The organism is Quyinboa ferrireducens (assembly GCF_042436675.1).
GTDB lineage: Bacteria > Bacteroidota > Bacteroidia > Bacteroidales > UBA5342 > JBHJHP01.
This window is the reverse complement of record NZ_JBHMVA010000010.1, coordinates 1-115,343: the sequence shown is the minus strand read 5'-3', so window position 1 is coordinate 115,343 and position 115,343 is coordinate 1. Positions and strand designations below refer to the sequence as shown.

General features: G+C 38.6%; 85 protein-coding genes, 5 tRNA genes and 1 rRNA gene (1 of these 91 running past the window's edge). 22 read left to right on the top strand and 69 right to left on the bottom strand.

Annotated features, from left to right (window positions below):
* The 10 genes from ACE01N_RS14145 to ACE01N_RS14100 form a co-directional block, all read right to left on the bottom strand.
* Positions 1 to 4,397: the 5' portion of a rhamnogalacturonan lyase family protein gene (locus tag ACE01N_RS14145; protein WP_380590198.1), read on the bottom strand. Its footprint begins 220 nt before the window's first position; the window shows 4,397 of its 4,617 coding nt (coding positions 1–4,397); the start codon lies at positions 4,395 to 4,397; the stop codon falls past the left edge of the window.
* Between the two features lie 44 nt (positions 4,398 to 4,441).
* Positions 4,442 to 9,058, bottom strand: coding sequence for a rhamnogalacturonan lyase family protein (locus ACE01N_RS14140; RefSeq protein ID WP_380590196.1), 4,617 nt, complete (start codon positions 9,056 to 9,058; stop codon positions 4,442 to 4,444).
* A gap of 155 nt (positions 9,059 to 9,213) precedes the next feature.
* Positions 9,214 to 12,126 carry a T9SS type A sorting domain-containing protein gene (locus ACE01N_RS14135; protein WP_380590193.1) on the bottom strand — a complete coding sequence of 971 codons (2,913 nt, stop codon included), beginning with the start codon at positions 12,124 to 12,126 and terminating at the stop codon, positions 9,214 to 9,216.
* 81 nt (positions 12,127 to 12,207) lie between these two features.
* Positions 12,208 to 14,127: a RagB/SusD family nutrient uptake outer membrane protein gene (locus tag ACE01N_RS14130; protein ID WP_380590190.1), complete on the bottom strand. Its 1,920-nt coding sequence runs from the start codon at positions 14,125 to 14,127 to the stop codon at positions 12,208 to 12,210.
* 23 nt (positions 14,128 to 14,150) lie between these two features.
* Positions 14,151 to 17,303 carry a SusC/RagA family TonB-linked outer membrane protein gene (locus tag ACE01N_RS14125; protein WP_380590187.1) on the bottom strand — a complete coding sequence of 1,051 codons (3,153 nt, stop codon included), beginning with the start codon at positions 17,301 to 17,303 and terminating at the stop codon, positions 14,151 to 14,153.
* Positions 17,304 to 17,319: 16 nt separating this feature from the next.
* Positions 17,320 to 18,834, bottom strand: coding sequence for a fasciclin domain-containing protein (locus ACE01N_RS14120; RefSeq protein ID WP_380590184.1), 1,515 nt, complete (start codon positions 18,832 to 18,834; stop codon positions 17,320 to 17,322).
* A 40-nt stretch (positions 18,835 to 18,874) separates the two neighbouring features.
* Positions 18,875 to 20,665: a fasciclin domain-containing protein gene (locus ACE01N_RS14115; RefSeq protein WP_380590181.1), complete on the bottom strand. Its 1,791-nt coding sequence runs from the start codon at positions 20,663 to 20,665 to the stop codon at positions 18,875 to 18,877.
* A 25-nt stretch (positions 20,666 to 20,690) separates the two neighbouring features.
* The gene (locus tag ACE01N_RS14110) at positions 20,691 to 22,193 is read right to left on the bottom strand and encodes a RagB/SusD family nutrient uptake outer membrane protein (protein ID WP_380590178.1); all 1,503 of its coding nucleotides are present in this window, start codon (positions 22,191 to 22,193) and stop codon (positions 20,691 to 20,693) included.
* Between the two features lie 30 nt (positions 22,194 to 22,223).
* Complete coding sequence (locus tag ACE01N_RS14105) at positions 22,224 to 25,469, bottom strand: SusC/RagA family TonB-linked outer membrane protein (protein WP_380590175.1); 3,246 nt, start codon at positions 25,467 to 25,469, stop codon at positions 22,224 to 22,226.
* Positions 25,470 to 25,476: 7 nt separating this feature from the next.
* Positions 25,477 to 27,732, bottom strand: coding sequence for a fasciclin domain-containing protein (locus ACE01N_RS14100; RefSeq protein WP_380590172.1), 2,256 nt, complete (start codon positions 27,730 to 27,732; stop codon positions 25,477 to 25,479).
* 771 nt (positions 27,733 to 28,503) lie between these two features.
* On the opposite strand from ACE01N_RS14100, the gene ffh reads away from it, so the two are divergent.
* Both ffh and ACE01N_RS14090 read left to right on the top strand, forming a co-directional pair.
* Complete coding sequence (ffh, locus tag ACE01N_RS14095; protein WP_380590169.1) at positions 28,504 to 29,832, top strand: signal recognition particle protein; 1,329 nt, start codon at positions 28,504 to 28,506, stop codon at positions 29,830 to 29,832.
* Between the two features lie 7 nt (positions 29,833 to 29,839).
* The gene (locus ACE01N_RS14090) at positions 29,840 to 30,706 is read left to right on the top strand and encodes a bifunctional 5,10-methylenetetrahydrofolate dehydrogenase/5,10-methenyltetrahydrofolate cyclohydrolase (protein WP_380590166.1); all 867 of its coding nucleotides are present in this window, start codon (positions 29,840 to 29,842) and stop codon (positions 30,704 to 30,706) included.
* Between the two features lie 78 nt (positions 30,707 to 30,784).
* Here ACE01N_RS14090 and ACE01N_RS14085 read toward each other — a convergent pair whose 3' ends face one another.
* Complete coding sequence (locus ACE01N_RS14085; protein ID WP_380590163.1) at positions 30,785 to 32,224, bottom strand: trypsin-like peptidase domain-containing protein; 1,440 nt, start codon at positions 32,222 to 32,224, stop codon at positions 30,785 to 30,787.
* Between the two features lie 242 nt (positions 32,225 to 32,466).
* Between ACE01N_RS14085 and ACE01N_RS14080 the strand changes: the two genes are divergently transcribed.
* Positions 32,467 to 34,344: a sensor histidine kinase gene (locus tag ACE01N_RS14080; protein WP_380590160.1), complete on the top strand. Its 1,878-nt coding sequence runs from the start codon at positions 32,467 to 32,469 to the stop codon at positions 34,342 to 34,344.
* A gap of 2 nt (positions 34,345 to 34,346) precedes the next feature.
* The gene (locus ACE01N_RS14075; protein ID WP_380590157.1) at positions 34,347 to 34,991 is read left to right on the top strand and encodes a response regulator; all 645 of its coding nucleotides are present in this window, start codon (positions 34,347 to 34,349) and stop codon (positions 34,989 to 34,991) included.
* Between the two features lie 29 nt (positions 34,992 to 35,020).
* Here the strand turns inward: ACE01N_RS14075 and ACE01N_RS14070 are convergent, their stop codons facing one another.
* Together ACE01N_RS14070 and ACE01N_RS14065 are read right to left on the bottom strand one after the other, a co-directional pair.
* Positions 35,021 to 36,205 (bottom strand): C1 family peptidase, encoded by a 1,185-nt coding sequence (locus ACE01N_RS14070; RefSeq protein ID WP_380590154.1) that lies wholly within the window; start codon positions 36,203 to 36,205, stop codon positions 35,021 to 35,023.
* A gap of 87 nt (positions 36,206 to 36,292) precedes the next feature.
* On the bottom strand, positions 36,293 to 38,158 hold the full coding sequence (locus tag ACE01N_RS14065; RefSeq protein WP_380590151.1) for a vWA domain-containing protein: 1,866 nt from the start codon (positions 38,156 to 38,158) through the stop codon (positions 36,293 to 36,295).
* Positions 38,159 to 38,263: 105 nt separating this feature from the next.
* On the opposite strand from ACE01N_RS14065, the gene ACE01N_RS14060 reads away from it, so the two are divergent.
* The 3 genes from ACE01N_RS14060 to ACE01N_RS14050 are packed head-to-tail and all read left to right on the top strand — an operon-like array spanning position 38,264 to position 40,224.
* Entirely contained in the window at positions 38,264 to 38,854 is a 591-nt protein-coding gene (locus ACE01N_RS14060; protein WP_380590148.1) for an RNA polymerase sigma factor, read from the top strand.
* Positions 38,838 to 39,938, top strand: a complete 1,101-nt coding sequence (locus ACE01N_RS14055; RefSeq protein ID WP_380590145.1) for a hypothetical protein — start codon at positions 38,838 to 38,840, stop codon at positions 39,936 to 39,938. Before ACE01N_RS14060 ends, ACE01N_RS14055 begins: the two co-directional genes overlap by 17 nt.
* 10 nt (positions 39,939 to 39,948) lie before the next feature.
* Complete coding sequence (locus ACE01N_RS14050) at positions 39,949 to 40,224, top strand: hypothetical protein (protein WP_380590142.1); 276 nt, start codon at positions 39,949 to 39,951, stop codon at positions 40,222 to 40,224.
* Positions 40,225 to 40,240: 16 nt separating this feature from the next.
* Here the strand turns inward: ACE01N_RS14050 and ACE01N_RS14045 are convergent, their stop codons facing one another.
* Positions 40,241 to 41,836 carry a LamG-like jellyroll fold domain-containing protein gene (locus ACE01N_RS14045; protein WP_380590139.1) on the bottom strand — a complete coding sequence of 532 codons (1,596 nt, stop codon included), beginning with the start codon at positions 41,834 to 41,836 and terminating at the stop codon, positions 40,241 to 40,243.
* Positions 41,837 to 42,016: 180 nt separating this feature from the next.
* On the opposite strand from ACE01N_RS14045, the gene ACE01N_RS14040 reads away from it, so the two are divergent.
* The 3 genes from ACE01N_RS14040 to ACE01N_RS14030 are packed head-to-tail and all read left to right on the top strand — an operon-like array spanning position 42,017 to position 45,873.
* Positions 42,017 to 43,840: a hypothetical protein gene (locus ACE01N_RS14040; RefSeq protein WP_380590136.1), complete on the top strand. Its 1,824-nt coding sequence runs from the start codon at positions 42,017 to 42,019 to the stop codon at positions 43,838 to 43,840.
* Positions 43,841 to 43,853: 13 nt separating this feature from the next.
* Positions 43,854 to 44,561, top strand: a complete 708-nt coding sequence (locus ACE01N_RS14035) for a hypothetical protein (protein ID WP_380590133.1) — start codon at positions 43,854 to 43,856, stop codon at positions 44,559 to 44,561.
* A 10-nt stretch (positions 44,562 to 44,571) separates the two neighbouring features.
* Positions 44,572 to 45,873, top strand: coding sequence for an acetylxylan esterase (locus ACE01N_RS14030; RefSeq protein WP_380590130.1), 1,302 nt, complete (start codon positions 44,572 to 44,574; stop codon positions 45,871 to 45,873).
* A gap of 2 nt (positions 45,874 to 45,875) precedes the next feature.
* On the opposite strand, the gene ACE01N_RS14025 is transcribed toward ACE01N_RS14030, so the two are convergent.
* Complete coding sequence (locus ACE01N_RS14025) at positions 45,876 to 46,493, bottom strand: hypothetical protein (RefSeq protein WP_380590127.1); 618 nt, start codon at positions 46,491 to 46,493, stop codon at positions 45,876 to 45,878.
* 16 nt (positions 46,494 to 46,509) lie between these two features.
* A complete protein-coding gene (locus ACE01N_RS14020) occupies positions 46,510 to 47,619 on the bottom strand; it encodes a DNA polymerase III subunit gamma/tau (RefSeq protein WP_380590124.1) in 1,110 nt (369 codons plus the stop codon).
* Positions 47,620 to 47,747: 128 nt separating this feature from the next.
* Here ACE01N_RS14020 and ACE01N_RS14015 point away from each other — a divergent pair, with 128 nt between their 5' ends.
* Positions 47,748 to 48,413, top strand: a complete 666-nt coding sequence (locus ACE01N_RS14015) for an energy transducer TonB (RefSeq protein WP_380590122.1) — start codon at positions 47,748 to 47,750, stop codon at positions 48,411 to 48,413.
* Positions 48,414 to 48,467: 54 nt separating this feature from the next.
* Here ACE01N_RS14015 and ACE01N_RS14010 read toward each other — a convergent pair whose 3' ends face one another.
* Positions 48,468 to 50,510, bottom strand: a complete 2,043-nt coding sequence (locus ACE01N_RS14010; RefSeq protein WP_380590119.1) for a DUF349 domain-containing protein — start codon at positions 50,508 to 50,510, stop codon at positions 48,468 to 48,470.
* A 168-nt stretch (positions 50,511 to 50,678) separates the two neighbouring features.
* Here ACE01N_RS14010 and ACE01N_RS14005 point away from each other — a divergent pair, with 168 nt between their 5' ends.
* Positions 50,679 to 53,657 (top strand): PEP/pyruvate-binding domain-containing protein, encoded by a 2,979-nt coding sequence (locus ACE01N_RS14005; RefSeq protein WP_380590116.1) that lies wholly within the window; start codon positions 50,679 to 50,681, stop codon positions 53,655 to 53,657.
* Positions 53,658 to 53,676: 19 nt separating this feature from the next.
* Here ACE01N_RS14005 and ACE01N_RS14000 read toward each other — a convergent pair whose 3' ends face one another.
* From ACE01N_RS14000 to mraZ, 43 genes are all read right to left on the bottom strand, one after another.
* The gene (locus ACE01N_RS14000; RefSeq protein WP_380590113.1) at positions 53,677 to 54,033 is read right to left on the bottom strand and encodes an SPOR domain-containing protein; all 357 of its coding nucleotides are present in this window, start codon (positions 54,031 to 54,033) and stop codon (positions 53,677 to 53,679) included.
* A 105-nt stretch (positions 54,034 to 54,138) separates the two neighbouring features.
* Positions 54,139 to 57,042, bottom strand: coding sequence for a translation initiation factor IF-2 (infB, locus tag ACE01N_RS13995; protein WP_380590110.1), 2,904 nt, complete (start codon positions 57,040 to 57,042; stop codon positions 54,139 to 54,141).
* 42 nt (positions 57,043 to 57,084) lie between these two features.
* Positions 57,085 to 58,323, bottom strand: a complete 1,239-nt coding sequence (gene nusA / locus ACE01N_RS13990) for a transcription termination factor NusA (protein WP_375727006.1) — start codon at positions 58,321 to 58,323, stop codon at positions 57,085 to 57,087.
* An 8-nt stretch (positions 58,324 to 58,331) separates the two neighbouring features.
* On the bottom strand, positions 58,332 to 58,799 hold the full coding sequence (gene rimP / locus ACE01N_RS13985) for a ribosome assembly cofactor RimP (protein ID WP_380590106.1): 468 nt from the start codon (positions 58,797 to 58,799) through the stop codon (positions 58,332 to 58,334).
* A 397-nt stretch (positions 58,800 to 59,196) separates the two neighbouring features.
* Positions 59,197 to 60,534: a citrate synthase gene (locus ACE01N_RS13980; RefSeq protein ID WP_380590103.1), complete on the bottom strand. Its 1,338-nt coding sequence runs from the start codon at positions 60,532 to 60,534 to the stop codon at positions 59,197 to 59,199.
* Between the two features lie 19 nt (positions 60,535 to 60,553).
* Positions 60,554 to 61,888, bottom strand: coding sequence for an argininosuccinate lyase (argH, locus tag ACE01N_RS13975; protein ID WP_380590100.1), 1,335 nt, complete (start codon positions 61,886 to 61,888; stop codon positions 60,554 to 60,556).
* A gap of 135 nt (positions 61,889 to 62,023) precedes the next feature.
* On the bottom strand, positions 62,024 to 62,344 hold the full coding sequence (locus tag ACE01N_RS13970; RefSeq protein WP_375727002.1) for a DUF3467 domain-containing protein: 321 nt from the start codon (positions 62,342 to 62,344) through the stop codon (positions 62,024 to 62,026).
* Positions 62,345 to 62,419: 75 nt separating this feature from the next.
* The gene (gene rpoC, locus ACE01N_RS13965; protein WP_380590096.1) at positions 62,420 to 66,709 is read right to left on the bottom strand and encodes a DNA-directed RNA polymerase subunit beta'; all 4,290 of its coding nucleotides are present in this window, start codon (positions 66,707 to 66,709) and stop codon (positions 62,420 to 62,422) included.
* Between the two features lie 47 nt (positions 66,710 to 66,756).
* On the bottom strand, positions 66,757 to 70,569 hold the full coding sequence (rpoB, locus tag ACE01N_RS13960; RefSeq protein ID WP_375727000.1) for a DNA-directed RNA polymerase subunit beta: 3,813 nt from the start codon (positions 70,567 to 70,569) through the stop codon (positions 66,757 to 66,759).
* Between the two features lie 172 nt (positions 70,570 to 70,741).
* A complete protein-coding gene (gene rplL, locus ACE01N_RS13955; protein ID WP_375726999.1) occupies positions 70,742 to 71,122 on the bottom strand; it encodes a 50S ribosomal protein L7/L12 in 381 nt (126 codons plus the stop codon).
* Between the two features lie 44 nt (positions 71,123 to 71,166).
* The gene (rplJ, locus tag ACE01N_RS13950) at positions 71,167 to 71,688 is read right to left on the bottom strand and encodes a 50S ribosomal protein L10 (protein WP_375726998.1); all 522 of its coding nucleotides are present in this window, start codon (positions 71,686 to 71,688) and stop codon (positions 71,167 to 71,169) included.
* Positions 71,689 to 71,707: 19 nt separating this feature from the next.
* Positions 71,708 to 72,397, bottom strand: coding sequence for a 50S ribosomal protein L1 (gene rplA / locus ACE01N_RS13945; protein WP_375726997.1), 690 nt, complete (start codon positions 72,395 to 72,397; stop codon positions 71,708 to 71,710).
* Between the two features lie 15 nt (positions 72,398 to 72,412).
* A complete protein-coding gene (rplK, locus tag ACE01N_RS13940) occupies positions 72,413 to 72,856 on the bottom strand; it encodes a 50S ribosomal protein L11 (RefSeq protein WP_375726996.1) in 444 nt (147 codons plus the stop codon).
* Positions 72,857 to 72,921: 65 nt separating this feature from the next.
* Positions 72,922 to 73,470, bottom strand: a complete 549-nt coding sequence (gene nusG, locus ACE01N_RS13935) for a transcription termination/antitermination protein NusG (protein ID WP_375726995.1) — start codon at positions 73,468 to 73,470, stop codon at positions 72,922 to 72,924.
* A gap of 10 nt (positions 73,471 to 73,480) precedes the next feature.
* Positions 73,481 to 73,672: a preprotein translocase subunit SecE gene (gene secE / locus ACE01N_RS13930; protein WP_375726994.1), complete on the bottom strand. Its 192-nt coding sequence runs from the start codon at positions 73,670 to 73,672 to the stop codon at positions 73,481 to 73,483.
* Positions 73,673 to 73,687: 15 nt separating this feature from the next.
* Positions 73,688 to 73,760 (bottom strand) — tRNA-Trp (locus ACE01N_RS13925).
* A gap of 58 nt (positions 73,761 to 73,818) precedes the next feature.
* Positions 73,819 to 75,006, bottom strand: a complete 1,188-nt coding sequence (gene tuf, locus ACE01N_RS13920; protein WP_375726993.1) for an elongation factor Tu — start codon at positions 75,004 to 75,006, stop codon at positions 73,819 to 73,821.
* 55 nt (positions 75,007 to 75,061) lie between these two features.
* Positions 75,062 to 75,133: transfer RNA gene (locus ACE01N_RS13915), tRNA-Thr, on the bottom strand.
* An 82-nt stretch (positions 75,134 to 75,215) separates the two neighbouring features.
* Positions 75,216 to 75,289 (bottom strand) — tRNA-Thr (locus ACE01N_RS13910).
* A 9-nt stretch (positions 75,290 to 75,298) separates the two neighbouring features.
* Positions 75,299 to 75,371 (bottom strand) — tRNA-Gly (locus tag ACE01N_RS13905).
* A 154-nt stretch (positions 75,372 to 75,525) separates the two neighbouring features.
* Positions 75,526 to 75,607, bottom strand: a tRNA-Tyr gene (locus ACE01N_RS13900).
* A 223-nt stretch (positions 75,608 to 75,830) separates the two neighbouring features.
* Entirely contained in the window at positions 75,831 to 76,127 is a 297-nt protein-coding gene (gene hpf, locus ACE01N_RS13895; RefSeq protein WP_375726992.1) for a ribosome hibernation-promoting factor, HPF/YfiA family, read from the bottom strand.
* A 17-nt stretch (positions 76,128 to 76,144) separates the two neighbouring features.
* Positions 76,145 to 77,020, bottom strand: a complete 876-nt coding sequence (locus tag ACE01N_RS13890; protein ID WP_380590087.1) for a tyrosine-type recombinase/integrase — start codon at positions 77,018 to 77,020, stop codon at positions 76,145 to 76,147.
* Positions 77,021 to 77,077: 57 nt separating this feature from the next.
* Positions 77,078 to 77,269, bottom strand: coding sequence for a 30S ribosomal protein S21 (gene rpsU / locus ACE01N_RS13885; RefSeq protein WP_375726990.1), 192 nt, complete (start codon positions 77,267 to 77,269; stop codon positions 77,078 to 77,080).
* 97 nt (positions 77,270 to 77,366) lie between these two features.
* Positions 77,367 to 78,752: a phosphoglucosamine mutase gene (gene glmM / locus ACE01N_RS13880; protein ID WP_380590083.1), complete on the bottom strand. Its 1,386-nt coding sequence runs from the start codon at positions 78,750 to 78,752 to the stop codon at positions 77,367 to 77,369.
* Between the two features lie 60 nt (positions 78,753 to 78,812).
* On the bottom strand, positions 78,813 to 79,604 hold the full coding sequence (locus ACE01N_RS13875) for a DUF2797 domain-containing protein (RefSeq protein ID WP_380590080.1): 792 nt from the start codon (positions 79,602 to 79,604) through the stop codon (positions 78,813 to 78,815).
* A gap of 65 nt (positions 79,605 to 79,669) precedes the next feature.
* Positions 79,670 to 80,113: an IS200/IS605 family transposase gene (tnpA, locus tag ACE01N_RS13870; protein ID WP_380590077.1), complete on the bottom strand. Its 444-nt coding sequence runs from the start codon at positions 80,111 to 80,113 to the stop codon at positions 79,670 to 79,672.
* 121 nt (positions 80,114 to 80,234) lie between these two features.
* Positions 80,235 to 80,585, bottom strand: a complete 351-nt coding sequence (rplS, locus tag ACE01N_RS13865; protein ID WP_375726987.1) for a 50S ribosomal protein L19 — start codon at positions 80,583 to 80,585, stop codon at positions 80,235 to 80,237.
* A gap of 127 nt (positions 80,586 to 80,712) precedes the next feature.
* A complete protein-coding gene (locus ACE01N_RS13860; protein ID WP_380590074.1) occupies positions 80,713 to 81,612 on the bottom strand; it encodes a hypothetical protein in 900 nt (299 codons plus the stop codon).
* A gap of 398 nt (positions 81,613 to 82,010) precedes the next feature.
* Positions 82,011 to 82,463, bottom strand: coding sequence for a GatB/YqeY domain-containing protein (locus ACE01N_RS13855; RefSeq protein WP_380590071.1), 453 nt, complete (start codon positions 82,461 to 82,463; stop codon positions 82,011 to 82,013).
* Between the two features lie 10 nt (positions 82,464 to 82,473).
* On the bottom strand, positions 82,474 to 83,910 hold the full coding sequence (gene ftsZ, locus ACE01N_RS13850) for a cell division protein FtsZ (protein ID WP_380590068.1): 1,437 nt from the start codon (positions 83,908 to 83,910) through the stop codon (positions 82,474 to 82,476).
* Between the two features lie 20 nt (positions 83,911 to 83,930).
* Positions 83,931 to 85,199, bottom strand: a complete 1,269-nt coding sequence (gene ftsA, locus ACE01N_RS13845; RefSeq protein ID WP_380590065.1) for a cell division protein FtsA — start codon at positions 85,197 to 85,199, stop codon at positions 83,931 to 83,933.
* Positions 85,200 to 85,204: 5 nt separating this feature from the next.
* Positions 85,205 to 85,933 (bottom strand): cell division protein FtsQ/DivIB, encoded by a 729-nt coding sequence (locus ACE01N_RS13840; RefSeq protein ID WP_380590062.1) that lies wholly within the window; start codon positions 85,931 to 85,933, stop codon positions 85,205 to 85,207.
* Positions 85,926 to 87,308, bottom strand: coding sequence for a UDP-N-acetylmuramate--L-alanine ligase (murC, locus tag ACE01N_RS13835; RefSeq protein WP_380590060.1), 1,383 nt, complete (start codon positions 87,306 to 87,308; stop codon positions 85,926 to 85,928). Before murC ends, ACE01N_RS13840 begins: the two co-directional genes overlap by 8 nt.
* Complete coding sequence (gene murG, locus ACE01N_RS13830; RefSeq protein ID WP_380590058.1) at positions 87,308 to 88,399, bottom strand: undecaprenyldiphospho-muramoylpentapeptide beta-N-acetylglucosaminyltransferase; 1,092 nt, start codon at positions 88,397 to 88,399, stop codon at positions 87,308 to 87,310. The genes murC and murG overlap by 1 nt, the downstream gene beginning before the upstream one ends.
* Positions 88,392 to 89,594, bottom strand: coding sequence for an FtsW/RodA/SpoVE family cell cycle protein (locus ACE01N_RS13825; protein ID WP_375726979.1), 1,203 nt, complete (start codon positions 89,592 to 89,594; stop codon positions 88,392 to 88,394). The genes murG and ACE01N_RS13825 overlap by 8 nt, the downstream gene beginning before the upstream one ends.
* 1 nt (position 89,595) lies before the next feature.
* Entirely contained in the window at positions 89,596 to 90,939 is a 1,344-nt protein-coding gene (gene murD, locus ACE01N_RS13820; protein WP_380590055.1) for a UDP-N-acetylmuramoyl-L-alanine--D-glutamate ligase, read from the bottom strand.
* Positions 90,939 to 92,153, bottom strand: a complete 1,215-nt coding sequence (gene mraY, locus ACE01N_RS13815) for a phospho-N-acetylmuramoyl-pentapeptide-transferase (protein ID WP_380590052.1) — start codon at positions 92,151 to 92,153, stop codon at positions 90,939 to 90,941. Before mraY ends, murD begins: the two co-directional genes overlap by 1 nt.
* Positions 92,153 to 93,613 carry a UDP-N-acetylmuramoyl-L-alanyl-D-glutamate--2,6-diaminopimelate ligase gene (locus tag ACE01N_RS13810; protein ID WP_380590049.1) on the bottom strand — a complete coding sequence of 487 codons (1,461 nt, stop codon included), beginning with the start codon at positions 93,611 to 93,613 and terminating at the stop codon, positions 92,153 to 92,155. Before ACE01N_RS13810 ends, mraY begins: the two co-directional genes overlap by 1 nt.
* Positions 93,613 to 95,721, bottom strand: a complete 2,109-nt coding sequence (locus ACE01N_RS13805) for a penicillin-binding protein (RefSeq protein WP_380590046.1) — start codon at positions 95,719 to 95,721, stop codon at positions 93,613 to 93,615. The genes ACE01N_RS13810 and ACE01N_RS13805 overlap by 1 nt, the downstream gene beginning before the upstream one ends.
* 13 nt (positions 95,722 to 95,734) lie before the next feature.
* Positions 95,735 to 96,106 carry an FtsL-like putative cell division protein gene (locus ACE01N_RS13800; protein WP_375726974.1) on the bottom strand — a complete coding sequence of 124 codons (372 nt, stop codon included), beginning with the start codon at positions 96,104 to 96,106 and terminating at the stop codon, positions 95,735 to 95,737.
* A 13-nt stretch (positions 96,107 to 96,119) separates the two neighbouring features.
* Positions 96,120 to 97,019 (bottom strand): 16S rRNA (cytosine(1402)-N(4))-methyltransferase RsmH, encoded by a 900-nt coding sequence (rsmH, locus tag ACE01N_RS13795; RefSeq protein ID WP_375726973.1) that lies wholly within the window; start codon positions 97,017 to 97,019, stop codon positions 96,120 to 96,122.
* A 13-nt stretch (positions 97,020 to 97,032) separates the two neighbouring features.
* Positions 97,033 to 97,500: a division/cell wall cluster transcriptional repressor MraZ gene (mraZ, locus tag ACE01N_RS13790; protein ID WP_380590041.1), complete on the bottom strand. Its 468-nt coding sequence runs from the start codon at positions 97,498 to 97,500 to the stop codon at positions 97,033 to 97,035.
* A 248-nt stretch (positions 97,501 to 97,748) separates the two neighbouring features.
* On the opposite strand from mraZ, the gene ACE01N_RS13785 reads away from it, so the two are divergent.
* Positions 97,749 to 98,573: a lyso-glycine lipid O-acyltransferase GlsA gene (locus ACE01N_RS13785; RefSeq protein WP_380590038.1), complete on the top strand. Its 825-nt coding sequence runs from the start codon at positions 97,749 to 97,751 to the stop codon at positions 98,571 to 98,573.
* Positions 98,573 to 99,532 carry a glycine N(alpha)-acyltransferase GlsB gene (locus ACE01N_RS13780; protein WP_380590035.1) on the top strand — a complete coding sequence of 320 codons (960 nt, stop codon included), beginning with the start codon at positions 98,573 to 98,575 and terminating at the stop codon, positions 99,530 to 99,532. The genes ACE01N_RS13785 and ACE01N_RS13780 overlap by 1 nt, the downstream gene beginning before the upstream one ends.
* A 32-nt stretch (positions 99,533 to 99,564) precedes the next feature.
* On the opposite strand, the gene queG is transcribed toward ACE01N_RS13780, so the two are convergent.
* Positions 99,565 to 100,500, bottom strand: coding sequence for a tRNA epoxyqueuosine(34) reductase QueG (gene queG, locus ACE01N_RS13775; protein WP_380590032.1), 936 nt, complete (start codon positions 100,498 to 100,500; stop codon positions 99,565 to 99,567).
* A complete protein-coding gene (locus ACE01N_RS13770) occupies positions 100,497 to 101,654 on the bottom strand; it encodes a redoxin domain-containing protein (RefSeq protein ID WP_380590029.1) in 1,158 nt (385 codons plus the stop codon). The genes queG and ACE01N_RS13770 overlap by 4 nt, the downstream gene beginning before the upstream one ends.
* Positions 101,655 to 101,855: 201 nt before the next feature.
* Here ACE01N_RS13770 and ACE01N_RS13765 point away from each other — a divergent pair, with 201 nt between their 5' ends.
* The 6 genes from ACE01N_RS13765 to tsf all read left to right on the top strand — a co-directional run bounded on the left by ACE01N_RS13765 (position 101,856) and on the right by tsf (position 108,070).
* The gene (locus ACE01N_RS13765) at positions 101,856 to 104,150 is read left to right on the top strand and encodes a sodium-translocating pyrophosphatase (protein WP_380590026.1); all 2,295 of its coding nucleotides are present in this window, start codon (positions 101,856 to 101,858) and stop codon (positions 104,148 to 104,150) included.
* A 211-nt stretch (positions 104,151 to 104,361) separates the two neighbouring features.
* The gene (locus tag ACE01N_RS13760) at positions 104,362 to 105,249 is read left to right on the top strand and encodes a hypothetical protein (protein ID WP_380590023.1); all 888 of its coding nucleotides are present in this window, start codon (positions 104,362 to 104,364) and stop codon (positions 105,247 to 105,249) included.
* A gap of 182 nt (positions 105,250 to 105,431) precedes the next feature.
* Positions 105,432 to 105,887 (top strand): 50S ribosomal protein L13, encoded by a 456-nt coding sequence (rplM, locus tag ACE01N_RS13755; RefSeq protein WP_375727498.1) that lies wholly within the window; start codon positions 105,432 to 105,434, stop codon positions 105,885 to 105,887.
* A 5-nt stretch (positions 105,888 to 105,892) separates the two neighbouring features.
* Positions 105,893 to 106,279, top strand: coding sequence for a 30S ribosomal protein S9 (rpsI, locus tag ACE01N_RS13750; RefSeq protein ID WP_375726965.1), 387 nt, complete (start codon positions 105,893 to 105,895; stop codon positions 106,277 to 106,279).
* Between the two features lie 110 nt (positions 106,280 to 106,389).
* A complete protein-coding gene (gene rpsB, locus ACE01N_RS13745; protein ID WP_375726964.1) occupies positions 106,390 to 107,232 on the top strand; it encodes a 30S ribosomal protein S2 in 843 nt (280 codons plus the stop codon).
* Positions 107,233 to 107,248: 16 nt separating this feature from the next.
* Entirely contained in the window at positions 107,249 to 108,070 is an 822-nt protein-coding gene (tsf, locus tag ACE01N_RS13740; protein WP_380590018.1) for a translation elongation factor Ts, read from the top strand.
* A 59-nt stretch (positions 108,071 to 108,129) separates the two neighbouring features.
* On the opposite strand, the gene ACE01N_RS13735 is transcribed toward tsf, so the two are convergent.
* The 3 genes from ACE01N_RS13735 to ACE01N_RS13725 form a co-directional block, all read right to left on the bottom strand.
* Positions 108,130 to 108,420, bottom strand: coding sequence for a DciA family protein (locus tag ACE01N_RS13735; protein ID WP_375726962.1), 291 nt, complete (start codon positions 108,418 to 108,420; stop codon positions 108,130 to 108,132).
* Positions 108,417 to 109,532, bottom strand: coding sequence for a DNA replication/repair protein RecF (recF, locus tag ACE01N_RS13730; protein ID WP_380590015.1), 1,116 nt, complete (start codon positions 109,530 to 109,532; stop codon positions 108,417 to 108,419). The genes ACE01N_RS13735 and recF overlap by 4 nt, the downstream gene beginning before the upstream one ends.
* Positions 109,533 to 109,598: 66 nt before the next feature.
* On the bottom strand, positions 109,599 to 110,249 hold the full coding sequence (locus ACE01N_RS13725) for a hypothetical protein (protein ID WP_380590012.1): 651 nt from the start codon (positions 110,247 to 110,249) through the stop codon (positions 109,599 to 109,601).
* Positions 110,250 to 110,356: 107 nt separating this feature from the next.
* Between ACE01N_RS13725 and ACE01N_RS13720 the strand changes: the two genes are divergently transcribed.
* Both ACE01N_RS13720 and ribH read left to right on the top strand, forming a co-directional pair.
* Positions 110,357 to 111,037 carry a tetratricopeptide repeat protein gene (locus tag ACE01N_RS13720; protein ID WP_375726959.1) on the top strand — a complete coding sequence of 227 codons (681 nt, stop codon included), beginning with the start codon at positions 110,357 to 110,359 and terminating at the stop codon, positions 111,035 to 111,037.
* Between the two features lie 72 nt (positions 111,038 to 111,109).
* Positions 111,110 to 111,607, top strand: a complete 498-nt coding sequence (gene ribH, locus ACE01N_RS13715) for a 6,7-dimethyl-8-ribityllumazine synthase (RefSeq protein WP_380590008.1) — start codon at positions 111,110 to 111,112, stop codon at positions 111,605 to 111,607.
* Here ribH and ACE01N_RS13710 read toward each other — a convergent pair whose 3' ends face one another.
* The 4 genes from ACE01N_RS13710 to rrf form a co-directional block, all read right to left on the bottom strand.
* Entirely contained in the window at positions 111,608 to 112,234 is a 627-nt protein-coding gene (locus tag ACE01N_RS13710; RefSeq protein WP_380590005.1) for a WbqC family protein, read from the bottom strand.
* A 21-nt stretch (positions 112,235 to 112,255) separates the two neighbouring features.
* A complete protein-coding gene (locus ACE01N_RS13705; RefSeq protein ID WP_380590002.1) occupies positions 112,256 to 113,515 on the bottom strand; it encodes a hypothetical protein in 1,260 nt (419 codons plus the stop codon).
* Between the two features lie 130 nt (positions 113,516 to 113,645).
* Positions 113,646 to 114,929: a S28 family serine protease gene (locus ACE01N_RS13700; protein WP_380590000.1), complete on the bottom strand. Its 1,284-nt coding sequence runs from the start codon at positions 114,927 to 114,929 to the stop codon at positions 113,646 to 113,648.
* Positions 114,930 to 115,268: 339 nt separating this feature from the next.
* A 5S ribosomal RNA gene (rrf, locus tag ACE01N_RS20700) occupies positions 115,269 to 115,343 on the bottom strand; the annotation flags it as partial.

The following is a 115,343-nucleotide window of genomic DNA, read 5'->3' as shown; positions in this document are numbered from 1 at the left end:
TAAACCCTGATCAAAGCCGGGTCAGAAATATTATTGATTGAAGTTGGTATGTCTGTGACACGCAAAATTCCGCCATTTTTCATTCCGCTTAAGTCCCAGTATAATCCTTCTCCCGGAGAAGCAGGATAAACACCTGTAAACTCCCCAATTTTTGATGTTGATTGAATAACAATGAAACTGTCACCTTTTTTGAATGCAGAACCAAGGTTATTGACATAAAGTGTACCATTAAGGTTAACAGTACCTGTAGTCTTTAGCTTGTCAGAAGTTCCATTATCACTATTGACCGTAGCCAGAAAATATGATCCAGGAGAGAAAGTTACATCACTATTTATCTGTGTACCAGCCCCTGTTGTTGCAATTCCTGCCATCAGGTAACCACCTGCTTTTACAGCAACATTGCCACTTATAATTCCTGTTCCACTAAGAACAGCACCTCCGTTAACTGTGATATCCCCGGTCCCGGTTCCACTACCACTGGTATTATTTACTATCAGAGCTCCTTTTTCAACTACAGTACCTCCGGAGTAAGTATTGCTATTTGTAATTGTCATTCTTCCTGAACCTGCTTTGATCAAAGCAGCTTTTGCACCACTGTTTTTATACTGATCATTACAAATTACACCATCAAAAGTAAAATTAGTATTATTCGTACCAATTCGCCATGTTATGGTATTGGCTCCTTCTCCTCCGGCTCCAAGCCTGGAAGTTGATGTACCAGTCAGCTCACCAATGTCAAGTGTTATATCCTCAGAATTAGCCCGTATCACAGAAACTTTATCTCCAAGATCAATAGTCGCTTTTCCATACCCGTTACCATTATTCAGAATTAACATTCCACCATCATTGTCTGACGTTACATTTATCTTACCTTCGAATCCGGACCAGTCTCCGTCAATTTGAGATCTTAAATAAGGAACATATAAATTAAGCGTTCCTAACCCCGTAAGTTTGCTGTAAATATTACAGCGACCATCCAGCATCCAGGTGGCATTAAATGTTGAAGGAACTTCAATATCGTTAGTAAAATCAGTGTATGAACCATTATTATCATACATGCTTAACGTTGCAGATTTCAATGTAATTTTACCACTACCCAATCCGCTTACGTTTGCATTATCTGTTATAAGGCTTAAGGTACCTCCTTCAATGATAGTACCACCCTGGTATGAATTAGCCCCAGATATTTTTAATGTCGCACTCCCTCTTTTAGTAAGAGAGCCTAACCCTGTCACCGTCCCATCTAAAGTTAGTGATAAAGCAGATGTTTCTATTATGGCTCCGTTTGATCCTAAGGTAAGTCCACGATTTGTTGATGCATCCGCACCTGAATATCTTAATATTCCACCATCAATAATCCAGTTTGCCGGATCAGATGATGCTGCCCCCAAACCTCCGGGATCACCGGCATTGGATACAGATGTTACATCCAAATAACCGGAATTAATTACAAGCGGACCTGTAAATGTATTTTTAGTCGCAATTTTCAAATAACCACTGCCATTTTTAGTAATTCCACCTGGCCCACTGATTGTTCCACCACCGGAAAAAACATAGGTTTGCGATGCATTAACTTCCATGTTTCCAATCGGCACATCATCCGAAACATTCACGTTTGCATTTCCAGAATCATCAAATAACACGTCATCATTTACTACAAAAATATCACTGGTGCCTGCATTCAGCCAGTTTGATGTCTTCAGTAAATCCCATGCATTGCTGCTTTCTCCATCCCAAACAAGGGATGCCGGATCTCTTGGTTTTGTTATTACCAGAACCAGATTATTGTTATCAATCTGAAGTTCATATAGTAACTCGCGAATGCCTGTTACCTCTACATTATTTAAATCGCCTGCAAAACTGCCTGTATACGAAATCAAAAAATATGTTCCTTCCGATAATTCACCATCCGTTTTATTTATAGCAACCGTAGCCTTTCCCTGCAATACAAAATCTCCATCTACTTTCAATGAGTCATTGCTTCCGGCTACACCGTCTGGATCATTGGACAAATCAAAATTTAAGGTCACACCATCTGACACCTGCATCCCCCCTTTTACTGAAGTTGTTCCTGCTTCACCTTTATGCCCGGCATAAAACAGAGCCCCCTCAGATAACTCAAGACCATTTCCAAATGTTCCGGTTCCACTAATTACACCATTACCCTCTGCAATAACTTTACTTGCAGAAAGTTCTCCATCCAGCTGAAATTCTCCCTGTGAAATCTCAGTTTTGCCGGTGTAAGCATTACTGTTTGCTACAATAAGAGTTCCTGTACCGCTTTTAATTAATTCCATCGCGCCAGATAAATCACCTGCTCCAGAGAAGGTATAATCACCAGGGCTTACAACAGAAACCTTGCCGGGAGTAACTGTTCCTGCAATATTTACAGCGTTGCCATTATTGCCGGTTAATGAAAAAAGCACTTCATCTCCATTATGAAAAACAGAAACATCGCCATTTTTATTCTGCCAGTTTGCTGAAGAGGCTATGTTCCAGTCAAAACCATCCGTTCCGTCCCAGACCAGATCAGCCTGCACAATTGGCGCCAAAGGCGGTGTTTTCATCCCTGTACCCAGATAAAAGCCCGGATGAGGTGGCTGATTATATCCCACATTCTGCCATGCAATAGCCAAACGGTACTGCGGATCGTGCATCAGAGTTCTTATTTTAACATCTGTGGGATAAGGCGTTGTATAAATCCTTAATTTCTTATTGTCGGTTGTTCTCCAGATCACCTCTTCCCGCCAGTCACCAAAAAGATCTGCCTGTAAGCAGGGCGTCCCTTTAGTATAGTTATTAGAATAGGTTCCATTAGCTGTCAATAGCCTGGTATCGGAGGAATGTTCATTATATTTAGTAATATTTCCAATTCCCAACCCCTGATTTGAATTCCAGTCTTTATCCAGTAATTCACGGGATAAATCGCCATCCCACCAAATGAGGAAATTCATGGATGGTTTATCACCAACCATCTTCTTATTGACATTATATGTTCCTGATCCGGCACCACTCCACATTTCTGCACCATAATAGTTAGGATCAATATCACCAGCCACACCCCGGCCATTATCAAAACCTGCTTTAATCTGAAATAAAATCCGGCCATTTTCAGCCGCACGAAATGTCATTCCATCAACTGAGTTTTCATGTACGGCAAAAACTTCCAGGCCTGGTCTTTCAGGATCAAAATCAGACACATGTAATGCATCACCATGGCCGAGGTTTGTATTATAAAGCCCGGTGCCATCGTCATCAATAGTTGCTGAACCGTAAATAATTTCATCTTTTCCGTCAAAGTCAACATCGGCCACACTTACCTGATGGTTCCCCTGATGCTGCCATGATGAATAACCACTGTTATTGGTATCAAAGACCCAACGCTGTTTCAGGTTGGTTCCATCCCAATCCCATGCAGCTAACACCATGCGGGTATAATACCCGCGACACATCACCAAACTGGGATGCACGCCATCCAAATAAGCTACGCAGGCCAGAAACCTGTCCACACGGTTGCCGTAACTGTCTCCCCAGCTGCTCACATTTCCTCTTGGCGGATTATAATTTACCGTAGCCATTTCAGCTCCGGTTTCACCGTTGAAAATGGTCAAATATTCAGGCCCTGACAGGATATAACCACTTGAATTCCGGTAATCTGCTGCGTCATTATCATTGGCGGCCGGACCTTTGCTCAGATACGCTCCTGTACCGTCTTTTGTTCCAGGTGCAGTTTTACAAGCAAATTCCGCTTTACCGTCGCCGTCAAAATCGTACACCATAAACTGGGTGTAATGTGCACCAGCCCTGATGTTTTTCCCCAGATCGACACGCCACAAAAATGTTCCGTCCATTTTGTACCCGTCGATGTAAACATTTCCTGTATATCCTGAATTAGAGTTATCCTTGGCATTTGACGGATCCCATTTTAATATTATCTCGTATTGTTTATCGCCATCCAGATCGCCAACACTTGCATCATTAGGAGAATATGAATAATTCACGTTATCCGGTGTAGTTCCTCCTGCAGGAACCTGTAACGGAATATCTTTGTATGTATTACTCCAGACCTCTACAGGATCAGATTTGGGTTGTTCTACACCATTAATTACTGCCGCAACACTGTAAGATTCACTTGTTGTTGTATTATCTAAATAGTTCGTTGAATTAGTAATAGGGCTATCATTCAGTTTGGTATTGCCCCGGTAGATGTTATAGCCTACATCTTCCGATTCTGTTCCCAGCCAACGCCAGCTAATATATACCTGACTGGTTGATTTTCTTACCGCTAAAACCCCTCTGTCCAGTGACTCAATCTGACGTTGAGCCTGCAACTGTGTACCTGTTGCAAAAACAATAAAAACCCAAATCCAAAACCTGAGTAAAATTCTTCCATTCATCCTTTTATCCTTGTACGTTCTAAACTCCAAATCTAATACTTTGTTCAGTTGATTACTAAGCTGTTAACTAACTTTTGATCACCGAACTCTATTTTTAACATATATATACCTTTATCTACGTTTCTTAAATCAACGGAATGCGATTCACCTCCATTCACCAAAGCAGAATATACTACCTGACCGGTCAGCGTTTCAACCGTTAAATATCCTGTTTTACTATAACCGCTTAAGTCTACAGAAACCATACCTTTTGAGGGATTCGGATATATTAGTGCAGGGGCAGTACTAATATTCTGAACAGCCACAGTATTAGTTACTTTAATAATACCAAGACTGATTGATGAAAGATCCCAGTATAATCCATCACCGGGTGATGCAGGTATTACTCCTGAAACCGTACCGGTGATTTTTGTACATTGCAGCACTTTAAAGTGGTTTCCTGCCGCATACGATCCATTTATTTTATTCAGGTATATTTTTGCACCGTTTAAATTAACTGTTCCGGCAACTGCTACAATATCAGAAGTATTATTTGTAGCATCTGCTTTAGCCACAATATATCCTCCTGATTCTAATGTTAAATTACCTCCAACAATCAGACTTCCGATACCTGTTGTATTACCGGGCGAAATATATGCGTTTGTATTTACTTTCACATCACCAGATACATATCCTTTTCCGCCTAACAAACCTCCTGATTTTATCTCAACCGATCCCGTTCCGGTTGCACTTCCGCTATTGTTTTCTACCAAAATGGCACCTTTTTCAATCACCGTTCCCCCGGTATAAGTATTGCTGTTTGTAAGGGTCATTCTGCCTGATCCGGTTTTTATCACAGCAGCCTGAGAGCCTGAGTTCTTATACTGATCATTATTAATCCTTCCATCAAAGGTAAAACTGGTGTTCTTACCTCCAATTTTCCATGTAATGGTATTGCTGCCCTGACCTCCGGATCCCAGAACCGATGCTGACGTACCTGTTAATTCACCAATTTCAATGACTGCATCTTCTGTATTCGCATATAATGCTGTAACATTGTCCTCCAGATGGATACTTGTTTGCTTATATCCTAATGCATTACCCAGAATAAGCCAGCCACCATCATTATCAGTGGTAACATTAATCAAACCTGAAAACGCTGACCAGTCACCAAATAAATCAGATCGAATGTAAGGTGTATAGATATTTAAAGTACCACTACCGGTTAAATCTCCATACCAGCCACACCGGCCATCAAGATTCAGGGTTGCATTAAATCCGGCAGGAACTTCAAGATCCCAGTACATTTTTGTATCTGATCCTGTATTATTAAACATCTGTAGCGTTGCATTTTTCAATGTAACCAGACCTGACCCAAGACCCTCAATTGTAGCCGTTTCTGAAGCCAGCTCAAGTGTGCCTTTATTGATAGCAGTGCCCCCTGTATACGTATTGGCATTATAAATCGACAATATTCCGTCACCATCTTTAATTATTGCACCTTCACCGGTTATTATACCTGTCATTTCAAGCTGTGTAAGCGCATCAATATATAATGTGCCGTTGTTAGGGCCAAACGTCATCCCTCTGTCTGTTGTTGAATTCAGACCGTTAATTCTTAATATAGAACCATTAATCACGAGATTTGATGGATCTGCGGAAGCAGCTCCCAGCGGACTTTCTTTACCGGAACCAGCAAGCTGCGTAACTTCAGTCATTCCTCCATTGAGTACTGTTGGGCCTTCGTAGGTATTTAACAGTTTTATAAACAATTTTCCTGGTCCGTTTTTAACTAATCCACCGCTGCCCGAAATTTTTCCGGAACCGAAGAAAGTATAACTGGATGTGCCATCAACAAGGATGCCGCTAACCGGAACATCTTCTGTTATATTTATGCTATTTTGATTTTCACCTGTTTCGTTAAATATCACTGTATCATTACCAAGAAACCAATCCTGTTGTTCATCATTTAACCAGTTTTTATCACCTGCAAAATCCCAAACATTACTAACATCACCTTTCCAGATCAATTCTGTGGATGATCTTACTTCAAGAACTTCAAGGATCAAACTTCCGTTATCTATAGTAATCAGACATGCAACATCCGGAATTCCGTTGATTGTAAAACTATCCGCTGTACCATTGAAAGTACCACTGAAATTAATAAGCTTATATAAGCCAGGATTCAGACCACCATCCAAACAACTGAAATAAAGGTTACTAACACCGTCAACTACCATATCTCCTGTAACATTAATCTGATCGTTTAGTTTTGTGTCTCCGGTCGGATCATCACTCAAATCGAAATATAAATTTGACTTATTTTGTAACGATAATGTCTGTTTTATATTGATATGTGCTGCTTCTGATCCTGCCGAACCGGGACTTAATTTCCCATCGGTTTTAACCCAAAGTCCATTGCCCAGATTTCCGCTAGCATAAAGCGAACCAAACTTACAAACAGTTACATGACTGGAATCAAGGTCAGAGTTTAGGATCATTGTACCGTAATAAACCATGGTTTCGCCTGAGAAATCATTTTTCGCATTAGAAATCTTTAATGTACCCGTTCCGGCTTTTAACAGTTCCATGGAACCACTGAGTTTCCCGGTTCCGCTAAATTCATAATCATGTTGGGATTGTATCCTGACGCTATGAGGCTTCAACACCTCATTTATATTAACCGGAGCTGAATTGTCTCCATTATAATCAAACAACACATCAGCGCCGTCTGCATAAACACGAGATGTTTCGTTTTCATCCTGCCAGTTTTCTGTTACCTTATCCCAGTCTGAACCTGTATTCCATACTAATTCACCATTACTAAAGGGATATGGAGGAATATCCTGAGTTTCCGAGCCTAAATATATCCCTGGATGAGGCGGTTGATTATACGCATTATTCTGCCATGAGATCGCTATTCTGTACTGAGGCTCATGCATTAAAGTCGGAATTCGCTGATTCGTTGGCAGCGTTGTTGTATATAACCTCATGGCTTTATCATCAGTGGTCCTTACAATAATTTCCTCACGCCAGTCACCTATTACGTCTGCCTGCAGGCAAGGTGTCCCTTTTGTCCAGTTATTGGTTGCTGTACCATTTGCTCTGAATATGGAATAATTATCCTTAGTTTCTGTATTGTACTTCGAAATGTCAGGGATACCATATCCCAGATCTGAGGAAAAGTTTGCATCTGTCAGAAACTCTCTTGACAAGTCTCCATCCCACCATATCATAAAATTCTGAGGCACATTGTTTGTTCCCACCACATGTCCTTCTACATCATACATAGGGCACTCTGTAGCTGCCCAGATCTCATACCCTTTGGAATCAGGATTAATATCACCAGCTGCGCATCTACCGCAATCTCTGTTGGAATGATACCGGATGAGAATTTCACCTGTACGTGCATCTCTGAAAGTTGCCCCCCAGTCTGAGCTGTTTTCCAGACAATCCCATATTTCAAGACCCGGTCGGTCCGGATCCATATCACCCACATGAAGTGCATCACCATGTCCGGTACGTACAGAATAAAGCCCTGTTCCATCATTATCCACCGTCATTGATCCGTATATGATCTCATCACATCCGTCGTCATCCACATCGGCACAACTGAGCTGGTGATTTCCCTGACCTGTATAAGCTGTTATTGCACCACCAGGATTACTATCCCAGGCCCAACGTTTACTCAGATTTGTTCCATCCCAATCCCATGCTTCCAGTTTTATCCTGTGGTAAATACCACGGCTGTTTACCATACTGGGATGTTTCCCGTCCAGATACGCCACCGTCCACATACATTTAGTGGCGCGGTGAGCCAATTGACCATCGTTCATCCCCGGAGTCCCCCATTGAACCAATGGATCACGCTCTATATAATTACCCCAGGCCAGTTCCTTTCCGGTTTTACCATCGAAAACAGATATATAATCAGGTCCGGCAATTCTGTAATAAGTTGAATTTAATTTGAGAGAGTATCTGTAATTAACCGTTCCGTCGTTATCCCTGTCACCAATGTTAATGCCAGTTCCGTCAATCATTCCATCTGACGTGCGGGTAACAACTTCAGCTTTTCCATCCTCGTCAAAATCATACACCAAAAAATTTGTTTCTACCGCATTGGCGATATTGGGTCCCAGATTAATCCGCCAAAGCATAGTCCCATCCAGTTTGTAAGCTTCCAGCAAATTATAATCGGTAGCCTCAGGCGCCGTATTTTTAGGAAGACGTTTTACAACAATTTCATATTCTCCGTCACCATCCAGATCACCAACAGAAGCATCATTAATCGTATATGTATCCCAATGCCCTCCTATGGAGCTGACGGGAATTTGAAGATACTGACTTCCCCATACCGCAACTTCCTGAGATTTTATCTGTTCTACATTATCCTTTACAGCTGCAACTGCATAATGTGCATCAGTAGTTCCATCAGCATCAGAAAAATTCGATGAATCGTATATTGGTTCACTATTAATCTTAGCTCCGTCCCTGTAAATATTAAACCCTACATTTCTAAGTTCGTTAGCGACAATTCGCCAACTTAAGTAAACTCCGTTCCCCTTTTTAACAGCCACTACTCCACGGTCCAGCGCCTCCATTCTACGTTGTGCCTGTAACGTAATTGATGTTAAAAAAAGAAATGCCAAGGCAGAATACTTAAAAATTAATTTAATTTTCATAATCAGATACTGAGAAAATGTAAAAGCGAATAAAACGGGAAAGCAAAACAGTGTGATCAGAAAAATGTCAAAAAGCAATCGAAGATAAGCCCACCCTAAACCAAGAATTGATTAAAAAATAAAGGAAAGCCCAAGGGGCTTTCCTTTAATAAGTATTATTCGATAACCAGACTACCAACTTTAACGCCTTCGTCAGCTATGAGTTTTATGAGATAGTAACCAGATTTATTGAAATCCACTTTCTGTGGTCCGTCTACCTGATTGTAAGATCTGTTAAATACTACTGCACCCTGAAGATTAACAACCTGTAATTCATAAGATTTCAGGTCGCCACCATCCACATAGAATGCATTTCTGGCAGGGTTCGGATAAACTGATACACTACCTAAACTTACTTTGTCGATCGCAACATTACCAACATTAATAGTAACTTCGTTACTGTACACTACGACATCCTGACCATTATCATCCGTTGCAACAGCTTCAAATACAACATAATATGTTCCAACATCAAAGAAGTTTGGTATATAGAATGTATCGGTCTGTGCTATCGGGAAGAATCCTTCATAACCTGAACCGGAAGTTGTAGAGTACTTCCATTCTGTACCGGTTATGCCATCCGGAAGATCAACATTCAACTGAGTACCGTCAGTATTCGGATCGATATTCTGAAATGATGCAGGAGATACCGGAATTTTAATTGTTCTAACGGCAATTGCATTACTTGATGCCACTGAACCATCAGCCAGACATCTTACAAATACAACACCGGCAGTATCAAATGCAAACGTTGCTGTTTCTCCTGTCTTAGGAGTTTCGAATGAAGACCAGGGACCTGCAGCACTTCTGCTGTATTGCCATTCAAATGCCGTATACGAAGAAGAATTAATCAGCGACAACGGATTAGTTTCCTGATTAAGGCCAACAATTTGTGTAATAGTCTGCTCAATAGCAAATGCACTTAAATCCCTTGCTGTAATTGTGGTCACGCTATCTACCGGATCAAATACCATATAAGGTTCAAATCCTTCAGGAGTAATGAATTTACGATAAGTTGTTGTATCAACAACAATTGAATCGCTACCATCACTTGCTGTAAGCGTTGTTGTCGTTATTACATTGTGTAAAAGAGGCGTACCAGTACTTCGGTAATCGCCTGAGAAAACTAGTTTTGCATTACCGGAAAGTCTGAACTCGCTATAACCAGGGTTCGGAGAGATACGTCCAGGCCATACATTAAAATATACAATAGCGTTGTCCTCTATAATCATATTTGATCCATTGGCAGGATTATCACTACCACCCATCAAAACAGAAGTACCCTTGAATATAACCTGTGCATCATTCTTAATAGTAAATGTAGTATACGGAGAATACAGACGTAAGTGTCCACCAGTATGCACAAACACACCTCCATCAACTTCAAAAGAGCCCTCAGAACTACTATGATCCGTATTATACACCAAGGTATCATTTAAGCTTGGCTTGTCTATAGTAAATACCGCATCTCTTGCAATATCAAAATACCTTACAGTATCAACACCATCGTCTGAAATAACAGGCATCATACCGGCATCCGGTACTTTCAACTTGTTATTCTGATAATATGCAGCAGGATCCCAGTTAAACAAGTCCCCTGCATCATCAGAAACCGCACCTGTAAATGTAAGGTTAAGAGGAGCAGCATTAGACTCAATAATACTAAACATAACTTCTTTTGATGTTTCAGTATTTCCATCGATTTGAGATTCACATACAACAAAATACATTCCAACCTCGGTAAAGTTTGGCGTAAACTCCGTTCCGGTAACAGCCGGATCAAATGACACATAAGGTCCACCCGGTGTTGTGCTGTATTTCCACTCACGACTGGTTGCAGCCGGTGTTTCTGTTACAGTTAATATTGATGCCTGCTGTCCTAAGCGAATAGTTTGGCCTAAATCAGGCGTAACAACAGCTTTATTGGAAGAAACCAAAATGTTTACTTCATTCGAGTAAGATGCATTTCCACCACTCATTCCTTCCAACGCCAGGTAGAAATTACCTGAGTTAGTGAAATTAGGATAAATGGTATCATTTGTTTGAGCCGGTGTAAATGACTGATCATAAGGACCACCTGAAGTTGTTCCGTATTTCCACTCCAGAGATTCCATGTTTGCTAAGCCGTCATTTTGGATAGCTGCAAGCATAGAACCTTCCTCACCAGCTATTAGCACCTGTCTGTCTGTAGGTTCAATTACAAATGCAGTTTTCAAGCGCGTGAAAATAGTTGTTCTAACAGTAACCGGATCAAATTCAATATATACATCCCTGTCTGGTGTTGAAGCCAAAAGGCCTGAATCCTTTGGTGTTTGCAAAAAATCATAGGCATCTCTGAAAATTACCATTTTGGCTTCATCTTCAATAATTAAACTTGGTCTGCCGGTAACCGCTGCAGATGTATTTTTGGGGAAACGATCAATTCCGGTATAAGCAGGATACTCAAGTGTTGCATAGGTATGACCGCTTAAGGTCCATGTTACACACATTTGAGGATTGTCCTTTTTTCCCAACAGTGGATAACCTCTCATCCTGAATGTATCACAATCCACATTTAAACGGACATTGGCATTATCCATATAATAGTTTTTATTTCTGTTATACAGATAATTTCCTCCGGTAATATTAATAATTCCCCTAACATATTTACTACTACCGGGATCATTTTCGGTAAACCACTTACCTGTTGCCATGTGAATGGTAACTTCTCCTGGTGCATGCTGAATGGTATCAGCTTCCGGCGTATCGGGATTTAAAATTTCCTCCGTGGCATCCGATACCGTTAAACTATTAACAGAAATATCAACATCAGCGTCTATTATACATGGATATGTATAGCTGTCTGCATGACCAATTACCACATCATTTCCATCAATATTACCCTGCGGATCCCAGTTTGTCGGATCCGAATAATCTGAACTGTTCGCCCCAGTCCAGGTTATCGTACTTTGAGCAAATAAGCCCATAGAAATGAACAACGCCATTACCGTTGTAATCATTTTTAACTTCGTAAAATAGAAATTCTTCATACTCTTTAATTTTGATTAATAATTAGCTTTCAAACTCTTACCCTTCCTATCCCGGGCCAGGAATTCACTTTATTGTTTGTGTTATTTATTATTCGTTAATGGCAACCACCAGTTTTCCTCATTACTTAATTTTACCCGCACAGCTTCTGCATCAGCATTTCCTTCTGCAGCCAGCTTATCAGCTACTTTGTCAGCCAGATATGAAGGATCATCTCTACGCAAAGCAATCCTTACCAAATCACCCCAGCGCTGGCCCTCAAAAGCAAGCTCAAGTGCATCCTCTTCAATAATCCTGTCCTCCAGATAGTTAATCAACCCTACAGAATCTATATTTTCCGGATAATACGGGACATTATCCAGGTAAGCTCTGTTACGTATTCCTTCGTTCCTGTACCACAGAGCACGTACCGCCGGTGGATTATCATTTATACTTGTACTACGGGCATCGAAATCGAATGGAAATGGCAAATGTGTCTGATGTCTCTGCGTAAAATCGTTTGCAGGATCATCTGTTTCAAAATTCGGCCTGAAACTGTTATTAAGTAAAGCATACGATACTTTGTACAAAGCCAGTGCTTCATTTGTTTGCCAGTTATCTGCTTCCAGGCTGTCAACCGTAAGGTTATCTGCTCCCATTTCCTGGGCATACCTGTTGGTTGCTTCACAAAATCTCAGGTGTAACCCTGCAGAACGCCACAGGAACCATTTCCCGTTTTTGTCGTAAGGATTGCCCGGATCAAAATCTGAAATATACTTTGTAATAACAGGCTGCCCGTTAATGGTTTTATAAGACCCTGAGTTTCCATCCTCATCCTCTATATCACCTCTGAAATCACCCGGAAATCCGTTTTGTTGTATTTGTCCTTTCCAATCACTTACAATCAGATTGGATGGTTTAAAATAATAATTTCCATAGGTATTCGAGAACAGATCGATAAAAGGACTCGGGGTATAGGTACTGCTGTAATACATCACCCATATCCACTCGTCATAATAATCTCCGCTTCCATAAGTCGAAAACAATGTTCCCCAGTGATTAACCACACTGTTCAGGTCATGTTCATAATACCGTATATAACCACAATGATAATGACTGAATGTAAAAAAGTCGGTTCCTACTTTATAACGATCAAAATTACCGACAGAGCGTTCCATAATTCTTTTATAGTACTCAGCAGCCTGGAGATAATCGTTGTTCCAAAGGTGTAGCTCTCCTAACAGAAATTCCTTGTCAATATAACTTATCTGCGGACTAAAACCATTATTGGATAATAAGAGATTCTGATCGGTATACAACCCTTTATACGGAACTGATTCCATAAAATTGACAAGTGTATCAACCATAACCTCAAGCGATAAAAACGGATACTCGCCCTGATCTATCTTAGAAACATCACTCAGCTGATCAATGGGCTCAGTGATATAAGGCACATGCCCATAGTGTATAGCAAGTTGAAGATACGTCCAGCTTCTTACAGCAGCAATATCAGAATATCTTGGATTAAACTCTTCTTTGGAAATCTTATGCTCATCAACCATTATTTTAAGGTTTTTCATCACATCATTACAATTTAAAATCAGTGAGAAAAACGGCTGAGGATCAACCCAGGGATTATCGGCCGTTACATTATGGTTGGCTACTTCGCGCATGTAATGATCCGCATTTACGGTTACTGCCATTAAGTCTGCACGTAACTCATTCAGAACTACATATTGCGGGGCCAGCTCCTGAAGTTTACCATATACACCAATTACAGCTGAATTTGCATCAAAAATATCCCTGTAATTCTGATCCGGAGTCAGTACATCACTCGGATTAACTTCAAGTACATCTGAACAGGACCAGGTGCCCAAAACCATGAGCATGATTCCTGCTGCGCCAAGTATATTTATAATTCGCTTTTTCATCAAACCTGATACTACTTTATATTCCGAAACCAGAGTTAAATATGCTGAACTATGTTTTAAATCCGGGTTTTTCATAACGATCTTTTGTTTCATAACCTGTTTACTAAATCAATTTATTACAGTTTAACTCTTACCCCTACAAAAAATGATTGAACCTGAGGAGTCATTCCTACATCAATCCCCCGGGTTAGAGGTGAGTTGGACAAACTAAATTCCGGATCAAGTCCTTTATAGTCAGACAACGTCAGAAGGTTTAAACCCGTAACATAAACCTCTGAACCTTTAAGGAAATTAGCCTTAAACGGCAGTTTATAAGTCAGTGTCACATCTCTCAGTCGTACATATGAACCATCCTCAATCCAACGATCAGAGAAACGGCTGTTTCCAATAGGATCAGCAAATTCAGCTTTCGGAATATCCGTCACCTGACCATCATAGGTCCATCTGTTAATAACCGCCTGAGTCTGGTTATTGAAATTCTGCATCGATTCCAGCTGATAACGCAGATAATTAAATACATCGTTTCCATAGCTGAATGCCAGAGAAGCATCAAGTGTAAAAGCCTTCCATTGCAAACGTGTATTCACGCTGCCAAAGAAATCCGGGGTAGGATCACCAATAACCTGCATATCCTGATTATCAATTATTCCATCTGCCTTGTAATCTTCAAAAATAACATCTCCTGCTCTGAATGCCATCGTACTAGTATTGGGCAACAGAGCTTCCAGACCAGCCGATTCTGCTGCTGACTGAGTAGCATAAACACCGTTAGTCTTAAAACCATAGAAGACTCCAAGCGGCTGGCCCACCTCAGTTAAAATATTGGCACCATAAACTTCTGTTACATTGCGTCCGTCATTAACAGCTGTAACTTCTGTTTGGTATTTTGAATATGTTATGCCTAAATCCCATTTCAGTTTTGAATTGATGATACGGGCATTTAATGTTATATCCATGCCTTTGGTATTGAAACTTCCATTATTGGCCAACACATAATCAAAACCTGTAAAGTATTCAACCGGAATATACTCCAGCATATCATCCGTTGTATTCATATAATAATCAGCACTTAAAGAAACACGGTTTCTCAAAAATGCCAGATCAACTCCAAGGTTTGTCTTTTTATTTGTTTCCCATTTAAGTTCCGGATTCCAGATATTTCCACGAACGAGGCCTTTGGCCGCTAACAATCTTTGTGTGGTATAATACTTTTTAGTAGCATAAAAGCCAATGTCATCATTTCCTGTAATACCGTAACTTGCACGAAGTTTAAACAGATCTAGCAGTGTCACATTTTTCATAAAAGGTTCTGACGTTATAAGCCATGCACCTGCAACAGATGGAAAGAAACCAAACTGATGGTTATGCAGCTTGATACCATCTGCCTGTGAACCAAACTTTGAAGATCCGTCCAGTGCCATATTAACAGTGACAAAATATTTTTTCTTAAACGCATATTCGCCCAAAGCATAGTACGTAATGTTATTCCAGTCTCCCATATAACCACCGTTGTTTCTGAATTTGGCAGTACCTTGTCCGATGGTTCTGAACTGATCACTTGCCGAGTTAAAATCACTTCCCCAGTCCTCTTCGGTTTGATTCATGTTAAGGCGTGCCCCAGCCACAGCTATCAGGGAATGGTAACCATTAAAATTGTTACCATATCGAATTCTGAAATCATTGTTCACTGCAGAATGCTTTAGAACACGTTCCATCATTTTATTATAAACAATACCGATTTCTGTAATTTCAGGAGAAATACCGTAACCGGGAATAAAAACTTTTTCCCGTCCTTTATTGAATGAAAGACCAATCAGATCACTAATGGTAAGGTGATCGCTCAGTTTAACATTAAAATTAAATGAACCAAAAATTCTGTAATCCAGACTTTGCTGCTCCATCTCATTCACTATTGAAACCGGGTTACTTACGCCAAGTTCATCATAATCAGCCAATACCGGTGTAATAATACCACCGTCTATCTGATTAGGGTAGAAAAAGGGTGATTTTATCCGGGCTGCAAATAACGGATTATCAGTTGTTGTAATACCCGAACCGCTTTTCAATTTCCGGTCATTATAGTTAAAACTGATGTTGGTATTCAGCGTAAATATTTTGGAAATATTAATATCCGAATTAAACCGCATACTAAAACGTGAGAAGTCCGTATTTTTTAAAGTACCATTGTAATCCATATAATTAACTGACAAGGCATAAAGTGCTACATCATCACCACCCTTAATCAACACACCGTAGTTGCTACTGTAGCTGTTTGCAAAAACTTCTTTCTGCCAGTCCATATTGTTATGGTATTTTGCGTAATCATAATTCGAGGGATCATTATTCATGAAAGGCAGACGGGATACAGAGTCCGTACTAAGTCCTGATGACAATAACATTACATTCAGGTAAATTCGGTAATCATCAGCTTCCATTAACGGAATATTCTTCGGAGCCATATTTAATCCACCATTCATGCTGAATGTAATTTGGTTGACCTGTTCTGTAGCATGATTTGTTGTGATAAGAATTACGCCATTACTTGCTTTAGCACCGTAAATGGCTGCCGCATCTTTTATAATTGTTACATTTTCAATATCATCTACATCAATTCCAGCAAATGCATTTGATCTGTCACCGCTGATCAATGCGGTACCATATTCTCCAATATCATAAATCATACCATCTACGATAACCAGAGGTTTATTTGTAGCATTCAATGATGAATATCCCCTTAAGAATAGATCTGAACCTGAACCTGGATTCCCATCTCTGGCAACTACGTTCAAACCGGCTATTTTACCATCAAATGTAGCTTCAGCAGATGTTGCTCCCTTTTTTGAAGCATCAAAATATGACGTTTTATTTTCAACCATGCCTAGCGCATGAGTGGAATATGCCAGTGGTTTACTGTAATCCACAAGTCTTACTTCCTGATCAAATGAACGGAAACCTGTTTCATACATATAGATGTCTACTGTTTCTCTTCCTCCCAGAATAATCTCCCTGGTTTGAAATCCTTCAGATGTAACGGTTAAAATATCATCATAGGATTTAACTTTTATTGAAAAGGAACCGTCCTCCTTTGTTATTGAAGATGAGTAGTTAGCATCGTTTATGGATGCCACCTGTATGGGTTGCATTGTTTCTCCGTTAAACACCTTCCCGGTAACAGTAAAGGATTCCTGCGTATCGTTATTCTGGGCGGAAATAAATAATACGCCGAATATTAAAAATAAAATAGATAGAATATTTCTTAAGTGTGTCATAATTACGGGTTATTTTTTAATTGAACACAGGAACCATTTTAATATAATCAACCACGACGGCCTGACCATTATTATTTCCAACAACCTGCAAAAAGCAATCACGTATGGTACTGAATCTAGTAGATCCAACCAATTGTTCTTTTGCTGTTACATATGCTGTATCGGTAACTAAAATAGTATCAGCACCATTTACCAGAGCCGGAGGACCAAAAACAGGACTACTTCCATTATAACCTTGCAGAACTACAGTTCCCAGACCTTCGGATAAAATTCTTGATGAATTAGGATAGCGAAATCCGGAGTTAAAATCATTAACCGCATTGATATAAAAATCATACTTAACGGATGCTACTTCTCCGGCATACAGTATTAAGCCTCCCAGTTTTGAACCTGTGCTAAAATTATCGAGAACATAATCGTAGCCACCCGAAGCGTGCTCTTTTATTCTTAAATTGCCGGCAGGAGAACCACCTTCAGCAAACCATTTAAACTCAGTTTCACCTTCGATTATAATTGGTTGAATCTTGTCAGCCAGATCAATTGCACAATCACTCATCACAAATACATTTCCATTACTGGCTTTGAAGGTTGATACTATAGCTGAAGGATTAACCGGAATTCTGACGTTATCAGGCGAATATACCTCTGCCGGAATGTTATCCATATCGTATGTTGTTGTTACCACGTAATCTTTCAAAACTTTCATCTTGGCAACAGCCACGTTATTCAGACTGTCAGTAACAGTAGAACCTGAAAATGCTCTAAAAAACGGTTTAAACTTATTATATTCTGAATCAAATACCTGGTCTTCTACAATAAACACAGTAAATGTTGAATCTTCACTTCTTAAGTCTGTAACGGTTTCCAGAAAAGGGTTCTGCCACACCAATCCGGAAATTGTATCATAAACCGGTCGTCCGTCATCTGTCCATCCGGTCTGAGTTGCAATATCAGGATTGAAATACACACCTGATAACGAGTTGAGGTAAGCAGTTTGTTCGTAGGTTGAACCTAACATCTCAATATACTGCCACGCATTCAATCTCAATTTAATAGGTTGATTAATGACATGAAGTACACCATTCCTTGCTGGAATGTTTTTATCACCAGATACCATGACGTCATCAATCATGTCGTTTTCCTGATCAAGAAATAAAACTTTACCTCCATACATTTTTATTCTTTTTGAAGCATCACCACTATCATAGATATATTTACCGAGGGTAAAATGGTTGCTCAGGAAAGAACGAAGACTGTCTGCATCACCAGTAACAGCCGGATCAGCCATGGACATGGCATCATTATCCGGAGCCCACACGGTCATGATCTGCATTTTGGCTAATTCCTGATCCAGCCCTGTACTTTTTAAAGCTGCCACAAAGGATGAAAAGCGTGACTGACCTTCTAAAATTTCAACTATCGTTTGTTTTGCCGTACTGTCGTTAACTTTAACATGACTTTCCCATGCATCTGTACATGCCCAGATACCGAGGATGAAAAGTAACAGCAATGATTTTAACCTAAAGTTCATATTCTGTGTTTATTTAATGAATAAATAATTGAAATTTAAACTATTCGAATGTTCCCTGAGGTGGTAAATCTTCCTTGTACACCATAGAATTATCATCAGTATTTGGTTTTGGCCAAACCTGATCTTCCTCAACCGGAATAATATGAATCTGATCCAACCACAACTCATTTCCTGCATAAGCACTAATGGCAACAAATTTAATCCAGTGTCTTCCCGTTGTACGGAAATCTATAGTACCTGCCAGCTGACCAGTATATCTGCTTGCCCGAACATGAGCAGAATAATTCTGTTCGAGTGAATCTGCCGGATTATATGAGTACCGTTTGAATCCTCTCAGTTCCAGTTCACCATCAGACTCATTCTCATTAAGGGTCTCACTGTTATCTATAATAATCGGTAGTTTTTCATCATCAACATATACAAAGAAGATAGGCTTCCTGCGTCCAGATCCCGGATATACATTTCTTGTACAAATCCATACCTTATAGCTTCCCTTCACAACTATCGGGGTTCTGAATTGAATCCATTTGATAACCTCCGGACGGATATATGCCTGAAGACGGTCATTTAATACATTACCTCCATAATCACCTGCCGGGGCATTGTAATATATAGTATAGTTTTCCGGGTACCACTGAATATCAGCCAGCTGTCCCATTTCCAGATTTACACCCTGTTTTCTGTATACACCCGGTATTTTTTTTATTTCAAACTGATCTGTCACTTCCCAGTGAATTCTGGATGGATATCTGACTTTAATAAAGAAATCTTCTGTCATAGAATGAAATACACCATTATTAGCTGTGTTATCCGAAGCATCCCGATCTATGGCATACCCTTTTTCCACAACTCCCCTGAATTCATCTTCGTTTACCAGTACTTCTGAACCATCAACTTTAATGGTTATCACCTCTAAAGGCGCCTTTGTAAAATAACCTGCCGTGGAATTTATGGATGCAAAATCTGAAACGTACATCAATGTACTGTCCAGAATATGATAAGCCATATGAAGGTAGAGGCTATCCTTTGGATTGGTTGGATCTCCGGTATTACTGTATTTGGCTTTCAAATCGTCGTAACTGTTAATACCTGATGCTGCAAACGCATTGTTGGAAACAGCCATAACCGTGAACCAACGGGGGACTTTTATCTCATCTCCCTGCTCATAATTGAAGTTGAAATCATCTTCTGTTAATCGAAGGTTTAGCGTATCAAACCAGTTTGTTGCCTTCAAAGCTTCGGTAAAAATGCTGAAATCAGGATTGGCATCCAATTGCTCTGCAATTGTAGGTGTTATCGGATCAAGAACTGACTCAACAGAATGAACGATACCATTTAGCATTCTGTTATCTGCACTTTTAATAGTAGCATATTTATTAACCTTGTATACTGCCGATCCACCCTCCAGGTATGTCTTTGTAGTTAAATACTGACCATACATGTTTGCAGTCTGTAAACGGCCATCCACAAAATCAGTTGTCGGTATCGTATCAATAATGATGTGATAGCGCACCAGATCTCTCATTTCCTGTGCCGTAAAATCATCAATTGACGACACCCCTTTTTCCTGAAAATATTTCTCGAATGCAGCATTAGTAGGTGCAAAACAAGTATATGTACCATACGCCTTTAAAAAAGCAATGGTATTAGATTTTTCAAGCAAATCATAAAATGTGGAAAATTCACCGGGATTCTGCTCCAGATACTCACCAATTAGAATCTGGTAATTGGTTCTGGTATTGTATTCGGGAAGACCACAACTATTAAATATAGCTCCAGCTGCCAATGCTACCAGTAAAACTCCTATGCTGAACCAATTTTTAGTTTTCATTTCGTTTATATTTTGATTCATTAAATTATTGATCCTGATAAAATTTATTCTGCTCCAATATTGGATAACCTGCATCAATTTCCTTTTGAGCTATTGGAAAGTAATGGCTCAGAGTATCTCCGTATTTGGTTAGGATATTCAACATTCTCTCAGCAGGCGCACTTACTGACACCATAGTTCTTATCAGATCCATTCGTGCATAATTATCACGCCTTGCATTTCTTAAAATATCAAACCAACGTTTCCCCTCAAACGCAAATTCTCTTGCTCTTTCATTTAAAATGTAATTCACTAATGCATTCTTATCTGTAGGATCTCCTTCATCAGATTCCTTAGTGGCATGGGCTCTTTTTCTTATTTCTTTAATCAATGCCAGCGATTCACTACCTCGGTCAACCTGTGCCAACGCCTCTGCCTTAAGTAAGAGAACATCAGCATAGCGGTAAACCATAAAATTATTCGTTGCTTCTTCCCTTTCCTTTGCCTCATACTTGTTGCGTCCAATATATTTCCACAACGAAAAGTTTCTGGAGGATTTGTAAGAACATCCGTCACCTCTGATATCTGCACTATCAGGACTAGCGTAAATATCTACAGGAAAGTAAACCTCCATCATATCACTGTTAGCCTTCAACTGGCCCAAAGTCTCAAATAAATTAAAGAATGGATTAAGCTTGTCATCAGCAAACTGCAATTCAAAAATACCTTCGCTGCTATTACCGTTTACATACAAATCTTCAAACCAGAAATCATCACGTGGAACCAATCCATACTTACCGGAATTTATAACCTTATCACAGGCATCAATACTTTGCTGGTATTGTTCGGTCCACAAATAAGCATCTGCCTGAATAGCATTTACGGCATACTTAGTTATGCGCCCTTTATTCAATGCATTTATTCCATAATCTTCCCTTATCCACTGTTCTGCCTGATTCAGATCAGCAAAAATCTGGTTAAATATTTCTGTTCTTGTACTCTTGGCTTTTCTGAACGTTTGCGCATCACTTAAAGTCGCTTCAAGCACCAGTGGAACTTCATCGAAAGCACGCACCAGATAAAAATACATCAGAGCCCTTACTGCAAGCGCTTCCCCCTTATATGCATTTAAGGCACTTTCAGTAAAAGAATCATCAATATTCAATACTTCAGGTGCTTTAGCCAATAATACATTACAATAATTAATGGTTGTGTAAAATGCATCCCAGTACACAACCCTATTTGTTGGCAGAATATCCCCATTCCTTATATAATTGAAATTATCGAAATTTGAACGGTAAGGGCTTATCATCTCAGCTCTCAATTCCCCCCAGTAGAACATACATTCAGGAATGCTGTACGAGCCACCCTGCGTATTCCCCAGCATTGAGGCATAGATCCCCATCATAGCTGAATGCACATCTTCTTTAGACTGCCAGAACTCTTCAACGATAATACCGTTTTCAGGTTCTACGTATAACCAGTCTTTACAGGAACTCACCGTTAGCAAAACTGTTAATATGAGTATTATGGATTTTATTTTATTCATGATTTTTGCCTTTTTATTATATCCCGTAATTTAAAATACTACATTCAGGTTAAACGTAAACTGTCTTGATACCGGGGTTTTGGAATCGTCATACCCTACCGTGTAAATTGTTCCATCCCTGGAATTGATATTAATCTCCGGATCCTGACCGCTATAATTTGTAAATGTTAGTAAATTGTTCAGCGTTGCTGATACCCTCATACTCTGTGCTCCCAACTTTTTAGCAAAATCTTTTGGCAGATTATAGGATAAGGAAACATACTTAAGCCTCAAAAATGAACCATCTTCCACATAACGGTCTGAGCCTAACCAGTTATATCCATAACCAATTAAAGAGCGGGGAATATCAGTTTCATCTCCAGGCTTTCTCCACCGTCTAAGCACTGCCTTGGTCTGGTTATCATACGAATACATGTTTTCACCTAACATTTTTGTGAGGTTGATGATCTCATTTCCTACCCTGAAGTAAAAGTTGTACCTGAACGAGAAATTCTTATATCCGTATTCCTGCCCGAACCCTCCAAAGAAGTCCGGATTAGCATTACCCAGAAGCACAACATCACTTGCATTGATATTACCATCATGGTTTATGTCTTCATACATGGCGTCACCCAACTGGAATTCATAATTGACCTTATTGAAATTATAGACCATGTTAATGGGTTTTCCGTTAGGGTCATAGATTCTGTTATCATTTTTATCGCGTGCAATAAGATCATCCTGTGTTGTATAAACGCCTTTGTATTTATAGCCATAAAATGCTCCTGCAGGGTTATCAATCTGAATAATATTCATATATTCTCCATTTCCTGGAGATATATTCCTAACCAAAGGGAATTTATCATTCACTTCTCTAAGAATATTATAGTTTTTAGCCACATTCATATCGAATGATATCCGCCACTTTTTATTTCTTAAAGGCCAGGATCTGAAATTAAAGTCCCATCCATAATTATCCATGGTACCCGCATTTAAAACACTGGTTGTTGCAAAGCCCGAGGATGACTGAATGGATACGTTATATGCAAACATATCCTCTGTCCGGTTCTTATAGTAGTCAAAATCAACATGCAATCTGTTTTTATACATTTCTACAGTTGCACCTACATTCGTTGTTTTTAACTGTTCCCATTTCAGGTTAACCAGCTTCATATCTGTTGTATAAACCGCCGGATCTCCTAAATATCCCCACGCTACAGTATTGTAATTGTTAAAAAACATACCTGTATATCTTGGAGCATGTCCGTTCTCTCCATAACTGTATCTTATCCGCAGATCATCCAGAAATGTAAATTGTTGCATAAACTCCTCGCCCGATAAACGCCACATCAGTGAAATACTGGGGAAGGTTCCCCACCGGTTATTGGCGTCAAATCGTGAATTACCTTCCCTACGCAACCCTGCCATAACAATATATCTGTCCAGTAAGGAATAATGCATCATAGCCGTCAAACCTAGAGACCTGTCAATTCCTTTTGTAGAACTGTTACCCAAGCCACTCCCCTGAATATTGGATTGTATAGAAGGATCCTGAAATAATGATGACGCGGAATTAGCTGTAGTTGCACCATAGCCATAACCAATGCCTTCCGTTGTCATAACACTCAGGGATGCTGTAATCACATGAATATCATTAAAAGTCCTGTGATAACGTGCGATGGTATTGGTGAATATGTTATAAGAATCATTATCATAGTCTCCTGCCCGGTTTACATAAGTATTTGTCCAGTTTAAACCAGTTGCTGTTTGTGGTAGGAACTCCTTAACCTTGTTGGAGTTTACATCCAGAGACAGGTCACTAGATAACCTTAAGTATTTATTTATATCGTAATATATTCCAAACTTGGATTGAATCCTATCATTGATGGTTTGCTTCGTTCCGACCAGAGCTAATGCAACAGGATTGTACGTATCCATCGCTGATCCCTGAATATTACGCTCCGGAGAAAAATAATTACCTGTAAGATTGCCATATACATCATATTCATAAATTGACATATTGGGCATTTTTCTGTAAGCTACACTTCTAAGACCCTTATCGTAGTTTCCGTCTGTTACACCATGTGCATAGGAAAAGTCTGCCTTTAAACGCAACTTATCTGAAATAAAGTAATCCAGGTTAAGGCGTGTTGTTAATCGATTAAGTCCTGTTCCAATTGTAACGCCCTGTTGGGTTTGGTAGTTGGTTGAAAAACGGTAAGTTGCCTTGGATCCACCACCATCCAGTGCAAAGTCCATGTTGTGTATATAACCATCATGCTGAATAGCATCCATCCAGTCAGTGTTCTGACCATAATTATAGTAATAATACGGATCTGTAGGTTGATAAAGAAATTCCTTGTGCAGTTGAACGTCCAGCGGCACATTATTGGTATTCATAACTGCCTCTTTAATCAAAGTAGAATATTCGTCTCCTGACAAAAGTGGTAACGCTTTAATTTCAGGAATATAAGTACCCCTGTAGGTTAAACTAACTCTTGGGGGCCGGCTTCTCACTCCACGTTTTGTAGTAATGAGCAATACACCATTTGCCGCTTTAGTCCCCCACATTGCTGTTGCTGCAGCATCCTTCAGTACGGTAATTTCCTTAATATCATCCATGGAGATATTCAGCATTTGTGAATACCCCTCTTCATTTGCCGTGGCAAAATTAAAATTCGGATCTATGTTGATCTCCAATGGTACTCCATCCACTATGATCATAGGTTTATTATCGGCCGATAGAGTACTCACCCCTCTGATTCGAATAGACATCCCTGCTCCGGGATCTCCGGAGTTTGCCGCAATATCAACCCCGGCCAAACGTCCCTGGATAGCTTCATCTATTGTTGAGGCCTGTACATTCTCAAATTCTTCTGTGGAAATTTTTGAAATCGGTATTCCCAGATCCCTGTCAGGAATACTCATCAATCCCATTTCTGTTCTCTTTTCTGCTATTACGTCTACGCCAGTAAGCTCCTTAGCACTGATTTCAAGAACAATATTGATTGTATTTCTGTCATTAATATCTACAGTCTGCTGCTTATATCCGATAAATGAGAACTGTAATCTGTCTGTTTTATCCAGTACCTCAATGGCATATTCTCCATCAAAATTTGAAATTGTTCCTTTTCTGATACGGTTATTGGCATCAACCTCCACAACGGTTACACCAGGTACGCCATTCGGTTCATCAGTAGACGTAATTTTACCTCTTATAAGAAATCCATCCTGTGCACTTACGATTTGCGACAGAAAAGCAACCTGAAATACTATTAACAATCTGATAAATTTCATCGTATAATTAATTTTGTGGATATCTTAAATAATTATCAATTTGATGTATAACCGCTCTGTTAGCCAGAATATTGCTGTAACGGTTTACCGTTTTTGCTTCTCTTGTTTGTGAATCAATGATCGTAAGATCTGTGCCATCACTGGATATTGTAATATAGGTATCACCATCTGTAGTTTTATATAATGTCACAGCCCCATCTTTAAAACCTTCCTGCGGCACAATAATACGTTTTGGCAAAATATGATAATTTACAAATGCAGCTACCCTTTCCTGTTCAGCCTGTGTAAAATCAGAAATTGTGATAGGCGGTAAAACGCCATCTGCCACAGCCTGATCCATTGCCGCATTGCTCGGAATTAAAAAAGTATTATTATTAGTATTTGCCACATCGGTGATGGCCTTTGTTTCTGTATTGTAAAGATAGCCTTCCATTGAGGCACCAATCTCACTTAAAGAAGTTGCCGATTTTTCAAGATAACGGTAAAAATTACGAAAAGCAGAATTGCTTTCAAGCTGCACACCTATGTTATCAATTGAAAACCTGAGCGGTGTAGAAAGTGTATACGACTGCCCATTTGAGGGTTCACTATCTACCTCACCCGAAAGAATCGACAACGCTGTACCGTTACCGCTTGCCCAGACATAGGTTCTTCCCTGGGTGAAATACCTGATATATTCTCCCCTGTCGTCAATACCCGTACGCACAATGCCTTGACCACTAAAGTCTACATTTTCACCTTCAATCATATGCAGATACAATAGCCTTTCCAGTGCATTGGTTGCGTTATCACCCAATGAACCATTATAGTTCTCGGTGAATTCCCAGCGATTTAAATCCCCATTCCAGAAAAAGCCCATATTGGTCATCTGGTCATTATTTATGAGAAACAGTTGCAGGTCTACCTCAGTATTTTTTAACAAACTCAAAATGGTTGGGAATGAACGGATGGCCTGAAGCATGATCACATAATCAGGATTCAGATTTATATCACCGAGTACGGTATAATAAAGATCTGTTGCCTGAACTTTATTCACACCGTAAAACATACCGTTGCTGCATACTTTTTTATCCACCACATCGGCAGTTGGATCAAACCTAGCTTCTTCACCATAAATATTCTGAGCCATGTCGAATTTTGACGGCCAAACGGTAGTCAGCCATAAATGGGCATTAACAAAGTCTGCAATCTGACTGGTAGTCATCTGATCCAGAGAAGAATAGTACTTTAGGAATTTATTGTCAAAAAACTGCTGAACAGCCGCATTTGTAGGAGCAAACATGGTCCATCCATTTTTCTGATTATCATAATCTTCGCCACCTTCACCATACCTTAAAAAGTTTTCGCAATTTGGGGCAAATGCCATATTGGAATATCCTTTCACATAAATATTCTGTGTTGAACCTGTTGCCTGTTCATAAAGAGAGGAAACCCACGACGGCGCAATGGTGTAATTTCTTAAATAGCGGTTGATAATATCCCTGAACATACTGTATTCTTCTTTACCAGCTAGAAATTCCTCAAGATTCTGAAGCGGGCTCAGTACTTTGTCAATGACATGAATTACGCCATTCTCTGCATAAATGTCACCTTCCATAAGATGAGCATCAACCACATTAAAACTGTCAAGTGAAACACCCGGGAAAAAGTATTCATAATCGTAATCCGAAAGATTTTGTTCTGCGAGGTAATCACGTGTAAAATATGGAATATTCTTATAATTATAATCATCTGTTGCAGAATAATTACTATTGGATTCACCACCCGCTACAGCATTAACATCCAGCACTTTCTCCATCACACCATCTACAGTATCTTCGTAAATCCACTTGTAATAATTGGTCTGGCGTTTGAATGCTTCATTTTCGATCCATAATTCCTGAGCAGATGACTGGTAGTCATCAAGCTGGTCTTCGGAATACGCATTCTGTAACAACAGATACTGCACAATATTCCGCGCTTTCACAGAATCCAAATCACTTACCGAGGCATAGCCGTTGGCAGCAAAATACTGGTTAAAAGCTTCATCAGTTGGTGCGAATAAAGTGAAATATCCTGCAGCACCCAACGATTTTGCATAACCTGCTTTTTCAATGCATGCCAGCAGAGAGGTAAAATTACCTCGTTGTTCCAACTGCGTTAAAATCGGTGGTTCGAGCCATTCCGGACGTTCATAGTATTTTGCCTTCTTATCTTCACATCCACTGAACAACACCAACAGATTCAAAATAATAAAAGCAAATACAAAAAACTGTTTTTTCATAAGATACTGAATTTGATATAATTACAGATATACTGCATTCGTTTTTTCAAAATTTCTAAGTAATCGGTATAAACAACACCCGATAACTACAGTTAATAATCAGCAAATTATCAAAATTATGTAATACAGAAATGACTTACTTATCAAATCCTGCCATAATTTATCATTAACTGACAAAACAAACCAAATCCAGATGAAAGTATATTGCAGTGATTGCTGCAATATTTAAGAAATAACCATTTCTTATTCAGAATTGCTGGGTTGGTTTTTTTCATAATTTTCTTGATCAATTTAAAAGTTAGCGATTGACATTGATCAGACTCAGCATTTTTCAATGATTAAATTTAAGAATTTTTGATAATAAAACTTAATTATTTCTTGCTTTAAATATCCTAATTTTCTTATTGACAAGAAATTAAATTAACATTTCAATTCAATACAATTATCAACTTAATCATAAAAAATGCTAAATTCAAAATTATGAATGTTAACAAGGATTTACAATACACAAACTGTTCAATTATTTACACATTATGACACATTTAATAAGTGTCCACTTTACACAAGTTGCTAAAGCAATATCAAATTAGAAGTCTCTATATCAATTTTTTATAAAAATTTTCATTATATGTAAACGATTTCATACACTCAGAAAAATTCATTTTATGACTATTTACACTTATTTCAAATAAAAAATAATTTTGCCATTCAGTATGGTAATACTTTCTATCCTTTTTATATTTTTGCACAATTGACAAAACAGGTAGTACAATGTTTGAAAATTTAACAGACAGACTGGAGAAATCCTTTCAGCTATTAAAAGGACAGGGAAAGATAACTGAAATAAATATTGCTGAAACATTAAAAGATGTCAGACGTGCATTGCTTGATGCCGACGTCAACTTTAAAACAGCAAAGACTTTCAGCAACACAGTTAAAGAAAAGGCACTTGGTCAAAACGTACTGACAGCGGTAAAACCAGGACAGATGCTGGTCAAAATCGTCCATGACGAACTGGCCGAATTAATGGGAGGAGAGAGTGTTGATATAAACATTAAAGGAAGCCCGGCTGTAATACTTATTGCCGGTTTACAAGGTTCCGGTAAAACGACATTCTCAGGGAAACTGGCTAATCAACTCAAACGGAAAAGAGGGAAGCAACCGATGCTTGTGGCAGGAGATGTGTATCGTCCGGCTGCAATTGAACAGTTAAAAGTGTTGGGATCACAAATTGATGTACCTGTTTTTTCAAATCTTGAGAGCAAAGAACCGGTTAAAATTGCAAAAGAAGCTATCAGAGAGGCAAAAATGAAAGGCAACGATGTTGTGATCATCGATACTGCAGGACGTTTAGCCATTGATGAACAAATGATGGATGAAATTGCTGCCATTAAATCAGCCGTAAATCCACACGAAATTCTGTTTGTTGTGGATTCAATGACAGGTCAGGATGCTGTAAATACAGCAAAAGAATTTAATGACAGACTTGATTTTGATGGTGTTGTCCTAACAAAACTCGATGGTGATACCCGTGGTGGTGCCGCTCTGTCAATACGTTCTGTGGTAGATAAGCCAATAAAATTTGTTGGAATGGGAGAAAAAATGGAAGCACTTGATGTGTTCCACCCTACCCGAATGGCAGACAGAATACTTGGAATGGGTGACATAGTTTCGCTGGTTGAGAAAGCACAGGAGAACTATGATGCTGATGAAGCCCGTAAGCTTCAGAAAAAGATTGCCAAGAACCAGTTTAATTTTAATGATTTTCTTTCACAAATCAACCAAATCAAAAAAATGGGGAATCTTAAAGATCTTGCATCCATGATTCCAGGTGTTGGTAAAGCCATGAAAAATATTGACATTGACGATGACGCTTTTAAACATATAGAAGCCATCATTCATTCAATGACTCCGGCAGAAAGAGAATCACCGCAAATTCTTAACGGAAGCAGACGGAACAGAATCGCACATGGTTCAGGAACAAATATTCAGGAAGTCAATAAACTGATTAAACAATTTGATGAGACCCGCAAAATGATGCGTATGATGACACAGGGTAAAAATGTATCACGAATGATGAATTCCATGAAATTCAAATAAAAAGATTATGATATTAATTGACGGTAAAACAACCTCAGAAAAAATCAAAACCGAAATAGCCGAAGAAGTAAAAAAGATGCTGGCTGCAGGACAAAAAGCACCTCATCTGGCAGCAGTACTTGTTGGACATGATGGTGGCAGTGAATCTTATGTGGCTCACAAGATAAAAGATTGCGAATCAGTGGGTTTTAAGTCTTCACTGATCAGATACGAGGATGATGTTACCGAAAATGAATTATTGGAAAAAGTTGAAGAACTTAATAATGATCCGAACCTTGACGGATTTATAGTGCAGTTACCTCTACCGGATCATATTAATGAACAAAAAATAATTGAAGCCATAAATCCTGATAAGGATGTAGATGGTTTTCATCCTGAAAATGTGGGAAGAATGGTTGTTGGTCTGCCAGGCTTTGTTTCTGCAACGCCTTATGGCATTGTTGAACTTTTAAAACGCTACAAAATTGAAACGTCAGGGAAACACTGTGTTGTAATTGGAAGAAGCAATATAGTTGGCAGACCCATGAGCATATTAATGTCTCAAAAAGAGATGAATGCTACAGTTACTGTGGTTCACAGCAGGACAGAAAAGCTTAAGGAAATTTGTGCTGATGCTGATATTTTAATTGCGGCACTTGGCAAACCAGAATTCGTTACTGCTGATATGGTAAAAGATGGAGCTACGATAATTGATGTGGGTACAACACGTGTAAAATCTGATAAAACCAAATCGGGTTGGAAACTAAAAGGAGATGTCGATTTTGAAAATGTTGCGAAGAAATGCGCTTTTATCACACCTGTTCCAGGAGGTGTAGGGCCAATGACAAGAGTAGCACTGCTGAAAAACACTTTACTTGCCGCGAAAAACAGGTAGAAGATTATACAATCAAAATATACATAATAAAAAACGGGATGAAATTTCATCCCGTTTTTTATTATGCTGTCAACTAAATCAATCTTCAAGATTTATAGCGTAATATGCTTTCTTGCCGTTCGGATATACACCTGAAATAAACAATCCTCCTCTTACGCGGTCCAATGCAGCACTGATATCTTGAACTTCGTTTATCTGGCGATCGTTGATTTTTGTGATGACAAATCCGTCAGAAATACCAATTTCACTGAATTTACCGTCTCCAACATCCGTAACCTGTACACCATGGTTTAATCCCAGTTGCTGCAACAATTTCTGATCAGCCTTTTCAAACTCAGCACCAAGAATTAAATCCGTTCCTTTCTGGATAATACTTGTATCTCCGTGAATGTTTTTAAGCGTCACTTTAAATGTTTTATCTGATCCCTTACGGTTAACTTCAACTGTAATTTTATCACCTGGTCTGTACCTGTTTAGCTGTTCAAGAAGTTGAGATCCAGAGTTAACTTCTGCTCCGTTGATTCCTACAATAACATCACCTTCTTTGATACCGGCTTCCTCTGCGCCGCCTCCTTCTATCAACCCACTGACATAAACACCTTTCATATCCAGCAAATGATTCTGCTCAGCAAAATCAGCGTCAATATCATTCATTGAAATGCCAAGGAATGGCCGCTGTACTTCACCATACTCCATGAGATCCGCAACAACCTTTTTTACAATGCTTACAGGAACTGCAAAAGAATAACCGGCATAAGCTCCTGTTGGCGAAGCAATCGCTGAATTGATCCCAACCAATTCACCACTTGTATTCACAAGAGCTCCACCACTATTACCGGGATTCACTGCAGCATCTGTCTGAATATACGATTCAATTCCCATGTGAGTTGCATCTCCCAATATCCCTATACCTCTGGCTTTTGCGCTAACGATACCAGCAGTTACAGTAGTCGATAAATTAAACGGGTTACCAACAGCCAGAACCCATTCACCCAGTTTAAGATTGTCTGAATTTCCGAAAGGAATAGCTGGCAAATTGTCAGCATCAACTTTTAAAAGGGCTATATCGGTCTGAGGATCAGTACCAATCAGCCGGGCATCGTAACGCCTCTTATCATTCAGAATAACCTCAATGTTATTCGATTTTTCAATCACATGGTTGTTGGTAACAATGTAACCATCTTTACTAATTATAACGCCTGATCCTGAACCTTCAAAAATTCTTTCCTGTGGTTCATTACCGCGTAATAAATCCCATAAATCAACATAGTTTGATTTATAACTCACTTTTACCTTAACATGTACCACCGCCTGAACACTGGATTCCGCTGCCTGCGTAAAATCTGTGTTTATGGCCGGTGATGCCGGTAAAGTTGCATAGGTAGGTTTTACGGTCTGTTCAGTCTGAATAACCTGTGCCTCATGAGTATTAATGTTGGTGTAGATTAAAATGGTTAGAACAGCCGAAACCACAGCAATAGTAACTGTCCCGATTGTGTTTTTCAATGTTCGTTTCATATCGCCTCAAATTTTAAATCGTTATATTTTAGAACGATATTACCAAATATCATTCCATGTTTGATCAAACGTAATGCATATTTAACAATTATTTTTAGTGCTTAACAATGCATTGTAAATGATATCAGAATTTTTACCTTTGTAAATACTGTTTGTTGGTTTATGGAATTGAAGATCAGAACTAACAGACATATATTAATTTTTCTGTAAATTTTATGCGACCTAAGCAAACAAAATTCACAATGCAGATTTCGATATTCAATAAATCAGTTTGTTTTCTGCTCCTGATGATAAGTTTGCATCTTAATATCAGCTCGCAGGCATTTGTTATTGACAACGATTCAATAGCACAAAGTATTGAGAAAAATATAGACCGATATCCGAATCAGATCCGCATCAATCTGCTTTTCAAACTTGCGTCCTATTATTACAACTCCGACACACGAAAAACATCGGAGTTTGCAGCAAAGGCTATTTCTCAAATAAAAGATTTAGAAAATGCCAAATATGATATCCTGCTTGTACACTCTTACTGGTTATCTGGAGAGGCTTACAGCAAATTAGGTTCTGAATTTGCTGCAAGCACAGCATTTCTGAATGCCTATGAAACCGCTAAGAAAACAGATAATCAAAGTCTCCTGTTATTAACATTAGAGTCACTATCAAAGAGCCTGATCAAACAATCCAATTATCTTATGGCAATTAATTACCTGCGAAAAGCAGAAAACATTGCCAAAACTCTTAATAATAAAAAAGTCTTTAATAATCTGGAATCTCAGCTTGCCCTGTCATATATACATATGAATCGCCCTGATTCTGCCAAATTCATATTAAACAACTTATTTCTGGATTTAAAGGACACCACTGATTTAATCCAAAATCACATCAGTTACAGCAAAGTAAAAATAATCGAAAAAGACTATAATTTTGCCAAAAGACATCTCAATGAAGCACTAAAACTTTCATTGAGCATAAAAAATGACAGCCTGGTTTATGAATGTTATACTGATCTGGCCAGGATATCTGCACTGGGGAACAATTTTTTTGATGCCGAATTCTATTTAGGAAAAGCATATGCATTAAAAAAGAAATATGACAACTTGTCATCACTGATTTCATCCGCAGAAATTCTTGAAAAAAACAAAAACTATAAGGAAGCCAACAACTATTACAGATTATTCTACATTGCCGCGGATTCTGTTTTGAAAGAAAAAGAAAAAATTGCAACACAGAATTTCAGCAATCAGGTTGAATTGCTCAACAGAGCCAAAGAAATAAATAGCCTCAAGCTTTTAAATGCGCAAAATGAAAAGGACATAAAAAAGACCAGAATGCTTATTATTATTAGCTCAACACTTTTTTTGCTACTTGTGGTATCCAGTTATTTCATTGTCAATTATCAACGTGAAAAACACCACAACCTGCAGCTCATTATGAAGCAGAATGAGGAATTATCACTCAAAAAACATAAGGAAGATCTTAGAAAAGTTGAGCTGCGGGCTGCAATTGCGCAATTACAGGGTCAGGAAATAGAAAGAGAGCGGTTGGCAAAAGAACTGCACGATGGAGTGGGCGGAACACTTGCCGGAATAAAGATGGAACTCGAATCTGTTTTTAGTAATTCTAAATCAGATAAAAAAGCCGCTTACCTGCTAAAATCTCTTCAGGATACTTACATGGAGGTCCGATCGATATCAAAAAATCTCTCGCTGCCAAATTTTGGTTCTGAATCGTTAAACGATAACATTATGAACCTGATTCAGTTTTTTCCAGGCAAACACGATCTTGAGATCAGTTTTAATGCATTCCCGATTGAAAAATGGGATGATATTGATATTAATACACAGAAAGAAATTTACAGAATGATCCAGGAAGCAATTACCAATGTGATTAAACATGCAAAAGCTACCGAATTGGATATACAGATCGTAAATGACGGGACCTCCCTTACCATGATCATTGAAGACAACGGGATAGGTTTTGACACGAACAAATTATGGTCAGGAATCGGGCTCAAAAATATGCGATCAAGAGCCACAGTTTTAAAAGGAGAACTTACGATTGAGTCCGAGCCAAACGAAGGCACAACAATTAATTTAATAATTCCCCTAAAAAAATAAATATGAAAAAAAATGTTATCATTGTTGACGATCATCCTTTTATTCTCAGCGGTTTAGGTAGTCTTATCAGTCAGTTTGAAGATCTGATTATTATAGGTAATGCATCTAATGGTAAGGAAGCACTTGAACTCGTAAAGGATAATAAAGTAGATATAGTTTTTACAGACATCGAGATGCCGGAAATGGATGGCAATGAGCTAATTGATGTTCTGAATGAAAAATATCCGTCAGTTAAAATTATTGTCATAACAATGCATTCACATCAGTGGATGGTAAAAAAACTTCTGCGAAAAAAAATCACAGCCATACTTTCAAAATCTGCGGGGGAAGAAGACCTTAAAAAAGCACTTGAGAATCTTAATAAGGAAGAAGTCTATATTGACACCAGTATAAAAGATGTCATTATTGAAGCACTGACAAATGAGAAAAAAACGGTGGAAAATGACTCTGTTCAACTAACAAAAAGGGAAAAACAGGTTTTGCAACTTATCTACCAGGGATATTCTACAAAAGAAATCTCTGAAATGCTTAAAAAAAGTCCGAATACTGTTGAAACGCACCGAAAGAATATGTTTATCAAGTGCAACGTTAAAAATATAGCAGGTCTTATAAAATTCGGGCTTGAGAAAGGATTAATAGAAATGTGAAAAAAGTGTGCCACCAGGCACACTTAAGTTTATTTAATTCCCATTTTTTTACGGATTTCTTTTGGAATAGCATCTTTATGAACCACAAAATTCATGGTCTTCAATTTTAAATATGGTTCAGACATATACAAATAACCATCGTATAAATTATTTGTGTTCCACGAATTCTTTACTTTATAATACACAGTTCCGTTCTGATCTTTTACCATGCCTGTAATATGCATACCGTGATCATCGGTTGTCTGGTAATTGTCAAATTCTTCTTGTCTCATTTCCTGAGTTATTTTTTTCTCACTGCCTGGTTTATCAAATGTATAGAGTTTTCTGTCTCTATCATTCTGTGACATATTTTCCCATTTTGCGCGTTCCAGATCACTCATATCCTCAGTATCAGCATCAGGAATAATTGCCAGTCCATTTTTAAAGCTGAAACCCTTTTCACTTGTATCTCCACCCCACGCGATAGTGTAACCATTCTCAACTGCATACCTGCAAATCTCAGCCATTTCATTCAGTGGCACATTGTACGATGCTCCCCAAAGCCAGTTGTCAGGAATTTCGAGTATAAATTTTTCATAAAACGGATGATGGGTAAATGAGGTTATAGAGACATAGTCAGAAGGATCAATATCTACATACTTCTTCGTAAAATCCACTTCATTAGTTGTTTTACCGTCGTATACAAATGACTCGGGGATATTACCAAAATACGCATCCAGAATTCCATCTACTGCACCTTTCCATGCAGTGGAAAGTTTCTTATTTTTATTGGTTTCTATGGACTTTACAAACGATTGTAACGCACCGTTTACTTCTCCATGAACATGTTTATCTTCTCCATAATTCAAACCTTTGTACGCAGATTCCGGCAATAAACCATAATGATCCAGTACCCAGAAAACATCAAAAAATGCACCTCCAGCATCAAAGTTTATGGTTCCGTGCATACGAATATATTTCTCTGCTTTATAGTCATAACATTTCCTGACAACATACATTTCTGACAGATCCAGTGTATCCCCTCCTTTTCTCAATACTTCCGATTCAATAAATGATAATCCGGAAAAACTCCAGCAGGTTCCGCTTCTGTATTGATCCTTTACAGAAGTAGCGGGTAAATCCTTAATAGTTGTAAATACATAACCTGAGTCGCTCTGTGCAGAAGCACCTGACGCTATGAACAGCATCATAATAATTTTGACTAAATTTTTCATTCGTTGTGTTTTAATAGGTTCAAAAATAAAAAATACACATAAAAAAAGCACCCGAAGGTGCTTAAAAAAATCCATACATGACATTAATCATAATTTGGAGGCCAGTTCTACTAATCTTAAAAATTCAGCCTTATAACCATCCCTATCTGCATAATCCAGATCTGTAAGCATATTTGCTACTGTGGAAAGATCACCTTTTTCAACATAATCCGATTTTCTCAGAATCTGACCAAACATGGCTACCGATGCTGCCATCCTGAATTCGGGGTCAGAATTTCCATCTTTTAAAATAAAATCGTCCATTCTTCCGACAATCAACTTACTCACTTCTGAATCAGGATCTTTGTATCTTATTTTCACAGTACCCAATTCATTCATGAAAGCCTTTTCCTGTTTTTCCTTTTGCCCATAGCGCAACGGATCAACCACGGGCTTACCGTCAGAGTTAACAAGAGAAATTTCATAAAGTGCGGTAACCTGTTGATCGGCCCCCATCTCGCCGGCATCCTTTTTATCGTTGTTAAAATCCTCTGCAGCCAAAGCCCTGTTGTCGTACCCAACCAACCGGTATGATGCAACCCGCGCCGGATTAAATTCAACCTGTATCTTAACATCTTTGGCGACAACAAACAAGTTTGAAGAGAATTCTTTCATCAGTATTTTGTGTGCTTCCTGCAGATTATCAACGTAACCATAATTTCCGTTTCCATTATCAGCAATAGCTTCCATCCGGTTATCCTTTAAGTTACCCTGACCAAAACCTAAAATGGAAATACAGATTCCTTTATCACGTTTTTCTTTTATCAACTGTTTCAGATCATCTACCGAACTTGGTCCGACATTGAAATCACCATCCGTTACCAGGATAATCCTGTTATTCCCTTCTCTTATCAAGCATTTCTCCGCTTCACTGTAAGCCAGTTTTAGTCCCTCAGCACCGGCTGTTGATCCTCCTGAAGACAGATTATCCAATGCACGAATAATCTGTTGTTTATTTTTAACCGAAGTGGATTCCAATGCGACTCTTGTACTTCCGGCATATGTCACAATGGCTACCCTGTCATTATCTCTGAGCGTCCCTAAAAATGTTTTCAGACTGGCTTTAGCCAATGGAAGTTTATCGGGTGAACTCATAGATCCTGAAATATCAATAAGGAACACAAAATTTGATCGGGGCAACTTTTCCGTTTTAATTTCTTTTGTTTGTAAACCAACTCTTACCAGGTAATGATCCGGATTCCACGGACATTTATCTGCTGCAAGTGAAACTGCCAAAGGTTCCTTATTATCTGGTTTGGGATAGTTATATTTAAAATAATTGATCATCTCCTCTACCCTGACTGAATTTGGAGGTGGCAACATTCCATTATTAATATGTCTTCTGGTTATTGCATACGATGCCACATCAACATCCACTGAAAAAGTAGATAACGGATGTAATCTTACCGCCTTAAATCCAGATTCTTCAAACTGACTGTATTCATCTGTATTCGGTTCTGAATAAACCGGAGGAACAACATAATTTATTGCCATATCATAAGCAACTGCTTCCTGTAAAACTATTTTTTGTTCCGCTCTTGACTTAGGTACTCTTATACCTGTTGCAACACCTGTGGTTTTAGGGGTGTACAATTTATTAATGCTATCTTCCTCATCATCCAACACCTGAGCAATCGGCTTTAACTTAACAATATTAACACCATTGGATTTAGGCGGAAATGTTAACGTTTCGAATCCATCCTTTTGCAGGGTAATTATTGAATCTGAATTGTGAAGGAGCAACTGAAATTCTCCACTTTTATCAGTATAAATCAGCTCTTTGGCGGTTGTGATTTTAACCATGAAAACCGGAGAATTATCATTCTCATTTAAAACTTTCCCTCTGATAATATTTTGTGAGAACAAAGGGGATACGCTTAAAACTGTCAAAATAACTGCAAATAACTTTTTCATAACTCAATGATTTTTATTTTTACCATTGAGACTTAAAAAATGAGATATTCCATAAATATTTTTTAAATTTACCCGGATAGTATTTGTAAACTTTTTTAAACCAGCATGTTGAACATTCTGAAAAATACAGAAAATAACGACTCATTTTTGGTGGACAGTTACCGTGAGTCGGGAGATTCTGCTTTTCTTGGTCAGCTTTTCGACAGGTATATACATCTGGTTTACGGCTTATGCCTTAAATATCTTAAAAACCGCGAAGACAGTCAGGATGCAACCATGGAGATTTATGAAAAAGTTACAAATGAATTGCGGAAAAGCGAAGTAAAACATTTTAAAAGCTGGTTATACATTGTTTCACGGAATCATTGCCTTTCCATTTTGAAGAAAAAACAGCAGTTGTCTGAAGTTGAGTTAATTTCTGAAAAAAGTTATTCCGAAATTGTGGAATTTGAAGATTTTTTTACTCATATAAACAAGGATGATTTTGAAAAGAACAAGGAAAGTCAGCTATACAAGTGCCTTGAGAATTTGAAGGAATTTCAGAAGGACAGCATAACACTGTTTTACTTCAAGGAAAAATGTTACAAGGAAATTGCTGACATACTGAATACATCTATTAAAAAGGTTAAGAGTTATTTACAGAACGGAAAACGAAATTTGAAGCGTTGTTTGGAAATTAATGAAGAAGCAGCATAATCATAATAAAAACAGGCTTACCTGGCAGATTCTGAGGGATTATTTTACTAATAGTCTCTCCTCAGGAGAAATGCATGAGGTAGAGAAAAAGGTTATGCATGATCCGTTCAGTAATGATGCGTTTGATGGCTTGGAGAACTTTGCACCGGCATCTCTTGATAATGATATATCAAATTTAAAAGCACGATTAATCCGCAAAAGCGGTTTTGATGCCAACAAAAAACAGGTTTCATACGGTTTACTGATCCGGGTTGCAGCTGTTCTGATCCTGTTATTTGCTGCATCCGGTGTTGTAATTTACCTTACTCGTTCTTCTGATACTATCATGCCTTCAAAAGTTGCCCAGAGCACAAAAAAATTGGTTCAGGAAGAACCAAAACCATTATTTGGCAATGATATGGATACGTTAGTACAAGAAATGGAGGATTCCGAAAATCTAGCCGAAGTTAAGGCTAACATTCCTGTCCAAACAACCCGCAGAGAAACGAGAAGAACTGAATCAGATGCAATGGAAGAACTGGAACCTAAGAAGGCATCCGCCACATTGAATTTAAAGGAAAAATCAAATTTAGAATCCGGTACTGTTTTGAAGATGAATGAAGAGAGTGAAATGCAGCCAACACAGGTTAAATCCAACAACGCTCAGTCAAGGCTCATCTCACAAAGCGAAGATACATCAACAATATTAGTAGCTACAGATGCTGTAGAATTAAATGAACCGCTATCCGCTAAAGTATCCGGAGTTAAGTCTGACAGCAATATGGCAAAAAAAGCTTCGAATGAAGTAATGAACCGTACTGTTCAAAGTGCTGTTGCGGCCAAACCTCCAACGGATCTGGATAATTACAAAGGCAAAATTTTCCGAAAAATCATGGAAGAGGAACCTGACGCAATGGGAGAGTTTGAAGTTTGGTTCACAATAAATGAAAAAGGAGAATTGTCTGATTTTGAAGTCACAAAAAGCATAGACAGAAGAACCGACAGAAAAATCATTAAAGAATTGAAAAACAGTGGAAACTGGACCCCTGCTTATATTTCAAGTGAGCCGACAACGTCCAGAGCTTCCATTCAATTAATATTTTAACACAACAGATATGGCTAAAATCAGAGACTTAAAAAAAGATGTGAATTTTCTAACATCAGAAGTGATATCTCAGGCATTTTTTGTACAATATCTTTTCCCTGAAACCAAGGAAGAAAAGCTCAGTGCTGTTATTGAAAAAGCTGTACTTTTAAGAAATAATACCATAAAATCAATCAACGGCTACAAAAAGGAAGGTAAAGTCAAAGCTTTCTACAGAGAAATTCAGGAGAAATTTGTAAAAGAAGTCTTTGAATTATTTGATGCATTGAATAAACTGAAGAAATAGGTTAATTATGATCATTTCACATGATCATAATTCTCTGAACTGCTTCATGCTTGCTGTTTCTGACTTTCAGAAGATATAAACCAGCGTTATATTTTCGAAATTCGATGCTGGTATTCGATGTTCCTGCCTTTAAATAGCAATTCATCATTTCATCCACTTTAGCGCCCTCAATGGTAAATAATTGCATTGATACCATCCCTTCTTCAGACTGAAAGACTTCAACTTCTGAACCGGAATTCACTGGATTTGGAAAAACTCTGAGATTCAAATTCTTTGACGGACTATAGGCTTCATGATTTCCAGTTGCTCCACCTGTCTGAATCCTCATAAATTCACTGCTGTCCAAAACAACATGGGTTATTCTTATACGTTGAATTATACCGTTAAAGTAATTTACTTTATTCATCCGCATTCCAACAGACATCTTTGTCGCATCAGAGAATGGCAGCAGTAAATAATCCCAATCTGCTTCAAGCTCTTTTTTGTAATTGACGTAAGTTTCGAAATGCCCGTTATTATATATAATCGCCATATGCTGCCAACCATCGAGAGGATGCGTAAGTTCCGGTTCCATTAAGCCCAGCGAGTTAGCATCTGCCCTTAAAAAACCGTCAAAATACCATTCATGATTATTATTCAATCTTAGTTCCATCGTAATGCGCCTGTTGCTGTTATTGGCATCTTCAATATGAAAATATCGTGGTTCAGCATTTGCAGGATAAACATCATTTGGTTTTACAATTGTTTCAATAGTAAATTCCTGGCTACTGCCAATTGGATTATTAAAAATATATATGCCATCTCCCTCACCGTCAAACACAGTTCCTTTTCCAATCTCAGTTTCTACAATCTGAGGATCCCCAAAAACCTGGATATCGTAACCATTTAATGTATTCAGGTTATCCAAAACAAATGTTTCATTCTCTTCCAGCATTTCTCCATAATACAGAAACTGTGTGCTATCCAGGGCAGCATCTACAAACCGGATTTCCCGTACAGCTCCGGTCATGTAATTTGTCTGATTCATCCTTGCACCTACCGAAACCGCTCCGTCTTCCGGTTTGATCCAGTCCAGATAACCGGTATTTTCATTCTTATAATCAATATACTGTATAAATTCTTTATCCTTATACACAACTGCCGCGTGATACCACCGGTCTGCTTTATGTAATTTCACAGGATCCATCAAATGAATATTCTGGTTCTCACCACTCCCGGTTTGAATATAATTCTCCATGTACCACATACTGTCATTTTCAAACTGAATTTCAAACAAAATTCTTATATCAGGACTGGCCTGCATATGGACAAACTTTTGCTCCTCAATTCCACCCCGATCTATCCTGAAAACAACTTCAAACGTAAACTCATCCATTCCAATCAGGGGATTAGCATTAACAACAATGCGATTTTCAACCCCATCAAACAAAACCGCTTGTGCATTATTTATTGAAATGAGTTCAGGATTACCTTCCGGAGTCACAGAAACACCGCCAACAGTAGAAAGATTATCAAACTTCCAGGTCACATAATTTATACCTGATGAACTGGTTGTGAATAAAGAGAGGTATAGTGATAATAAAAAAAACACCTTAAGCAGATTTGAATTCATAACAGAGGTAGATTGAAAATAAAGTTATACTGTTCAAAACTAATTAAATTTTACGAAATTGAATAGATAGTTTTCTAACTGGCATCTGCTTAATGATGCAAAAACCTAATTCTAAATTTGTTCATTTGAGAAAAAAGGATTTATTTAACTTATATTTTATGATTTGAATTTTCAAATACTATGAAAAAGAAAATTTACCTGTTAAATAGTTTATGCCTATTCTCTATTTTAATGTTTGAGATCCTAATATCCTGCGAATATTCACCTTTGAAGGAGTATTATGTATCAATTGATAAACCTGAAGAAGCTCCTGATATTCAAATAGACTTAAATACCAATGTAAAAGACAGTATTATTTTTTACGAAGGTCAGGAAACTGATTTATTAATCAGTATTAAAACCAAACCCGGTATAAAGCTACAATTTGCAGAGTTTTTTGTAGATGACAGTATTATTTCCACAAAATATTTTTTGGATAATTACACTACTAAAGTCTCTTTTGATTTAAAAGATGACTCAGTCCATAACTTTAATGCCATTTTTTATACAGGATCCGGCTCTAATAGTATAGCTGACATAACTGGTTATGAAGGTTATGGGTATTCAACCAAACAGTATAAACTAATAGCAAATAAAAAATATTCACCAATAAATGGCACCTTTAGTCTGGAGCAGAACGGTCTGCACTTAAACTGGAAGCCATATAATGGCACTAATTTTAAAAACTATTCCATCACAAAGGGATCAAATGATTCTGGCATCGCTTTACAGGAAAACGAATACCTTGATCAGGATTATTTGGGAGGTAGCTGGGTTTACACAATAACTGTTACAGATAACAATGATCATAAATTTGTTTGGGCCAGATTAAATGTCGGTTTTCTAATTCCACTCCCGGAAATTACCGAAATAAACAGACAACTGGCACTGAAATGGAGCTCATCAGAAATAGAATTGATTCTAGATGGTTATGGCCTTGTAAGTGATGACATGTCCACATACGGATACAATCCTCAAGAAGAATACTTTATCCCGAAAGATTCTAACCATTTTATACTCAATAATTTTCTGTTCGGATCACATAAAAGGTTTTATTTCTATGGGGTCAAAGACAATAAATTCTCATCAGGTCCAATTTTCAATACAAAAAGAGAACTAAACATCACAATGGGTCTACCCGGACCATATTTCAGGAATCATTATGATGCTACATCAAAAGGTGTACTGATTTATGATAATGAAGATCTCAAATTTTATTCTGTCAAGGATGATTCAGTATATACAATTATGCCAATGGATGCTGATATTGCACAATCTCCCAATGCTGAATATATTGTTTATCCAAAACAATCCACGATGGATGTATACCAATATAATTCTCACTCATTTAGTCTCATAAAAACCATTCAAATAAAAGATGATATCGACGCATATGATGAGGATTTATATTTTAAGCTCTCAGACAATGGAATTTTAGCATTTATCAATACAGCTAAACTTTACGTATATGACATTGTAAATGAGAAATTACTTTGTAGTAAATACTTAGGACAACTCTTCAGTGTTGTCTTGATGCCTGATGGTAAGCATTTGATCATATATCTGGAGAATGCGGCAAAAGTTTATGAATTAAATAATGATACCATTATTAAGGTAAATGAATTTAGCAACACAAGGAATTTTTCCCAAAATAGTTTTAAACTCATGTACAATGAACCTAATAACATTTACTTTATCAGTGGGAATAAGATTTTAATCAAGAACATTTTAACTTCCAATATTGAAAAAGAGATAGAGCTTGGTTCTGCATTTTTGAACTTTGATATTAGAAGTAATAAAATTCTTACATACGATGAATATAACAAAGAATATAAAATATTTAGTTACTTAACAGGTGAGCAGATAGAAGTTGTTCCAACCGCTTTTGAGAAATCAACTGAGTATACCTTTCTATGCAACAACAGAATATTCAGATCATATTACAAATATTACCTTAAAAACTAATAATCTGCTACTTATGTTACAAAAGATCATAATTATTACATTACTGACAGCTTATATCAGTCCCGTTTCTTCTCAAAACCTGCAGATCGATTATGGAATTGATTACCAAAGTTATGAAATGAGCAACCTAAAGGAATTAACAAATACCATTTTTAAAACTGTACCTTTCGATGCACAGATAACAAGCAATTTCCCTCCATATGCAAGGCATCAGATTTCAGGGCTTTATAGTATCAATAATAATCTGAAACTTGGATTCTCATTCACATATTTAACTACCGGTTCCAGAATTTCAAGAGCAGATTATTCAGGAAGTTATAACTTTGATATGATAATAAATGGATACTCTCCCGGCATTAAAGGGCAGGTGAAGATTTCAGATTTCAAGTTAGTATCAATGTATTTTTACAACTCTATAGGCTTAACTTTTAGCATCTTAAAACTAAATGAAAGTTTAAACATCGTAGAATATGAGCCACACACTTCGATTGATAATTTTATATCTACAAACATGTTTTTTGAACCAGGATTACGTCTTGAGCACAATATTTCGGATTTTTGTTTCAGCTTAAATTCAGGATATAATTTCAGCATCTTAAAAGGTGATTTAAAGTATAAAAAAGATAAACGGTATATTTTAACTGATGAACATGAAGAAAGTTTACAAGCAAACTGGTCCGGATTTTATATTGGGCTTGCCGTTGGTATTATTTTACACTAAAACTCATACGATGAAAAAAACATTATTTCTAATTCTAACAGTAATTTTAACTCTTTCAATTTCGGCAGAAAATTATCCATACAGAAGCAATGTTTTATGGGTTACCACTCCGGATCATGATAATTGGATATATAAATTAAACGAGACGGCAAAAGTCACTATATCTCTTTACGAATACGGCATCCCTGTGAATGATAAAGAAATAAGGTACAGCATTGGTCCTGAATTGTTGGCGGCAGAAAAAAGCGGTACGATTACATTAAAAAACGGTCAGGCAGTATTGTCCATTGGCACCATGAAAGAACCCGGATTCAGAGATTGTAGGCTGGAAACCACTTTAAACGGTGTAACATACAAACACCATGTAAAAGTTGGTTTTGAACCTGATAAACTCAAACCTTATACAACATTTCCCGATGATTTTTCAGCCTTTTGGGACGAAGCCAAAACAGAAGCAGCTAAATGTCCTGAAAAAATTGAAAAGACTTTTGTTCCGGAATTTTCAAGTGATAAAGTGGATTGCTATCTGTTGAAACTGCAGGTTTATAAAAAGGATCATTACGTATATGGTTATCTGACTATTCCCAGGAAAGAAGGCAAATTTCCGGTTGTATTTTCACCTCCCGGAGCAGGAATCAAACCGATGGATCCGATGAAGCATATCTTTTATGCTGAGGAAGGCTTTATTCGTTTTGATATGGAGATACATGGTATCAGACCTGATCTTGATGCAGATACATATAAAGAGATCAGCAGGGCTTTCGGGAAAGGCAATAACAGCTATCTCGTAAATGGGCTCGATAACCGGAATTCCTTTTACATGAAAAAGGTTTATATGGCATGCATTGGGGCGCTTGACTTTCTGACATCATTACCGGAATGGGACGGTAAAAATCTGATTGCCCAGGGCGGAAGTCAGGGTGGTGCACTATCACTGATTACAACAGGACTGGATTCACGTATAACAGCCTGCGCAGCCAATCATCCGGCTTTGAGCGATATGATTGGCTATAAATATGGTCGCGCCGGAGGTTATCCGCATTTATTTACCAAATTCTCAGGCATGGACACTCCGGATAAACTTAATACACTGAAATATTACGATGTGGTCAATTTTGCCAGATTAATCAGGGTTCCGGTTTTTATGACATGGGGATATAACGATAACACCTGTCCTCCAACGACCAGCTACTGTGTCTATAATTCAATTACTTCCCAAAAAAAAGCATTAATTACACCGGTTAATGAACATTGGGTTTCAACAGAAACAAGGCATGTTATTCTGGACTGGATTAAAAACAATCTGAAATAGATTTATTCCAGATCAAGGTCGAACATTTTACGTAAAAGGTTCAGATCAGGATTTTTGCTGATCATCCGCTGAAGCTTCTCTGAATTGGTGAAAAACTTTTTCTCCTCCACTGTTTCATCAACAGTTATAACCAAACGAATATCATCATTTTTCAGTTTTGACCTCAAATGATCCATAATCAGGCTTTGTTCCTCCACAATTCTTTTTTCCTGAATATTATTGTGAACCGTTAGCTTAATCGACACTTCATCAGAAGCCAGGGCAGGTTGATGCGACTTAAGTGTTTCTGCTAAATGCACCTTATCTTCAGCGATCTCGGAGATCATATTGTTCCACTCCTTCAATAAAGACTCCTCAGTAAATTTTTGCCTCATTTTTGAAGTTGATTCACCTGAAGAACTTACCGATATATTCCCGTCCTGGGATGCATTACCTTTAATGGATATTCCGATAGAACCTAAACCGCTAACGCTTTTGACCTTTTTAGGAATTTGTTTTTGTGGCTGAACTGAATCAGGTTTTGCAGAAATGGATTGATCATTAGTTTCAACTTCTGATTTTTCCTTTTCTACTTTTGTAGGTTTCTGCTTAGGCTCTTCAGCATTAATCGGAGCCAGCATTTTTTCATCAACCTGTTCAGTTATTTTTTTTTTGGTTGGCTAACTGAGCCAACTTAATCAGGGTTAATTCAACCAATAACCGCTTATTTTTACTTAACCTGTAATTCAGATCGCAGTCGTTAGACAATTCCAATGCTTTGTAGAGAAAAACCTGATCACAATTTTTAGCTTGTGTTATATATTTCTCTTTTATCGCATCACCTACCTCAAGCAAAGCTACTGTTTGTGTATCCCTGCATACCAGTAAGTCCCTGAAATGCGAACTTAATCCGTTAATAAAGTGACTGGCATCGAATCCTTTATTCAATATTTCATTAAAAATCAAAAGTGACTGGGAAACATTTCCGGAAAGAAAATGGTCAACAAGCTTGAAATAATAGTCATAATCCAGAACATTCAGGTTCTCAATGACCTTCTCATACGTCACATTGGTTCCGCTGAAATTTACAACCTGATCAAAAATTGAAAGCGCATCACGCATACCTCCGTCTGCTTTTTGAGCAATTACAGAGAGGGCCTCTGGTTCAACTGTTACATTTTCCTTTTCAGCGACATATTCCAGATGATCTATGGCATCCTTTACACTGATACGGTTAAAATCGAAAATCTGACACCGGGATAATATTGTCGGGATAATCTTATGTTTTTCTGTAGTGGCCAAAATAAATATGGCATGTTTAGGCGGCTCTTCAAGTGTTTTTAAAAACGCATTAAAAGCCTGCTGCGACAACATATGGACCTCATCAATGATATAAATACTGTATTTCCCGATTTGCGGAGGGATCCTGACTTTTTCAGTCAGAAGCCGAATATCATCAGTAGAATTATTCGAAGCTGCATCAAGCTCATGAATATTGTAGGAACGATTCTCACTGAATGCTTTACATGATTCACACTCGCCACACGCTTCAATATCCTGAGTTGGATGAAAGCAGTTTAACGTTTTGGCAAGAATACGGGCACATGTTGTTTTTCCAACTCCTCTGGGTCCGCAAAACAGATAGGCGTGGGCAATATGTCCTGTTTTTATGGCATTCTTTAATGTCCCCGTAATGGACTTCTGTCCAACCACGGTATCAAAACTCAGTGGTCTGTATTTTCGTGCCGATACTACAAAATTATCCATTTATTGTGCTGCTTTGTGCAAATATAATTAAATTTAAAAGTGTGTCCCTTTGAGTTCATGAATAGTTATTCACATTTAAAGAAACATTTTGGTATAAATTTTGCATACATTACGAAAAATCTAGAGCCATGTTACAGAAAAGTATTTTGTTCATTTTTGCATTATTAATCACAATACCGGGTTTTTCCCAAAATGATGAAAAAGTATATAATGCATCCGAAGTCACTGTACTTCCAATATTTGCACAGGGAAAGATGAGTCTTGCCGATTTCCTCAAGTTTTATCAGCAGTATCCTGAGCAGGCCAGAGAAAAAAATGTCACTGGTACTGTTGAAGTCTCACTCATTGTTTCATCTGATGGTGAAATTCTTAATTCTTCCATTTCAAAAGGGGTTGAAGAATCTCTGGATATAGAAGCATTGCGTCTGGTTGATCTTATGCCTGAATTTTCTCCCGCCGAAATAAACGGAAAACCTGTCAATTGTAAGATTAATATTGATATCCCTTTCCAAAGTACAGCTACAGCAACAATGATGCAGCCGGTTACAAAAAATACTGCTGTTCAGGATCAAACCGCTGAAACAGTGCAAAAGGAAGCCAAATCTGCCGTGCCTGCAAAAAAGAATCCACTGTATGTAATTGATGGTAAAATTGTGAATGAGGACATGAAAGTAAACGCAGACAATATTGAATCAGTGCGCGTTATCAAAGGTAAAAAGGCGATAGAAAAATATGGCCAGAGAGCCGCTGATGGCGTAATAATATTTACAACAAAGAACTTTACAAATAATTAAGCACATACTGCTCTAAATGCAAAAAAGTGCTGAAGAAATTCTTCAGCACTTTTTTTATTCCTGCATATCATTTAACAGGTCTATCTTCTTCTTCAAAATTTCAAGCCTTTCCTTAGCCTTTTCAATTTTTCGCTCGTAATCCTTGACAACTGAACCGGACTTTTTGCCCGTAGAAAGAAATCCGATATTGTTCTCCCAAACTGCAATGTCATTTTCAAGTGTTCTGTATTTATTAAGCAGCTTGTTACGTTCTGAATTCATCTTGTCATCAGAATTATGACCAACCTGAATATCCTCAATCTTAGATCGGTATTTTTCCACCTCGCGCTTGGTTTCATCCATATTCAGCTTATCAAAATGCCTGTTTATTGCATTACGATACTCGTTATATATGGCATCTTTATCGCGGAAGGGAACATGCCCGATATCATTCCACTTGTCCTTATATTCATGTAGAATCCGAATTGTTTCCTCATTTTCTTCTCCCGGTTCAAACGCATTAATCTCGTCAATAAGTTTTTTCTTCATTTTCAGGTTATCATCCTGAACCTTATCAATATCGTGAAAAAATTCTTTCTTCCTGTTAAAGAAATGATCACATGCATCTCTGAATTCATTCCATATACTGTCTGAGAATTTTCTTGGAACCGGGCCAATCTTTTTCCATTCTTTCTGTATTCTGACCAGCTCATTGGTAGCCTTTTTCCAGTCCTCACTATCCTTTAATGCCACAGCTTTATTCACCAACGCCTGTTTCATCTCAAGGTTTTCATCCTGTAGTTTTTTATATTCCTGATAAAACTTACGTTTATTATCAAAAAACTCATCACAGGCCTTTCTGAATCGTTCGTATATCTTGTTATTATATTTTCTTGGAGCAAAACCAATCGTTCTCCACTCCTTCTGAATGGCAATAATTTCCTGCGATTTCTTATTCCATATCTTAGGTCGCTCATAAGACTGGCCCGCAATCTCTTCAACTTTTTCACAAAGAGAGGACTTTTTCTCAAGATTTTCCTTCTGATTCTCCTTTATATCATCGTAATACTTCTGATGCTTTTTATTGATTTTAGCCGTAGCTTCTTTAAATCTTTCCCAAAGCGGTTCTTTAAACTCTTTGGGTACAGGGCCTATTTCACGCCATTCCTTGTGTAACTCCTGCAGGTTATTAAATGCACTTACTGCATTTTCTTCGTTCAGAAGTTCTTCAGCAACCTCACATAAATGCTCTTTAGCTTCCTGATTCTTTTTCAGATCAAGATCACGAAGATCTTTATTAATCTTTATGTAATCATAGAACATCTCTATGCTATGGTGATAATTTTCATAAAGATTCCGGACATTTGCCTGAGGAACAGGACCGATTTCCTTCCATCGTTTTTGTAGTTCTCTGAAATTATTAAACGTATTGTTGATAGATTCTTCGCTCTGGATCAACTCTTTAATTCCCGATATTACATCACGCTTAGCCAGTAAATTCAGTTCCTTTTCTGCTTCAAACCTTTTAAGTAACTCATATCTTTTTTTGCGGTAATCTGCCAAAAGCTCACTGAGTAGCTGTTCCTGGGGATCTGGTGGCATTTTAAAATCCTTTTCTTCACCACCACCTGCAATAAATTTTTCATGGGTTACAGATACCTCATGCTGATATTTTTCGTAAAAGGTATTTTTTATTTTTTCCACCTCATCTTTCAGGTTCCTTGAAGTAAGCGGAATTGTATCTATTAAATGCTTCAGACGGATAACAAGTTGCTCCTTAGTTAGAGAATCATGATCAACGTCGTCTATTTCTTCTTCAGTATCGTTCTCATTATCATCATCATCCATATCCTCAGATTCGTCACTGCCTTCATTTTCAGCTTTCTGCAAATCTACAGATTCAGATCCTTCTTCCTCTACAGGAATAGATTCCTTTTCATCTCCAGCCACTGATTCCTCCGCAGATGGCTCTTCTTCTACTACCTTTCCGTCAACATCGGGTGTAATTTCTTCGTTATCTACTGAAACCTTTTTTTGATCCGTGTCATTTGATAAACTGGTATTTTCTTCTGTATTAATGCCTTCTTTTTCAGGCATTTTTTCAAGATCATTGTTCATAATAAAACAATTTTGGAGCGTTACACAATTTTTATAAAATTAAAATAAAAATAGATAAAAACGAACTAAATACAGAAGTTTAGGGATTATCACAAAATATTATTCCTGTTGACAGACATTATTGTTAAGCTCATCTTTTTATTATATATTAGTCTAAACTCTGTATTTATGGAAATTCCTCTGCTAAACACATTATACAAAAAACAGAAAACTGACCGTGACATTTTCCAGGAACTAATGCCATTTAAAGTTAAAGAAATCCTTTTGGTAGCTACACTTTACGATGCATTTTCGATAACCAGTGAAGGTCAGTTCTTTGATCGTATTGTGGGTGAGTATCTTCAACTAAACCTTTATGCTGCCCCTCGAATCACAAGTGTTTCATCTGACGAAGAGGCCCTTTTAAAGCTGCAGTATAACAATTATGATATGATTATCTTGACGGCTGGACTCAACCGTCTTTCACCTATATCACTGGCTGCAAAAATTAAAAAAGTAACTCCTGAAGTTCCCATTTTACTGCTGGTAAATAATAATTCAGATCTGAAATACTTCAAAATGCAAGGTGGTAAGAGCCGGAATTTTGAACGCATATTTGTATGGAACGGGGATAGCAAGATATTCCTTGCTATGTCAAAATATGTAGAGGATAAAACCAATGCATCTGCGGATACAATGATTGGTAATGTGAGGGTCATACTATTGGTTGAAGATTCGGTCCGTTACTATTCCCGGTACCTTCCGCTTCTCTATTCAATCGTAATGAAACAAACTCAGGAGATTATTCATGAACACACAGTCGATGAACTTCATAAAATCCTAAAAATGAGAGCAAGACCTAAAATCTTGCTGGCAACATCATACGAAGAAGCCATTGAAATTGTAAATAAGTACACCGAAAATCTATTGTGCGTCATTTCAGATGTTTCCTTTAATAAGAACGGAATTCCATCTCAATATTCGGGAGTTGATTTGCTGAATTATGTTCGGGATAAAGTCGAGATTCCTATGTTGATGCAATCTTCCAACATGAAAAACAGGGCAAAGGCAGATAATCTTAACGTTGATTTCATTCATAAGGAATCCGAAAGCCTGGCGCATGACATCCAGCATTTTCTGATGTCTCGTTGTGGATTCGGGGACTTTATTTTTAAAGACATTGACGGTAATCCTATTGACAGTGCTACAAATCTTAAAGAATTTCAGAAAAAACTTGAGCTTATCCCAAATGAATCCTTATTATATCACGGAAGCAGGAATGGTTTTTCAACCTGGCTCATGGCCCGAGGAGAAATAAACCTGGCAAAAAAACTGAGGCCTGTCGATATAACCGATTTTACTTCTGTTGATGCACTAAGGCAAGCCGTACTTGATGCATTTGAAAATGTAAGGTTAAAGCGATTACGTGGTCGTGTGGTCAGATTTGACCCAAGTCACATTAATACAAGACGTTACATTCTAAGACTTGGCAACGGGTCATTCGGAGGAAAGGGACGTGGTATAGCTTTTCTGTCAGATTTTATTGAAAATATCAACTTTGAAAAGCTTATTCCCGGTATTCGTATTGCCGTTCCTTCCACGGCCATTATCGGAATAGAGGAATTCGAATATTTCATCGATAAAAATGACCTTTCTGAACTAATATATGGAGTGGAGGAAAGAGGTTATGATTTCATCAAAGATCGCTTTTTACACAGCGAGCTTTCACCTGAGTTAAAGGAAATTTTATTTGAATATGTCCTAAATTCCAGAAAACCTTTGGCTATTAGGTCTTCAGGATTATTTGAAGATTCCTTCATGCAACCCTTTTCAGGTGTTTATAACACATATCTCATCCCCAACAACCACAAAGATGTTACTGTGCGATTTAACCAGTTGCAAAGTGCAGTTAAATTGGTTTATGCCTCCATTTTCAGCGATTCTTCCCGCAACTATTTTAATGCAGTGAACTACAAAATTGAAGAAGAGAAAATGGCCGTTATCATCCAGGAGGTAATAGGTAACACACATGAGAATTATTTTTATTCAGATATGAGCGGAGTAGCCCAATCCTACAACTATTATCCATTTGCCTATATGGAACCGGATGACGGATTTTCTGTTGCAGCAGTGGGACTGGGAATGTATGTGGTAGGTGGAGAAAAATCGCACCGCTTCTGTCCAAGGTATCCAAAGCTGGAACTAAAATCATTAAGTGACCAGATTAAAGATTCACAGACCTACTTTTATGGATTAAAACTTAATAACGTCAAACCGGAAGATATAAAAGTTGAACATGAAAATCAGTTTATTGAAAAATTAAGCACTTCGATAGCTGAAAAAGACGGGGTTCTGGAGAATTGTGCTGAAGTTTATGATTACCAGAATGAACGGCTGGAACATGATTTTGAGAAAAAAGGTCCCCGCGTAGTGAATTTTGCAAACATCTTACTTTATGACAAGTTCCCACTTGCAAATGCAATAGAAACTTTATTAAAGCTCTGCACCGAAGCCATGGGCTCTCCAGTGGAACTGGAGTATGTTGTTGATTTCGGATCAGAATCGGATAAAAAACCTACGTTATTTCTTGTACAGATAAAACCGCTTATTCAGAAAGAGCTGGATGTTAATATTGAAGATGAGGATTATGATGAATCCAAAGCCTTACTAATTGCATCCAAAGGAATGGGTAACGGAAAGTTCAGAAATGTAAAAGATGTGATTTACATGAATACCGATAACTTCGACCGTACAAAAACCGATGAGATGGCTAATGAAATAAAAATCATGAATCGTCAGCTTTCAGCCGAAGACAGAGAATATGTATTGATCGGCCCCGGAAGGTGGGGCACACGAGATAAATTCACCGGAATTCCGGTCTTATGGTCCCATATTTCCAAAGCGAGAGTAATCATAGAAATCGGATTAAAGGACTTCCCACTTGACGCATCGCTTGGTTCACATTTTTTTCATAATGTAACATCTATGAATGTGGGATATTTTTCTGTTCCTTTTAATTCAAAGGATAATTTTATTAATACAGAGATGCTGAACGGAGGGGAATTGATTTCAGAAACAAAATACTTCAAACATGTCAGGTTCGACAAACCGTTGCAAATAATTCTGGACGGTAAAAAAAGAAAAGCTGTTATTGTGGTAAACGAATAACAGCCTTTCCATCATCTTTTTATTTCTTTATGAGCAGCCAGACATCTTTATGCTCCGGATACATTTCCATGATGGAAGCAATTCTGTTTCTGGCATCCTTTTCAAAATCGGAAGAGTAAACTGCCACCCGGTAAAAACCGAGTTCACTCTTTAAGATAACAGGTGAAGTAAAACCTTTATTACTTATCTCTTCCACATAATTATTCGCATTCTTCAGATTCTCAAAACTACCCAATATTACATAATATTTGTATGAGATATCATTAGGCGAAGCATTAACAACTGAAACTGCTTCTTCCTTAACAACGAATTTATGTGTTTTACACGATGTAACCGCTAACACTGCAACAATCAGTAAAAGAAAATATTTCTTCATCATATCAATTTTGAGGATTAAACGAATTGGCTTACAATGATACTTAAAAAAAAATAACGCATTCAAGCGAAATACGTTATTTTTTAATAAATATTGTGTTAGTAATTAAAGAGTCTTTTTAACTTCTACCTCTTTATATCCTTCAATAATATCACCTATTTTAATATCATTGAAATTCTGAATATTTAAACCGCACTCATAACCGGAAGCCACTTCTTTTACGTCGTCTTTAAAACGTTTCAGTGAACCTAATTCACCTGTATAGATAACTATACCATCACGTATAAGACGTATTTTAGAGTTTCTGTTTATTTTTCCTTCTTTAACCATACAACCGGCAATGGTTCCCACTTTTGTAATTTTAAAGGTATCCCTCACCTCAAGTGTTGCTACAATTTCCTCTTTAATATCCGGCGATAACATTCCTTCCATTGCATCTTTTACTTCGTTTATTGCATCATATATAATAGAATACAGGCGAATGTCAATTTCTTCTTTTTCTGCCAGTTTACGGGCACTCATTGAGGGTCTGACCTGGAAACCAATTACAATGGCATTTGAAGCAGCAGCCAGCAAAATATCAGCTTCTGATATCTGACCAACAGCTTTATGCTTAATATTAACCTGAATCTCTTCTGTTGATAATTTAAGTAAGGCATCAGACAATGCTTCTATTGAACCATCCACATCACCTTTAACAATCACATTAAGTTCCTGGAAGTTTCCAATAGCAATACGACGTCCAATCTCATCCAACGTAATATGTTTCTGAGTACGTAACCCCTGCTCCCTTTGCAATTGTTCACGTTTGGTTGCTATATCGCGAGCCTCTTTCTCTGAACTGAGTACATTGAAATCATCACCTGCCTGAGGCGCTCCATTCAATCCAAGAATTAATACCGGTTCTGCAGGTCCCGCCTCCTGTATCCGTTGATTTCTTTCATTGAACATGGCCTTTACATGACCATGATATGCACCGGAAACAATAACATCTCCAATGCGAAGTGTACCATTCTGTACCAGCACCGTAGCGACATACCCACGGCCCTTATCCAAAGATGATTCTACGACTGAACCTGAAGCATGCTTTTGAGGATTTGCTTTCAGATCCAGTAATTCAGCTTCTAAAAGAACTTTTTCAAGAAGTTCCGTAACATTAAGTCCCTGTTTTGCTGAGATATCCTGTGACTGGTACTTTCCACCCCATTCTTCAATGAGGTAATTCATTCCAGCCAATGATTCTTTTATTTTTTCAGGATTCGCTCCTGGCTTGTCTATTTTATTAATCGCAAAAACAATTGGAACTCCAGCCGCTGCTGCATGATTTATCGCCTCAACGGTTTGTGGCATAACATCATCATCTGCTGCAACAATAATAATTGCGATATCTGTTACTCTTGCTCCTCTGGCACGCATTGCCGTAAAAGCCTCATGCCCCGGAGTATCGAGGAATGTTATTTTTCTTCCATCTTCAAGGGCAACACTATATGCACCAATATGTTGCGTAATTCCTCCAGCCTCACCTTCAATTACATTTGATTTTCTTATGTAGTCAAGCAACGACGTTTTACCGTGGTCAACGTGCCCCATAACCGTTACAATAGGTGATCTTGGAGTATCATCTTCCAGATCTTCATCTGCAGTTTCTATTGCCTCAAGTACATCTGCACTTACAAACTCAACCTTGTAACCAAACTCATCAGCCACAATCGTAATAGTCTCCGCATCAAGTCTTTGATTAATAGACACAAACAAACCAAGGCTCATACAAGTACTGATCACATTGGTCGGAGCCACATTCATCATGTTAGCAAGGTCGCTTACCGTAACAAATTCTGTCAGTTTAAGAATGTTTTTCTGTTCTTCCTGACGTGCAAGATCCTGCTGATGTTTTTCAGAAACAGCATCCCTTTTATCTCTTCTGTATTTTGCACCTTTGGATTTACCTTTGTTGGTCAATCTGGCAAGCGTGTCTTTTATCTGCTTCTGAACATCTTCGTCGCTAATTTCCGGCTTATAGGATTTTTTTCCACCCTTGGTGACTTTCTTTTTACCGGCACCCTGTTTGGAATCTCTGTAGGCATGACTTCCAAGATTAACCTTCTCCTTGTCTTTGATGATACGTTTCCGCTTTTTCTTGCCAGATTGATCATCATCGTCAGTTGAACCGGAGCCAGTTTTTTTGTCAACCTTAACAGGACCTCTTGAATCAACGCGCTCCTGATTAACTCTCTCCTTTTTCTGATTTTTTTGCTTCTCTCTCTCCAGCCTTTCTTTTTTCTTTTCTTCTTTACTCTTCTTGGCAGGACGCGTCTTCTGGTTTATCGTGGAAAGGTCTATTTTATCAACGACCTTTATTTTTTGCTCTATTTTAACGTCTGAAGGTTTAAAAACCTCCACCTCTTCCTTATTCGTATTCTCATCTTCGGTATGTGAATCAGAATTTGAATCCGTTTCATCCTCCTGCTTTGCAGATTCAGCCACCTCCTCAACTTCTTCAGCAGCTTCCTCTTCAACGGCTTCATCCACCACTTCTTCCTGCTGAACCATCTCAGGTTCTTCCTTCACAGTTTCAGGTTCCGGCTCAGATTCCAGTTCAGATTCCGGTTCCGGTTCTGGTTCAACCTCTGGTTTTGCTTTTTTCTTTTTACCAATGGAATCCAAATCAATCTTATCAACAATCTTAAATGAAGGTCTTTCATCCTCAGGAATAAGTGTTGGAATTTCTTCCTCCTCATCAGTTGCTACGTTCTCATGAGGTCCGTCCTGTAAAGTTATTGTTGCTTTAGTTTTTTCTTTGTTATGACGCTGTTCACTTACCTTATCAGACTCTTTTTTGGCTGACAAATCAGAGCTGAATTCTCTTCTGAGAACTTCATAAACATCGTCATTAACCTTAGTGTTAGGGTTATTCTCAACATCCTCATAACCCTTTTTATGCAGAAATTCAACCATAGTTGAAATACCTACATTAAATTCTCTAGCAATTTTATTTAACCTTACAGCCATAAACAAATACGCCTAAATTAATTAATTGTAAATCCGAAAATCTTATTCAAACTCGGATTTTAATATTTTGAGTACATCTGCAACCGTTTCTTCTTCCAGGTCTGTACGCTTAACAAGCTCTTCAAATGAAAGTTCCAGCACATTTTTTGCAGTATCACACCCGATAGCTCTAAGCTCGTCGATTACCCATTCTTCAATTTCATCAGAGAATTCATCCAGAGAAACATCTTCCTCATCTACTGCATCAACCTCTCTGTAAACATCAATATCATAACCAGTTAACTGGCTGGCGAGTTTAATATTTAATCCGCCTTTACCAATAGCCAGTGAAACCTCATCCGGTCTCAGATAAACTTCAGCCTTTAGGGTCTCTTCATCAAATTTTATGGATGAAATCTTAGCAGGACTCAAAGATCTTGAAATAAAAAGTGAAGTATTATTGGTAAAATTAATGACATCAATATTTTCGTTTCTTAATTCTCTTACAATACCGTGAATTCTGGCACCTTTCATTCCTACACAAGCACCAACCGGATCAATACGTTCATCATAAGATTCCACCGCCACTTTTGCTCTTTCTCCTGGAATACGAACAATTTTCTTGATGGTGATAAGGCCATCAAAAATCTCCGGAACTTCTAATTCAAATAATCTTTCCAGGAACACCGGAGATGTTCTTGACAGTATTATGACCGGTGTATTGTTACGCATTTCAACTTTGGCAACCACAGCTCTTACAGCGTCACCCTTTCTGAAATAATCCGATGGAATCTGCTCAGATTTCGGTAAAATCAATTCGTTTCCTTCATCGTCGAGTAAAAGTATCTCTTTTTTCCATACCTGGTATACTTCTGCAGTAACAATATCCCCAACTCTTTCCTTATACTTTCCGTAGAGATTATCTTTCTCCAATTCTAATATCAGTGAAGCCAGGCTTTGTCTGAGATTTAAAATAGCGCGACGGCCAAAGTCAATCAGCTTAACCTCATCGGTTGCCTCTTCACCAACTTCATAATCTTCATCAATTTTTTTTGCATCAGATAAAGCAATCTGTAGATTTGGATTTTCTACTTTCCCATCTTCCACAACTTCTCTGTTTCGCCATATCTCAAAGTCTCCCTTATCAGGGTTGATAATGATATCAAAGTTCTCATCCGTGTCAAAAAGCTTTCTGAGTGCACTTCTGAAAGCGTCTTCAAGCACACTGGTCATCGTGGCCCTGTCAATATTTTTTAATTCTTTAAACTCAGAAAATGTATCAATAAGATTAATGTTGTCCATCTTACATTCTATTTAAACTTTATAACTACTTCAGTTTTTGCAATTTCATCAAACGACAGCTTATGAACCACGTCAACAATTTCTTTCTTTTTTTTGCCTTCAATGGCTAACTTCTCTGTTGTCTGAAGCTCAATACCATCTTCATTTACACTTTTAAGCAAACCTGTTAATGGTTTACCATTTTTAGGTGTCACAGTTACATCCTTGCCAACATTCTTTTTATACTGACGAAAAACCTTGAAAGGCTGGCTCAATCCGGCTGAAGACACTTCTAGATCAAAATCGTCCGTTTCCCTGTCAAAACTACCTTCGATCAACCTGCTGACTGCAACACAATAATCAATATCAACTCCTGTGTCAGAATCAATGTGCAATGTAATTTTATTGGAAGCCGTAACATTTAAATCAACAATAAACACATCATCCTGAACAAGTTTTTCAGAAATAATATTTTCTATCTGATCCTTTGTTATCATCTCATTTAAGTAATAAAATAGGGGACAACTTGTCCCCTACTCAGATCACATTGCGGCGCAAAATTAATGATAAAAGTTCACTTTTCAAAATAATAAAACGTAATATTACAAGGGGTTTGAGTTGCAAAAAACCTTCATAATTTTCACAATTTTTTTGTCTTCATTATAAATGAAATTATGTGAATAATTAATTCTGAAAAAGCCTGTTATTAGTAGGTTTGAAAAACATATAAGTATTTATAATTCAATTAAACAGCTTAACAAAGATTAACGTAGAAGGTTTGGTTTATGTTTTAAAAAAGTCATAATTTTGAAACCTACAAAACAGGTAGATTTTTTCATAGTTAAGGTTTAGGTTAAATGGGTAAAAGGGTGGCGCTCGCCACCCTTTTTCATTTTATTCTCTCTCCGACAACGTTATATAATCCTGCCTTGGGGAAACATTCTTATAAGCGGGACGAATAATCCTTCTGCTCTGGAATGTTACCTCTTCTATTCTGTGAGCACACCACCCCGTAATCCGAGCAACTGCAAAAATTGGAGTAAATAACTCTTTTGGAATTTTTATACTGTTATACACATAACCTGAATAAAAGTCCACATTAGCCGAAACCGTTTTGGAACTTCCTCCTTTAAATTTAGAAAATACCTCCGGAGCAAGTCTCTCTACAGTGTTATATAAATAGTACTCATCAAGGTTTCCTTTTTCTTCAGCCAGCATCCTTGCCTGTTCTTTCAGAAGTACAGCACGCGGATCCGATTTAGTATAGATGGCATGTCCGATACCATAGATTTTTCCTGATCCATCGAAAGCTTCACCCTTTAGAATTTTCGTCAGATATTCAGCCACTTCAGCTTCATCATCCCAGTGTTTTACATTCTTTTTAATGTTCTTCATCATTTCAAGAACCTTCAGGTTGGCACCACCGTGCAAACGCCCCTTTAAAGACCCAATAGCAGCGCCTATCGCCGAATATGTATCTGTTTGAGAAGAACTTACAACGCGTGTGGTAAACGATGAATTATTTCCACCACCATGTTCTGCATGTAGTACAAGACAAAGATCAAGTACAGAAGCTTCCAGTGCCGTGTAATCACGTCCTTTCAACATGTAAAGAAAGTTTTCTGCTGTACTTAAATCCGGTTGCGGATGTCTGATTATCAAAGATTTTCTTTGATATGAGTGCCGCATACCATAATATGCATAAGCAGTAATTACAGGAAATTTAGCAATCAGGTTAAGTGACTGATCAATCAGGTTTGGAAGACTGTAATCTTCTGCTTTCGGATCCTCTGCATAAAGACTTAAAACAGATCTTGCCAACATATTCATAACATCCTGACCACGAAGTGAAAGGATCATGTTTTTGGAAAAGAACTGAGGCAAGTCCCTTAACGTGGTTAAATAATCCGAAAACTCCTGGAGCTCTGTTTTAGTCGACTGCTTTCCGGTTAGCAACAAAAATGCGGTTTCATCGAATCCGTGTCGACCACATTTTTGAAATCCGTGAACCAGATCACTTATTTCCACTCCACGATAAAATAGTTTCCCGTCAACCGGTACTATTTTATCATTTTCTTTCACGTAACCTACCACGTCGCCAATGTTAGTTAATCCAACCAAAACACCAGACCCATCTGCATTACGCAAACCACGTTTGACATTGTAAGTATTATATAACCCCTTGTCTATCTGACAGGCATTATAAACTAAATCTGATAAATTCTCAACCATAACCAATTATTTATTTTTTTTACTCTCCAACCAAAGTATCTAAAGCTTTTTTCACCTTTTCGAAGGTGAACTTTCCAAAGACACTATCGAAATAAGATGCAATATCCTTATTGCAAAGATTCCCGATACTTCCTTCGTGTGTATGAACAACCTTCTTTTCAGGATGATAATTGCCAGCTTCAATGTCCAGACCAACCTTTTTGTAAGCTTCCCGGAAAGGCACACCGGCCAGAACCAATTTATTTACTTCCTCCACACTGAACATATATGCATACTTATCGTCCGCCAGAATAGCATCATTAATTTTGATTTCCTTCAAAGTATGAACCGAAATTTCCAGGCACTTATTCAATTCATCAAATGATGGGATAAAGACCTCCTTAATTATCTGCATATCTCTGAAATAACCGGAAGGCAGATTTGTTGTTACTGAATTTATGGTGAAAGGTGTAGCCTGAATTACATTACATTTTGCCCTAACCAACTCAAATACATCAGGATTCTTTTTATGCGGCATAATACTTGACCCTGTTGTAAACGCATCCGGCAAGGTAATAAACCCGAAATTCTGACTGGAATACAAACAGGCATCCATAGCAAAACGTCCCAGTGTTGCAGCTATCCCGGCTAAAGCGAAACCTACTGTTTTCTCCATTTTTCCTCTTCCCATCTGTGCATATACCACATTATAATTCATGGTATCAAATCCCAGCAAATCTGTTGTCAACTGTCTTTTTAAGGGGAAAGATGACCCATATCCAGCAGCGGACCCGAGCGGATTTCGGTTTGTTATGTTCCATGCCGCCAGAAGCAATTGTAAATCATCTGCCAGACTTTCGGCATAGGCGCCAAACCATAAACCAAATGACGAAGGCATAGCAACCTGAAGATGTGTGTAACCGGGCAGTAATACATCCTTATATTTTTCACTTAAATCCTGCAACAATTCAAAAAGAACTTTGACATTATCTGCAAGAATTTCAATTTGTTTCCGGGTAAATATTTTGAGATCAACCAAAACCTGGTCATTTCTTGAACGCCCGCTATGTATCTTTTTGCCAATATCACCCAATCTTTCGGTCAGTAAAAACTCCACCTGTGAATGTACATCCTCAATCCCCTCTTCTATCTTAAACTTCCCCTCCTGAATATCTCTGTAAATGTTTTGCAGTTCCTTTTGAAGCAACGGTAACTCCTTATCGCTAATCAGGTTAATCCGGTTTAACATGGCTATATGTGCTAATGAACCAAGTACATCTGACTCAGCCAGATAATAGTCAAGTTCCCTATCCTTTCCAACTGTAAAGGATTCTACCATATCATTTACTGATACATTTTTTTGCCACAATTTCATAATTATCAAATAAGAGGTAAATAAATTCAGATAGGCATTCAATGTGATAAAGGGAATGCAAATCTATCAAAAAATACCGTTTGCAGATCAGAATTACCTGTAAAACAGCATTATAAAACTTCAGGTTATTGTGCGCTATGCTTCACCCTGTGGTCCGAAACCCATTGGAATATTATGATTGTTACCACCTTCGGGCAGATCAATGGTTCCGTGAAATGATTCAAACTTTTTAATGTTTTCCTGTAGTGCCAGCATTAATCGCTTTGCATGTTCAGGAGTCAATACAATTCTCGATTTCACTTTTGCTTTTGGTATTCCCGGCATAATTCTTACAAAATCCACTACAAATTCACTGCTTGAATGTGTTATGATTGCAAGGTTTGAATATGTTCCCTGTGCTACTTCTTCTGTAAGCTCGATGTTAATCTGTCCCTTTTTATCCTGTTTATTTTCCATGTTGTAACTTTTTCGCTAAGATACAAAAAAAGGGTGTCTTAAAAAGACACCCTTAATCTATAGTTTTACGTGTTTTTACTCACCTAAAGCTTCAACAGAATCTGTAATGTTTTTTCTGGCATTAACCAGTTTTTCATACTCTTCCTTTGAACCTACAACCAGTTTTTCATATTCTCTCAAACCGGTACCTGCAGGTATCAGGTGGCCGCAAATTACATTTTCTTTCAGACCTTCCAGATCATCTACCTTACCGTTGATGGCAGCTTCATTCAGAACTTTGGTAGTTTCCTGGAATGATGCAGCAGACATAAATGATTTGGTCTGCAGAGCAGCACGTGTAATACCCTGTAAAACCTGACTGGAAGTTGCAGGAATTGCATCCCTCGCTTCAACCGGTTTCAGGTCACGGCGTTTCAGCTGACTGTTTTCGTCACGCAAACGACGCGCTGTAACAATCTGACCCTCTCTGAGTGTTGTGGAATCACCTTTTTCAACAACAACTTTTTTACCCCAGATATGGTCATTCTCTTCCATGAAGTCATTCTTGTCAACAATTTGCTTTTCAAGGAAGATAGTATCACCAGGATCTTCGATGTATACCTTACGCATCATCTGACGTACGATAACCTCAAAGTGCTTATCGTTAATTTTCACACCCTGCAGACGGTACACATCCTGTACCTCATTCACGATATATTCCTGAACCTTGGTAGGCCCTTTGATATTTAGAATATCGTTTGGAGTAGTAGCTCCATCTGAAAGTGGAGTACCTGCCCTGATATAATCGTTCTCCTGAACAAGAATCTGTTTGGAAAGTGGCACGAGATATTTCTTAACTTCTCCAGCCTTGGAAGTAATAACAATCTCGCGGTTACCACGTTTAATCTTACCGAATGATACTTCACCGTCAATTTCTGCTACAACAGCAGGGTTAGATGGATTTCTTGCTTCAAACAGCTCGGTAACACGTGGAAGACCACCAGTGATATCACCCGCTTTACCAACAGCACGCGGAATTTTCACCAGAATCTGACCACTTTTAACTTCTGTTCCTTCCTGGATAGAAATGTGAGCGCCAACAGGCAGGTTGTATGATTTCAGAACATCTCCTTTATCGTTTACAATCTGCATACTTGGAATTTTGTTCTTATCCTTAGTTTCTGTGATAATCTTTTCACTTAAACCGGTTTGTTCATCAGATTCACGCTTGTAGGTAACACCGTCAATAACGTTTTCAAATTGAACTTTACCAGCCATTTCAGAAATGATCACCGCATTATAAGGATCCCATTCACAAATCTTGGTATTCTTCTCAATTGCAGCTCCAGGCTTAATGTACAATTTTGAACCGTAAGGAATAGTATGTGTCGATAATACAATATTTGTCTTTTTATCGATGATACGCATTTCTGCCAAACGGCCAATTACCACATCTATATTTTTACTAAACTCATCAACATGAGGTACAGTACGTAATTCCTCAAATTCGGCAACACCATCATATTTTGAAATTACACTGTTATCAGTAGCGATGTTACCGGCAGTACCCCCAACGTGGAATGTACGAAGTGTTAACTGTGTACCCGGTTCTCCAATGGACTGTGCAGCAATAACACCAACAGCCTCACCTTTTTGAACCATTTTACTGGTAGACAGGTTACGTCCGTAACATTTAGCACATACACCTCTTTTCGATTCACATGTAAGTACTGAGCGCACTTCCACAGTTTCCAACGGTGAGTTTTCTATTAATTCAGCTTCGTGTTCCCCAATAATTTCACCGGAACGTACTATCAGGTCACCTGTTTGAGGATGATAAACATCATGAACAGTTACACGACCCAGAATCCTGTCACTTAAAGAGGCTACAATTTCTTCCTTATTTTTGATTGGAGAAATACTCAGACCACGCAGTGTACCACAATCTTCCTCTGTAATAATCACATCCTGTGAAACGTCCACTAAACGACGGGTAAGATAACCCGCATCCGCGGTTTTAAGAGCGGTATCCGCAAGACCTTTACGTGCACCGTGCGTAGAAATAAAGTACTCCAGTACCGAAAGACCTTCTTTAAAGTTAGAAAGAATCGGGTTTTCAATAATCTGTCCTCCTTCTGCACCTGACTTTTGCGGTTTTGCCATCAATCCCCTCATACCGGACAACTGACGAATCTGTTCCTTGGAGCCCCTTGCACCAGAGTCAAGCATCATATAAACAGAGTTGAATCCCTGGTTGTCGGTACTCAACTGTCTCATCACTGTTGAGGTCAGCCTTGAGTTAATGTGCGTCCAGGTATCAATAATCTGGTTATAACGTTCATTATTTGTAATGAAACCCATATTATAGTTGGACATGATCTCCTCCACTTCCGCATATCCTTCAGAAACCAGACTTTCTTTCTCCTCAGGAATAATAACATCTTCAAGGTTGAAAGATAATCCTCCCCTGAATGCATTTATATATCCCATCTCTTTAATAGCATCCAGGAAATCGGCTGTTACAGCAGTACCACATTTTTTGTATATGGTCCCAATGATATCACGCAAAGATTTCTTTGTTAAAATCTTATTGATATAACCAACTTCCTTGGGTACATTTTCATTAAAGAGTACCCTACCTACAGTTGTTTCAATGATTCTGGTAATAATCTTACCTTCTTCATCAATATCTGTAGTTCTTACTTTTATTTTTGCATGAAGCGCGACTCTTTTCTCATTATATGCAATAAGAACCTCTTCAGGTGAATAGAAGGTTATTCCTTCACCCCTGGCGCCCTCACGTTCTTTTGTAATATAATACAGACCCAATACCATATCCTGAGAAGGAACAGTAATTGGAGCTCCGTTCGCCGGGTTAAGAATATTATGCGATGCAAGCATCAGCATCTGAGCTTCGAGAACAGCAGCATTTCCTAATGGCAAATGAACCGCCATCTGGTCACCGTCAAAGTCAGCGTTAAATGCTGTACATGCAAGCGGATGCAACTGAATAGCCTTACCTTCAATTAGTTTCGGCTGGAATGCCTGGATACCCAAACGGTGCAAAGTAGGCGCACGGTTCAGCATAACAGGATGACCTTTCAATACATTTTCAAGTATATCCCAGATTACAGGCTCTCTTCTGTCAACAATCTTCTTAGCAGATTTTACAGTTTTTACAATACCTCTTTCAATCAGTTTCCTTATCACAAAAGGTTTGTAAAGTTCTGCAGCCATTTCCTTCGGAATACCACACTCATGCATTTTAAGCTCAGGACCAACAACAATTACAGAACGTGCAGAATAGTCAACCCTTTTACCAAGCAAATTCTGACGGAAACGTCCCTGTTTTCCTTTCAAACTGTCTGACAGTGATTTCAACGGACGGTTAGCCTCAGTTTTAACTGCACTTGCTTTTCTTGAGTTATCAAATAAACTGTCCACAGCTTCCTGAAGCATACGTTTTTCGTTACGTAGAATCACTTCCGGAGCTTTGATATCTATCAGTCTTTTTAACCTGTTGTTACGGATAATAACCCTCCTGTAAAGGTCGTTAAGATCCGAAGTAGCGAAACGTCCACCATCCAGCGGAACCAAAGGCCTCAACTCAGGTGGAATAACCGGAACAATTTTCACAATCATCCATTCTGGTTTGTTCCTACCTTTAGATGCACGGAATGCCTCTACAACCTGAAGTCTCTTCAGTGCTTCATTTTTACGTTGCTGCGACGTTTCATTGTTTGCTTTGTGACGCAGATCGTAAGACAATCCATCAAGATCCAGACGGGCTAAAAGATCAAAAATAGCTTCTGCTCCCATTCTGGCAATGAATTTGTTCGGATCGTCATCGTCAAGCATCTGATTTTCTCTCGGAATTGTATCCATAATATCCAGATACTCCTGCTCCGTAAGAAAATCCATTACATTAATCCCATCTTCTTCTTTAACACCTGGCTGGATTACTACATATCTTTCGTAATAAATAATGCTATCCAGTTTTTTGGTCGGTAATCCAAGAAGATATCCAATTTTATTTGGTAAAGATTTAAAGTACCAGATGTGAGCCACCGGAACAACCAGTTGGATATGCCCCATACGTTCCCTTCTCACCTTCTTTTCAGTTACTTCAACACCACAACGGTCACAAACGATTCCCTTATAACGAATACGCTTATATTTACCGCAATGACACTCATAATCCTTAACAGGTCCGAAAATCCTTTCACAGAAAAGTCCGTCCCTTTCAGGCTTATAAGTTCGGTAGTTGATTGTCTCTGGCTTCGTAACCTCACCGCTTGAACGCTCCAAAACTTCTTCAGGAGAAGTTAAGCCGATTGAAATGCGGGTAAAATTACTTTTAACTTTATTATCTTTTCTGAATGCCATAAAGCAATATATTAAAAATCAAAAATTCAATTAAAGAACACCACTCACTACTCCAGGTTAATGCTTAAGCCCAAACCACGAAGTTCGTGCAACAACACGTTTAATGATTCCGGAATACCAGGAGTTGGCATTGCATCACCCTTAACGATTGCCTCGTAAGCTTTAGCCCTTCCAATAACATCATCAGACTTAACAGTAAGGATTTCCTGTAAGATGTGAGATGCACCAAACGCTTCAAGTGCCCATACCTCCATTTCACCAAAACGCTGACCACCAAACTGTGCTTTACCACCCAATGGTTGCTGGGTTATCAATGAGTATGGACCAATTGAACGGGCATGCATCTTATCTTCAACCATATGGCCAAGTTTCAGCATGTAGATCTCACCAACAGTAGCCGGCTGATCGAATGGCTCACCTGTTCCTCCATCGTAAAGTTGAGACTTACCAAAAGCCGGCAAGTTAGCCTTAGCCATCCAGTTATCAATATCCTCAAGCTTAGCACCGTCAAAAATTGGCGTACCGAAAGTACATCCCAATACTCTACCGGCCCAGCCAAGAACAGTTTCATAAATCTGACCAAGGTTCATCCTTGAAGGTACACCAAGTGGGTTCAAAACAATATCAACAGGTGATCCGTCCTCAAGGAACGGCATATCTTCAAAACGAACGATACGTGAAACAATACCTTTGTTACCGTGACGACCTGCCATTTTATCACCAACTGTAAGTTTACGTTTCTTCGCAATGTAAACCTTAGCAAGCTGAACAATACCTGCCGGAAGATCATCACCGACCTGAATGCTGTTCTTACGTCTTTTGGTTCTTGCATCAAGTTCTTTAAATTTCAACTGATAGTTCATGATCAACTCACGGATCATATCATTTTTATGTTTATCAGTTGTCCATTTATCGATGTTGATATCTTCGTAGTTCAGCTCGGCAAGTTGTTTCTGAGTAAACTTAACACCCTTAGGAATAACTTCTGTACCCAGATTATCTTTAACGCCCTGAGATGTTTTACCGTTAACCAGCACGAATAATTTTTCAATCAGTCGTTCTTTATAAGTAGCTGCCTTTTCTTCAAACTCTGTATCAATCTTGGTAATAATCTGCTTATCACCTGCCCTACCTTTACGTGATTTCACTGCGCGGGAGAACAGCTTCTTATCTATAACTACTCCAGACAATGATGGAGAAGCTTTTAGCGATGCATCTTTTACATCACCAGCCTTATCTCCAAAGATGGCACGCAACAGTTTCTCTTCCGGTGACGGATCAGATTCTCCTTTTGGAGTAATCTTACCTATTAATATATCACCCGGTTTAATGTGAGCACCAATCCTGATTAATCCATTTTCATCCAGATCCTTTGTAGCTTCCTCACTAACGTTTGGAATGTCGGATGTCAATTCTTCGAGACCCCGTTTGGTATCTCTTACTTCCAGTGCATATTCATCAATATGTATAGAAGTGAAAAGATCTTCCCTTACCACACGCTCAGAAATTACAATCGCATCCTCAAAGTTGTATCCTTTCCATGGCATAAAGGCAACACGAAGGTTACGTCCCAATGCCAGTTCTCCGTTATCCGTAGAATAACCTTCAGTCAGAATCTGACCTTTCACAACAGATTCACCTTTTTCAACAATAGGACGAAGGTTAATACATGTGTTCTGGTTAGTCTTATTAAATTTGGGAACTTTGTATACTTTCAGGTTATCATCAAAAGAAACAAATGCTTCATCATCGGTACGTTCGTAACGTATAACTATTTCCTCAGCATCAACTCTTTCAACAACCCCATTGTGTTCAGCTACGAGCTGAGTTCTGGTATCTTTTACTATTTTTCCTTCAAGACCTGTACCAACAAGTGGAGCTTCAGGAGAAATCAGTGGAACAGCCTGGCGCATCATGTTAGATCCCATCAACGCACGGTTCGCATCATCATGTTCCAGGAATGGAATCAAAGAAGCTGCAATCGATGCAATCTGGTTTGGTGCAACGTCCATCATATCTACTTCAGAACCTTCAGCAAGCGGGAAGTCACCGTCTAATCTGGCTTTAACTTTCTGATTAACAAAACTGCCATCTTCGTTTAACGGAGCGTTTGCCTGTGCTATGGTTCTTCCTTCTTCCTCTTCTGCACTCAAATATATTGATCCTTCAAGCGACAAGTCTACAACGCCATCTTTTACTTTACGATACGGCGTTTCAATAAATCCAAGATTATTTATTTTGGCGAAAACACAAAGTGAAGATATCAAACCAATGTTCGGACCTTCAGGTGTTTCAATCGGACATAAACGTCCGTAGTGTGTATAATGTACGTCACGTACCTCGAAACCGGCACGCTCACGCGACAGACCACCAGGACCTAATGCAGACATACGACGCTTATGGGTCATTTCAGCCAGGGGGTTGGTCTGATCCATAAACTGTGACAGTGCGTTAGTTCCAAAGAATGAATTGATCACAGATGAAATAGTTTTTGAGTTGATCAGATCAATCGGAGCAAAAACCTCGTTATCACGAACATTCATTCTTTCCCGAATGGTTCTGGCCATACGTGATAAACCTACTCCAAACTGGTTGTAAAGCTGTTCACCTACAGTACGAACACGACGGTTACTTAAGTGGTCAATATCATCCACATCTGTTTTAGAGTTAATTAACTCTATCAGGTGTTTGATAATGGCAATAATATCTTGTTTGGTGAGTACGCGTTCATCCATATCAATCTCCATACCGAGTTTTTTATTGATACGGTAACGACCAACATCACCAAGGTCATATCTTTTATCTGAGAAAAACAATTTATCCAATACATCACGTGCAGCCATATCATCCGCCGGTTCAGCATTACGCAACTGACGGTAAATATGATAGACAGCCTCTTTTTCCGAGTTACACGGGTCCTTTTGTAATGTATTGTAAATGATCGCGAAATCTGAATGGCTCAAATCTTCCTTATGTAAAAGGATCGTTTGAGTTCCTGAATTCAGTATCTCGTCAATATGTTCATTTTCAATAATTGTTTCCCTGTCAATTATTACTTCATTTCGTTCAATGGATACCACTTCACCGGTATCTTCATCCACGAAATCTTCGATCCAGGTTTTCAAAACACGTGCTGCGAGTTTTCTTCCCACGATACGTTTTAAACCTGCTTTTGAAACTTTCACCTCTTCTGCGAGGTCGAAAATTTCAAGAATATCTTTATCGGTTTCATAACCAATTGCCCTCAACAACGAAGTAACCGGAAGTTTCTTCTTACGGTCGATGTATGCATACATCACATTGTTGATATCAGTGGCAAATTCAATCCAGGAACCTTTAAAAGGAATAATTCTGGCTGAATAAAGTTTTGTTCCGTTTGCATGTATACTCTGTCCGAAGAACACACCAGGAGAACGGTGCAACTGAGAAACGATAACACGTTCTGCGCCGTTTATCACGAATGTTCCTTTTTCAGTCATGTAAGGGATAGGCCCCAGGTATACATCCTGAATTACTGTATCAAAATCCTCATGTTCAGGATCAGTACAGTATAATTTTAGCTTTGCTTTCAGAGGTACACTAAACGTCAATCCTCTTTCAATACATTCCTGAATGGAATATCTCGGGGGATCGATGTAATAGTCTATAAACTCTAATACAAAATTATTTCGGGTGTCGGTTATCGGAAAGTTCTCAGCAAAAACGCTGTATAAACCTTCGTTTTTTCTGTTCTCTGGTGTAGATTCTAACTGAAAAAACTCTTTAAACGACTTAATCTGGACCTCCAGAAAATCAGGATAATCCAATTGATTTTTGATTGAGGCAAAAGAAATCCTCTCTTTTTTTTGTACTGAAGACATTTACCAATCAATTAGTTTTATGAATGACTGAATTATGCTCTCATAATTCACTATGCAAATCTGCAAAATACGATCTTCAAAACAGCCCGAAGATCAAGGACTTTTATATACAGAAAAAGGTTTAGAACCTCAGAGAGGCTCTAAACCGTAATCCGGATTAACCGGCGCAGTTCTATTTAACTTCAACTTCAGCACCAGCTTCTTCAAGCTGTTTTTTGAGTGCTTCAGCTTCGTCTTTGCTAACACCTTCTTTAATAGCACCTGGAGCTTCATCTACAACTGCTTTTGCTTCTTTAAGACCAAGACCTGTTAATTCTTTAACAAGTTTAACGATCGCAAGTTTAGAAGCACCTGCAGATTTTAAGATAACATCGAATTCTGTTTTTTCTTCAGCAGCAGCACCAGCTTCTCCACCAGCAGCAGGACCAGCAACGGCAACAGCAGCGGCAGCAGGTTCAATACCATATTCTTCTTTGAGGATGCTTGCTAATTCATTTACTTCTTTAACTGTAAGGTTTACTAACTCTTCAGCAAATTTTTTCAAATCAGCCATTTTTCTATTTATTTAATTATATTTCAAAAATTTGATATAAAAAACTACTCTCTTTCTTCCATTGCTTTTAACAAGCCGTGGATTTTGCCACCTGCAGCACCCTGAAGGCCTGAGATAACATTTTTAGCTGGTGATTGCAACAAGGCAATAAGATCACCAATGAGCTCATCTTTACTCTTAATAGTTGCGAGAAAATCCAACTGATTTTCACCGACATAGCAAGACTCTTCAACATAAGCAGCTTTAAGCACAGGCTTATCTGCTTTTTTTCTGAATTCCTTGATAAGTTTTGCAGGAATATTACCGGTATTGCTAAACATTACCGATGTATTTCCTTTTAAAACAGGATAGAGTTCACTATAATCTGTCTCGCTGTTTTCAAGAGCTTTTTTAAGAAGTGTATTCTTAACTACAATCAGCTTTATGTCTTTATTGAAGCACTCTCTTCTAAGATTGCTTGATTTTACAGAATCGAGATCTGCAATATCAGCTAAATAGAAGTGACTATACTCTTCAAGTTTTGATGACAAATCGCTTATTAATGCACTTTTATCTTCCTTTTTCATTTTCTTGTCCTATTAAAGATTAAAACTCTTTAGGGTCCACTTTGATACCAGGACTCATGGTACTTGAAAGATAAATGCTTTTAATGTAAGTTCCTTTGGCAGCAGATGGTTTCAGCTTATTCAAGGTGTCAATAAATTCCTTAGCGTTGTCCACCAGTTTATCGGGTGTAAAGTTTACTTTACCGATAGATGTGTGTACAATTCCGTATTTATCAACTTTAAAATCAATTTTACCTTGTTTAACTTCACTCACAGCTTTACCAACTTCCATTGTAACAGTACCGCTCTTAGGGTTTGGCATTAAACCACGAGGCCCTAAGATTCGTCCTAACTGACCAACTTTCCCCATTACAGGAGGCATGGTAATAATTACGTCAACATCTGTCCAACCACCTTTGATCTTATCAATATAGTCATCCAAACCTACGTAATCTGCTCCAGCTGCTTTTGCTTCTTCTTCCTTTTCGGGAGTACAAAGAACCAGTACTCTGGTTTCTTTACCTGTTCCGTGAGGAAGTGAAACAATACCTCTAACCATTTGGTTAGCTTTTCTAGGATCTACACCTAAACGAACATCTATATCAACTGATGCATCGAATTTGGTATAGGTTACTTCCTTTACCAATGCTGATGCCTCAGCTAGAGTATAGGCTTTTCCGGCTTCAATCTTTTCTAAAGCAGCTTTTTGATTTTTTGTTAATTTACTCATTTTCAAAATTCTGTTTTATTGATTAACCGGAAACTCTCCGGAAACAGTGATTCCCATACTTCGTGCAGTACCTGCAATCATTCTCATGGCAGACTCTACTGTAAAGCAGTTAAGGTCGCTCATTTTGTCTTCTGCTATGGCCTTTACCTGATCCCAGGTTACCTGAGCCACTTTTTTCCTGTTTGGTTCAGCAGAACCGCTTTTTAACTTAGCGGCTTCCAACAACTGAACTGCTGCAGGAGGTGTTTTGATGACAAAATCGAACGACTTATCGCTATATACAGTGATAACAACCGGTAATACTTTACCAGCTTTATCCTGAGTTCTGGCATTGAATTGCTTGCAAAACTCCATGATATTAACACCCTTAGCACCTAATGCAGGTCCTACTGGTGGTGAGGGATTCGCTGCTCCTCCTCTGATCTGTAACTTTATAAGTCCAGCAATTTCTTTAGCCATGATAAATCGTTACTTTGAAATTGTTAATTTTACAGGAATTCTGACAAATGCGTAACATCCATTGCCTATTCCTTCTCAACATCCATGAAGCCAAGCTCCAGCGGTGTTTTACGACCGAAGATCTTAACCATCACTTTCAACTTTTTCTTCTCTTCATTAACTTCCTCAATGATACCATTGAACCCGTTAAAAGGTCCTGAAGTAACTTTGATGGTTTCGCCAACGAAGAAAGGAACGGCCATTTCTTCATCAGAATCAGCCAATTGATCCACTTTTCCTAAAATCCTGTTAACCTCAGATAATCGCAGAGGTGTCGGCAGTTCTCCACCATCCCCCAGGAAGCCGATTACATTGGTTAAATTTCTTAATGTGTGAGGCACTTCACCAACGAGTGCTGCTTCGATTAAGATGTAACCAGGAAAAAAGTTTCTCTCCTTACTGATTTTCTTACCGTTCCTGATTTGATAGACCTTCTCTGTTGGGATTAATACCTGAGAAACGTATTTCCCTAAATCGGTATTAGCCATTTCGTGTTCAAGAAGTTCTTTTACCTTCTTCTCTTTACCACCAATAGCCCTTAATACATACCACTTTTTTTCTAATTTCTCAGTCATGCCCAATTGATTAGTAAACTAAATTGTAGATAAAGTCCATCAAATTCTTGAAGCCTAAGTCCATAATAAATATTAACAGCGCAATTAAAACGGAAGCAGTTAAAACAACAATTGAACTGTTAACGAGTTCTGACCAGGTTGGCCAGGTCACTTTGTTTACAAGCTCGTCATACGAAGCTTTTATATTATCTACTAATTTCATAATAAATGTTGATTGCACGGGTTGAGAGACTCGAACTCCCGACACCTGGTTTTGGAGACCAGTGCTCTACCAACTGAGCTAAACCCGTGTAAAAGTCCCAGTCATGAAATGGCCGGGACTTATCTTATATTTTGAGAATTAAATAATTACTCAAGAATTTCAGTGATCTGACCCGCACCAACTGTTCTACCACCTTCACGGATAGCGAAACGTAAACCTACGTTACAAGCTACCGGATAGATAAGATCAACAGTAATTGTCAGGTTGTCACCAGGCATTACCATTTCAGTTCCTTCAGGAAGTGTAATCTCACCTGTTACATCCAGTGTACGAATGTAGAACTGAGGACGGTACTTATTATGGAACGGAGTGTGACGTCCACCTTCTTCTTTTTTCAGGATATAAACCTCGGCTTTAACTTTAATATGAGGTTTAATTGTACCTGGTTTTACGATAACCATACCCCTTTTAACTTCGTTTTTATCAATACCACGAAGCAGAAGACCTACGTTATCACCAGCCTGTCCTTCATCAAGAATTTTACGGAACATCTCAACACCAGTACATACGGTTTTCTTACCTTCAGCACCAAGACCGATGATCTGCATTTCTTCACCAGTTTTAATGATTCCTGATTCAATACGACCTGTTGCTACAGTTCCACGACCAGTAATTGAGAAGATATCCTCTACTGGCATCAGGAATGGCTTGTCAATATCACGTGGAGGTAGTGGAATCCACTCATCTACTGCATCCATTAATTCCATGACTTTTTCTTCCCACTCCGGTTCGCCATTTAATGCACCAAGAGCAGACCCCTGAATAATAGGTGTGTTGTCACCATCAAATTCATAAAAGTCAAGTAATTCACGAACTTCCATTTCAACAAGTTCCAAAAGCTCTGCATCGTCAACCATATCTACTTTGTTGAGGAATACAACGATACGAGGTACGTTTACCTGACGAGCAAGCAGGATGTGCTCACGAGTCTGAGGCATAGGACCATCAGTACCGGCAACAACAAGAATTGCACCATCCATCTGAGCAGCACCAGTTACCATGTTCTTAACATAGTCGGCGTGTCCCGGACAGTCAACGTGCGCATAGTGACGTTTTTCAGTTTGATACTCTACGTGTGCAGTGTTAATTGTAATACCCCTTTCTTTTTCTTCAGGTGCATTATCAATAGAATCAAAAGCTTTTACTTCAGAAAGACCTTTTTTGGCAAGTACAGTTGTAATAGCTGCAGTTAAAGTAGTCTTACCATGGTCAACGTGACCGATAGTACCAATATTAACATGAGGTTTCGACCGATCAAAATGTTCTTTAGCCATAACTCAAACGATTATATGTTTTATAAATAATTAAATGTTAAATTCTCATGTTTAGAGCCAACGACGGGAATTGAACCCGTGACCTCTTCCTTACCAAGGAAGCGCTCTACCCCTGAGCTACGTCGGCAAACTCGGTAGATTAGGGTTCCCCCTACACCTCAAGGTAATAATTTGAGGTCTTCTTTACCTGATCATTAAATAAGATAAAGAGCCGGATCTCAGATTCGAACTGAGGACCCCGAGATTACAAATCACGTGCTCTGGCCAACTGAGCTAATCCGGCAAAAAGCAGAGCGGGAGACGGGGCTCAAACCCGCGACCCTCAGCTTGGAAGGCTGATGCTCTATCAACTGAGCTACTCCCGCAAATTTTTTTAGCATTAAAACTGCTCGATCAGATCATTGTCTCAAAGAACCTTGTCTTTATATGCAAAAGCCGGTCATTAATCTTTTTAATTAATCTGACTCAGATTGTTTTCCTTTTGCGCAGAACTTACTTCGTTAAGTAAATTCTTTAAAGTGGGAAGAGCAGGATTCGAACCTACGAAGGCTGAGCCAACAGATTTACAGTCTGCCCCGTTTGACCGCTTCGGTATCTTCCCAAATATTAAAAAATTGTTCAAATTAACATCACTGATTAATCTGCTTCAATCTTGTTCCACCAAAAAAAAGAACTTTAAAAAACCGTTCCGACAGTACCCTGACGAAACGGTGTGCAAATGTAGAGAATAATTTTTTCTTACAAAAATTTTTCATCTTTTTTTTCTGTCTGCAATTCACTTTCTGAGGCACTGCCAAAAGCCTCTGGTATTAACGCTTTAAAAACTAACGTTTTAATTTTTCTTTGTGTTTTGTCAATTGTTTTTTTACCGCATCAATTGTTAAATCCAAAGCCTCTTCAAAAGAATCAGCTGTCTTGTCTGCAAATAACTCACTATTAGGCACATTAACCTTTAATTCTACTTTTTTATTGATTGAACTTTCAGGCTTAACAACACGCAGGATCACATCTACGTTTATTATACCTTCAAAATACTTATCTAATTTACCTACTTTCTTCTGAATAAACTGTTCAAGTTGTTCAGAGTGGTCGAAACGAACTGAATTAATACGGATATCCATAATTTTACCTCCATAATTTAAGCTCTGGGATGAGCTTTGTTGTAAACTTTTTTTAATTCTTCGAAAGTATTATGCGTATATACTTCCGTTGCAGACAGGTTGGCGTGACCCAAAAGTGCTTTTACAGCGTTAATATCAGCACCTTTATTTAATAATATCGTTGCAAATGTATGTCGTAATACATGTGGACTTTTCTTCGATTGCGTAGTGATCATAGCCAGGTGTTTTTTCACTATTCTGTAGATTAGTTTTTCATATACGTCCTCTCCTTTATTTGTAACAAAAAACGATCCATCAAAGTTGAACCCATTTTTACTTTTTTCATCAATATATGTTAAAAGTGTTTCTTCCAACATTCTGTTGAGCGGAATCAGGCGCTGCTTATTTCTTTTCCCTGTAACCTTAATTACTCCTGATGGCAAGTCAACACCCTTATGTGTGAGTGAAACCAACTCGCTTAAGCGAATCCCGGTTCCGTAAAACATCTCTACAACGGCCTTGTCTCTAACAGCAGCAAAGTTGTCTCCAAAATCTACATCACCAAGCAAAAGTTCCATTTCTTTCTCCTTAATAAAAGTTGGAAGTCGTTTGGGAATCCTGGGTCCTTCTACCAATTGGGCCGGATCAGACTTAACGATATCCTGCTTGTGCAGATATTTAAAAAAAGATTTTAACGAGGAAAGTTTTCGGTTAACCGATTTTGGCGAAATACCGTCATCATAAAGTTGGGAAATCCACAGGCGGATATCAGAACTATCAACGTTTTCGGGTTTTGGTTCATCTCCCCCAAGAAACTCAAAAAACTGTTCTATATCCTTTTTATAAGCAAAAACAGTATGAGTAGAATAATTCTTCTCATACTGTATATATTTTAGAAATTGATCAATCAACATATATGGGCAAATCTCCTAAACGAATATACGAAAATTATAGGGACTGCCCAAAATACTTTAATCTTCTTCCTGCTGAAGTTGCTGCTTGTAAATAGCTTTGAGTTTTTGCTGTCTCATCTCTACAGATGGCTTGGTAAAAGCCTGACGCGATCTCAATTCACGAACAACACCTGTCTTTTCGAATTTACGTTTAAATTTTTTTAACGCTCTCTCGATGTTCTCACCCTCTTTTACAGGAACAATAATCATATTATATTCTTTTTAATTTCGTTTATTTAAATTGGCATGCAAAATTATACAATGAAAATTAAAATGCAAAGTTTTTAATCACTTTTCATAAAACTATTTACAAAAGCGTCTTAATTTCACCAATAAATTTCATAGCCAGCTCATTAGCGGCTTTTTCCGTTTCGGCCTCGCTGTAAATCCGGATAATTGGTTCCGTATTTGATTTTCTTAAATGAACCCATTTCTTTTCAAAGTCAATTTTAACACCGTCAATGTCCGTAACTTTTTCTGTTGCAAATTTATCCTTTAGTTTTAACAGCACCTCATCAACATCTACGTTCTGAGGAAGCTCAATTTTATTCTTTGAAATATGATAATATGGAAATGTAGCCTTAAGTTCCGTAAGTGTCTTGTTTTGTTTTGCCAGATAAGTCAGAAACAATGCAACGCCAACCAATGCATCGCGACCATAGTGCAATTCAGGATATATAACACCACCATTACCTTCCCCACCAATAACAGCTCCGGTTTCTTTCATTTTTTCCACAACATTTACTTCGCCAACGGCTGAAGCAGCATACTTCCCTCCATGACGAGCAGTAACATCTCTTAAAGCTCTGGTAGAGCTCAGGTTAGAAACGGTATTGCCTGGTATTGATCCTAAAATATAATCCGCGACAGCAACCAGGGTATATTCTTCACCAAACATAGAGCCATCCTCACACACTAAAGCCAAACGGTCCACATCCGGATCAACCACAAAACCAATATCAGCTTTCTGATCCTTAATTAAGGCAGAAAGGTCAGTAAGATTTTCCGGCAACGGTTCGGGATTATGAGGGAAATGCCCATCCGGTTCTACATTAAGCTCCAGAACTTCTTCAACACCAAGAGCAATTAATAATTTAGGTAAAATAATCCCTCCAACAGAATTGACACAATCAATTGCAACTTTAAACCTGGCCTTGCTAATTGCATCTACATCTACCAGATCCAGTTTCAGTATCTTATCTATATGATGATCATCGTAATTTTCCTTAACCTTTACAGTTCCCAGATTATGTACGTCAGCAAATTGAAAACTATTGCTATCAGCTATCTTCAGTATTTTTTCACCTTCGCTTGCAGAGAGGAATTCACCTTTGTCATTTAACAGTTTCAGTGCATTCCATTGAAACGGGTTATGACTTGCTGTTACAATAATACCTCCCTGTGCTGCTTCATTAATAACTGCCATTTCGGTAGTCGGCGTTGAAGCCAGACCAATATTAACAACATTTACTCCCATTCCAATAAGGGTACCTTCAATAAGTTGTACCACCATCGGACCTGAAACCCTGGCATCTCTACCAATCACAACTTTTTTATTTTTAACTGATGTATTTTGCTCCAGCCATTTTGCATATGCTGCTGAAAACTTCACAACATCCAATGGAGTTAATCCTTCTCCCGGCGCACCTCCAATAGTACCCCGAATGCCTGATATTGATTTTATAAGGGTCATAGTCAAATTTTAAAGGCACAAATTTACGACTTAATACTCCACCGGCAAAACGTTGTTACATCAGAAAATCAGATCTACCAGGTATCCTGTATATTTTCGGATATTTATTGCCTTACCATCTTTAAAAACAAGATACTGACCTTTAATGCCGGCAAGCGTTCCTTTAACAGTATTTTCCTTTTCAAGGTTTATATTCCTCAAACCATTAGGAACAACCTGGTAAGGATACGTAATGGTTTGTATTTGTGGATCCTTAATAATATACTGGTTAAATTCTTCCGGTAATTGTTCTAAAAACAATGTGTAACTTTCAGAAAAATCAATATCGGAATATATAATACTCAACATTTCATTCCATTTCGTCCTGTCGGAAAAAAACTGTTTCATGTAATCCTCCACAACACCTGCAATATGCCTGTTGGGAACCTCGAGGACAGCCATTGCAGCCAATGCCCCCTGATCAATCCATCGTGTCGGCACCTGAGTTTTTCGGGTCACCCCAACTTTAAAATTACTGGTAAATGACAAATAAACATAATGTGGTTGCAAATGATGGTCTGCAGCCCATTGCAGATCTCTCGCCTCACCCCATTGAATTTTACACAGCTCCGGTCTTAAAATACATTCCTCTGTTTCGGGACACGAAACAAAGCAGTTATAGCAGTAACCCTGCCCAAACGATTTATTGGTTTGCTTACCACACCAACTGCAAACTATTTTATTCTTATACACTATTTCTACTTCTGATCCAATAAGATCATTCAAACGCACAAGTGTTGCAGCGGCCCCAATGGAATAGCTTACAGGATTGCCCATCTGAGCATCCAGTTTCTTTAAAATGTATTCGGCCATGAGATTTTGATTTGCATAAGTAAACAACCACCACTAAAAGTGGTGGCTTTGTTTTAAAATTAACTCTAAAAGAGTTTATAGTCCGTGCCATCTTGCTCTTTCTGCCTCTCTTCTTTTTCCTGATATCTTACATAACGTTTGATCAAATCCCCATCTATGCCTACCGTACTCACAAAATAGCCTCTTGCCCAAAAATGATTTCCCCAATATGGCTTCTCTTTTAATGAGCATTTCTTTGCAAATATTTGAACTGCTGTTTTCCCCTTTAGTATCCCCATAAATTTGGATACTGACTTTTTGGGTGGTATCGAACAAACTATATGCACATGATCTGGCATTATGCTCATCTCATCTATTTCAACATCATACCATTCACATACTTGAGAGATCCTTGATTCAATTATCTCCTTTACTTTTCCTTCCAAAATGCGAAACCTGTACTTGGGTGTCCATACTATATGATAGCTACAACTATATATGCAATGTGTTAATTTCCTGTATTTTGGCATAAGCCAAAATTACTAAAAATGGTAAAACCATCGGGGCGCACTTCCGTCAAAGACGGAAGTTTTTTTAATTTACAATAAAAAAAGCCGTCCAAACGGACGGCTCTTCCTCTAAAAAAATTTATTAAAATCGTTTCTCCTTGATTCTTGCTTTTTTACCAGTAAGACCGCGCAAATAAAATAATTTAGCCCGACGTACCTTACCAACTTTATTCACAGTAATATTTTCAATAAATGGTGAATCGAATGGAAAAATCCTCTCCACTCCAATGTTATCAGACATTTTTCTTACAGTAAAGGATTTTTTTGATCCTTCCCCTTTAATTTTAATAACCACACCACGAAACTGCTGTACACGTTCTTTGTTACCCTCAATAATTTTGTAATCTACAGAAACGGTATCCCCTGCCTTAAATTTAGGGAACTCTTTTACTTCTGCGCTAAATTCCTGTTCTACTGCTTTAATCAAATCCATGATTATTTATTTAACTGTTAATCAACGCGTAACATAACAGACCACTCTTATTCTGCCAGCGATTACACGAAATTCGGGTTGCAAAGATAGCAATAATTTTATTGTAACAAATCCTAACGGGAAATATTTAGCGACGCAACAGACGTTTACGTCCCGGGTTATATTTAAACCGCTTATACTTATACTTGTATGATTTCCGGTTGTATTTTGGTAATGACCTGAAACCATTAGACTTAAACGTATACTGAACACCAACCTGAACCGTATAATAAAAATCAGAATATTTTGTTGGAGTTCCATCGGAATAAGTCTGGTAACCATCCAGCAAATCAGCACCTTCCATACTTGAGGATAATGGCAGATTTCCTGTTAATTCAAAATTGACACTCCAATTGTTATCTACTCTGAACCTGGCCCCTCCGCCCAACTTTGTCATAAATATGGTTTGTGTCTCCGGAACACCATTCAAATACGGATAATGTGTTCTATCGGTATTATCTCCACCTACAACATAAGCAGGATGGGCAGATCCCAGCATGGCCTGATGATCGTAAGAAAGAATCATCAGGCTGGTGATCGTATAGAAGTTAACAATCCTATAATTATAATAGCCTCCAATAATATTATTTATATTCACATGAGCACCCAGGCTCATTTCATACTTCAGATTAGTATTAAATTCAAGTAATGGATTGCCATCTTCGTTTAAACGCGTACCCTGCAGAGTACCACGATTAAACTGCAGACGAACGCTGGCAGCCTCAACAATATCTTTTACAAAAAGAACACCATATGATATTCCCATATAGTTATTTTGCTTATTAACTTTACTGGCTTCACTCTGAAAAAGTTCCATTCCAAGATCGCCGGCAAAAATTGTTGGACCGAACATTACGGATACAGATAAACCCTTAGAGATATCATATCCCTTATTGTACCCATAATATTGTGAATAAGCTGTAGTGGAAATAAAACAACTGATTAGCAAAATTAACAGATATATATGGTAGCTTTTTCTAAGGCCCATCTACATTAACATTCAATTAACGACAAAGATATATAAATAAATCTTGCATAACTCATTATTCAGAAACAAAAAAAAACAAATTATATTGTATATCAAAATAATTAAGTGCTTTATACGTCCTGAACAAAAGTTATTTTTTTTCATCATGAGCATGAACAAAGCAACCATATAAAGTCCTTTCATAAAGCCTAACACAGAAGAAAACTAACGGTTTTCCGTGATATAAAGAATTATGGTTTTATGTGATTTTTATTTCCAAAACTCACCATACATTTGTAGTGCAAGTAACGTTCATCCTTAAAACTTGTTAGGTTTCCAAAAATCCTTAACTTGAAGCCCATTAGCCTAAAATAAAAAAACTCGCTGTTAGCGAGTTTTTTTTATGCATGATATAAATCCTAATGTGCCAATTTATCTTTCACAATAGAAGAAATGGTTTTACCATCGGCTTTACCGGCAAAACGTTTGGTTGCTTCCCCCATCACTTTACCCATGCCGGCCATAGAATCCACTCCCAGCTCAGTTATAAGTTTTGATATCTCAGTTTCAAGTTCATCAGGGGATAATTGTTTCGGCAAAAACTCCGAAATTACAGCCGCCTGATTCCGCTCATCTTCAGCCAGATCAGATCTGTTCTGTTCATCATAAATTGCTGCAGAATCCTGCCGTTGTTTCAACATCTTCTGCAAGATTTTCATTTCCACATCTTCGGTCAGTTCTGCGGATGCACCTTTAGCCGTTTTAGCCTCAATTATTTCCTTCTTAATTCCTCGCAGGGTATCAAGTTTAACTTTATCCTTGGCCTTCATAGCCTGTTTAAGTTCCTCATTTACTTTTTGCTCTAAGCTCATAGCCTGTATTTTAATCTACATTAGTAAAAAACGAATTATCCTCATTCAACGAAATGCCTTCACCATTTTCATTAATGCTGAAACGGGAAACCTCTTCCGGTTCGTTGCCTGAAATATTTACATTACTTCTTTGATATGCAGGAATATTTTCCATCATATCAATCAGTTTATCATTTTCCAGATCATCAGCCGAAAGTGAAGTTTTTAATCCTATGGGATGTTTTTTTGCCGCAGGAGCTGAAACTTCAAATCCAGCATTGTTTTTTTTGTTTCCATAAAACAGTTCATACCGGGCTTTATCATCCATCTCCTTCTTGGTAAAATCCACTTCCTTTATCGGAAGTTCTTCCGGTTCCTCTTTACCAAACTCCAACCTAGGAACATCATCTTCAGGTTCCGGATCAGGAGCGGTTTCATCATCTTCAAGATTAAACTTTCTCACCCGGCTTTTCTGTTTTTCTACAAGTTCCGGAATACTTTTTTCTGTAAAGCCAGTTGCAATAATCGAAACACTAATGGCATCCCCAAGAGACGCATCACTCCCTGTACCCCAGATTATGGAAGCCTCAAGTCCAACTTTTTCCTGAATATAATCTGTTATCTGGCCTACCTCATCCATGGTGATTTCAACATTACCAGAAGTAATATTAAGCAGAATATCTTTTGATCCGGTAATATCATTATTATTTAGCAAAGGAGATATTAATGCGTGCTCAATAGCTTTGTAGGCCCGACTATCGCCTGATGCAGATCCCATACCCATGATAGCAATGCCACTGTTCTTCATCACGGTCTGCACGTCGGCAAAGTCCACATTTACATATCCCGGCAGAGTTATTATTTCAGCAATACCTTTGGTAGCCGTTAACAACACGTCATCAGCTTTTGAAAAAGCATTGGATAGTTTCAGGTCACCATAAATCTCCCTGAGTTTCTGATTGCTGATCACCAAAAGCGCATCCACATGACGCTGTATTTCTTCTACTCCATCCAGAGCCTGAGTAACACGTTTGGCTCCCTCAAAAAGAAACGGTATAGTAACAATGGCTACGGTTAAAAGTCCGAGGTCTTTTGCAATTTCTGCAATAACAGGAGCAGCTCCGGTTCCGGTTCCGCCCCCCATACCTGCCGTAATAAATACCATTTTTGTTGCCCCGCCCAAAGCTTCCTCAATCTCCCTAACACTTTCACGGGCAGCTTCGCGACCAATATCTGGTTTACTTCCCGCACCAAGACCAGAAGTTAAAGTTTCACCTAACTGTATTTTCTGTGGTACGGGAGAATTATCCAGTGCCTGCGCATCGGTGTTACAAACCATAAATTCGACATCGCGAATGCCCTGATGGAACATGTAATTTACCGCATTACTCCCACCTCCTCCAACACCAACAACCTTAATAATTGATGGTCTTTGTTTTGGCAATCCTATTTCCAGTATTTCATCCATATTATTATTGTTTTGGTGTTTTACATCGATTTATCTTCATCATCAAAAAAGTTGTCTACGGTCTTCAGTAAGTTCCCAAAGAGGTTACCGGTTCGTTCCACTTTTTGTTTCTTCTGTTTAACTTTTTTATGCTCCAGTGTTTTAAATTCTTCTTTCTTAACGCAATCTTCATCAGCTTCAGCTAAAATCCCCATTATTCCGGCACATGTGTTTTCATTCAGATTTGCATGAACATTCGAGGGGACCCCAATTCTTACATCCAGTCCGGTTTTCAGTTTAACCAGCTGCTGTATATCTTTCAACTGTGCACTGCCACCAGACAGTACAATTCCGGCTCCCAGCTTTTCGTAAACACTACTTTTTTCTATCTGGTTGAGTACATTAGCCAAAATTTCCTCTACCCTTGACTGTATTATGTATGCCATGGTTTTAAATGAAAGCTCTTTCGCTTCCCATCCCGGAGTTGCAGGAATCGTAATTCTGTCATCTTCCGACTGTAGTTCAGCAACAGCAGATCCGTGTTTTATCTTGGCCTTTTCAGCCTTGTCCAATATCACATTGCATCCTGTTGCCAGATCCTTACTCACTACATTACCACCAAACGGCAGCACCGCGATACGGCTCAGCTTATTTCCTTTGTAAACAACAACACTTGTTTTTCCTGCACCAAAATCAACAGATACAGCGCCAAGTTCTTTTTCATCCTTGCTTAAAAGCGTTTCAGCAGTTGCAAGCGGCGTTAAAACTATTCCGGCCAGTTCATAGCCTGCCTTTTCAATGCATTTGCGAATTGTTTCTTTGTCATTACGCTTGATGCCCATCACCACATAGTCACCTTCAATTTTTGATCCGTGCACGCCGACCGGATCTACAATTTCAAATTCATCATCAACAATATAGCCCTGATTCTTTATATCAATAATTTCAGCATCGAAATCCAGAACAATGGATTCATTTTCTCTTCGGAGATCGGCAATCATGTCAGCGGAAAACTCTCCTTTCTGATTCATTCTTTTATAGGAGCTGTTCTGACGGGCATAAATCATGCTTCCACCTGAGCCAACAAAGAACTTTTCAATCTTTTTACCTGTGCTTTTCTCCAGATCAAGACCAATTTCCCGAACCGCCCGGGCCACTGTATCAAGATTAATAATTAATCCTCGAGTTATGCCATCTGATTTGACCTTTTTAACAGCCAAAACTGAAACGTTTCCGTTGGCATCCTTTTTCCCTAACACACCTCTTATTTCACTTGTTCCCAAGTCTAATGCTGCAATGAATTTTTCCATGGGCCTTATTTTTTCGTACATACAACCTGATTCTCAAATTTAACGCTTATTTTCTTATACCGGTTCCAGCCTTCGGTATTAAACTTTGTTTTATACAATGCTTCGAGCCGGGCAAACTTTTCTTCAATATTATCGAGTGATCCGAACTCAATTTCATGGTTCCCAACACGCGGAATGATAGTCACATCCCTGTCATCCACTACATTAATCTGTGATATTTGGGCCCGCCAGAATTCACTTTCGTCCAGAAATTTTCCTAAAGCAAACAACCCATGTTTTATATTGTCGTCGTTTACATTTCCTGTTGCGACCGGAACAAATGCCGTATAGTGCTTTGAAAACGGCATAATATCACCATTACTGTCGATGTAATAATTACTTTTATTTGTTAATACCCTGATCAGTGGTCTGCGTTGATGCACATCAATTCTGAATGTTCCACCAATCGTCTTGTAACATTCACTCTTTAAGATTGACGGATGTTTATCGATATAATCCTCCACCTCCTGTGCATTTATATCATTCATCCGGCGTCCTTCCAGTTTTATGCCTTCATTATTAAGCATCATCAATACATCATCCGGATCAATAAATGTATTGGTAAGACTGTCGAGTACTGTCACCTCTATTTTAGTGCAAATTAATTTATGACTGTTCTCTGAAACAAATCCCATTGACACCACTATATATAATAATGGTATAACAACCAGTAATATGTTTCTTACCTTACGCATCCAATCTCTTCATTACATTTTTAATTTCACTAACCATTTCTCCGATATCTCCGGCTCCCATTGACACCAATAATTCCGGTTTGCTCTCTTCAATTTCCTTCACAAGGTTTTCTTTTGATACCAAAATCTTCCGGTCCGCCTTTACCTGGCTAAAAATCAGCTCAGATGTTACACCCGGAACAGGTTCTTCCCGGGCCGGATAAATATCCAGCAGAATTAATTCATCCAGCAAACTCAGACTTTGGGCAAACTCTGCTGCAAAATCCTTTGTGCGTGAATATAAATGCGGCTGAAAAATGCCCGTCAGCCTTGTTGACGGATAAAGCTCCCTGATGGATTCCAGCGTTGCTTTAATCTCGTTCGGATGATGCGCATAATCATCTATATATGATCTCCGAGCTGATTTATAGTGATATTCAAACCTTCTCTTATTACCTCTAAAAGTACGTATACCGTTTTTCAGTTCCACATCAGAGCAACCCAAAAGACAAGCCACAGAAAGTGAAACCACAGCATTTTCAAGATTCACCTTACCCGGGACACCTAAGGTCAGTTCTGTAATGGTTCTGTCCGGTGCTATCAGATCAAAAACATACTGTCCTTTCTCAATTCTTATTTTTTCTGCATAAAAATCTGCAGGACCGGAAATACTATACGAAAACTGTCTGACTCCCGGTCGCAGGTCAGGATTCAATGGCAATCCTTTCTTCATCAAAAGGATTCCGCCTTTTTTAACTAACGATGCAAACTTGCAGAACCCTTCCTTCACATTTTCGTAAGTGCCATAAATCTCCAGATGATCCGGATCAACCGATGTAATAACGGCAACCTCCGGACGTAACTGATGAAAGGAGCGGTCGTATTCATCAGCTTCGATAACCACATAATCGCTTTTTTCCGACACCAGAAGATTGGTGCTGTAATTGAGCGATATTCCACCTAAAAATGCATTACAGTCTACAGATGAATTTTTAAGCAGATGGCTGATCATGGTTGAAACCGTTGTTTTTCCATGTGTTCCCGCCACACAAATCCCTTTTTGTTCTCTGGTGAGCAAACCCAAAACCTGTGCCCGTTTTAGTATGGAATAATTACCTTCCCTAAACCATTCCATAACAGGAGTTGAAAGCGGAACAGCCGGTGTGTAAACCACCAGCGTATGTTCAGGCTTCCTGAAATCCCGGGTTATACATTCCGGGTCGGGACAATGAATAACGGGGATTCCTTCTGCAACCAAAGCATCGGTCAGTTCTGTCCGGGTCCGGTCGTAACCTGCCACATTTTTACCTAAAAACTTAAAATAACGTGCCAGGGCGCTCATTCCAATGCCACCAGCGCCAACAAAAAACACATTATTAATATTTTTCAGGTCCATTATTTTATCAGTTTCAAAACCTCATCTGCAATGCGATTGGCAGAGTCAGGTAATGCAAGTTTTAATATCTGTGTTTGTAATTCTTTTAATTTATTTTCATCAGCACTTAACTCAAGTGCTTTACCAATAAGTTGGTCTTCCGCATTAATGTCCTTTACCATTATCGCAGCATCCTTTGCAACCAATGCCATGGCATTTTTAGTTTGGTGATCTTCAGCCACGTTTGGAGAAGGTACAAGAATAACCGACTTTCCCAACAAGCACAGTTCCGAAATTGTACCAGCACCGGCACGCGAAATTACAACATCAGCTGCTGCGTAAGCCATCCCCATATCCTTAATAAAATCCGTCACAAAAATATTTTTGTGCTCCCCCTGCAATGAAGCTTTTGCCTCGTCAATATAAATTTTCCCGGTTTGCCAGATAAACTGCACATCTTTTTTGCCTATTAAATCAAGGTTTTTCATTACACTTCGATTGATAGTCCGTGCGCCAAGGCTTCCACCCAAAATCAATACCGTTTTTTTCTCCGGGTCAAAGCCAAACGATTTAACAGCCTCTTTCCTGTCGAATTTTTTCAACAGGTTCTGACGTACCGGATTTCCTGTTAGAATAATTTTTTCTTCTGGAAAATAAGTTTCCATTCCTTCGTAAGCCACACAAATAGTTTTTACCTGTTTAGCCAACAACTTATTTGTTACACCAGCATAAGAATTCTGCTCCTGCAACAATGCAGGAATTCCTTTTTTAACGGCTTGCTTCACCAACGGACCACTGGCATATCCACCAACTCCCACTACGGCATCCGGGTTAAAATCAGAGACAATTTTTCTGGCTTTACGCAGGCTTTTATATAACCGGATCAAAACCGTAATATTTTTAAAGGTTAACTTACGGATGAATCCGCTTACCGGCAAACCAATAATAGGGTATCCTTCTGCAGGAACACGTTCCATTTCCATGCGGCCTTCGGCTCCTACAAACAAAATATCAATGTCCTTAACTTTCTGTTTTAGTGCATTTGCAATGGAAACTGCAGGGAAGATATGTCCCCCTGTTCCTCCACCTGATATGATAATTTTCTTACTCATTATCTTCGATTTCGCTAATTTCCTTTTTCCCCTGCTCTACCTCCTCTGCTTCTTCAATGACAGCATAACGACTTACACTCAACACCATCCCCAATGCAATGGAAGTAAAAAGAATGGATGTTCCGCCCATACTTACCATTGGTAGTGTTTGACCAGTAACCGGGATAAGGTTCACACTTACGGCCATATGAGCCAGCGCCTGCAAGGTAAATGCAAGCATAAGACCTATTACCAGAAATGCAGGAAAAGTAGTTCGACACTTTCGTACAATAACACCGGCACGGTATAACATGATGAGGTAAAATAATAACACGATAATGCCGAAAAACAAACCACCTTCTTCCACTATCATGGCGTAAATAAAATCGGAATACGGATGCGGCAAGAAATCACGCTGTATGCTATTGCCCGGCCCTTTACCAAATAAACCTCCGGTTGAGATCGCAATTTTAGCCTGGTTTGCCTGAAAGGCCTTGTCCATGTCAGCATTGTCATTTTCTCCAAATGTCTCCACCCTTGAAATCCATGTCTCTACCCTGTGAAACGCTTTAACATCAGGGAACTGCATGGCTAGCAGAACAATTAATGCGATTATAACAGCACCCGCGCCAACTGTGTATAGCAGGTAACTTACAGGAACCCGTCCGATTAACATCATAGACATGCCGATACCGGCTATCAGTATAGCAGTTGAGAAGTCTTCTGTAAATATAAGTCCACAAACAATCCCGATGGCAATCATGATGGGTTTGAATGCATCGCGTGTTGGCTCGTCATCCTTTTGTTTCATGGAGAGTATTCGTGCAATATACATGATGAGTGCTATCTTGGCCATTTCGGAAGGTTGAAAACTAAGTCCAATAATAGGAACCGTAATCCAACGCGATGCCTCGTTAAGGCTGTTTCCGGAAAAAATAGTTAGAACAAGCAAAACGATTGAGAGAGGCAATAATAACAACGATAACCTGGAAAAATACTTATAATGAATATTGTGAACCATAATAATAACGCCAAACCCAATCAGCAAAAAGACCACGTGCCTGAGTATATAATAGGTCGTATTTCCATCTTTATACCTGTATGCCAATGTTCCGGACGAACTGTATACTGCAATAGCTGAAATAATTGCCAAAAGCAATATCAGCATCCAGATAATGGAATCACCTTTAAAATATTTACTCAGAAACTGTCGCATCCTATAGCTTTCTTACCTGTTGTTTAAACTGATTTCCCCTGTCCTCATAATTTTTAAATCTGTCGAAGCTTGCGCATGCCGGAGATAACAACACAGTATCACCTTTTTTGGCCAGGAAATACGACATTTTCACTGCATCCTCCATTGACTCAGCTTCCACAAACGTGTCCACAACTTCGCCAAACTGCTCCTTCAGTTTTGAATTGTCAACACCGAGGCAAACCAGCGCCCTCACTTTTCCTTTAACAAGGTTGAGTAGTTCCGCATAGTTGTTGCCTTTATCTGTTCCTCCGGCAATCCAAACCACCGGCGTATTCAAACATTCCAATGCATACCATGTAGAGTTTACATTTGTAGCCTTAGAGTCGTTTATAAACTCAATTCCACGAACAGCAGAAACGCGTTCGAGGCGATGTTCCACGCCTTTAAAATCAGAAAGGGCCTCGCGAATCGCTTCGTTCCTGATGTTCATAACCATTGCAGACAAGCCTGCTGCCAAAGAGTTGCTGACATTGTGCCTGCCTTTAATTCCTAAACTGGTTCTTTTCATATTAAGTATTTTATCCTGGTATTTTAATGTTATGTTTTCTCCTGATTCCCATCCTCCATCATTTTTAAACGTCTTATTCAGAGAGAATGGCACTGCTTTCCCTTTTAAACCAAGCCTGTCAAGCCATTCACTTGTAACCGGATCATCCAGATTATAAATGAATATATCATTGTCTGTCTGGTTCATTGTGATACGGAACTTGCTTTTTATATAGTTCTCAAATTTATAGTCATACCTGTCAAGGTGATCCGGGGTAATATTGGTCAAAATGGCAACGTCGGGTTTAAATTTTTCGATATCATCCAACTGAAAACTTGAAAGCTCCAACACATACACATCATAATTCTTTAATGCCACCTGAAGCGCAAAACTATCACCTATATTTCCGGCCAGACCTACATTCAATCCAGCCTTTCTAAAGATTTCATAAATCAATGACGTCGTTGTAGTTTTACCATTACTGCCTGTTACACAGACAAGTTTTGCGCTACAGTACCATGATGCAAATTCAATTTCGGAAACGATTTTAATTCCTTTTTCTCTCAGCTTTTTTATCATCGGTGCTTTCTCAGGAATACCAGGACTTTTCATCACTAAATCCGCATTCAAAATAAACTCCTCTGTATGCTGTCCTTCTTCAACCGGAATCTGGTATTGCCCTAAAAGGTTTTTATATTTTTCAGCCACAGCTGCCATATCAGACACGAATACATCGTATCCTTTCAGCTTCCCAAGTACAGCTGTACCTGCTCCGCTCTCACCTGCTCCCAATATGACCAGCCTTTCTTTTTGCATTACCGCATTTTAAGCGTTACTATTGATATAACCGCCAGAAATATTCCGATGATCCAAAAACGAATTACAATTTTTGGTTCAGGAAACCCCTTTTTCTGAAAATGATGGTGCAACGGTGACATCAGGAAAATTCGTCGTCCCTCACCATATTTTCTTTTGGTATGTTTGAACCAGGACACCTGTAATACCACTGATAAATTTTCCACAATAAAAACTCCGCAAAGGATAGGAATCAACAACTCTTTATGAATAATCACTGCTATTACTGCTATAATTCCTCCCAGAGTCAGGCTTCCCGTATCTCCCATAAAGACCTGTGCCGGAAACGAGTTGTACCACAAAAAGCCAACAGTTGCACCAATAAATGCCGCCATGAATACCACCAGTTCCTGAATTTGCGGGATATACATAATGTTGAGGTAGCTGGCAAAACCAACGTGGCCGGATACATACGCGAGTATTCCAAGGGTTGCCCCGATAATGGACGAGGAACCCGTTGCAAGGCCATCGAGCCCATCGGTGAGATTTGCTCCGTTTGAAATGGCTGTTACAATAAATATTGTGATCAGCACAAATAATATCCATGCCCACTTTTGTGCATTTTCGCCCAAAAAGAAAAGCAGATCGGCATAATCGAGGTTATTGTTTTTTACAAATGGTATGGTTGTTTTTGTCGATTTAATATCCTGCTGAACATATTCCACAACTTCGCCACTGCTGTCTCTCACCGGAATCTTTTCGCGAATAGTCACATCATCGCTAAGGTAAAGGGTCAGGCCGACAATAAGGCCTAACCCAATCTGTCCAATCACCTTAAATTTTCCAGCCAGCCCTTCTTTATTCTTCTTTACCACTTTTATATAGTCATCCAAAAACCCAATGCTGCCCAGCCAAACGGTTGTAATAAGCATTAGGATGATGTATATATTATCCAGCTTGGCGAACAATAATGCCGGAACCAGAATTCCCATTAAAATTATCAGCCCTCCCATGGTAGGTGTACCCTGTTTCTGCATCTGGCCTTCCAGACCCAAATCGCGGACCGTCTCTCCGATCTGTTGACGCTGCAACATATAAATAATCTTTTTACCAAAGATTGTCGTTAACAGCAACGAGGTGATGATTGCCGCTGCCGACCGGAATGAAATGTATTGAAACACTCCGGCACCGGGAACATCAAGACTGTTGAGATAATCGAATAAATAATAGAGCATTATGGTCTTTGTTTAAAATATTTTTCCACTATTTCCTTGTCATCAAAATGACTTTTTACGCCTTTTACATCCTGGTAAGTTTCATGGCCTTTCCCTGCAACCAAAATCACATCACCGGGACCTGCCAGCATAATTGCGGTATGAATGGCCTGTTCACGATTTGTGATTTTCAGCACTTTACCCTTGGCATCTTCAGGAATACCTGCGTACATATCTTCAATAATCGTTTCCGGCTCCTCGAACCTTGGATTATCTGATGTCAGAATAACTTTTTCACTTCTGGCTACTGAAGCCTCTGCCATAAGCGGACGTTTCCCTTTATCGCGGTTTCCTCCCGCACCAACTACGGTTATTAGACTACCTTCTCCCCGACGGATTACATTGATTGTATCTAGCACATTGATCAACGCATCAGGTGTATGGGCATAATCCACAATGGCAGCCACATCGTCTTTGGATTTCATTGTTTCAAACCGGCCTGCCACAGGTTTCAGCTTGCTCATTTCGACCAACACATCAGCTGGTTCCTCGTCCAGCAATACTGCTGCTGAATAAACTGCCAGTAGGTTCATGGCATTAAAATCGCCGGTAAAAGACACCCAAACATCCTGTCCGTCCATATTCAGTTGCATGCCGTCGAAATGGCGTTCGATAATTTTCACCTTAAAATCTGCGAGGCCTTTTGAACTGTAAGATTTAATATCTGCCCTGCAATTCTGAACCATTACGCTTCCGTTTTTATCGTCGGCATTGTAAAGGGCAAACGCATTGGCTTTCAATCCATCAAAAAGTTTCTTTTTTGCGTCCCTGTAAGCTGCAAATGTTGCGTGATAATCCAGGTGATCGCGGGTAAGATTGGTAAAAATTGCTCCGTTAAAGTCCAAGCCTGCAACGCGATCCTGATCAATAGCATGCGAACTCACCTCCATAAAACAATACTCACAGTTCGCCTCCACCATATCATGCATCAATTTATTTATGGTAATCGCATCCGGAGTAGTATGCGTGGCTTCAATTTTGGTATCATCCACATAATTAACGACAGTAGAAAGTAAACCAGCTTTATATCCCAACGACTTAAACAGATTATAAAGCAGAGTAGCTATACTTGTCTTACCATTGGTTCCTGTAACACCAACCAGGGTCATCTGTTGCGAAGGATACCCGTAAAATGCCGAAATAAGTTGACCAAGTGCTTTAGATGCCGATTCAACCTGTATAAACGTGATATGGGCCGGCATTTCTTCTGGCAAAATTTCACACACAATTGCCGCAGCCTGCTTCTCAATCACCTGAGGTATATACATGTGCCCATCCGTTTGTGTACCCCTCATAGCCACAAATATGTCTCCTTCACCAACCTTTCGGGAGTCAAACTGTATTGAACCGAATATTACATCGCTGTTTCCAACTATTTTGGTTGGCCTAATATCCTGCAGTATATCCAATAGTTTTTTCATCACCTTAACCTTATATATATTGTGCTATGCCCGGTAATTCTTGATCCGGGTGAAATGGACTGTTCCACAACTCTTCCTACGCCACTCATCCGAACGCTTAAGCCAGCATTTTCAAGTAAAAAAAGTGCATCTTTGGCACCCATGCCCAATACATTCGGGACCAGTCCGTCTATAATACTTAAGGGTTTCACTTCAATATGATCACCCTTATTATAGGTATGCGCCCAGTCTCCTTCTCTGGTTTCATCCTTAATATTCACCTGCAGTTTTGAAAACAGCGTCATCAGCTCTTTCTTATTACCGTCAAGCGTTACCGGTACCTTATATTCCGGGTTGAGTTCCTTTTCCTCTTCATGCTTTTGTATATCCACGTTTTGCACATAAACTTTATCTGCAATTTCACGGAATACATTTCCGGCCAAAACATTCCCATAAAAAACACTTCTGGTCGGACTGTTTACTGTAACAATACAGGTGTATTTCGGATTATCAGCCGGAAAATAACCGCAAAAAGAGGCGTAATATTGTTTTCCACTTTCCCCAATATATCCTTTGGTTCCCTGCGCAATCTGAGCCGTTCCTGTTTTCCCTGCAATTTTATAATGTAGATTCTTAAGGTTACTAGCCGTTCCGTTATCCACGACTCCCTCCAGCATTTGTTTAACTTTTTTCAGGGTTTGCTTCGAACAAATGGAAGAGTTTAACACTTCCGTATCATACTTCTTAATCATTTCTCCGTGATAGCTTATACCTTTTACAAAGCGCGGCTTTACCATTTCGCCATCATTGGCTATGGCATTATAAAAAGCTAAGGTCTGAATAGGTGCAAGCTTAACTTCATAACCAATGGACATCCACGGTAAAGAAATCCCAGACCAGTTACTAGTTTCAGGGTAGGTAATATACGGCTGGGCCTCACCTGCTATCCCAATATCAAGTTTCTGATCCAACCGCATTTCCAGCAATCTGTCCACAAACCGTTTCGGATCATTTTTATAATTATAATATATAATTTTAGACACCCCGATGTTTGATGATTTCTCAAATACATCAAGCACAGAAATACGCCCATAGCCCTCCTCATGGCTGTCGCGCATCGGAATACCATAGTAATAATACACACCATGTTCTGTGTCAACTGTATCAGTCAGATCAATCACACCGTCCTCAAGAGCAACAATCAAAGAAGCCAGTTTAAAAGTTGAACCAGGTTCCGTTGCCTCACCAATGGCAAAATTGTAAGTCTCACTATAGCTTCCATCTGATGTCCGTTCGAGATTCGCAATCGCTTTAATATCCCCTGTTTTCACTTCCATCAAAATGGCACTCCCGTGATGTGCCGCATTTTTCTGCAATTGTGCATACAATGCTGTTTCAGCAACATCCTGAAGATCAATATCAATTGTAGTCACCACATCCTTTCCATCGGTGGGCTCAACCACATTCACCTTCATTCTTTTGCCAGATATTGTTTTTGTAAGGCTTACACCTTCTTCACCTTCAAGCACATCGTTATAAGCATTTTCAAGCCCCACAATTCCCCTTGTTTTTTCGTAATTCAACTTACCGATTGTTCGCGCGGCCAGTTCGCCAAAGGGCAGTTTACGAGTATCGTACTGTGTGGCAATAAACCCACCCTTGTTTTGACCCAAACGAAAAATAGAGAACTTTTCAATTTTTTGCAGTTCAGTAAAACTGACTCTTCTTCGGTTAATCCTGAAATAACGATTTCCACTTTCAAAACCGCTGATCAGCCTCTTCTTATAATCATGTTTAGAAGCATCCCTAAAAAAGCCAGATAACTGATAAGCCAGGCTATCCACATGTTGCATAAAATATTTATAGGTCAACCCATCAGCTCTAAAATCCATATGAATACTGTAATTGGGAATTGAACTGGCAAGCATACGTCCGTCGCAAGCCAGAATGTCTCCCCGGTTGGCAGGAACCGCAATCTGTTTTGAGTTTTCTCCCACCTGTAGTTTCTTCCACTTATCTCCCTCTACAAACTGCAACTGCAAAATACGTCCAACAATAGCAAAAGCCAGCAGCAATACCATTATATATACTACTACTATTTTGCGTACTATTTCTTTTTTTATGGACATATCAGATTAATACTTATTTATCCACAACCAGTTTTTTTGCCGGTTCTCTCGACTCTTCAAGATCCAGACCTTTTTCTTTCACCATTTTTGACACTTCCGACATCCGGCTCAGGCTCATCAACTCCGATGCTGTTGTGATGGATTCAAACCGTAACTCTTTAAGCTCTTTTTCAATTTCAACAATTCCCCGGATTGTTTTCTCACAGCTATACCGGTTCCCGATGTAAAAAAAGATTAGTATGGTAACGTATATAATAAACCCCAGGTTCCTCACCACCCACTCACGCGTTTTCTTTCCGTCGAGAATATCTTTAATGGAACTTGTTGAAAATTCCGGTTCCTCGTTTTGTCTTTTCTTTTTCGACCCTAAATTCAGTATTCCCATATCCAATTTCTTCTTAACTTTTTTCCGCAATTCTGAGTTTTGCACTTCGTGATCTCGGATTCATTTCCAGTTCAGTATCATCCGGAACAATAACCTTTTTATTAACCAGCGAAAATGGTGAAATGAAATTTCCATAGAAATCTTTTTCAATATCACCTGTAAAATTTCCACTTTTAAAAAAATTTTTCACCAGCCGGTCTTCCAGAGAATGATAGGTTATCACGCTTAGTCTGCCACCAGACTTCAGCAATTCACCAGCCTGTTCCAGCATTTCTTTCAGTGCTTTCATTTCTCCATTAACTTCAATCCGTAAAGCCTGAAAAGTTTGTGACAAATACTTCATCTCCTGCTTTTTACCAGTACACGACTGAGCAATTTCTTTTAGTTGTGTTGTTGTTTCAATTTTCCCTGCATTTCTTGCCGCAACGATCCGTGAAGCCAGCAATCTGGCATTCCTGATCTCTCCAAAGTAATAAAACAAGTCAGCCAGAGCACCTTCCTCGTATGAGTTGATTACATCGTACGCTGACAAAGCTGAAGCCTGATTCATACGCATGTCCAACTTACTGTTGAACCGGAACGAAAACCCGCGGTCCTCCGCATCAAAATGATGTGATGACACACCCAGATCAGCCAAAACGCCATCTAACTTATCAACTTTATAATAGCGCATAAATTGCTTTAAAAAGCGAAAGTTTCCTTTAACAAACGTGAATTGTGAATTTTCAGGAATATTGTTGAGTGTATCTTCATCCTGATCAAAACCAAAGAGGCTGCCTTTTTTAAGATGACTGAGTATTTCGCCCGAATGCCCTCCACCGCCGAATGTTACATCGACATAAATCCCCTCAGGTTTGATATTCAATCCCGCAACGCTTTGTTTCAGCATAACCGGCAAGTGATACTCGGGCATTAATTTTATATTTTTACTGATCTACATTTTCTAAATTCTCGTTCCCTAAAATCTCTTCTGCAAGTGCTGCAAATTCACCATCATCCATCTGATTACCATCATACGTCGCTTTATCCCAAACCTCAATAACCTTATCCATCCCCGCCAGCACAATTTCCTTATCCAAAGCCAGCATATCATACAACTTCTTAGGAATTAAAACCCTGCCGGTTTTATCCATTTCAACCTCGGCAGTATCTCTGAAAAATTGTGCTTTAAACTTTTTATGGTTCCTGTTATAATCATTCAGTTTTTTTCGAAGAACAGCAACCTGTACCTCCCACTCTTTTATGGGAATTAAAACCAGACAATTCTGAAACACATCTTTGCGAAACACAAACCGCTCCCCTTCATCTTTTTCAAGAAGTTTTCTGAATGCCGAAGGAACAGCTATACGCCCCTTGGAATCAGCTTTTACGGTATAATCTCCCACAAAAGACATATATAGATTTTAATTCCTGCTAAAATACGAATATTTTCCCCACTTTACCCCACCATACCCCACTTTTTTTAACAAATTGTAAACATATGTTAATAACTTTTCCCACTATTTATCATGGATTTAATACATTTCCGGTTATCCCTATAATTAACACCAGCCAGCAACGTCAAAAAACCTTTAACGGCTATACAGAAATAAAAAAAATATTAACTTTGCACGTTTAAATTCAGGATAAACACAAGGGTAAGATGAATATTGAACCTTTAGAAATTGACATTAAGAAGGTTTTTGAAGACAAAAGTCCGGGACTGGCAAGAAAGATACCAGGGTTCATTATCAACTATCTCAAGCGCATTATCCATCAGGATGAAATCAATGTATTTCTTGCGCAACACGGACACAAAACCGGTAAGGATTTTACGGAAGCCATTCTTGGCTTACTAAGCTTGAAAGTCAATGTAAAGGGCATAAATGAAATTCCATTACATGCACGATATACATTTGCTTCCAACCATCCACTGGGAGGCTTGGACGGGATTGCGCTCCTGGATCAGATAAAAGGAAAATTCGGTGATGTAAAAATTCTGGCCAATGATATCCTGATGAACATCAAAAATCTGGATCCTTTTTTCATCCCCGTGAATAAGCATGGTGGACAGAACAAAGATTTTCTGGCTGCTATGAATGATACATACGCAAGTGATTCTCAGATTGCTGTTTTCCCTGCCGGACTTGTATCCAGGCGCTCAAGAGGCATAATCAGGGATCTTGAATGGAAAAAATCCTTTATCACAAAGACCGTAAAATATGAACGCGATGTAGTTCCGGTCCATGTAAGTGGCAGAATTTCAAATTTCTTTTACAACCTTGCAAACTTTAGAAAGTTATTAAGCGTTAAAACTAATATTGAAATGCTTTACTTGCCAAACGAAATGTTTAAATTTAAGAATAAAGAAATTACAATTACTTTCGGCAAACCTATCTCCTATAAAACTTTTACAAAAAATAAAAAACCAGCAGAATGGGCTGCTGATGTTAAAGAAAAAGTTTACGAACTTGCAAAACAAGAATGATGGAAGAAATAATTGCAAAGGTTGACAGGGAATTAATAAAGCAGGAATTAAATAATAAAACCTTCTTAAGAGATACCAACAAGGGAGGCAATCAGATTTATGTGTTTACGCACCATACATCTCCCAATATGATGAGAGAAGTTGGCCGGTTACGCGAAATTTCCTTCCGGAATGCTGGTGGCGGCACAGGTAAATCCTCCGACATAGATAAATACGATCTTCAGGAAAATCCATACCGGCAATTGATCGTCTGGGATCCTGAAGCAGAGGAAATACTTGGAGGATATCGATATATGCTCGGTGCAGATATTCCAAGAGATGAAAACGGGAACGTACTAATAGCTACAGCCAGACTTTTTAATTATACTGAGAAATTCATTGATAATTATCTGCCTTATACCATTGAATTAGGCCGCTCATTTGTACAACCGGATTACCAAACATCTAAAGCGGGAGCAAAAGCACTTTTTGCACTGGATAATCTTTGGGACGGCCTTGGAGCTTTATGCGTGGATCATCCTGAAATTAAGTACTTCTTTGGCAAGGTAACTATGTATCCACATTTTAATACCGAAGCAAGGGACATGATTCTTTCTTTCATGCAAAAACATTTTCCTGATCCTGAAGATATGATTAAACCGTTTAAACCTCTAAAGATTGAATTAACAGAGGAAGAGACCAATCGTTTATTTTCCACAGGAAATTACAAAGAAGACTATAAAATCCTGAATGCAGAAGTCAGAAAAAGAGGTGTAAATATTCCACCTTTAGTTAACGCTTACATGAACCTTTCACCAACAATGAAAACATTTGGCACGGCTATAAATGATGTTTTCGGAGACGTAGAGGAAACTGGCATCATGATTACCATTGCTGATATATTTGACGATAAGAAAAAACGATATATCGAAAGCTATGTCCTGGAATCGGATTCAAAGGCAAACATTGAGTTCAAATGAAGGTCGGCATCCTGATGCACTGCATTGAGATGCTAAACATTCCTTTCTGCTTTAATTTTTTTAAGGGTGCGCTGAATTCCTTTATATCCGGCACGCATTAATGGCGTTCCTGCAAATGATCGGTTAAAATCCTGTTCGTTATATTCAGACCATCTGTCTATTGTGAGTTTCATTAAATCATTTCGTGGATTAAAATCCGGTTCTGTTGTTGGCTTACTCTTTTTATTCCATGGACACACATCCTGACAGATGTCACACCCAAAGACTCTGTTATACATACTATCGACTTCCCAAATTTCTTCATCTTTTTTTTCTATGGTAAGGTAAGACAAACATTTCTCCGAGTTAATAACACCAGGAGCAACAATAGCTTTTGTCGGACAAGCATCAATACACTTCATACAGCTTCCACAGGCCATCACTGCAGGCTTGCCATATTCAAGTTCAGCATCAATAATCAGCTCACCCATCACAAAATAAGAACCTGATCGGGGATGAATCAAACACCCATTTTTACCGATCCAGCCCATTCCTGAAATTTCACCCCACGGCTTTTCCATCACAGGTGCCGAATCGACAAATGCCCTTCCACTTATCCCATACTCCGCAACTAGCTGATTCAGAACTCGAAGCAGTTTTTTCTTTAAAACCTTATGATAATCTCTGCCATAGGCGTATTTAGCAATCTGTGGAATTTCCTCCGGCTGTTTGTTTTCCGGGTAATAATTCATAATAGCCACAACAACCGACTTAGCCCCAGGAACAAGTACTGCCGGATCAACACGCTTGTCCTTATAATTTTCCATAAAAGACATCTCCGCATGGTAATCCTTTTCAAGCCATTGAGTAAAAGACGGAATATATTCATCCAGTTTTCGAACCCGCGCAAATGTAACGTCAGTAAATCCCTGTTCAAGGATCAATAATTTTATATGTTCAGTCAGAATTTCCGGAGACTTATCTGTCATTTAAGAATTTCGTTTAACTTTTTCTCCAACTCAATCGGATCATTGTATTTGCCCACAATTTCACCCTTCTTATTAATAAGGTAATTCGTTGGAACTTCCTGCACATTATACATCCAGACAGCTTTTGAACTTGCACCTTTGAAATCACATAATGAAATCCAGTTTATGTTATCATCATCAAGAGCTACTTCCCATAAAACTTTGCTTTTATCCAACGAACACTGATAAATTTCAAGTCCTCTTTTTTTGTATTTATTATAAATAGATTTCAGGATTCTGTTGTTTACGCGTGAATCCTGATTCGTTGAAGCCCAATAGTTAAGGATTACTGTTCTCCCTTTCAAACTACTTAGTTTTACGGTGTCTCCATTAATATCAGGCATTTCTATATCGGGTAAACCCTGCGAAGCTTCCTCAAGCATTTTTGTAAATCTTTCCTGTCGCTGAACCCGGATTGCATCTTCAACTTTTACATATAATGCTTTGGTTCTTGGCGCATTAGGGTAATAAATGTTTAAGGAAGTTGCCAGAGCTCCGAAATACTTGAAATCATTTTTATCGTACGGATTAAATAAGGCGTATGTGTCATCAAGCCGCTGATAAAGCACATAATACCCAAAGAAAGAACGCGGATCTTCCATCACCATCTGACCTGCTTCCTTTTTATATGTATTAATTTCATCAATAATATTATTTACAATCTGCTCCTTTTCGGTTTGATCCGAAGTTGCATCCCATGCTTTACGGTAATTTTGATACCCTATCCTTAAGGTGCGTAATTTCCTATCCAATTCCAGTATTTTCTTACTCTCGTCGCTACCGGATATTTCTGCATTTTCGAGTATATCGGGATATTCAGAGTTAACCGTAATATGTTCAGCAGAATCTGCCAGTATGGTAACTGTTTCCTTCGGCCCGAATTGCAAAAAATAAAATTCAGGATATTCAGGAGAGGGCAATGAGAACTTAAATTTTCCATTAGATTTTAACTTTACTGAATCCAACAACTCCATTTTTTGCGATCCAAGCATTTTCAGGTAGACAAATTCATGTTGCGCATTATCTAACTTACCATCAATCAGTAAACCTTTAGGTTTATTGTTACAGGAAATGGCTACAATAGTTAAGAAAAGAATATAAAACGTCTTTTTCATTTTAATATAATTGGGTTAAGATCAGATTACAAATATAATATGATTTACACTACATATTCTAAAATCTACAATTGTATTAAAAAACACGTAATTTAGTTTTAATCTAACATCTGATTCCCGATATTCATTTCATTTTTTAACTATATTTGCCCCTCAGTTTACGAAAAAGAACAAATATTAATAATTTAAAATCTATTTATTATGACAACATTTTTCTGGTTGATTCCCCTGTCAGCTGTAGTTGCTCTGGTTTTTGCATGGATATTTTTCAAGTCTATGATGAAAAACTCAGAGGGTACACCTAGAATGAAGGAAATCGCTCAGCATGTTAGAGAAGGAGCCATGGCGTACTTGAAAAGACAGTACAAAGTCGTTGGAATCGTCTTTATTATTCTTGTTATTTTACTCGCCGTAATGGCATATTTCAAGGTACAAAACCCATTCGTACCAATTGCGTTCCTTACAGGCGGTATATTCTCCGGGTTATGTGGATTTCTCGGAATGAAAACAGCAACTTTTGCTTCCGCAAGAACAGCACACGGAGCTTCTCAATCCCTGAATAAAGGATTAAAGGTTGCTTTCCGAAGCGGTGCCGTAATGGGACTAATTGTTGTAGGTTTTGCATTGCTCGATATTGCTGCCTGGTTCTGGGTTTTAAACTCCTTTGTTTTTACACCTGAACACATGCAGGCAGGTTTACATTTTGCCGGTTTAACATTAGTACACCCAGGAACTTCTGAGACACAGAAACTTGTGGAAATTACGGCGACTATGTTAACATTTGGTATGGGTGCCTCAACACAGGCATTGTTTGCACGTGTTGGCGGAGGTATTTATACAAAAGCAGCTGACGTAGGTGCCGACCTCGTTGGTAAAGTGGAAGCAGGTATTCCTGAAGACGACCCACGAAACCCTGCAACTATTGCAGATAACGTAGGTGACAATGTTGGTGACGTGGCCGGTATGGGTGCAGACCTTTACGAAAGTTATGCAGGTTCAATCCTTGCTACGGCAGCACTTGGAGCTGCTCTGCCCGCAGTAGTACTGAAAGATTCCGGTCTTGATCCTGTAAAAGCAGTTACTGCTCCAATGTTTGTTGCAGCAATAGGTATCATACTATCTATTATAGGTATATTTCTGGTCAGAACCAAAGAGTCAGCTACACAAAAAAACTTACTGAATGCACTCCTTTTGGGTACCGGAGGCAGTTCATTACTTATCCTGATGGCATTGGCAGGCATGGCAGCAACAGGTTGGATAACCTGGGGAGTTTTCGGGTCAGTAGTAATCGGACTGGCAGCCGGTGTTATCATTGGTCAGGCTACAGAACATTACACTTCTGATGAATATAAACCTACAAAAGGAATTGCAAAACAGGCACAGCAGGGACCTGCTACAACCATTATTGATGGACTTGCCGTTGGTATGTATTCTACATGGATTCCGGTTGTGACAATTGTACTTGGCATTCTGGGTGCTTTTTACAGTGCCGGCGGAAGTACATATTTTTCAATGGGTGTATACGGAATTGGATTTGCAGCTGTAGGGATGCTTTCTACTCTGGGAATTACTCTGGCAACAGATGCATTCGGCCCTATTGCAGATAATGCAGGTGGTAATGCAGAAATGAGTGAATTACCTAAAGAGGTAAGGGAAAGAACTGATGCACTTGACATGCTTGGAAATACAACCGCTGCTACTGGTAAAGGTTTTGCTATTGGATCTGCTGCATTAACAGCCATGGCTCTTATTTCAGCCTATATGGAAGAGGTAAGATTGTGGTTTGATAAAATTGCAAAAGCGGGTGAAGGATTCGTAAGTAAAGGTTCATATGTCTTTTATCATGATGTGGCACCGGCAGTGGCGGATGGCATTAAGGCGGTAAGCATATCAGGAGCTTCCGTAAAGGACTTTTCAGCTGCTTATGATATCACACTTTTCAACCCACTTTTTCTCGGTGGACTTTTTATCGGTTCCATGATGGCATTTTTATTCAGTGCCATGACGATGAAAGCTGTAGGACGTGCTGCAGGAGCAATGGTTGATGAAGTTCGCCGTCAGTTCCGCGAGATTAAAGGAATTCTGGAAGGCAAAGCTACACCTGAATACGCTAAATGTGTGGAAATTTCGACTAAAGGAGCTCAAAGAGAAATGCTGCTGCCTTCTATGGTGGCAATCATAGTTCCTGTTGTAGTAGGTGCTTCCATGGGTGTTGCTGGCGTAATTGGATTACTGGCCGGAGGTCTTACGGCAGGATTTACACTTGCAGTTTTTATGAACAATGCAGGTGGTGCATGGGACAACGCCAAAAAATTTATTGAAAAAGGAAATTACGGAGGAAAAGGAAGTGAAGCTCACAAAGCAGGTGTCGTTGGCGATACTGTTGGTGATCCTTTCAAAGATACTGCAGGCCCAAGCCTTAATATCCTTATTAAATTAATGACCATGGTTTCTGTTGTTATGGCAGGCGTAACCGTAACTCTAAGTTTATTGTAAAACATTTAACATAAATATAGTTGCAAAGAGGCTGTCAACAGACAGCCTCTTTTTGCTTCCTGGTTAACAGATTGTATCCCATTAATATTTAAAACCTTACCTACCCTATTTTAAGTTAAAGGGTAAAATTACCCAAGCTACCTCCAAGGGTTTCTTTCTGTTTATGGCATAATTTTTCATATTTTTGTTTAACCAAAACACCATAGTTTTAATGAAACAGAAATTACAATTACTGTTTTTGGGTTTGGTTTTAATTCAGTTGTCCAGCGCAGAAAATAATCCTTTGGTAAGCATTGTACCCTTTACAATTAGTCAGAACGGACAAATAATTATTAAAGCTTGCTTAAACAATAAAGAATTTCCTGCCAGATTCTGTGTTGAAACCAACGGGAAAAATCTTCTACGATCTGATCAGGAAGATCAGTTAAACTATTATAACATCCATTCGGATGTAGAAGTCACCAATATTGACACTATGGCAATTGGCTCATGCCATTTTTTAAACTGCAGTTTCAGAATAGCCAACAAACTTGAAAAAAGAGGTGAATATGCCTTCCCTGATTCCATTCTGGGTACTATTGGTCCGGAATTATTTAAGGACAAAATCCTGCAAATTGATTATGCCCAAAAAGTGATTAAAATTTCAACCTCCTTAGATGCACTAAACATACCCGATAGTGCTTTTAAAATTGAGTTTCGTGACGACAGAAAATCAGCAGGTATTAATCTGGAGCTTCAAACCAAAGATTTCGGGTCCTACGATATAGCGGTAGACACAAGATCTCCTTTGGGCATACATTTATTTTATTCTGATCTTTCATCTTCTCAACGCAAAAAACACAAAGATAATTTCAAGCATTGTGCAGTCAAACTGGATGGAGTCCACAATAAGACATTTGTATATTATGAACCTGAGATAATGAGCCTTGACAAGCTAATTCAGATTAATAATCAGCCTGTCTGGTTCTCTGATTTTATTCCAAACAGTATCGGGAATGCGTTTTTAAATCAGTTCATAATTACTCTGGATTTCAAAGAACATATGCTTTACCTTGAACCAATTACCTACAAAGGGAAACAGATGCTTTCTCCTTTGTAAAAAACCGCCTAAAAACACGTCATGATTTTCGGTCTTTTCTTTGATAATAAGAAAATATAGTTTACTTTTGCAGTCCGATTATCATCCGCTAAAAAGCAACTGTCTGTAGTACAGACAAATAAACAATCGAACCAGCATTTTTAGATGCTTTTTGTGGTTCATAAACTTTAAAATTGAAAAAAGTGGATACATTAAGTTTTAAAACTGTTTCGGCAAATAAAGCGACTGCTAACAAGGAATGGGTTGTTATTGATGCAACAGACGCTGTATTGGGCCGTTTATCATCAATGGTTGCCAAAATATTGCGTGGCAAACTAAAACCTGAATTCACACCTCATGTTGATTGTGGGGATAATGTGATAATTATTAACGCTGAAAAAATTGTACTTACAGGTAATAAATGGGATCAGCGTCAGCACGTAAGCCATTCAGGTTATCCAGGAGGACAGAAAATTAAATCTCCTAAGGATGTTTTTGAAAAACAACCTGAAAAGCTGATTCAGCAGGCCGTTAAAGGTATGTTACCTAAAAACCGTCTGTCTCGTGCAATCATGAAGAATTTATATGTGTATGTTGGTTCCGAGCACCCACATGAAGCTCAGAAACCAAAAGTTGTAGATTTAAAAACCCTTAAATAATTAATATGGAAGTAATTAACGCGATTGGCAGACGTAAAGCAGCAATTGCCCGTATTTACGTAAAAGAGGGTTCTGGTAAAGTTACCATCAACAAAAGGGATTTAACGGAATATTTCCCATCAAGCATTTTACAGTACATTGTTAAGCAACCGCTTCAGACTATTGAAGTAGCTGACAAATATGATGTTACTGCAAATCTTGACGGTGGAGGTTCAAAAGGACAGGCAGAGGCACTTCGCCTTGCTATTGCACGTGCATTAGTAAAGATTGACGAAGAAAGCAAACCTGCTCTGAAAGCTGAAGGATTCCTTACTCGTGATTCACGCGTTGTTGAACGTAAAAAACCGGGACGTCCAAAAGCAAGGAAGAGATTCCAGTTCTCTAAACGTTAATATTGCGTTTGTCATAGCAAGTCGTTTAGTATCTAAATTCACGGGACTTTCACCTGAAACTACCCGCGAATTGAGTTTTTAAAAAGAAGGTAAACGTTAAAAATTTAAACATGCCAAGAACAAGTTTCGAACAATTATTAGATGCCGGATGTCATTTTGGCCACTTAAAAAGAAAGTGGAATCCGGCAATGGCTCCCTATATCTTTATGGAGCGTAATGGTATTCACATTATCGACCTGCACAAGACTGTTGCAAAAGTTGATGAATCAGCCAATGCCTTAAAACAGATTGCAAAATCAGGTCGTAAAATTTTATTTGTTGCAACCAAGAAGCAGGCTAAAGATATTATTTCAAGTAAGGTTTCTACAGTCAACATGCCATATGTTACTGAACGTTGGGCCGGTGGTATGCTTACCAACTTCCCTACTATCCGTAAAGCTGTCAAAAAAATGACTTCCATTGATAAAATGGCAACCGACGGAACGTTCGCCACTCTTTCAAAAAGAGAAAAATTGCAGATTACTCGTCAGAGAGCTAAACTGGATAAAATCCTTGGAAGTATTGCTGATATGACACGTCTTCCTGCAGCACTTTTTGTAGTGGATGTAATGAAAGAACATATCGCGGTGAAAGAAGCTATCCGTTTGGGTATTCCTGTATTCGGAATTGTTGACACAAATTCAAATCCGTCAAATATTGACTTTGTTATTCCTGCAAACGATGATGCATCAAAATCAATAGAACTGATTGTAGACATCATGACGCAGGCTATCGCCGAAGGTTTACAGGAACGTAAAGCAGAGCGTGAAGCTGAAGCATCAACCAGAAAAGAAAGCAAAACTCCTGCTAAAGGTAAAAAAGCAGCTGCAAAAAAAGCTCAGCCTTTAAATGAAGATGATGACGATCAGGATGATGTAGAAGATGATGACAATTCAGAAGAAGATAACGATTAAATAAAACTTAAATAAAATGGCTATCAAAGCATCAGATGTTAGCAAGCTTCGTCAAATGACAGGCGCCGGTATGATGGATTGTAAAAATGCATTAACCGAAGCCAACGGTGATTTCGACAAAGCTGTTGAAATAATACGTAAAAAAGGTCAGTTAGTAGCAAGTAAACGTGCAGATAAAGAAGCCAGCGAAGGTTGTGTTCTTTCTGGAACCAATGGTAATTTTGCTGCTGTTGTTGCATTAAAATGTGAAACAGACTTCGTTGCCAAGAATGACAACTTTGTAGCTTTTACTCAAAGTATTCTTGATGCTGCTCTGGAAAACAAACCAGCTGACGTTGAAGCACTCAAAGCGATCAGTTTAAACGGTTCAACTATTGGCGATCAAATCGTTGAACAGATTGGGATCATTGGTGAAAAACTGGAACTGGACTACTATGATACTATAGAAGCAGAAACAGTAGTAGCATATATTCACCCTGGTAACAAGCTGGCGACAGTTGTTGGTTTGAATAAAGCCGGTATTGATGAGCTGGTTGCTAAAGATGTTGCTATGCAGGTAGCTGCTATGGCTCCAATCGCTGTTAATCGTGATGGTGTTGATCAGGCAACTATCGATAAAGAACTTGAAATTGGTCGTGAAAAAGCCCGTGAAGAAGGTAAACCGGAACAGATTCTTGACAAAATCGCTGAGGGTCGTCTGAATAAATTCTTCCAGGAAAGTACACTACTGGAACAGTCTTTCATAAAAGAAGCAAAAATAAGCGTTAAAAGCTATTTACAGAGTGTAAATAAAGACCTGACAGTTACTGATTTCAAACGTTATACATTGAACGTATAATATAACTCAAATTGTTTTATAGATAAGAGGTTCAATTAAGTTTGGACCTCTTTTTTTTTCTAATAAAATACAATCTCTTTTACCATTTCCTGATCGAACTGTTCGTTTATAGAATTTATCAGGTGCGACTTAGCCATTGACAACTCCTGCCGGGCAGCTGAAGATGTCATGGTAACGTATAATGTTTTGTTTTTAAAGTAAACCTTACTTGTATATTTAGCAAACATTGCTCCGACTATCCCTGGCCATGCATCTATCACTTCCTGTTCATCAAATCGTTTATCGAGATTGTTTTCACGCAACATATCTCTGATAATGGACTTAATATCCTGTGTATTATTTTTTCTCACGCGCTTTTGGTTTTACTGATTTCCCCACCGGACTGCACAAGATAAATAACATTCTCTTCGTTTATTTTTTCCAGTATTGTCACCAAATGATCCCGGTTGGTATCGGTTATAAATATCTGCCCGAATGTGTCTCCTGAAACCAGTTTAACAATTGCTTCCACACGGTAACTATCCAGCTTATCAAAAATATCATCCAGTAAAAGTATCGGTGAAATATTATTAACCTTACGAATGAACTCAAACTGGGCAAATTTAAGCGAAATTAAAAATGTTTTCTGCTGGCCCTGGGATCCGATTTTCTTTATCGGATATCCATCGATATAAGGCACCAGATCATCTTTGTGAATTCCCAAAGAAGTGAACCCGAGGATCAGGTCCTTTTCAAAACTGCCTTCAAGCTGCTTCAGATATTCCGGCTCATGCATATTAGACTCATATGCAATATTCACGGTCTCACGACCGATAGAGATGATATCGTGGTAATTCTGAAATACCGGAATCAACTTATCAATAAACCCCTTTCTTACTTCATAAATCAACGTTCCCCAATGTACCAATTGCTGATCCAGAATTTCGATCAGACTACGGTCGTAAGAACGGCTCTCCCTTAACTGTTTAAGCAGTGCATTACGCTGTTGTAAAACTTTGTTATACTGTATTAACGCATTCAAATAATGCCGGTCGTATTGTGATATCACACCGTCAATATAACGCCTGCGTTCATCACTACCTTCCGATATCAACCGGCTATCCGCGGGTGAAACCATCACAACCGGCAGTAATCCGATGTGTTCTGATAATTTTTGATATTCCTTCTTATTGCGTTTTACCTGCTTTTTCTGTTTGCGTTTTAATCCGCAGGAAATATTTTCTTCCTTCCCCTGGCGCTGGTAAATCCCCTGAAGCATAAAGAACCCTTCTTCATGTTTTATGCTCAGGCTGTCGGATGCATTAAAATAACTTCTGCAAAACGATAAATAGTAAATGGCATCAATCAGGTTTGTTTTACCTACTCCATTATCACCGATAAAACAGTTGATCTTGGAACAAAAGTCGAGATCGGCCTGCTCTATATTTTTAAAATTTACAACTGAAAGACGTTCTAGAAACATAAATAACCATTTGCAGGTAACAAAGATAATATTTGAAAAATCCAATCAGAAGAATAAACCAATTTATTAAAAAGAAACTCCGGCCCCAAATAACAGGTGCCCTGCAATTATGGGTGTGGTGGCATAACCATCTACAACTCCGATATGAGCATATCCGAAATTCAACTTTGCCTCTGCCGATATAAATAAATGATCCCAGACATAATATCTTTTTTGAAAAGAGCTCTGTAAACTACCACCATGAATATTATATCCTGCATTAAAAAAACCTCCCGTTTCTTCAAGTCTTTTGCCATTAACAGTGGTTTCGTCATGAGAAATAACGGGGCCAAGCCCCACTCTAAATATTCCTATTCTATTGATCCATGTATGATTCAACCAAAGCTGATTATAACCATGTGATACAGAAAAATGAGAAACCACATCATTTGTATTGATCAGATATATTTTTAGATGGTTCATTTCAAGTTCCCAACCGTGAGAATCTGTTTGATAACCGATTCTGTACGAATAATAAAAAGGCATTTCAAGAGATCTTGTCTCATATCGTGCTGTAAAAGAAGCAACTTTAGCACCTTCCTGGTAAACATTTAACGGCATAGGCAATGCTCCGGATACTCCGGGTAGAAATTCCAATGTAAAACGATGCTGCGAAAGCATATCTTCCATTAAAAAATTGCTCAATAACAGGAATATAACTGACATTACTTTTTTCATGGTTTTAAGTTAAGAAAATTTCATTTAGCAGGGGAATAATTAATTTTTAAAATTTTTTATTTCACCTAAATAATATACATTTGCGTACCGAAAAAAACAGCAATACAATGGCGAACAAACAGAATAATAAAAATCATCAGGGAGAAAATTTTGAAAACGTTGAACAGGCGTTAACCAAATCAGAAGAATTTATTGAAAGAAATCAAAAACAACTTGTAATTGGTTTATTAATCATTGTTGCTATTGTTGCAGCGGTTATGGGTTACCATCGTTTCTATCTTCAGCCACTGGAAAAAGAAGCACAAACTCAAATGTTTCTTGGGGAACAGTATTTTGCTGCCGATTCATTTAAACTGGCTCTTCAGGGTGACGGTAACTTCCTTGGATTTGAATATATTTCTGACGAATACAGCGCAACTAAATCAGGAAGTCTGGCTGCATACTATGCAGGAATTTCTTACATGCATCTGGGAGACTATCAGTCAGCAATTGATTACCTCAATAAATTTGATGGTGATGATGATCTGGTTGCTCCGGTAGCATTGGGAGCCAAAGGCGACTGCTATATGGAATTGGGAGAATATGCTGATGCTATCAGTAGTTATAAGTCTGCTGCAGATTATAACAATGAATTTACAACTCCTATTCATCTTAAAAAGTTAGGTATTGCATACGTAACTAACGGAGACAATGACAAGGCAATTCAAACATTCAATACAATAAAGGAAAAGTACAGTAAAAGTGCTGAAGCCAGAGATGTTGAGAAGTATATTGCATTGATAAAATAATTGGGAAAACAAAACTAACATGGTTAAGGCTGGCTTATTAAGCCGGCCTTAATTGTCTTAAACAGATACATTATGGCAACCAGTTTAAAAAATCTTTCGGATTACGACATAACCTCAGTTCCTGATGCTTCACCTTATAAGTTTGGCATTGTGGTTTCGGAATGGAATGAACAGATTACGGGTTCACTTAAAAACGGTGCTTATGACTCTTTAATCAGGCACGGCGTAAAAGAAGAAAACATTCTGGTTAAATATGTTCCCGGAAGTTTTGAATTAACGCACGGGGCAAAAGTTATGCTGGACAAAACCGATGTGGATGCAGTAATATGTCTTGGTTGTGTTATTAAAGGCGATACGCCTCATTTTGATTATGTTTGCCAGGGTGTTACCCAGGGTATTGCTCATTTGAATGTAAAGTATGATGCTCCGGTAATTTTTGGCATTCTTACAACTGACAACCTTCAGCAGGCTCTGGATCGTGCCGGCGGAATTCATGGCAACAAAGGGGATGAAGGAGCTATTACAGCCATTAAGATGGTAGCCTTTTCTAAGAGTCTGGATCAGGAATAATCAGTTCTTTTGCAACGATTGCTTTAAAATCAACAGAGCTTCCGGTCCACAATTGAATAACAGATCGGCAATGCTCAGATTCGGCATAAAACCAAACTTTTCCTTAAAAACCTGGTAGTATTTTACAATCCGGTACTCAGGATCCACAACTGCCTTTTTAGGATGAATAACTTCTCTGAAATCATAGACAGAAGCTTCCTGATACGTTTCGGAATAAATATAGTCGGTATCCAAATCAAGCGCATCAAGTACAACGCGTTGCAATCCGTCATTAAAATCCAAAAGAAAGCGATACTCTTCTTCGTAGAAAGGCGCAAAGTCATCGGCATAAAACTCAAAAAACGGCGTGTTATTATATGCCGCAATTAGTGCTCTCCAGTGTTGTTGCTGCCATTTTCTACTGTTATCCAACTGAACATCTTTAACCAGAGAATTATTCCCATTTGGCCTGACAACAGGAATAGTGAGGCTCTCAGGGCCATTGCCGGTCATTATATTACAACGGTTGCGATACGTTTGCTTAATGTAACTATCGTATTTTTCAATTATTACTTTCCGGTTCAAAAATTTGGTATAATACTGAACCGGTCCGAGATAAGCCGTTGTAAGTATTGCGGATTGACCCATATCCCGAAGTTAACTATTTCATTAAAAATAATAATAAACAACCATTAAAAAGCGATTATTTATAGCTCCATCAGTTAGAGAATAAAGCCCGTCAGAAGAATCAAAACCATCAACTCCATATTCTGCCCTGGTATGTTCAAATTCCAGAATTATGCGCAAATTCCTGTAGTTACGTGCCACATGCCCAGACAACCTGTACATACTTTGTATTTCCGGCTTTAATCCCCAGCTGTAAACCGGATTTTCCTCCGATCCTGTATTAACTAACGGCTTCCTCGTTCCCATGTTCAGAAAATATCCGGCAAAACCACCAACCTGCCATACCTTTCCATAAACTGCATTAATAAAGTGGGCCGATGATTTATAATTCGTATAGGTAAAGTCTCCCGTAACATCATCTATTGCACTTACTCCGTAACCCCCTGGAATTAACAGATAGCTCGTATTTTCTCCAATAGTAGATTTAGCCTTAAGCGTAAGGTTACCGGTTTTAATTTGCCCGTAAGCCATAAAAACCATCGAGTGCTCGGTGTTCTTTGCCACATAATTATTGATTGTTGTAACCTGTGGATGGATGATTTTATAACTCATTCCTGCCCCAAGAGTACCAATCCCTTTGCTTATTTCTGCTCCTGCAAAAACTTCCGGCATCACGGCATTCCTGTGATACTGATCCGTTTTACCATCCGGCCCATAACTTAAATACTGAAACTCACTAATTCCTACAGCCGATATTGTTAGAGCCTTATATGTATAGTCATAACGGATCTGAGGACTTCTGTTAAAAGGCTGAAACGGAGCACCTGTATTGAGTGAACCTACCGTAGGATAAATCTGTCCTGCCCACATAGGATGCCAGGTTTGGCCAACTGTAAGCACTGATTTTCCCCAGTTAAATTTTACATTCGCCTGCCTTAATCTTATAATTCCTGTAAGAGAAGATGGGTGTCCTGCAAAATCTCCTTCGATGTTTGCAACAGTTTTGGCTCCCAGTAGATCGGGACCGTAAGCCTTCATCCCAACCCTGGTTCCCATCAAAACCAAATCTGCCGATTGCTGAGAATTTATCTGCTGCCCCTGCGCATCTTTTCCTGCATATAACGGGAACAGGTAAAACTGATCCGAAGCACTGTTCAACCCTTTGTAAGAATCTGTGAAAAGATCTGCCCTGATAAAACCGTAAAATTCAATTTTTTTATTGTTCTTCTCCTGCGAAAAGCTAATAAAACCAACTGTCAGAAATAAAATAATAGTAAAAAAAACGCCATTAACTTTCACCATTTCATGTTAAATTTTGAGGGCACAAAGGTGACAAAATAACCTTGATTTTTAAAACAAAAGGGACTCCAAATACCTCATAAAATTTAATTTGGAGTCCTTCTGTATAATTATATTCTAAAACCGTTTTCCCTTACTTTTCCAGCCACTTTTTTAAGGTTCGGACAGCCTTCTTCTTTTTAAAATAAGGCAGATTATTAATCCTTGCCCGATGACTTCCATGCGGTTTATATATTACCAACTGGTCCTTTCTGTCACCCTTGACATATGCAGGAGCTGACCATGGATCCCATTCCCCGTATATAAAAAGCATATTATTACCTTCCTTCTGAACCTTTTCGTTTGCCCATTCCATTGTTTTCAACCATCGCGGTTGATAGATATCTTTTAAAAAATAATCTAATAAATAGTTATGTGCATCCTTCATCACCAGATACTGTTTAAACGGTCTGGTGTCATATCCGTAATACCCTAGCTCATGAGCTGCCTGTACAAAGAAAGAGACATACTTCTCAGAGCCTTCGATAGAAAAATAATCAGGAGAACTGACCTCTACAAAATTCTTAAGGATGACAGAGTCCGGGGCATCTGTTGATGGAATCGCCTTAACAGGTTTACCCCACTGCCAAAATGCAAATGAATATTCCAGTACGCATAAATCATATACCGTATCCAGATTTGCTTTGAAGGTATAATTTTTATCCTTAACAAATTTCTCAAACATACCCATTAACCTGTCACGTCTTTTTAAGACTTCAAGTTGAAAATCACGAATTGTTTTACGGTCCTTTGAAGAACCAATTCTGTTTGCAATAAACGGTTCATGCCTTCCGTCTTCCACGCCAAAATTTACAGGTGCCACATAAGGAACCGTTACGTCAACATCATCGGGATAATATGCTTTGTACAGAATTGCTGTTTGTCCGCCTTTGCTAATGCCCGTTGCGATCCATTTACCTGTGTAAATAGTTTTAAACATCTGATTGATTACATGTTGATCCGCAGCTGCATTTTGAGTAGTAAGGTATTGCCAGTCCAATGGATCAGGCGTTGAACTTTCAAAATACCGATGTTCAATACATAACTGATTCGCATCCAAAATATCACAAAGCTCGTTTTTATATGATTTTCGCAATGCATAATTGGCGTTATAACCTTCAGTAATCATTACCATAGGATTTGTATATCCCTTATGGCAAAGAATTACGCGCTGGTTAAAAAAACCTTTTGTGGTATCACTATGATCCACAGGTTGTTTAACCTGTACCAAATATTTTTCGCTAAAAAACGGAATTACATCCAATTCCTCAACGCTGGTCACATTAGATAACTTTTCAATTTTTTCAGATAATTCAGAAGCTGAAATCCGTAGAAAAAAGGCTAATAATAAAGCCAGTAAAAGAATTTGTCGTTTCATTTGCATGTTGTTTGTCTGATAGAAGTACAAATATAACCAATAACAGAACAAATCTTTCGCATGAGTATTGGGAATCTCAGGCAAGCAGGAAACTGAAACTACATTTTAGCAGCATTCGGCTTAAAAATTAAATGCTACTGTTATAACTGCAATCCCGACACCAACAGGGTCGGGACAGTATCACCGGCGCTATTGGGCTTATCCGTCAGCTGACGGATCGGAATGGGAAGAGGTGGATTTATTAGTTTTCTATTTACTTGACAGGGTTCTGTTCCCCGTTAGATCTGACTTAAACATATAAAAAAAGCCTCCCAGATTACTCTGAAAGGCTTTTCTTTAAAATGGCGGCGACCTACTTTCCCACAATACGCAGTATCATCGGCGCTATTGGGCTTAACTTCTCTGTTCGGAATG

What these genes read in the sequence shown, in the direction of transcription:
- ACE01N_RS14140 (WP_380590196.1), bottom strand. Translation starts at nt 9,058, where the DNA reads ATGAAAATTAAATTAATTTTTAAGTATTCTGCCTTGGCATTTCTTTTT.
- ACE01N_RS14135 (WP_380590193.1), bottom strand. Translation starts at nt 12,126, where the DNA reads ATGAAGAATTTCTATTTTACGAAGTTAAAAATGATTACAACGGTAATG.
- ACE01N_RS14130 (WP_380590190.1), bottom strand. Translation starts at nt 14,127, where the DNA reads ATGAAACAAAAGATCGTTATGAAAAACCCGGATTTAAAACATAGTTCA.
- ACE01N_RS14125 (WP_380590187.1), bottom strand. Translation starts at nt 17,303, where the DNA reads ATGACACACTTAAGAAATATTCTATCTATTTTATTTTTAATATTCGGC.
- ACE01N_RS14120 (WP_380590184.1), bottom strand. Translation starts at nt 18,834, where the DNA reads ATGAACTTTAGGTTAAAATCATTGCTGTTACTTTTCATCCTCGGTATC.
- ACE01N_RS14115 (WP_380590181.1), bottom strand. Translation starts at nt 20,665, where the DNA reads ATGAAAACTAAAAATTGGTTCAGCATAGGAGTTTTACTGGTAGCATTG.
- ACE01N_RS14110 (WP_380590178.1), bottom strand. Translation starts at nt 22,193, where the DNA reads ATGAATAAAATAAAATCCATAATACTCATATTAACAGTTTTGCTAACG.
- ACE01N_RS14105 (WP_380590175.1), bottom strand. Translation starts at nt 25,469, where the DNA reads ATGAAATTTATCAGATTGTTAATAGTATTTCAGGTTGCTTTTCTGTCG.
- ACE01N_RS14100 (WP_380590172.1), bottom strand. Translation starts at nt 27,732, where the DNA reads ATGAAAAAACAGTTTTTTGTATTTGCTTTTATTATTTTGAATCTGTTG.
- ffh (WP_380590169.1), top strand. Translation starts at nt 28,504, where the DNA reads ATGTTTGAAAATTTAACAGACAGACTGGAGAAATCCTTTCAGCTATTA.
- ACE01N_RS14090 (WP_380590166.1), top strand. Translation starts at nt 29,840, where the DNA reads ATGATATTAATTGACGGTAAAACAACCTCAGAAAAAATCAAAACCGAA.
- ACE01N_RS14085 (WP_380590163.1), bottom strand. Translation starts at nt 32,224, where the DNA reads ATGAAACGAACATTGAAAAACACAATCGGGACAGTTACTATTGCTGTG.
- ACE01N_RS14080 (WP_380590160.1), top strand. Translation starts at nt 32,467, where the DNA reads ATGCAGATTTCGATATTCAATAAATCAGTTTGTTTTCTGCTCCTGATG.
- ACE01N_RS14075 (WP_380590157.1), top strand. Translation starts at nt 34,347, where the DNA reads ATGAAAAAAAATGTTATCATTGTTGACGATCATCCTTTTATTCTCAGC.
- ACE01N_RS14070 (WP_380590154.1), bottom strand. Translation starts at nt 36,205, where the DNA reads ATGAAAAATTTAGTCAAAATTATTATGATGCTGTTCATAGCGTCAGGT.
- ACE01N_RS14065 (WP_380590151.1), bottom strand. Translation starts at nt 38,158, where the DNA reads ATGAAAAAGTTATTTGCAGTTATTTTGACAGTTTTAAGCGTATCCCCT.
- ACE01N_RS14060 (WP_380590148.1), top strand. Translation starts at nt 38,264, where the DNA reads ATGTTGAACATTCTGAAAAATACAGAAAATAACGACTCATTTTTGGTG.
- ACE01N_RS14055 (WP_380590145.1), top strand. Translation starts at nt 38,838, where the DNA reads ATGAAGAAGCAGCATAATCATAATAAAAACAGGCTTACCTGGCAGATT.
- ACE01N_RS14050 (WP_380590142.1), top strand. Translation starts at nt 39,949, where the DNA reads ATGGCTAAAATCAGAGACTTAAAAAAAGATGTGAATTTTCTAACATCA.
- ACE01N_RS14045 (WP_380590139.1), bottom strand. Translation starts at nt 41,836, where the DNA reads ATGAATTCAAATCTGCTTAAGGTGTTTTTTTTATTATCACTATACCTC.
- ACE01N_RS14040 (WP_380590136.1), top strand. Translation starts at nt 42,017, where the DNA reads ATGAAAAAGAAAATTTACCTGTTAAATAGTTTATGCCTATTCTCTATT.
- ACE01N_RS14035 (WP_380590133.1), top strand. Translation starts at nt 43,854, where the DNA reads ATGTTACAAAAGATCATAATTATTACATTACTGACAGCTTATATCAGT.
- ACE01N_RS14030 (WP_380590130.1), top strand. Translation starts at nt 44,572, where the DNA reads ATGAAAAAAACATTATTTCTAATTCTAACAGTAATTTTAACTCTTTCA.
- ACE01N_RS14025 (WP_380590127.1), bottom strand. Translation starts at nt 46,493, where the DNA reads ATGCTGGCTCCGATTAATGCTGAAGAGCCTAAGCAGAAACCTACAAAA.
- ACE01N_RS14020 (WP_380590124.1), bottom strand. Translation starts at nt 47,619, where the DNA reads ATGGATAATTTTGTAGTATCGGCACGAAAATACAGACCACTGAGTTTT.
- ACE01N_RS14015 (WP_380590122.1), top strand. Translation starts at nt 47,748, where the DNA reads ATGTTACAGAAAAGTATTTTGTTCATTTTTGCATTATTAATCACAATA.
- ACE01N_RS14010 (WP_380590119.1), bottom strand. Translation starts at nt 50,510, where the DNA reads ATGAACAATGATCTTGAAAAAATGCCTGAAAAAGAAGGCATTAATACA.
- ACE01N_RS14005 (WP_380590116.1), top strand. Translation starts at nt 50,679, where the DNA reads ATGGAAATTCCTCTGCTAAACACATTATACAAAAAACAGAAAACTGAC.
- ACE01N_RS14000 (WP_380590113.1), bottom strand. Translation starts at nt 54,033, where the DNA reads ATGAAGAAATATTTTCTTTTACTGATTGTTGCAGTGTTAGCGGTTACA.
- infB (WP_380590110.1), bottom strand. Translation starts at nt 57,042, where the DNA reads ATGGCTGTAAGGTTAAATAAAATTGCTAGAGAATTTAATGTAGGTATT.
- nusA (WP_375727006.1), bottom strand. Translation starts at nt 58,323, where the DNA reads ATGGACAACATTAATCTTATTGATACATTTTCTGAGTTTAAAGAATTA.
- rimP (WP_380590106.1), bottom strand. Translation starts at nt 58,799, where the DNA reads ATGATAACAAAGGATCAGATAGAAAATATTATTTCTGAAAAACTTGTT.
- ACE01N_RS13980 (WP_380590103.1), bottom strand. Translation starts at nt 60,534, where the DNA reads ATGGTTGAGAATTTATCAGATTTAGTTTATAATGCCTGTCAGATAGAC.
- argH (WP_380590100.1), bottom strand. Translation starts at nt 61,888, where the DNA reads ATGAAATTGTGGCAAAAAAATGTATCAGTAAATGATATGGTAGAATCC.
- ACE01N_RS13970 (WP_375727002.1), bottom strand. Translation starts at nt 62,344, where the DNA reads ATGGAAAATAAACAGGATAAAAAGGGACAGATTAACATCGAGCTTACA.
- rpoC (WP_380590096.1), bottom strand. Translation starts at nt 66,709, where the DNA reads ATGGCATTCAGAAAAGATAATAAAGTTAAAAGTAATTTTACCCGCATT.
- rpoB (WP_375727000.1), bottom strand. Translation starts at nt 70,569, where the DNA reads ATGTCTTCAGTACAAAAAAAAGAGAGGATTTCTTTTGCCTCAATCAAA.
- rplL (WP_375726999.1), bottom strand. Translation starts at nt 71,122, where the DNA reads ATGGCTGATTTGAAAAAATTTGCTGAAGAGTTAGTAAACCTTACAGTT.
- rplJ (WP_375726998.1), bottom strand. Translation starts at nt 71,688, where the DNA reads ATGAAAAAGGAAGATAAAAGTGCATTAATAAGCGATTTGTCATCAAAA.
- rplA (WP_375726997.1), bottom strand. Translation starts at nt 72,397, where the DNA reads ATGAGTAAATTAACAAAAAATCAAAAAGCTGCTTTAGAAAAGATTGAA.
- rplK (WP_375726996.1), bottom strand. Translation starts at nt 72,856, where the DNA reads ATGGCTAAAGAAATTGCTGGACTTATAAAGTTACAGATCAGAGGAGGA.
- nusG (WP_375726995.1), bottom strand. Translation starts at nt 73,470, where the DNA reads ATGACTGAGAAATTAGAAAAAAAGTGGTATGTATTAAGGGCTATTGGT.
- secE (WP_375726994.1), bottom strand. Translation starts at nt 73,672, where the DNA reads ATGAAATTAGTAGATAATATAAAAGCTTCGTATGACGAGCTTGTAAAC.
- tuf (WP_375726993.1), bottom strand. Translation starts at nt 75,006, where the DNA reads ATGGCTAAAGAACATTTTGATCGGTCGAAACCTCATGTTAATATTGGT.
- hpf (WP_375726992.1), bottom strand. Translation starts at nt 76,127, where the DNA reads ATGGATATCCGTATTAATTCAGTTCGTTTCGACCACTCTGAACAACTT.
- ACE01N_RS13890 (WP_380590087.1), bottom strand. Translation starts at nt 77,020, where the DNA reads ATGTTGATTGATCAATTTCTAAAATATATACAGTATGAGAAGAATTAT.
- rpsU (WP_375726990.1), bottom strand. Translation starts at nt 77,269, where the DNA reads ATGATTATTGTTCCTGTAAAAGAGGGTGAGAACATCGAGAGAGCGTTA.
- glmM (WP_380590083.1), bottom strand. Translation starts at nt 78,752, where the DNA reads ATGACCCTTATAAAATCAATATCAGGCATTCGGGGTACTATTGGAGGT.
- ACE01N_RS13875 (WP_380590080.1), bottom strand. Translation starts at nt 79,604, where the DNA reads ATGGCCGAATACATTTTAAAGAAACTGGATGCTCAGATGGGCAATCCT.
- tnpA (WP_380590077.1), bottom strand. Translation starts at nt 80,113, where the DNA reads ATGCCAAAATACAGGAAATTAACACATTGCATATATAGTTGTAGCTAT.
- rplS (WP_375726987.1), bottom strand. Translation starts at nt 80,585, where the DNA reads ATGGATTTGATTAAAGCAGTAGAACAGGAATTTAGCGCAGAAGTAAAA.
- ACE01N_RS13860 (WP_380590074.1), bottom strand. Translation starts at nt 81,612, where the DNA reads ATGGGCCTTAGAAAAAGCTACCATATATATCTGTTAATTTTGCTAATC.
- ACE01N_RS13855 (WP_380590071.1), bottom strand. Translation starts at nt 82,463, where the DNA reads ATGAGCTTAGAGCAAAAAGTAAATGAGGAACTTAAACAGGCTATGAAG.
- ftsZ (WP_380590068.1), bottom strand. Translation starts at nt 83,910, where the DNA reads ATGGATGAAATACTGGAAATAGGATTGCCAAAACAAAGACCATCAATT.
- ftsA (WP_380590065.1), bottom strand. Translation starts at nt 85,199, where the DNA reads ATGGAAAAATTCATTGCAGCATTAGACTTGGGAACAAGTGAAATAAGA.
- ACE01N_RS13840 (WP_380590062.1), bottom strand. Translation starts at nt 85,933, where the DNA reads ATGCGTAAGGTAAGAAACATATTACTGGTTGTTATACCATTATTATAT.
- murC (WP_380590060.1), bottom strand. Translation starts at nt 87,308, where the DNA reads ATGGACCTGAAAAATATTAATAATGTGTTTTTTGTTGGCGCTGGTGGC.
- murG (WP_380590058.1), bottom strand. Translation starts at nt 88,399, where the DNA reads ATGAGTAAGAAAATTATCATATCAGGTGGAGGAACAGGGGGACATATC.
- ACE01N_RS13825 (WP_375726979.1), bottom strand. Translation starts at nt 89,594, where the DNA reads ATGCGACAGTTTCTGAGTAAATATTTTAAAGGTGATTCCATTATCTGG.
- murD (WP_380590055.1), bottom strand. Translation starts at nt 90,939, where the DNA reads ATGCAAAAAGAAAGGCTGGTCATATTGGGAGCAGGTGAGAGCGGAGCA.
- mraY (WP_380590052.1), bottom strand. Translation starts at nt 92,153, where the DNA reads ATGCTCTATTATTTATTCGATTATCTCAACAGTCTTGATGTTCCCGGT.
- ACE01N_RS13810 (WP_380590049.1), bottom strand. Translation starts at nt 93,613, where the DNA reads ATGAAAAAACTATTGGATATACTGCAGGATATTAGGCCAACCAAAATA.
- ACE01N_RS13805 (WP_380590046.1), bottom strand. Translation starts at nt 95,721, where the DNA reads ATGTCCATAAAAAAAGAAATAGTACGCAAAATAGTAGTAGTATATATA.
- ACE01N_RS13800 (WP_375726974.1), bottom strand. Translation starts at nt 96,106, where the DNA reads ATGGGAATACTGAATTTAGGGTCGAAAAAGAAAAGACAAAACGAGGAA.
- rsmH (WP_375726973.1), bottom strand. Translation starts at nt 97,019, where the DNA reads ATGCCCGAGTATCACTTGCCGGTTATGCTGAAACAAAGCGTTGCGGGA.
- mraZ (WP_380590041.1), bottom strand. Translation starts at nt 97,500, where the DNA reads ATGTCTTTTGTGGGAGATTATACCGTAAAAGCTGATTCCAAGGGGCGT.
- ACE01N_RS13785 (WP_380590038.1), top strand. Translation starts at nt 97,749, where the DNA reads ATGAATATTGAACCTTTAGAAATTGACATTAAGAAGGTTTTTGAAGAC.
- ACE01N_RS13780 (WP_380590035.1), top strand. Translation starts at nt 98,573, where the DNA reads ATGGAAGAAATAATTGCAAAGGTTGACAGGGAATTAATAAAGCAGGAA.
- queG (WP_380590032.1), bottom strand. Translation starts at nt 100,500, where the DNA reads ATGACAGATAAGTCTCCGGAAATTCTGACTGAACATATAAAATTATTG.
- ACE01N_RS13770 (WP_380590029.1), bottom strand. Translation starts at nt 101,654, where the DNA reads ATGAAAAAGACGTTTTATATTCTTTTCTTAACTATTGTAGCCATTTCC.
- ACE01N_RS13765 (WP_380590026.1), top strand. Translation starts at nt 101,856, where the DNA reads ATGACAACATTTTTCTGGTTGATTCCCCTGTCAGCTGTAGTTGCTCTG.
- ACE01N_RS13760 (WP_380590023.1), top strand. Translation starts at nt 104,362, where the DNA reads ATGAAACAGAAATTACAATTACTGTTTTTGGGTTTGGTTTTAATTCAG.
- rpsI (WP_375726965.1), top strand. Translation starts at nt 105,893, where the DNA reads ATGGAAGTAATTAACGCGATTGGCAGACGTAAAGCAGCAATTGCCCGT.
- rpsB (WP_375726964.1), top strand. Translation starts at nt 106,390, where the DNA reads ATGCCAAGAACAAGTTTCGAACAATTATTAGATGCCGGATGTCATTTT.
- tsf (WP_380590018.1), top strand. Translation starts at nt 107,249, where the DNA reads ATGGCTATCAAAGCATCAGATGTTAGCAAGCTTCGTCAAATGACAGGC.
- recF (WP_380590015.1), bottom strand. Translation starts at nt 109,532, where the DNA reads ATGTTTCTAGAACGTCTTTCAGTTGTAAATTTTAAAAATATAGAGCAG.
- ACE01N_RS13725 (WP_380590012.1), bottom strand. Translation starts at nt 110,249, where the DNA reads ATGAAAAAAGTAATGTCAGTTATATTCCTGTTATTGAGCAATTTTTTA.
- ACE01N_RS13720 (WP_375726959.1), top strand. Translation starts at nt 110,357, where the DNA reads ATGGCGAACAAACAGAATAATAAAAATCATCAGGGAGAAAATTTTGAA.
- ribH (WP_380590008.1), top strand. Translation starts at nt 111,110, where the DNA reads ATGGCAACCAGTTTAAAAAATCTTTCGGATTACGACATAACCTCAGTT.
- ACE01N_RS13710 (WP_380590005.1), bottom strand. Translation starts at nt 112,234, where the DNA reads ATGGGTCAATCCGCAATACTTACAACGGCTTATCTCGGACCGGTTCAG.
- ACE01N_RS13705 (WP_380590002.1), bottom strand. Translation starts at nt 113,515, where the DNA reads ATGGTGAAAGTTAATGGCGTTTTTTTTACTATTATTTTATTTCTGACA.
- ACE01N_RS13700 (WP_380590000.1), bottom strand. Translation starts at nt 114,929, where the DNA reads ATGAAACGACAAATTCTTTTACTGGCTTTATTATTAGCCTTTTTTCTA.